The organism is Streptomyces griseus, assembly GCF_001715295.1.
GTDB classification, from domain to species: Bacteria; Actinomycetota; Actinomycetes; order Streptomycetales; family Streptomycetaceae; genus Streptomyces; species Streptomyces griseus_G.
Genome location: NZ_MDKB01000001.1, coordinates 494227 through 589525 on the forward strand (window position 1 = coordinate 494227; position 95299 = coordinate 589525).

Here is a 95299-nt window from a genome sequence, read left to right on the forward strand (position 1 = left end):
GGCGAGGAGGGGAGGAGGGGGAGGGGGAGTAAGGGGCGGGAGCGGGAGGGAGGGAAGCGAAGGTCAGTGGATGATGCCCGTGCGCAGGGCGACGGCGACCATTCCCGCGCGGTCACCGGTGCCGAGCTTGCGGGCGATACGGGCGAGGTGGCTCTTCACGGTGAGGGCGGAGAGGCCCATCGAGACGCCGATGGCCTTGTTGGACTGGCCTTCGGCGACCAGGCGGAGGACCTCCACCTCACGTCCGGAGAGTTCGCGGTAGCCGCCCGGGTGGCTCGGGGACCCGGGAGGCCTGCGGTGCATTCGGGCGGCGTTGGCGCCGATCGGGGCCATGCCGGGGCGGGTGGGGTGGCCGATGTTGGTACGGGTGCCGGTGACGACGTAGCCCTTCACGCCGCCCGCGAGGGCGTTGCGTACGGCGCCGATGTCGTCGGCGGCGGAGAGGGCGAGGCCGTTCGGCCAGCCGGCGGCTCGGGTCTCGGACAGCAGGGTCAGCCCGGAACCGTCGGGCAGGTGGACGTCGGCGACGCAGATGTCGCGTGGGTTGCCGACACGGGGGCGGGCCTCCGCGATGGACGACGCCTCGATGACGTCACGAACTCCGAGTGCCCACAGATGGCGGGTGACGGTGGAACGGACGCGGGGGTCGGCCACGACGACCATGGCCGTCGGTTTGTTCGGGCGGTAGGCGACCAGGCTTGCGGGCTGCTCGAGGAGAACGGACACCAGGCCTCCTGGGGAGTGGCGGGACGGGCCGGCTCGGGGGGTGAAGCCGGGGCGAACCGTGCTTGAAGGGTCATTGACCTCTTCGGCAGCAGGCACGTCCTCCTTTAGGGGAAGATCACGATTTAGTGAGTAACAATTCGGGCAAATAGGACGCGCGATCGATTGTACGAAAAGAGAGCCGGTCCCTGTGCGACCGGCTCCCGGGAAGGTGACGCAGGGTTATGGAGCCTGGGGGCCGCGCCGCTGAGGCAACGTCACGACCGTCGCGTCCGCCGCGTCGGACGGCGGCAGGCCGGCCAGCTGGCACAGCAGGTCGGTCCACGCGACCAGGTGCCCCGCCACGTCCGGAATCCCGCCGCGCCCCTCGCGCGGCGTCCACGAGGCCCGGATCTCGATCTGCGTCGCCGGCCGGCGCGCCGACAGCGCGCCGAAGTAGTGCGAGCCGGCGCGCGTCACCGTGCCGCTCGCCTCCCCGTACGCCAGGCCCCGCGCCTCCAGCGCGCCCGTCAGCCACGACCAGCACACCTCGGGCAGCAGCGGATCGGCCGCCATCTCCGGTTCCAGTTCGGCCCGCACCAGGGTCACCAACCGGAACGTCCCCTTCCAGGCCTCATGTCCGGACGGGTCGTGGAGGAGGACCAGCCGGCCGTCGGCGAGGTCCTCGTCGCCGTCCACGACCGCCGCCTCCAGGGCGTAGGCGTACGGGGCCAGCCGCTGCGGCGGCCGGGTCGGCTCGACCTCGAGTTCGGGGCGTACACGGGCGGAGCGCAGCGCCTCGACCGCCGACCGGAACGCGGGTGGGGCGGATCGGTCCTCCGCGCCTTCCTTGCTGTCAGTGCCGTCGGAATGATCGGAATATTGTCCCTGAGCCGGAGCCATGCGGGGAAGAGTAGGCGGAACCGGAGCTTCGTGCAGGGAGGGACACCCGTGCGGGGTCCGGCTCCTTCCGCGCGCGTGCGAAGATTCTGTGTGTGAGTGCCAACGAACGCCCCCCGGGCCCGAAGACGACATCCGCCACCCACGGGTCGGCGTTCCTCAAGGCGTGCCGGCGCGAGCCCGTGCCGCACACCCCGGTCTGGTTCATGCGCCAGGCGGGGCGCTCACTGCCCGAGTACCTGAAGGCCCGCGAGGGCATCGCGATGCTCGACTCCTGCATGATGCCGGAGCTGGTCACCGAGATCACACTGCAGCCCGTACGCCGTCACAAGGTCGACGCCGCGATCTTCTTCAGCGACATCGTCGTCCCGCTCAAGGCCATCGGCATCGACCTCGACATCAAGCCCGGGGTCGGCCCGGTGATTGCCGAGCCCGTCCGCACCCGCGCCGACCTGGACCGGCTGCGCGAGCTCACGCCCGAGGACGTCACCTTCGTCACCCAGGCCATCGGCATGCTCACCGCGGAACTGGGCTCCACACCGCTCATCGGCTTCGCCGGGGCGCCCTTCACCCTCGCGAGCTACCTCGTGGAGGGCGGCCCGTCCCGCAACCACGAGCGCACCAAGGCCATGATGTACGGCGACCCGGAGCTGTGGGCCGACCTCCTCGACCGGCTCGCCGGGATCACCGGCGCGTTCCTCAAGGTCCAGATCGAGGCCGGGGCATCGGCGGTCCAGCTCTTCGACTCCTGGGTCGGCGCGCTGGCACCTGCCGACTACCGCCGCTCCGTGATGCCGGCCTCCACGAAGGTCTTCGACGCCGTCGCCGGATACGGCGTCCCGCGCATCCACTTCGGCGTCGGCACCGGCGAGCTCCTCGGCCTGATGGGTGAGGCGGGCGCGGACGTCGTCGGCGTCGACTGGCGGGTTCCCCTGGACGAGGGCGCACGCCGGGTCGGCCCCGGCAAGGCGCTCCAGGGCAATCTCGATCCGGCGGTGCTCTTCGCGCCGACCGCCACGGTCGAGGCGAAGACCCAGGAGGTGCTCGACGCGGCCGCCGGCCTGGAGGGCCATGTCTTCAACCTCGGGCACGGGGTCATGCCGACGACCGACCCGGACGCGCTCACGCGGCTCGTCGAGTACGTGCACGAGCGGACTGCCCGCTGAGGGACCGCCTCCGGGGACGTGTCCGCACGCCCCCGGAGGCGGTACCGGGGCGCCGGCCGCCTCGCGGTCAGGCGCTGCCGGCCTCGCGTACCGCGGCCGCCGCCCGGCGGGCGGCCACCAGGACGGGGTCCCAGACCGGGGAGAACGGCGGGGCGTAGCCGAGGTCGAGTGCCGTCATGGCCTCCACCGTCATCCCCGCGGTGAGCGCGACCGCCGCCACGTCCACGCGCTTGGCCGCCCCCTCGCGGCCCACGATCTGCACACCCAGCAGCCGTCCGGTGCGGTACTCCGCGATCATCTTCACCGTCATCGGCCGTGCTCCCGGGTAGTAGCCCGCCCGGCTCGTGGACTCGATCGTCGCGGTGACGTACCGCAGGCCGGCCGCGTGTGCGTCCTTCTCGCGCAGGCCGGTCCTGGCGATCTCCAGGTCGCAGACCTTGCTCACCGCCGTACCGACCACACCCGGGAACGTGCCGTAGCCGCCGCCGATGTTGGCGCCGATGATCTGGCCGTGCTTGTTGGCGTGGGTGCCGAGTGCGATGTGGCGGGTGCGGCCGGCCACCAGGTCGAGGACCTCCACGCAGTCGCCGCCCGCCCAGATGTCGTCGTGGCCCGCGACCCGCATCGACAGGTCCGTCAGCAGCCCGCCGTGCGCCCCGAGCGGCAGTCCCGCCGCGCCCGCCAGAGTGGTCTCCGGCTCGACGCCGATGCCGAGCACGACCACGTCCGCCGGGTACGTGCCCTTCTCCGTCTCGACCCCGGTGGCCCTTCCGTCCCGGCCGGTCAGGATCCGGGTGACCGCCGCGCCGTTCACCGTGGTGATGCCGAGGCCGTCCATGGCCTCGTGCACCAGCCGCCCCATGTCCGGGTCGAGCGTGGACATGGGCTGCGGAGCACGATCGAGCACCGTCACCTCGAAACCGCGCTTCAGCATCGCCTCGGCCATCTCCACGCCGATGTAGCCCGCACCGACGACGACCGCCCGCCGCCCGGGGGCCTTGTCGAGGGAGTCCAGGAGCGCCTGGCCGTCGTCGAGGGTCTGCACGCCGTGCACCCCCGGGGCGTCGATGCCGGGCACGTCCGGGCGGACCGGCCGGGCCCCGGTGGCGATGACCAGCTTGTCGTAGGCCGTCCAGTAGCTCTCACCGCTCTCGCGGTCCAGGGCGCGCACCCGCCGGCCCTCCACGTCGATCTCCGTCACCTCGGTACGGGTGCGCAGATCGATCGCGCGGGCCCGGTGCTCCTCCGGGGTACGGGCGACGAGCTCCTCGCGCCCGTCGACGTCGCCGCTCACCCAGTACGGGATGCCGCAGGCGGAGTACGAGGTGAAGTGGCCGCGTTCGAAGGCGACGATGCTCAGCTCGTCCGGCCCCTTGAACCTGCGGGCCTGCGACGCGGCGGACATACCCGCCGCGTCGCCTCCGATGACCACCAGTCGCTCCGCCGCCATGCCCGGTCCCTTCGCCGCAGTGTGGGGACCCACGCTACGGCGCTACGGTGCCGGCGGAGTCTCCGGGCCGGGCCCCGGAGCGGCAGCCGGGGCGGCCGAGGGGCCGCCCGCCGCCGCCGTCCCGGAGCGCGTGGCCACGGGCGCCCCGTGACGGGCCGCGCGGCGGCGGCGCAGCAGACGCCACAGGAGCGTCAGGACGGCGACCGTGGCCAGGAAGGGCGCCGCGGCGCCCAGGGCCACGGCGATCCACCGCAGCATGCCCACGAACGCGTCCCAGCCGGCGGCGAGCGCGTCGAGGAAGCCCGGGTCGTCGTCCCCGGCCGCCAGGTCGTCCTCGTACGGTTCGTGGAGGTCGAGCGTGACCGTCGCCAGCGAGGTGCGGTCCTTCAGGGACGCCTGCCGCGCGAGCAGCGACTCGAGGTCGGCCTGACGCCTGCTCAGTTCGCCTTCCAGGGTCACCACGTCGGAGAGTTTCTCCGCCTTGTCCATCAGGGAGCGCACCCGCGCCACACTCGCCCGCTGGGTGGAGATCCGGCTCTCGACGTCCACCACCTCGCCGGTCACGTCCTTCGCCTCGGACGTGCGGGACCGGAGCTTTCCCGCACCCGACAGGGCGCGCAGTACGGAGTCGGACCGGTCCTGCGGGACACGCAGCACGAGATGCGAGGTCTCGTGGGTGTCGTCGACCCGTTCCGTCGTCTCGTCCGCGACGAGCCCGCCCACGTTCTCGGCGGCGTGGCGGGCCGCGGCCACCGCCTTCGGCACACTGGTGACCTCGATGTCCAGCGTGGCCGTGCGGATGACGTGCACCGCGCCCGCGGCGCCCGGATCCGGAGCCCCGCCGGCCGGCTTCCCGGACCGCTCGCCCGCATCGCCGGCGGCGTACGCGCCACTGCCGGCGCCCTCCGGGGCGGCGGCCTTCCGGTCCTCCGCGACGCTCCTGTCGGTGGAACCGCCGCCGTCACCCGCGCCGCAGGCCGCGGTGGACAGGAGGAGGGCGAGCAGCCCGGCGGTCAGGACGGCGCGCCGGCGGCGCCGTCCCGGGCGGTCGGTCGGACGGCTGTCCGTGTGACGGTCGTTGTGCATGACGTGTCCCCCCAGGGCCGTTGTCTTCGGTGCCGGTTCGACGTACGGCACCCCTGCGCGGGTTGCCGGCCGGCGGTTTCGAAGTGGTCACGTTCATGACTCGGAACGGGTTTGAGAGAGTGGACCCATGCAGCGTCCTCTTCAGCGCGACACCACACGCACGGGTCATGTCGTCGTCATCGGCGGCGGAATCGCCGGACTCGCCGCCGCCCACCGGCTGCTGGACTCCGGCCTCCGGGTCACCGTCCTGGAAGCGACGGAGCGGCTCGGCGGCAAGCTCATGACCGGCGAGATCGCGGGCGCACCCGTCGACCTCGGGGCCGAGTCCATGCTGGCCCGACGGCCCGAAGCGGTCGCTCTGGCCACCGCCGTCGGGCTCGGCGAGCGGCTCCAGCCGCCCGCCACCGCGACCGCCTCGCTCTGGACCCGTGGTGCCCTGCGCCCGATGCCCAAGGGACACGTGATGGGCGTCCCCGGCGAGCCGGCGGCGCTCGGTGAGGTGCTCTCGCCCGAGGGGCTGGCCCGGGTCGCGCAGGAGCGCGACCTCACCCCGACCGCCGTCGGCGACGACGTGGCCGTCGGCGCGTACGTGGCCGACCGGCTGGGCCGCGAGGTCGTCGACCGCCTGGTGGAGCCGCTGCTGGGCGGGGTGTACGCGGGCGACGCCTACCGCATCTCGATGCGCGCCGCCGTACCGCAGCTGTTCGAAGCGGCGAAGGAGGGCGGCTCGCTCCTGGACGCCGTGCTCCGTATCCAGGAACGGGCCGCGGCGCGTCAGCAGACCGGGCCGGTCTTCCAGGGCATCGCCGGAGGCGTCGGCACGCTCCCGGACGCGGTCGCCGGCGCCGTACGGGCCGGGGGTGCCGACGTCCTCACCGCGACTCCCGTGCTCGGGCTCACCCGCACCGGCGACGGATGGGACGTGCGCACCGACACCCGGGTGATCGCCGCGGACGGCGTCGTCCTCGCCACCCCCGCCTGGTCCGCCTCCACCCTGCTCGCCGCCGAGTGCCCCGCCGCCTCCGTCGAGCTCGCCGCCGTCGAGTACGCGTCGATGGCGCTGGTCACCCTGGCCTTCCGCCGCTCCGACGTCGAGGGGACCGAGGCGCTCCGGGGGCGTTCCGGCTTCCTCGTACCGCCGGTCGACGGGCACACGATCAAGGCGTCGACCTTCTCGAGCAACAAGTGGCGGTGGGTCGCCGACGCCGCTCCCGGACTGTTCGTGCTGCGCACCTCGGTGGGCCGCTACGGCGAGGAGGAGCACCTGCACCGCGAGGACCCGGAGCTCGTGGGGGTGTCGCTGCGCGACCTCACCGCCGCCACCGGGCTGACCGCCCGCCCGGTCGGCACCGAGGTCACCCGGTGGATCGGCGGGCTGCCCCAGTACCCCGTGGGCCACCTGACCCGGGTCGCCAGGATCCGCGACGCCGTCGGTGCTCTGCCGGGCCTGCGGGTGTGCGGAGCGGCGTACGACGGGGTCGGGATCCCCGCCTGTGTGGCGAGCGCGTGGCGGGCGGCGGACGAGATCGTCCACGACGTGGCGGGCCGGGAGGCGGGAGATCACCGGGGTGGCCGCGAGGGAGATCATCGCCACGCCGACCCGGGTTCAGGGCACTCGGAGCGAGGCGGGACAATAGCCGTATGAGTGCGCCAGAAAAGCTTCCGAACGCAGGCAAGAAGGCCAAGGACCTCAACGAGGTCGTGCGCTACACCCTGTGGTCCGTCTTCAAGCTGCGAGATGTGCTTCCGGTCGACCGTGCCGGTTACGCCGACGAGGTCCAGGAGCTGTTCGACCGGCTCGGCGCCGAGGACGTCACCGTCCGCGGTACCTACGACGTGTCCGGCCTGCGGGCCGACGCCGATCTCATGATCTGGTGGCACGCGGAGACCGCCGACGAGCTGCAGGAGGCCTACAACCTCTTCCGGCGCACGAAGCTCGGCCGCTCGCTGGAGCCGGTCTGGTCGAACATGGCCCTGCACCGCCCGGCCGAGTTCAACAAGTCGCACATCCCGGCCTTCCTGGCCGACGAGACGCCGCGCGACTACATCAGCGTGTACCCCTTCGTACGGTCGTACGACTGGTACCTGCTGCCGGACGAGGACCGCCGCCGCATGCTGGCGGACCACGGCAAGATGGCCCGCGGCTACCCGGACGTGCGCGCCAACACCGTCGCCTCCTTCTCCCTCGGCGACTACGAGTGGATCCTCGCCTTCGAGGCGGACGAACTGCACCGTATCGTCGACCTCATGCGCCACCTGCGGGCCTCCGAGGCACGGATGCACGTGCGGGAGGAGGTCCCGTTCTACACGGGGCGCAGGAAGTCGATCGCAGACTTGGTGGCCGGTCTCGCATAGCCAGCGTTTCCGGCCGCCCCGACCCGGAAGATCAGTTGGCGGGCAACGGCGTGTGTGACGCCGCCCGTCGTTCCAGCGACACCGGGTCCGGTTCCGGGCACACATCGGCCTGTGACCGGCGAACCGCGGTGGCCTGCGGGGGAGTCAGCCATACCTCCCCGCCGGCCGCCGCTCCCGCCGTACACGGGCCGATGTGGCCCGGGCCGCACAGCAGGGCGTGCGCGCCTGTCCGGGCCGTCCCCGCGGGGGCGGCCTTCCGCGTCCTGCGGACACCTCCGCCTTGTAGGGTGCGTCGGCCCGCCACCCCTGCCGAGGAGCCGAGAGATGAGCAGTACCCCCGCCACACCGGCCGGCGACGGTGAACTGACCCGGCGCCTGGGCGTCTTCGACGCCGTCGTGATCGGTCTCGGTTCGATGATCGGCGCCGGCGTCTTCGCCGCGCTCGCGCCCGCCGCCGGCGCCGCGGGCTCCGGCCCCGGGCTGCTGGCCGGCCTGGTCCTGGCGGGCGCGGTGGCCTACTGCAACGCCACCTCCTCCGCCCGGCTGGCCGCCCGGTACCCGGCCTCCGGCGGCACGTACGTCTACGGCCGTGAGCGGCTCGGAGCGTTCTGGGGATATCTGGCCGGCTGGGCGTTCGTCGTCGGCAAGACGGCCTCGTGCGCGGCCATGGCCCTCACCGTGGGTTCCTACGTGTGGCCCGGCCACGCGACGGCGGTCGCGGTCGCCGCCGTGGTGGCCCTGACCGCGCTCACCTACTCCGGGGTGCGGAAGGCGGCCCTGCTGACCCGTGTCATCGTGGCCGTCGTCCTGGCCGTCCTCGCCGCCGTCGTCACCGCCTGTCTGGCCGCCCCCGGCGTCCCCCGCCCGGTCCTCGGCCCGGGCACCGGCACCGGCGGGGTCCTCCAGGCCGCCGGACTGCTGTTCTTCGCCTTCGCCGGGTACGCCCGCATCGCCACCCTGGGGGAGGAGGTGCGCGACCCGGCGCGCACGATCCCCCGTGCGGTCCCCCTCGCCCTCGGCATCACCCTGGCGGTGTACGCGGCCGTCGCCGCGGCGGTGCTCTCCGTCCTCGGCTCCGGGGCACTCGCCGACACCACGGCGCCCCTCGCGGACGCCGTACGCGCGGCGGGCGCCCCCGCCCTCGCGCCGGTGGTGCGCGTCGGGGCGGCCGTGGCGGCACTGGGCTCCCTGCTCGCCCTGATCCTCGGCGTCTCGCGCACCGCTCTGGCCCTGGCCCGCGACCGCCACCTGCCCCACGCCCTGGCAGCCGTCCACCCCCGCACCCGGGCGCCGTACCGCGCGGAACTCGCCGTGGGCGCGGTCGTGGCCGTACTGGCCGCGACCGCGGACCTGCGCGGGGCGATCGGGTTCTCCTCCTTCGGCGTCCTCGCCTACTACGCCGTCGCCAACGCCGCCGCGCTCACACTCACCCCGGCCGAGGGGCGGCCACCGCGCGCCGTGCCCGTCGCGGGGCTGGCCGGCTGTCTGCTGCTGGCCTTCGCCCTCCCGGCGGCCTCCGTCGCCACCGGCTCGGCCGTACTCGCGGCCGGTGCCGGGGTGTACGGGCTCCGCGTGCTGTTCACGCGCGCCCGGCGCTGACGCCCGCCGCCCGCCGCGGCTCAGCGGACAGGATGCGCCGGGCGGCCGCCGCGCAGGGCCGCCCGCAACTCCGGGTCCTGCAGGGCGTCCACGCCCCGTACGGCCACCGCCGCGAGCAGGTCGCGGTCGGCGCCGCGCACCGGGGCGGGCAGCGAGTCCAGCCACCGCTGTCCGGACGGCGAGGCCCACGGACTGTACGGGTGGTTCTCCACCCGCGCGATGGCCAGGCACCCCAGGGTCAGCACCAGCGGCAGCCCGAACCAGGCCGCCACCGGGCCCGCGTAGCCCATCTCCTGACCGGGCATCAGCATCGCGGCGGCTGCCAGCACCACCACCAGCACGGCCGCGCCCCGCACCGCCCGTACCGCCGACCGCAGGGCTGTCCGCGTCCCGTGCGGGACGGCGAGGCCCGCCGCGACGAGCCGGTCGGCCAGGGCGTGTACGGCGTCGGCCGCGGCGGCAGCCGCCCGTACCGGCGCTATCCGGGACTGGCCTTCCGGGCCGATCGCACGGATCACGGTGCGCTCCACCTCGTCCCGCCCCTCCGGGTCGACGACGGTCGCCCAGCCGGTGTGGGCCAGCAGCAGCCGGCGTCGCAGGTGCATGGAGACCAGGGCCAGATCGGCGACCCGGTGCGGACCGCCTGCCAGGAACGCCGTCTCGTACAGGCTGAGTTCGCGCGGGGACGGTCCCTCGGCCGCGTCGGCCGGCCGCACGGCCGCACCCGCGGTCACGAGGCAGAGACGGACACAGGTGACGGCCGCCGCACCCCATGCGACCAGAAGGAGCAGTACCCAGAGCATGGCGGATTTCTATGTGAGACGGACGCGTAACGCCATGACCTGTTCACGATCCGGACAGAGTTCGGTCACAGGCGGTCTCGGACGGTCGCATTCCACGACCTCCCGGGTGGACGGTCCCGACCGCGGCTCAGGAGCCGCCGCCGCAACTGGAACCCCCGCCGCAGCTCGACCCGCCGCCGCAACTGGAACCCCCGCTGCTGCTGCCGCAGCTGGACCCGCTGCTCCCGCCGCAGCTGCCGCCGGCCCCGCACGAGGAGCCCGTGCCGCAGGAGGACCCCGCCCCCGACCCGCCCCCGTCACCGGAACTCCCGCAACTCCCCCCGCCGGGGCCCTCGGCGGCGCACCACACCACGGGCACGAGCGCTGCGGCGCTGCCGCCGGGCGCGGTCGACGAGCTGGTGCGGGCGGGCCGGTACCGGGCGGCCGCGGTCAACTGCGCCCGCAGGTCGGGGTCGGGGAGCGCCCGCAGCCCCCGGGTGGCCACCAGGTGGGCGGGGTCCGTCACCTGGGCACAGGCGGCGCGGTAGGCGCCCAGGGCGCCGCGTCCCGCCTTCGTGACCCGTGCCTTGGCGGACGAAGCGGTGATCAGCCCCACCACGCCGCCGGCCAGCAGAGCGGGCAGCACCTTGACGACGAAGGGGAACGGGACGTCCGTGTACCCGTCGTGGACGGCGTACTGCAGAACGGTGAGGACGATGGCGACCGGGACCGCGGCCAGGCAGGCCACGGCCTGGACGATCGCCCAACGGCGGCGGGCCCGGCTCTCGCCCGGGGCGACGAGCAGCCCGCGGGCCGCGAGCCCGTCGCCGACCCCCTGCACCACCGGGTGCCGCATCACGGTCTCCCGCAGCAGGTGCAGCGCTCCGCTCGGAGCTGCGGCCAGCTCCTGGAGGACGGCGCGTTCCACCGCGTCACGGGCCTCCGCGCGCCGGACGGCGAGGATGCCGGGGCCGCCGACGGCCAGCCTTCCGTCGGTGTGCAGCGCGGTGAGCGCGGTGTCCACGACCCTGGCGGGTCCCCCGCTCAGGAACGCGGCCTCGGAGAGGTTGTGCGCGTACGCGCCGGGGCTGCCGCGCCGGCCGGACCGCACGGTCGCGACGACCAGGAGCGTCGAGGAGACCGCCACGGCCACGGTCAGGACAAGGGCGAGTGCGTTCATGGCGTTCACTTCCCCGTCAGGACGGCACGGGCGGCCCGCACCAGACGGGTCCGGCGGCGCGGGGGGTGCGGCGCCGACCGGTCCTGCCACCAGTGCGTCAGCCTGCGCCTGGCCACGTCGTCGGCGGGGTTGCCCGCGATGAGCAGCTGCTCGGCGAAGTCGAGGGCGTCGCGGCGGTAACCTGCGGACATGGGCCGGGATCCGGCGTACGCGAGGAACGCGGAACGGTAGCCGTCGCCGAGGATCTCCGGCAGTTCGGGCGCCACCCGGGCGACGACCCCGGCCCGCTTGGCGGCCAGGGCACGGCTCTGCACCCCGAGACGCCGGTGGTCGAATCCTTCCGGGGCGGGCGTGCCCGCCACGAGGTGCGAGAGCAGAGCGGTCTGGGCCACGGCGGCCCGGCCACGGGCGGTCGCCCTCACGGTGGCCGGCTTCCGGGTGTCCGTGTGGGTGGGGGCGGGCTCCGGGGTGTCCGTGTGCGTGGCGGCCGGCCTCCGGACGTTCGCAGGGGCGGTCGTCGTTCCGGCGCTCGCGTGTGGGGCGGCCGGTCCCTCGGTGGTCGTCCCTCGGCTGCTTCCCGTGGCGGTCGTCCTTCCGGCGGCCGCCTCCTGGGTGCTCGCCTCGGTGGCGGGCGCCTCCCCGGTGGTGGCCTCACCGGTCTTCGCCCTACCGGCGGCCGGCTCACCGGTGCTCGCCCTTCCGGTGACCGTCTCTGCGCCGGACCGTCTCGCCGGGGGCACCCGGCGACCCCGGACGGACGTCCCACCGGCCGTCGCCCCGGCCAGCGTGGCCCGGATCGCGGCCAGTTCGCCCGCCAGCTCCGCCGTCGGCGGGAAGTCGTCGTCGCGCTCCAGCAGGACGCCCGGCGGATCGACCCGGGCACGGAGCTCGGCCAGCACGTCCAGGACGGGAGCCGTCACCGGGTGGGCGTGCGTGTCGTGCCAGACGCCGTCCTTCTCGATGCCTCCGGCCACATGCACGTACGCGATGGCCTCCACCGGCAGTTCGTCGAGGGCCGTCGAGGGGACCTCGCCCCGGTTCACGTGATTGGTGTGGAGATTGGCGACGTCGATCAGCAGCCGCACACCGGTGCGCTCGACCAGCTCCGCGAGGAACTGCCCCTCGGTCAGTTCCTCGTCCGGCCACGAGATCAGCGCCGCGATGTTCTCCAGGGCCAGCGGCACGGGCAGGCAGTCCTGGGCGATCCGCACGTTCTCGCAGAGCACGTCCAGCGCCTCCCAGGTCCGGGGCACGGGCAGCAGATGGCCCGCCTCCAGCCTCGGCGATGCGGTGAGCGGCCCTCCGGCGCGAACGAACGCGATGTGCTCGGTCACGAGGGGTGCGCCCAGCAGCGCCGCCCGCCCCGCCAGTCCGGCCAGACGCTCCGGATCGGGGCGGTCGGCCCCGCCCAGCCCCAGCGAGACGCCGTGCGGCACGACGGTGACCCCCCGTTCGCGCAGCCGCAGGAGAGACGCCGGGGGCCGGCTCGTGCAGATGTTCTCCGAGACGGCTTCCACCCAGTCGATCCCCGGCAGTGCTTCGACGGCGTCCGCGATCTCCGGCCGCCAGCCGATCCCGATTCCCAGCTCCATGACATCCCCTCCCCGTTATGTGCAGGGGTCATGGCCCCCGCCGAGCGGCGCCGAACCCGGAACCGGGGACGTTCAGAGCAGGATTTGAGGTTCCCGGAGACGGCCGACCGGTTTGTCACCTGATCGTGGCCCCCCGGCCCGGTCTGTCGGCGGGCCGTCGAACCGTGGGGGCGCCGGGCGCACGGAAAGGCCCGGAAGCGGGCCGGCCTGACCAGGGGGAAGGGATGCTGACGTAAGGGTTGTCCCGCAGCCTTCGACGTGGATCAGCGGCTGTTTCCCCGCTGACCGCCCGCCGTGCGGGGTGCAGGGACGTCGACCGCCACCGAGAACGGCCCGCGACGGGCCGGCGGCCATCCGGCCGTGCCCGCCTCAGCCGCGCAGCGCCGGATGGTCGGCGACCACCGTGCAGGAGCCCGGAGCGATCTCGGTGAATCCCGCGTCCCGCACCACCGGGAGCCCGCTCGCGGTCAGTTCCCGCCACCGGGCCGGGTCGGGGGTGGCGACGGAGAGCGGGAAACCCGCCTCGCGCCACGTCTTGCGCTCCGTCTCCGACAGCTCCCACCAGGCCAGCTGCGCACCGTGCCCCGCCTGGGCCATGGCCTTGCCCGCCGACATGTCCAGCTCGGGGTTGAGCCAGAGCACCGGACCGGCCGGATCCGGCGCGGCAGGCGCCTCCGGGTCCTCCAGGTCCGTCCCCGACACCTGGAGCTTGGCCAGCTCCTTGGGCCAGCCGTCCAGCGGCACCGGAGGAAACACCCGCACCTCCGCCCGGGCGCCCGTGACCGTGATCCCCGGCAGCGCGGACGCCTTGCGCCACTCCGCTCCGCGCGCCCGCCGCACCACCTTGCGGATCCGGGCGTCCTGCCAGTCCCGTACGAGCCGCGCCCACTCGCCCTCGCCCAGTGAACGGTCGTCCGAGAGCAACGTCAGCACCGCGCGGGCGGCGGTGACCAGCGCGTCCGTACGCGCCGGGGGATCCGCCTTCTCGATGCGCACCACCAGCGGCAGCACGAACTGCCGTGCCTCGTCCCGGGAGGTCTGCTCCGTACGGAAGGGACTCCCGACGGGGTGCGGGGCCGCTGCGGGCTCGGAGGGAATCTCGGAAAGGTTGTCGCTGCTCACGCACACCAGTCTGCCAGGCCCCCGGGACGGCACCGCGGGATCCGCTCTTGGCGGAACGTGGACCTCCGGGTGAGGATGCCCCGCATGAAGAGCGACCTCTTTTCCAGCGAACACATGGCCGGGCCGCCCACCGCCCCCGGTATGTCCCTGCAGAACGCCAAGTCGGTCAAGTACGTCGTCAACGGTGAGATGCACGCCCGCCAGGGCTCGATGGTCGCCTACCGCGGCGCCCTCCAGTTCGAACGCAAGGGCCAGGGCATCGGCGGCATGCTGAAGCGCGCGGTCACCGGTGAGGGGCTGCCGCTCATGGCGGTCCGGGGTCAGGGTGAGGCGTGGTTCGCGCACGAGGCCGCCAACTGTTTCATCGTGGAGATGGAGCAGGGCGACGTCCTCACCGTCAACGGACGCAACGTCCTGTGCTTCGACGCGAGCCTCTCCTACGAGATCAAGACCGTGAAGGGCGCCGGAATCGCCGGCGGCGGGCTCTTCAACAGCGTCTTCAGCGGATTCGGCAAGCTCGGCCTGATATGCGACGGCCACCCCATCGTGATCCCTGTCGGTGCTCAGCAGCCGGTGTACGTCGACACGGACGCGGTCGTCGGATGGAGCGCCCAGCTCTCCACCTCCCTGCACCGCTCGCAGAGCTTCGGCTCGATGGTGCGCGGGGGGTCCGGGGAGGCGGTCCAGCTGATGCTGCAGGGTGAGGGGTTCGTGATCGTGCGGCCCAGCGAGCTCAAGCCGGAGAAGGCGTCCTCCCACTGACCGACCCACTGACCCACTCACCCACTGGCTGACCGGCTGGCCGACCGGACTCCGGGCTCCGGGCTCCGGAACCAACGGGCCGCCGTGCGGGCCCGTACCGGGTCTGACCGGCACGTCCCGGCCGAGGGCGCCGGGGCGTACGCTCGGACGCATGGACCAGCGCAGCGGTGAACGCACGGACGACGGGTACTGCGGGACGCGCCCGTCGGCCCCCGCACCGGTGGACACCGGACCTTCGTACGCCACGTGCGTGCTGTGCGGGAAACCGACCGAACACCCGGAGACCACGAAGGGCAGTACGCTCTGCCCGGTCTGCGCGTGGCAGGAGGCCGGGCGCACCGCCTGCGCGGGCTGAGACACGGGTACGGGTCGCGCCCCGACCGGGCGCCTGGGCGGGTATCGCCCGGCCCGGCGGGAGGCCGGCGCGGCAGGTCGGGTCCCGCCGAGTACGGGGCACGACAATCCCGGCCGGGCAGGATCCCGGAACCCGGCTCAGCCCCGCATCAGCTCGGAGACCTTCACGAAGCGGTACCCCTGCCGGCGTAGTTCCGGGACCACCCGGCGTACGGCCCCGGCGGTGACGGGCGCGGCGCTGCGGGTGCAGTGCATGACCACCAGGGAGCCCGGCCTCACCCCGTCCAGCACCTGGTCCGCCACCGCGTCGGCGTCCGTGGCGAACGCGTCGCCGCTGACGACGTCCCACTGCACGGCCGTCACCCCCGTGGGTGCCAGGGCCTTCAGCGAGATGTCGTCGTAGCAGCCGCCGGGGAAGCGGAAGTACGGCACGACGTTGGTGGCCCCGGCCTTGCGGATCTCCGTGAACGCCCGCTCCACATCGGCGCGCATATCGGCCTTCGCCACGGTGGGCAGCCCGTAGCAGGGCGTGGAGAAGGCGTAGTGGCTGTACGAGTGGTTGGCGATCTCGAACAGGGGGTCGGTGCCGATCGCACGCGCCTGGGTCGGGTACTCCCGTGCCCACCGCCCGGTCATGAAGACCGTCGAGGGCACGTTCAGCCGGCGCAGCAGGGCGATCAGCTCCGGATTGTCGAAGTGCTCGCCCGCCGCCGCGCGCGGCCCCTGATCCGCCGTCATGTCCGCGTCGAAGGTGAGCGCCACCACCTTCTCGTTCCCGCCTGCGGAGCCTTCGGCCCGTCGCTCGAAGACCGGGGTGAGCCCCGCCGGGCCCGGAGCCGTCGTGGGCGGTTTCCTCCCCGTCCCGGCCGCCGCCGAAGGTGCGGCGGAGACGGAGGCCGGGGGAGTGGTGAGGGGAGTGCCGACGCGTGCCGGGGGTGCGGCGGCCTGGGTGCGGGCGTCCTCCGCGCTGCCGCAGCCCGCCAGGACCGCGGCCAGCGCCGTCGCCGTCGCCGTCCTCGCAGTCATCACTGTCATCGTACGAACAGATTTGATCACTGGAGGACGTTAGCTGACGGGATTTCAGCGAGCGCCGCGCCGCTCCGGCCGAGCCCGCAGGGTCAGCCGGTCGGGCGGCCGCCCACGGTCCGTTCCGCGCTCGCAGGGCCGTCCCGCACGTATCCGGCGGCCGGGCGGCGTCGGCCACGGCGCCTCGCCGCGTCGCAGGAACGTCCGCGTACCTCCGGTCCGCGGACGTCCTCCGCCGTGCTGCGCGCCGCATCCGACATCGCGCGCCCCTTCGGGACGTGCGCGACGGCCCTCAGGGGCAGATCAGTGCCAGGGCCCCGTCACCGCGAACGTCGTCCCCGGCGTGTAGCAGTTCACGAACATGGTGGCGCCGTCCGGCGCGAACGTGACCCCGGCGAACTCACCCCACTCGGGTTCGTCGGGCGTCCCGGTGTTCTGCCGGCCCCGTGCCATCGGGTAGACCTCACCGCGCCGCGTCACCCCGAGCACGTACTGCGCGCCGCCGCCGTCCTCGCAGACCATCAGCCCGCCGTCGGCGGCGAGACAGATGTTGTCCGGGGACTCGCCGGGCAGCTCGACGTCCGTGTCCGGCCCGAAGACGACCACCAGCGTGAGCCGCCGCCGCTTCGGCTCGTACCGCCACACCTGGCCGAAGTGGTCGGCCGCCGACCCCTGCGAGCTGCGGGCGAAGCTGGAGACGAAGTAGACGGACGAGCCGCCCCAGTAACAGCCCTCCAGTTTCTGGGCGTGGGTGATGCCCTTCGGGCCGAAGTCCTGGTGCCGGACGGGCGTGGAGGCGGCCAGCGGATCCGGTACGGGGACCCACTCGATCCGGTCGAAGGCCGCGCCGGTCTCCTGGATCGCGGAGAGGTCGGGCACTCCGGGCACCCGCATCGCCTCCAGCGTGCCGCCGGCCCGCAGCGAGCCCGTCCCGCCGAGTGGCTTCTCGGGGAGGAATCGGTAGAAGAGGCCGAACGGGCGCTCGAAAGCGTCCTCGGTCTCGTACACGATCCCGTTCCCCGGATCGATCGCGATCGCCTCGTGCTGGAAGCGTCCCATCGCGGTCAGCGGTACCGCTCCGGTGCGGCGCGGGTCGGCGCCGTCCACCTCGAAGATGAATCCGTGGTCCTTGGTGTAGCCGTTGGTGCCGGCCTTGTCCTCGGTCTCCTCGCAGGTCAGCCAGGTGCGCCACGGGGTGGGACCCCCCGCGCAGTTGACGGCCGTACCCGCGATGGCGACCCGCTCGTCCAGGACGTGGTTGCGGCCGTCGAGCTCCAGGGCCGTACAGCCGCCCTTGCCCGCCGGGTCGTAGGTGAGGCCCTCGATCACGGGTACGGGGATGCGGGCGTCGGCCCGGTTCTCGTGGTTGCGCACGAGGTGGACGCGGCCGTGGCGGCCCGCGAAGGCGGCCATGCCGTCGTGGTGGCTGGGCACCCGGCCCTCACCGGAGCGGAGGGCGTCGCCCTCCCGGGAGAGGACCCGGTAGCGGAAACCTTTCGGCAGGTCGAGCAGGCCGTCCGGGTCAGGTACGAGCGGTCCGTAACCGCTGTGACCGCGTGCGGCGGCCGTGCCGGCGAAGAGTTCGGTGAAGGCCCCGGTGAAGGCGACCGAGGCGGCGGCGGCGCCGCTCCCGGCCAGGACCTGTCGTCGTGTCGCGATCCGTCGAGGTGCGGATGACATGAGGCAACTCCCTGTTGGCGGACAGGTGAAGTGACCTGCACGTGTGTACCACGCGTCGTGCCTCACGGGAACCACGCGCACCACGGAGCCCTTGTGTCCCCGGGGCGAAGGACGCCCCGGGGACCTGCCGGATCAGACCAGCGACGCGGTGAGCGTGATCGTCGTACCGGTGAGAGCCTGGCTGACCGGGCAGTTCGCCTTGGCGTCCTCGGCGGCCTTCACGAAGCCGGCCTCGTCCAGACCCGGGACCTCACCCTCCACCGTGAGGTGGATGCCGGTGATGCCCGTGCCGGGCTGGAAGGTGACCTCGGCCTTGGTGTTCAGCCGGGCCGGCGGATTGCCCGCAGAGGCAAGGCCGTTGGAGAGCGCCATCGAGAAGCAGCTGGAGTGCGCTGCCGCGATGAGCTCCTCCGGACTGGTCTTGCCGTTCGCCTGCTCCGCGCGGGACGGCCAGGAGACCGGGTACTCCCCGATCCCGGAGGAGTCGAGGGTGACGACGCCCGAGCCCTCGAGCAGATTGCCTTCCCAGACCGTGTGCGCCTGACGCGTGGTAGCCATACGGGGTCCCTTCAGAGGTGTACGCGGTGGTGCGCTCGCGCACGCGGCACTCGGGGGAGCGCCGCGGACGCGGTGCGCCCCCCGAACCTACTGCGCCACCAGACCCTTCGCGTCACGCGCCAGGGCGGTCAGTCGCGAGATCGCCCGGAAGTACTTCTTGCGGTAGCCGCCGTTCAGCATCTCGTCGCTGAACAGCCGGTCGAACGGGAGGCCGGAGGCGAGCACCGGTATTTCGCGGTCGTACAGCCGGTCCGCGAGCACCACGAGCCGCAGTGCCGTCGACTGGTCGGGTACCGGCTCGACGTCCGTGAGGCAGACCGCCGAGACGCCGTCGGTCAGCGCGCCGTACCGGCTGGGGTGGACACGGGCGAGGTGGTCGAGCAGCGCCGGGAAGTCGTCCAGGGAGGCGCCCGCGGTGGCGTACGCGGCCTTGGTGACCTGCTCGGAGGAGTACGGCGCCGGGGCCTCGGGCAGCCCGCGGTGACGGTAGTCCTCGCCGTCGATGCGCAGGGGCCGGAAGTGGGCGGAGAGCCCCTGGATCTCGCGCAGGAAGTCGGCCGCCGCGAACCGGCCCTCACCGAGCTTGCCCGGCAGCGTGTTGGAGGTCGCGGCGAGCGCCACGCCCGCCTCGACGAGCCTGCTGAGCAGCGACGACACCAGGACGGTGTCCCCCGGGTCGTCGAGTTCGAATTCGTCGATGCAGAGCAGCCGGTGCCCGCTCAGGGTCTGCACGGTCTGCTGGAAGCCCAGCGCCCCGACGAGGTTCGTCAGCTCGACGAACGTCCCGAAGGCCTTGAGCGAGGGAGCGGCCGGTGTGGCGTGCCACAGGGAGGCCAGCAGGTGGGTCTTGCCGACGCCGTAGCCGCCGTCGAGGTAGACGCCGCGCGGACCCGTGGGCGCGGCGGGCTTCCTGCCGAACCACCTGCGCTTCCCGGAGCCCGTCGCGTGGGCCCCGCCGAGTCCGGCGGCGAAGGTGCCGAGCACCTCGACGGCCTCGCTCTGGCTCGGCTGGTTCGGATCGGGGACGTACGTCTCGAACCGCACCGCGTCGAAGCGCGGCGGCGGCACCATCTCCGCGACCAGCCGGTCGGCGGGGACGCGCGGCTCGAGGGCGCACAGGGACAGCGGGGCCGTTTCGGCTATGGGGCTCTGCCCCGGCACGGCGGTGGAGGACGACACAACTCCCCAGCTTAACGGCCCCGCCCGTCGGGTCCCCTACCGCAGGCGGGGGCGTCAGGCGCCGTGCCAGACTTCACCGCATGCGACGCCTGCTTCCCGTGACGGACCGGACCGACCCAGCCACCGCCCCCGGCGCCACCGACCGCGAGTGGACACTCGACGAGCTGGCCGACGCCTACGCGTACCCCGGCAGGGAGGGGGAACCCTGGCTGCGGGCGAACATGGTGTCCACCCTGGACGGTGCCGCGCAGCACGACGGCCGCTCCCAGGGCATCTCCTGCGCCACCGACATGCGGATCTTCGGCACCCTGCGGGGACTGGCCGACGCGGTCGTCGTGGGCGCGGAGACGGTCCGGCTGGAGGGGTACCGACCCGCCCGCGCCCGGGAGGCCTTCGCCGCCCGCCGCGCGGCGGCGGGCCAGGGCCCCGCCCCCGCGATCGCGGTCGTCAGCGGAAGCCTGGACCTGGACTTCTCGCTCCCGCTCTTCGTCTCCCCGCTGGTCCCGACCCTGGTCGTCACGGGGGCGGCGGCGCCCTCCGACCGGATCCACGCGGCCAGGGAGGCGGGCGCGGAGGTGCTGATCGCCGGAGAGGGCGCCACGGTCGACCCGGCCCGGGCGGTGGCGGAACTGGCCGGACGCGGCCTGACCCGGCTGCTCACGGAGGGCGGTCCCCGGCTGCTCGGGCAGTTCGTCGCGGCGGGCGTGCTCGACGAGCTGTGCCTGACCGTCTCCCCGATGCTCACGGCAGGCGACGCGCAGCGGATCGCGCGAGGGCCCACGGTCACTGTGCCGGAACGTTTCTCCCTCCTGTCGGTCCTGGAGGAGGCAGGATTTCTCTTCACGAGGTACGCGAAGGGCTGAGACTTAGCGGAATGTGCCGTTCCGGTTGGCTCCGGGTGGGCACACTTAGTGCTGAAACCCCGTGCAATTGCGGGGAAGGATGGTTTCAGCAGCCGCGGCCGTCCACGGCCGACGAGATGAAGTGGAAGGGCGCCTGTCGTGTTCACAAGCGTTTTGATGATCGAGAAGCCACTCACTCCGGAGGACGTGGAATTCGTCACCACCCTCCACGGCGAGGAGCAGATCTCGTTCGTCGTACTGATGCAGCCCCGCGGTGACCAGGCCGACGTCCTGCTGCGCGCGATCGACGACGTGGCGATCGGTGAACTGCGCGAAGCGGCCCGGGAGAGCGAGGAGCCGGAGGGCAAGGAGGCCCGCGAGCCCGCCGCGATCGCCCTGGAGTACTCCCTCCAGGAGCTGCGCAAAGCCGGGTCCGAGGCAGTCGGACAGGTGGTCGAGGAACACCCCCTGGACAAGCTGAAGACCGTGGTGGACGACTCCCGGGCCGACGAGGTCATCGTGCTGACCGCGCCGCACTACGTGGAGGAGTTCTTCCACCGCGACTGGGCGTCCCGGGCGCGGCACAAGGTCGGCGTACCGGTGCTCAAGCTCTTCGCGCACAGCGAATAGGCTGGGGCGGACCGTACTCACGTCGCACCCTCGGGAGACACACGCATGGCACCCGGTATTCCTGCCGCCCTGGAACGGCCGCACTTCATCGGCATCGGCGGCGCCGGAATGTCGGGCATCGCGAAGATCCTGGCCCAGCGGGGCGCGAAGGTGGCGGGCAGCGACTCCAGGGAGTCCGCCACCGCGGAGGCCCTGCGCGCGCTGGGGGTGACCGTCCACATCGGGCACGCCGCCGGCCATCTGGCGGACGACGCGTCCTGCGTCGTCGTCTCCAGCGCCATCCGCCCGGACAACCCCGAGCTGGTCCGTGCCGCCGAGCTGTCCGTTCCGGTCGTGCACCGCGCGGACGCGCTCGCCTCCCTGATGGAAGGCCTGCGCGCCATCGCGGTCGCCGGGACGCACGGCAAGACCACCACGACGTCGATGCTCGCCGTCGCGCTGTCCGGCCTGTCTCTGGACCCCTCGTACGCCATCGGCGGAGACCTGGAGGGGCCGGGCACCAACGCCGCGCACGGCGGCGGCGACATCTTCGTCGCCGAGGCGGACGAGAGCGACCGCAGCTTCCACACGTACGACCCCCAGGTCGCGATCGTGCTGAACGTGGAGCTCGACCACCACGCGAACTACGCCTCGATGGACGAGATCTACGACTCCTTCGAGGCGTTCGTCGGCAAGATCGTGCCCGGCGGCACCCTCGTCGTCTCCGCGGACCAGGCCGGTGCCGTCGAGCTGACCCGCCGGGTCCGCGACATCGCCTCGCTCACCGTCGTCACCTACGGCGAGGCCGAGACCGCCGACGTGCGGGTGCACAAGATCACCCCGCGTGGCCTGACCAGTGAGGTCACGGTCGTCCTGGACGGCAAGTACCTCACCTTCACGGTCTCCGTACCCGGCCGCCACTACGCGCTCAACGCGGTCGCCGCCCTCGCCGCCGGTGTCGCCCTCGGCATCCCGGCACACAACCTGGCCTCCGCCATCGGCTCGTACACGGGCGTCAAGCGCCGCCTCCAGCTGAAGGGCGAGGCGGCCGGCGTCCAGGTCATCGACTCGTACGCGCACCACCCCACCGAGATGGCCGCCGACCTGGAGGCCATGCGCGGTGCGGCCACCGGTTCCCGGCTCCTGGTGGTCTTCCAGCCCCACCTGTTCTCCCGCACCCAGGAACTGGGCGCCGAGATGGGCCAGGCCCTCGCCCTCGCCGACGCCTCCGTGGTCCTGGACATCTACCCGGCCCGCGAGGACCCGGTCCCGGGCGTCACCAGCGACCTGATCATCGACGCTGCCAGGACGGCGGGCGCCGACGTCACAGCCGTCCACGACGCGGCGGACGTCCCCGCCGTCATCGCGGGAATGGCGAAGCACGGCGATCTGGTTCTCACCATGGGAGCGGGCGATGTCACCGACCTCGGCCCGCAGATCCTGGACCATCTGTCGAGCTGAGGGAGCCACCGTGGCGTACGACGTCGAGAAGCCGGACGAGCAATGGCGGGCGGAGCTGACGCCCGCCGAGTACGCGGTGCTGCGCAAGGCCGGCACCGAGCCCGCGTTCGTGGGCGAGTACACCGACACCACGACGGCAGGCGTCTACTCCTGCCGTGCCTGCGGGGCGGAGCTGTTCCGCTCCGACACCAAATTCGCGTCGCACTGCGGCTGGCCGTCCTTCTACGACCCCAAGGACAGCGACGCGGTCGAACTGCTCCAGGACAACAGCCTGGGCATGACCCGCACCGAGGTGCGCTGCGCGCGCTGCGGCTCGCACCTGGGCCACGTCTTCGAGGGCGAGGGCTACCCGACGCCCACGGACCAGCGGTACTGCATCAACTCGATCTCGCTGACGCTGGCGCCGGACGAGAGCTGATCCGGTCACCGGGGCCCGGGGAAGCCGCCCGCCGTCAGAAGGTCCGCTCCTGACGGCGGGCGGCGGGGCGGAGCGGCCCCGCCGGTGCCCCTCACGCCGGTGGCACCGGGGCTCTCACGTCTTCACGAGTTCCGCCGGCTCCCGCTGCACCGGGATCTCACGCTGCAGTCGTTCGCCCTCGATGTCGAGGTCCGGCAGGACCCGGTCGACCGGGCCGGGCAGCCACCACGCGGCGCGTCCCAGCAGATGCATCACCGCCGGCACGAGGGCCATGCGGACGACGAAGGCGTCGATGAGCACGCCGATCGCCAGGGCGAACCCGATGGACTTGATGATCGGGTCCGGCATGAACACGAATCCGCCGAAGACCGCGGTCATGATCACCGCCGCCGCCGTGACCACACGCCCGTTGTGGCCGACACCGCTGATGACGGACTCGCGGGCATCGGCGCCGTGGACGAAGTCCTCCCGCATCCGCGAGACGAGGAAGACCTCGTAGTCCATGGCCAGCCCGAAGAGGATGCCGATCAGGAGGATGGGCAGGAAGCTGACCAGCGGTCCGGGCGTGTCGAGCCCCACCAGCTCGGCCAGATGGCCGTTCTGGAAGATCGCGACGGTGATCCCGAAGGTGGCGCCGATGGTCAGCAGGAAGCCCAGTGCCGCCTTGAGGGGTACCAGGATCGACCGGAAGACGAGCATCAGCAGCAGGACGGAAAGCCCGACCACCAGCAGGAGATAGACCGGGAGAGCGGCGGCGAGCTTCTCGGAGACGTCGATACCGACCGCGGTGGCACCGGTCAGGGAGACGGCGGCGCCCTCGACGTCCGCGACCCGGTCACGGATCTCGTGGACGGTGTCCTCGGTCGCGGCGGAGGTGGGACCGGTTTCCGGGATGACGGCCAGCAGGGCGGTGGTGCCCTTCTCGTTCGTCTGCGGGGCGGCGACGGTCAGCACCCCGCCGGTGTCCGCGATGAGCGCGGCGGTCTTCTCGGCCGCCGCAGCGGTCGCCTGCGGGGTCCCGGCGGACACCACGGCGACCAGCCGGCCGTTGAAGCCCTCGCCGAACCCCTCGGTGGTCAGGTCGTAGGCCTCCCGGTTGGGCGACCCGACCGCCTCGGTCCCCGCGTCGGGCAGCGCCAGACGCATGTCCTGGACGGGGAGGGCGAGAGCGCAGAGGCCGACGACCCCGAGCACGAGGGCGGGGACCCGCAGCCGTGCCACGATCCGGCCCCAGCGGAAGCCGAAGCCGGCCTCGGTCCCGACGGGAGGGGAGGCGGGTGTACGGACCTGCGCCCGGCGCTTCCGGGGCAGGACGCGGGTGCCGGCGAAGCCGAGGACGGCCGGCAGCAGAGTGAGGGACACCAGCACCGCGAGGGCGACCGTGGCGGCGGCGGCCAGGCCCATGACCGTGAGGAAGGGCACCCCCGCGACCGCGAGCCCGGCCAGTGCGATGACGACGGTGGCGCCCGCGAAGACGACGGCCGAACCGGCGGTCCCGGCAGCCCTGCCCGCCGCCTCCTCGCCGTCCATGCCGTCCGCGAGGTAGTGGCGGTAACGAGAGGTGATGAACAGGGCGTAGTCGATGCCGACGGCCAGGCCCAGCATGAGCGCCAGGATGGGCGCGGTGCTGGTCAGCTCCACGGTACTGCTGAGGGCGAACAGCCCGGCCATACCGGCCGCCACGCCGACCAGCGCGTTCAGCAGGGTCATGCCCGCCGCCACCAGCGAACCGAAGGTGAGGACCAGGACGAGGGCGGCGACGGCCACACCGATGATCTCGGTCGAGCCGACTTCGGGGACGCCCCGCATGATCTCGCCGCCGTGTTCGACGCGCAGATCCGCGACGGACGCGCCCGCCTTCCTGAACGCCTCCCGCTGCGTGTCGGTGATCCCGTCGACACCTGAGGCGAACTGCACCTGGATCAGCGCGTAGCGGCCGTCCCGCGACACCGCCTTGGCCGCGAAGGGGTCGACGGCCGCGAGGACACCGGGGACCTCGGCGGCCTCCTTGGTCACCGGGGCCACGGCCGAGGGCGTGAGCGTGCCGCCCTCCGGCGCGGCGACGACTATGGTGCCCGTCGCGCCGCCCGCCTGCGGGAACTCCCGGGAGAGCGAGTCCAGGGCCTTCTGGGACTCGGTGCCCGGGATCGAGAACTTACTGGTGGTGGGCCCGCTGAAGGCTGCCGCGCCCCCACCGAGCAGGGCGAGCAGCAGGAGCCAGAGGGCGAGGACACGCCCTCGGCGGCGGAAGGACAGCCGGCCGAGCCGGTACAGCAGGATTGCCATGCGATGGAGGCGTCTTTCTCTTCGGTCTGGACGACGGCGGTCAGCCGGTCGGATGCCCGAGCGTTCTCAGTGCTCCCTGGACGAGTTCGTTACGCATCGTGCCGGGGTCGACGTCCACGTCGGCAGCGACCGTGACAGCCACGCCGCCGATCACCATCTGGGCCATGACGCGCGCACGTGGTTCCGCCGAACGGCCGCCCAGCGCATCCGCGAGCCGGGCGACCGCCCGGGGGATGACGGCCAGGACCGGATGGCCGAGCATGTCGGGCAGTTCGGCGAAAATGATCTTCACTTCCAGGTGGTAGCGCATCGCGAGGCCGACGTACCCCGTGACGGCCGCCTCGACGGCCTGATCGCCGTTCAGCGCCGCCAGCTCCTCACTCATGGCGGAGAGACTCTCGGCCGGCGGAGTCAGCAGTTCGGTGAGGATCGCGTCCTTGCCGGCGAAGTGGTAGAGCAGGGACGCCTTGGAGCAGTGCGCTTCGACGGCGATGTCGTGGAGCGAGGTCCCCTTGAAACCGTGCTCGGCGAAGAGACGCAGGGCGCAGTCGAGAATCTGACGGCGCATCGCGGACGGCGGACGTGGCATGGACCCACCGTAGCTGACCGATCGGTCAGGGGATCTTCGTGGTGCCCGTCACTGCCGTTCGTCGTCATCGAGCCGCCGTGTCACCGGTGGCGGCGGGGGCGCTGACCTCGCGGCCGCTCGGACGCCGGGCGTGCCGGGACCGGGGCAGGGGATCGGGGGAGGGTGGCCGGCCGCAGTGGCGTCGGGGTCTCGGTGCACCGGAACTCGGGTCGGGTCCGCCGGGCGGCTACCGGGCCGAGCGCGATCCCTCCCCGGGGCGGTCAGGTGCTGGTGGTCGCTGTGGCGGCTTCACGGCCAAGGGCTGTTCCCGCCGCACGTGTTCACTCCTGGCCGGAGTCCGTGCTCAGCTCCGCCCGCAGCAGCGGGTGCACGACGCCGGGGAACACCCGGGCGCGCACGACCTCTTCCGCCGACCCGCCCTGGACCACGGTTTCGGCGATGCCCCAGGGCCGTCCGGTCAGACGGACGGTCAGGGTGTAGGAGGACGAGCAGCCCAGGCACTCGTAGCGGTCCGCCCAGACCTCCACTTCGGTGACGCTGCCCGGGTACCGCTTCACGTGCCGGTGCCAGGCGTGGCAGTGGCCGCACCTCTCGCCCGGCTCGCAGGTGCCGCCGCACGGACAGGGCACGTCCAGTGACGCGGCAGGCTGCCAGCGCTGGACGAGCATGGCGTCGCGGGTGGCGCCCATGTCCTTCATGGCCTTCAGATTGCGCGCGGCGACGTTGTACGACTCTCCGGTCGCTGCCATCCGGTCCCGGATGACGTCCTTGCGCCCTCGGTTTGTCGTCATGTGTTCCTCCCGGGTGTACGCAGCCCGCCAGGAGGCCCACGAAATCGTCTCTCCTACGGTACCTGCCGCTCTCCGGCTCCGGATCCGGCCGCCGCCCCGCCGCCCCTGCCGTCTTTGCCGGTGCTCCGGTGTCCCGGTGATGCGGGTCTCCCGGCGCCGGTGCGACGCGTGCGGCCTGGGGGAATCCCCCATGGCCCGAGTGTGACATCCGTCCGGGATGCGAACCGAATGGTTATTCCCCGTGGTCCGACGCACGGCGGCGCGCCGTGGACGAGCCGGTTCGGCTTGTTTCTCACATGGGCTCCGATTTTTCTGTGAAGCGATGGTGAATTGAATCTTCATACACTGATGGGGAAATCCTCTGACCATGTCGAATGATTTATTGCCGATCCGGCCAGGCGGTACCACCGGATGACCGGATCACTACCTTGACCGGTTCTCATGGGGCGATACACACTCGCAAGAGGCACTCATACAACAGGAGCCACGAGCGCAGACGCGGATGGCCCTGCGAGACCGGATAGCGCACGGGGTGAACGACGGGGGATACACGCGGGGGGATCGTGTGTGCGCATTCGTATGCGACGCATGCACGCAATTCACCCTCACCTCTCCTCTCATCTCTTGGTGCGCGAAGGGAATGGAGGGGGAATGCCGACACACATGGGCTATCCCGGTGTGTACATCGAAGAACTCCCCAGCGGTGTCCGTGCGATCGCCTCCGTCACCACCTCGGTGACCGCGTTCGTAGGACACACGCGCCGGGGCCCGCTCAACCAACCGGTACGGATCACCAGTTTCGCCGACTTCGAGCGCCGCTTCGGCGGACTCACCTCGCAGAGCGCCCTCAGCTACGCGGTGCACCAGTTCTTCGGCAACGGCGGCACACTCGCGGTGATCGTCCGGGTGGCCAGGGCGGGCACCGGTGAGGAGGCCGGCGTCACCCTCCGCTCCACGGAGGGGCACAGCGAGTGCCCGGTTCTGGAGGTGCACGCGAAGGAGCCCGGAGTGTGGGGCTCGTGCCTGCGGGTGGCCGTCGACCACGACACCCCCGCCCCGGACAGGACGTTCAACCTCCGGATCCTCGACGCCCGTGGCGGAAGCCGGGAGTCGTTCACCGGACTGTCCATGGACGCGGGCCACGGCCGCTTCGTCGAGACCGTCGTCAACGCGGGTAGCTCCCTCGTCAGGGTGAAGGCCCTCGACGGGGACCGGCCGGACCCGTCCGGCACGGTCTCCAAACCGTTCGCGGCGGATCTGCCCGGCCTGGAGGTCGAGCTCAAGGTCAAGATCGACGGTGTGGAGCGTGAGTTCACGCTCTTCGAGCCCGACCGCGACGGCGAGCCGCCGAGTAATGTCACCGAGCTGGCCCTCCTGCTCGAGCGCAAGCTGCGCGCGCTGCCCGATGCCCCCGGGAAGCATGCCTTCGCCGGATCCGAGGTCACCGCCTTCGGCAGGCGGCTCCAGGTCGTCGCGGGGTCCGTCGATCCGGACGACGTGGTCCGCTTCGTCGGCGAGTGTGCCAACGACCTGGGCCTGGAGGCCTCGGTCAACCCGCCCGTCTTCGCCCTGGAGGGGGGCGAGGACGGTGACGCCCCGGGTCCGCGCGACCTGATCGGCAGCGAGGGGGGCAAGACCGGTCTCCAGGCGCTGCGTGACGTGGACGACGTCAATCTGCTGGCGCTGCCGGAACTGTCGGCGTACGAGTCCACCGAGGACATGGTCACCGTCCTCTCGGCGGCCGAGCAGCTCTGCCGGGAGCGGCGGATCTTCCTGCTCGTCGACTCGCCCTCGACCTGGGGCAGCGTCGACGCCGCCCGGGCCGGCATCGGCGCGTTCGAACCCGTACGCAGCAACCACGCGGGGCTGTACTTCCCGCACCTCCAGATGACCGACCCGCTGACCGGACGGCTGCGTTCCTTCCCGCCCTCGGGTGCCGTGGCCGGGGTGATCGCCCGTGTCGACGGCGAGCGCGGGGTGTGGAAGGCGCCTGCCGGAACGGAGGCGCGTCTCGCCGGTGTCCGGTCGCTGACGGTCAAGCTGAGCGACCGGGAGAACGGACTGCTCAACCCGCTGGGCGTGAACTGCCTGCGCACCTTCCCCGTCGTGGGGCCGCTCGTCTGGGGCGCCCGCACGCTCGAGGGCGCGGACGCGCTGGACAGCGAGTGGACGTACGTGCCGGTGCGCCGGCTCGCGCTGCACGTCGAGGAGAGCCTCTACCGCGGTCTGCAGTGGGTCGTCTTCGAACCCAACGACGAACAGCTGTGGCAGCAGATCCGGCTCAAGGCTTCGGCCTACCTCAACGACCTCTTCAGGCAAGGCGCGTTCAAGGGCGGCACACCGCGCGAGGCCTACTTCGTGAAGTGCGACAAGGACACCACCACCGACGCCGACATCGCGCGCGGAGTGGTCAACGTCGTGATCGGAATCGCCCCGGTCAAGCCCGCGGAGTTCGTGATCGTCAGGATCCAGCAGTTCGCCGGGCAGTTCGACCTCTCGTAGCCGACCCTTCCTGGCCACAATGGAACACGAAGGAATCCGATGGCTGAGTTCCAGATCAACGCCCATCGCTTCGACCCCTACAAGAATTTCAAGTTCCTGGTCCTCTGGGACGGTCGAACGGTCGCGGGCATCAGCAAGATCAGTCCTCTCAAGCGCACCACCGAAGTGGTCAAACACCGTCATGGAGGTGACCCCAGTTCGCCGCGCAAGTCGCCGGGTCGCTCCGAGTTCGAGGGCGTCACGCTCGAACGCGGTGTCACTCATGATCCCGAATTCGACCGCTGGGCCAACAAGGTCTGGCAGGTGGGCGCCGGGCTCGGCTCGGAGGTCTCGCTCCGGGACTTCCGCAAGGACATCATCATCCAGGTGCTCAACGAGGCCGGACAGGTGGCCGTCTCGCACAAGCTCTACCGGGCCTGGGTCAGTGAATACCAGGTCGTCGGCGAGCTCGACGCGAACGCCAACGCCGTCGCCATCCAGAGCGTGAAGCTGGAGTGCGAGGGCTGGGAACGCGATTACGAGATTCCGGAACCGGTCGAACCGTCGTTCACCCACCCGGCTTGAACGTCGTCGTGAACCCCGGAACGGCCCCCACGGGGCCCGCCGAGCTGCTGGCCACCTGGGAGGCCGGGCTGCCTCTGGGCGCGGCGGAGAAGTCGCTGCTGCTGCACCGGGCGGCCCGGCCGGGGGCAGCCACGGACGCGTTGCTGTCGGTACCGATCGGTGAGCGGGAGGCGGACCTGTTCGCGCTGCGCCGATCGCTGTTCGGCGAGCGGATGCAGGTGCGGACCGAGTGCGGTGCCTGCGGCGAGGCCATGGAGTTCGACCTCGACGCCGGTGCGCTGGGCGCCCCCCCGGCGGCGGAGGACCGGCTGCTGCGCGTGGCGGAGGACGACTGGGTGGTCGAGTTCCGGCTGCCCACCGTCGCCGACCTCGCAGCGGCCGGTGCGGCCGCCTCCCCCACGGAGGCACGCCGACGACTGGTGGCGGGCTGTACGGTACGCGCCCTGCGGGCCGGGGAGAGCGTCGCCGCGGAGCGACTGGCCGCGCTGCTGCCCGAACGGGTGGAGCGGCTCATCGCCGAGAGGGCTGCCGAGGCGGACCCGACGGCCGAGGTGACACTGCACGTGGCGTGTCCGGAATGCGGCGAGGCCACCCCGGCCGAGCTGGACATCACCTCCTACCTCTGGACCGAACTGGACAACTGGGCGAGGGACCTGCTCGTCGACGTCCATCTGCTCGCCACCGCCTACGGGTGGAGCGAGCCACACATCCTGGCGCTCAGCCCTCTTCGGCGTCGTTACTACCTGGAGCTGTGTACCGATGGCTGACTACTTCGACCGGCTGCTCGCCCGGTACGCGCCGGTCGGCGCGGCCGACGGCACCGGTGGGACCGGCACCCGGGTACGGGTGCGGCCACGGCTGTCCGGTCCGTTCGAGCGGACCGAGGCGCTGCGGTACGGCCCGCCCGAGCCGGACGAACCGGCCGCGCTCATTCCCTCCGCCCCCCTGGCCGGCCCGGAGGGGCCCGGGCCGGTGCGGCCGGACCGGGAGGTGCGCACGGAACGGCACACTGTGGTGCGCACCGAGCCCGCCCCGCAGCCCGACGGGACGGGACAGCCGGTCCCGTCCGCGGTGGCGGTCCCGGCGCCGCCGCCCCGACTCCCGGTCGTTCCGGTCCCGAAGGCCCGGCCCGGCGCTGCGGAAGGCACGCGCACGGCACGCCGGGGGCGGTCCTCGCCTCCCGGCGAGACCTCGGCGGCGCCCGCCGGGACGACCGCGCCGGCGCAGGTCGCTGCCGCACCGGCGCGCGTGGCGGCGCTCGCCGTGTCGCGGGGCTCCGGCTCCGCGGCCGCGCGGGGTGCCGCGCTCGGATCGGTGGGGCGGCGCGCGCCACGCCCGGCCGAACGCGTCGTACAGGTACAGATCGGCCGGCTGGAGGTCAGCGCGGCGCCGCCGCCCGGCGCCGCCGCCTCACCGGTGCGCCCCACGCCGCCCGCCGGCCGGCCGGCCCCCGTCGTCACGCTGGACGACTTCCTGTCGCGTGGCGGGAAGGGGGACTGAGGGCATGAGCAACGCACTCGCCGTCGCCACGGTCACCCAGGCGCTCGCCCTGCTGATCGAGAGCAACCTGGGACCCGAGATGGACATCGCGGTGAAGGTGGAGACCCGTAAGCCGCCGTCGGAGCCGCCGGGCGAGCCCACCGTCACGGTGTTCCTCTACCAGGTGACCCCGAACGCCGCGCTGCGCAACAACGACCTGCCGACACGCGCCGCCGACGGCACCCTGCGCAACCGGGCGGCAGCACCGCTGGACCTGCACTACGTGATCAGCGCCTACGGGGAGGAGACGGAGCTGGTCGGACAGCGGCTGCTCGGCTGCGTGGTCCGGACCCTGCACGAGATTCCGGTGCTGCCCAGGGAAATCATCGAACTGGCCGCCGAGCGGCCGCATCTGGCGGGCAGCGACCTGGCGGACTCCCTGCAGAAGGTCCGCTTCACGCCGACGGTCATGGACGTCGACGAGACGTCCAAGCTCTGGGGAATGCTGCACCAGACCCCGTACACCCTCTCCGTTGCCTACCAGGCTTCGCTGGTGGTGATCGAGGGCCGCGAGAAGCCGGTCCCGGCGAAGCCGGTGGTGCAACGCACGGTACGGGTGGTGCCGTTCGGGGCGCCGGGGGCCCCGGTGCCTTCCGAGGCGGGGGATCCGGAGGCTTCGGCGGCAGCCGTCATCCCGCCGGCCCCCGCCGCCCCCTCGAAGAAGGCGGCACCGAAAAAAGCAGCGCCGAAGAAGGCGGCGCCGAGGAAGGCCGGTCCGGCGAGGGCTGCCACGGCGAAGACCTCCGCCGACGGCACGGACCGAGCACCCGCCAAGTCCACCAAGGCCGCGGCCGGGCGAGCGGCTCCGCCGCGTCCCCGCAGGACGGCCGGGAACGGCACACCGCCGCCGGACGGCAAGGGCTGAGCCGCGATGCGGAACACGGGGGGTGAGGACATGGGCGCGGACGACGCGGCGGCCGGCCGGGGCCAGGGCCGCGACGAGGCGGCGCAGGGACAGGCGCTGCTGGCGGCCGTCCACGCCGTGCTGGCCCGCCTCGACAACCACGCCGGACACAAGGCGCACGGCTCGGATCCGGCGGGTTCCGTGCAGCCGACGGAGAGCACGGACCTGAGCGCCACCCCGGCCGCATCCTCCGGTCCCGCGGCCCTCGCCGCCCTCGTCGACTGTTTCGGCCTCAGCCCGTTCGAGCGCCAGGTCGTCCTGCTGGCCGCGGCGGCCGAGCTGGATCCCACCACGGCCGCCCGCTGTGCGGCGGCCTGCGGGGACCCGGAACGGGCGTACCCCACCTTCTCGCTCTCCCTCGCCGCGCTCGGCGATCCGCACTGGAGCGCACTGACACCCGTCGCCCCGTTGCGGCGCTGGCGGATCGTCGAGCTCGACGACGAGAGCCGGCTGACCACCTCCCGGCTCCGGCTCGACGAACGGATCCTGCACTTCCTGGCCGGCTCGCCCTACCTGGACACACGGCTCCACGGGCTGCTGCGCCGGACCACCGCGCCGGACGCACTGCCCGCCTCCCACGCCCTGGCGGCGGACCGGGTCGCGGCCGGCTGGGCGGGAGCCGGGGGCGGTGCGCCGCTCCGGGTCGAGCTCGTGGGAGGCGACTTCCGCACCCGCGCGGACATCGCCGCGGTCGCCGCGCGCCGCTCGGGACTCGGCCTCTACGAGATGTCGGCCGCCGACCTGCCGGCCGCCCCGGCCGCACGCGACCTGCTGGCCCGTCTGTGGCAGCGGGAAGCGGTTCTGCTGCCGGCCGCGCTGCTGCTGGACGTCGGTGACCTGGATCGTGAACAGAGCGCGGCCACCGGCGCGTTCGTCGAGAGCGCGGCCGTGCCGCTGGTCGTGTCGAGCTCCGGTCCGCGGCGCACGGCCCGCTCGCGCGGGGAGCGGGTCGTCGTCCCGCCGCTGGACGCGGACGAGCAGCTCGGGGTGTGGACCGACGCGTTCGCCGCCGTGCCCGAGGTGTCGGAGGGCGACCTGCGTGACCTCGTGGCCCAGTTCTCGCTGCCGCCCCATCTGATCCGTTCGGCGGGCGCATCGGTGGCCAGGGACCTGGCCGGCGAGGATGGACAGGACGCGACCGGACTGGCCTGGCGGGCGGGGCTCGCCGAGGCCCGGATGGGCATGGACGAGCTCGGCCGCCGGATCGAGCCGCAGGCCGTCTGGGGCGATCTGGTGCTCGCGGAGCGGCAGTTGCGGGTGCTGCGCGAGATCACCGCGCATGTGCGGCAGCGGCCGACCGTGTACGACGAGTGGGGCTTCGCCGGAACCCTGCGCCGTGGGCTGGGGGTCACCGCGCTCTTCGCGGGCGGCTCCGGCACCGGCAAGACCCTCGCCGCCGAGGTGATGGCGAAGGAGCTGGGCCTGGACCTGTTCGTCATCGACCTCTCCCAGGTGGTCAGCAAGTACATCGGCGAGACCGAGAAGAACCTCCGCAAGGTCTTCGACGCCGCCGAGCAGGGCGGGGCTCTGCTGCTCTTCGACGAGGCCGACGCCCTGTTCGGCAAGCGCAGCGAGGTCAAGGACTCCCACGACCGCTACGCCAACCTCGAAGTCAGCTACCTGCTGATGCGGATGGAGGCGTACCGGGGACTCGCGATCCTCACGACGAACATGAAGCAGGCACTGGACACGGCGTTCCTGCGCCGCATCCGCTTCGTGGTGGACTTCCCGTTCCCGGGCGAGAGTGAGCGGGCCGAGATCTGGCGCCGCGTACTGCCCGCGCGTGCGCCGACGAAGGGTGTCGACCCGGCACTGCTGGCGCGCCTGACGGTGGCGGGCGGCTCCATCCGCAACATCGCGCTGTCCGGTGCGTTCCTCGCGGCGGAGGAAGGCGACCGGCTCCGGATGTGCCACCTGCTGGAGGCCGCCCGTACCGAGTACCTGAAGCTCGACCGCTCCCTGACACCGGCGGAGGTGCACGGATGGGTGTGAACGAGCAGCGCACGGTACGGGTGGACATCGGCGAGCTGGTGCTCGAGGGATTCGGCCGGGTGGACCCGGAGCGCGTCTCGGAGGCGTTCCGGGCGGAGCTCGGCCGGCTCGTACGCGACCGGGGCGTGCCGCTCGCAGCCCACGGAGGGCAGGCGCTGGAGGCCCTGGCCGGGCTGCCCCCGATGCCCGCGAACCTCTCCGCGCGGCGCCTCGGCCAGGAGCTGGCGCGCGCGGTGCACACGGGCCTCTCGGGCGGGGGTGAGGTGACGCGATGAGTACGTCTCACGCCCAGGAGACACGGTCGGACCAGGTCGACAGGCGCCGCAAGCGCAAGGAGCGTGCCGCGACCCGCGCGCCCGAGCCGAGGAACATCGTCAGCGGCGCGGGCCAGCCCCTCGACCTGAGCGTACGGCGGGAGCTGGAGGAACAGTTCGGCCACGACTTCGGCCGGGTACGGCTGCACACCGACCGGGACGCGGGCGTGCTCACCGAGCTGCTGGGCGCCGACGCGGTGGCGGTCGGCCAGGACATCTTCTTCCGCGAGGGCGCGTACCGTCCCGGCACGCCGGACGGCCGGCGGCTGCTGGCCCACGAGGTGCTGCACACGGTGCAGAACCCGCACGGTCTCGGCACGCTGCGCGCCGGTCGCGACCTGGGCGCGGTGAGCCTGCCGCAGCAGGCGATGGAGCGCGAGGCGGAGTCCGCGGCGCAGGAGTCCGTACGGGACGGGCAGCCCGGGACCCTGATCACGGAGGGGCAGGCGACGCCCGGCTGGCTGCGGTACGCGACCGTGGACGCGGACCGGATGCGTGCCGAACGCATGGACCCGGAGACCGTGGTCGACCGCCTGGTCAACGGTGTGCTGCGCTCGCTGCGAGGAGACCCGGCGGACGCCTCGGGGAGGGTACGGCTCCAGCTGGCGCGGATGCCCGCGGAGCTCCAGGACACGGTCCTCGACGCGCTGGAGACGCGGCTGCCCACCCCGGCCCACGACCGGCTCGTCGACCTGGTCGACGAAGTGGACCGCGCACCGCTGCCGTCGGAGGCGTCGGTCCTGCTCACTCCGCAGGTGGTCCCCGACGCGATCGAGGAGATCACCTGGGAGCAGGAGTCCGAGGCTGAGGCGTGGCGCGCCAGGCTCGACAGCGCGGACGAGCTGGAGAACGAGCGCATGCGGCAGGCGCAGCGGCGCAAGGCCGAGGACCCGGGAGCGGACAGCGGAGCGTCCGAAGAGGCGGGGGGTGGCCATGCGGACGCGGGCGGCCCCGCGCCGTCGGGCGCTCCCCCGCAGGCGGAGCGGGGCGAGCAGCAATCGGCCGGAGCGCAGCCCCTCCAGGTGGAGGGCAAGTCCACCGGAGTCGAACAGGGGCCCGGAGCGGCCGAGGACAAGGGCGCGGCCGGCGGTGCGAAGGAGGAGGACCGGCAGGCCGAGCCGCAGCAGGCAGCCACCCCACAGCCGCGACCGGCCGAGTCGAAGCGCAAGGAGACGTCGGCCAGGCAGACCGGAGCCGCGCGCCCGACGCCCGTGGACAGGAGCGCGGCGGAGCGTGACGACACCCGCGACTCGGCCCGGCAGGACGCGTTTCCAGAGCCGGGACAGAACCAGGACGACGAGCCCTCGGATGCCGGCGAGGCCGAGGCGCTTGCCGAGCTGGAGGACCTTGTCGCGGAGGCGGAGCGGGACGCGGCCGATCCGGGACCGGCGCCCCGCCAGGACGATGCGGGTCCTGAAGGCCTCGAAGGGGCTACTACGGCGGGCGCGTCGGCTCCGATCGCGGAACAGGGGGCCGGCGACCCGTCGCCCCCGCCGCCCACGCCCGCCGCGGACATGGACGCGTTGGCGGCGGCCGTCGAGGAAGGCGGTGAGGACCTCGACCCGGAGGGCCTTGACGGGCAGGAGGGGATCGCCGAGCGGGAGAGCGATGAGGAAGGCCGTCCGGGGGCGGCGCGGGACGTCTCGGCGGACGGGACGGATCCCGAGGCCCAGGAGCGCGACCTGGCGGCGGAGTCGCAGCAGGCGAACGAAAGCCCCGAGGAGGAACGGACCGGTCGGGACGGTACGCCGCACGGCGAAGCCGCCCCGGGACGGCTGGCCAAGGCAGCCGAGGACGCACGGGGGCAGGCGACCTCCTCGGCAGGCGGCTCGGGTACGGGCGGTCCGGACGCACCCGCGAGGCCCGCAGCCGCCGCGACGCCGCGGACGGCGGCGGCCCCGGCCTCCGCACCCGCCACCACTCCCGGCGCGGGCGGCGACACCGGTGCCGTGGCACCGGCGGCGGAGGAGGTCGCTTCCGTCGTTCCCCGGACCCAGGCGCCGCCGAAGCACGAGCCCGCACCGCCCGGCACCGGCAAGCCCGTCACGGTCAAGGCGGCACCCAGGGCCAGGAGCGGCGGGAGCCCCGGCGGTGGCGGTCGCGGCAGGGCCGCAGCGAAGCCGAAGAAGACGGCACCGGCTCCGAACGTCGCGGGCGGCTCCCCCGAGTCCGGGCTCGCGGCCGCAGCAGGCCTCCAACCCCATCTGGCGATGGCCACGCTGAAGGGCGTCACCGCGGCGGTCGCCGGCTCGGTGTCCGCGGAACGCGGCGGTCTGAAGGCTGCGCCGCCCACGATGGAGCGGCCGGTCGGCTCGCCCACCACCGTGCGGGGGGGCCCGAAGCCGTCGGCTCCGGGCACGTACACCTCGCAGAGGGTGGGGAAGACGGACGCGGCCCAGGGCCGCACACCGGAGATCAAGGGCGAGAAGGTACCGACCGGTGAACTCCCCGGCGCGGACATGGAGGAACCGGGCTGGTGGGACGTCGGCAAGGCACTGCTGATGGGGCTCGGCAAGAAGCTTCTCTCCAAACTCCTGCCCCTCGACAAGCTCACCGGCTCCATCGACAAGCTGCCCGGCACGGACAAGGGGCTGCACGGCGTCAAGGTCGGTGACGCGCCCGCACTGCCCCTCAAGGACGACTCCGACCCGGAACGGACCGACAAGCAGGCGAAGAAGCTCGACGACAAGAGCGCCGAGCTGCTCACCGCGGGCCGTGAGGACGCAGCCCGTCCGATGGGTGAGGACCAGCTCTACCCGGACGTACCGAAGGAGACCCTGACCGCACACCTCGGCGGCGGCAGACGTCAGCGCGGCGGGAGGGGCGGCCCGGCGAACACCCCCGGGGCGGGCCTGCCTCCGGAGGCGGTGTCGGCGGTCGCGGAGCACGAACAGGGCCCGCAGATCAAGCAGGCCTTCGGGCAGGCGGCGCAGAAGATGACGGACGCCCGCCAGGAGAAGGAGACCAAGGCCCAGCAGGACCGCCGCCGGTACCAGCAGGACGTCGGACGGGAGGTCGCCACCAGCACCGAGGCACAGGCGAACGCACGTCAGCAGGGCCGCACCGACATAGCCCGCTCCCGCACCCGTTGGCGCAAGGAGCAGGACGACAAGCTCGCCGACGTGGACGGCAGGAAGAGCAAGGCGTTCACCAAGGCGCGTAAGGACATCAAGGAGAAGCAGGACAAGACCGACCAGGACGTCGATCAGCGGACCAAGGACGACCAGAAGAAGATCGACGACGGGCGGACCGGGGCCGAGAGGGAAGCGACACAGAAGCGCGACGAGGGGAAGAAGGACTCCCGGAACTGGTTCGAGAAGGGCCTCGACTGGATCAAGGACCAGTTCAGCAAGCTGAAGAAGGCCGTCAAGGACGTCTTCGAAAAGGCACGCAACCTGGTCAAGGGGGTGATCGAGGAGTTCAAGAAGCAGGTCTTCACCCTGATCGACGAGGCCCGCAAGTGGGTCGTCCAGCAGATCGACGACTTCGCCGACGCCCTGATCCGCCTGGGCGACGAATTGCTGAAGGACTACCCCGCGCTGCGGGACAAGTGGCGCACGTCCATCGACGGTCTGCGGGACGCGGCGATCAGAAAGGTCAACCAGGCCGCTGACAAGCTCAAGGACATCGCGGGCAAGCTGATCGACGCGTTCGGCGACGTCCTTCTGGCCGGCCTGGACCTCATGGAGCAGGGCATGCTGGCCGCGGTCGAGATCGCGGAGACCGTGACGGTCAAGGCGATGGAGGTCGGCGCGGCGCTCCTCAAGGGGCTGGGGGAATGGGCGGCCATCGCCACGGACATCCTCAGTGACCCGGGCGGCTGGATCGGCAAGGCGAAGGACGCCGCGGTCACCGGATCCCGGGAGCACCTCTTCACGGAGATCAAGGCGGCCGTGAAGGAGTGGTTCAACCAGAAGGTGCAGCAGCTCATCGGCATCCCGACGGAGATGTTCGAGCGACTGGTGAAGGGCGGCACGTCCAGGGAAGACATGGCCAAGATGGCCTGGGACGAGGCGCTCCCCCAACTCCCTGTCATCATCGGCGAGCTGATCGTCACGAAGGTGGTCGCGAAGCTGATCCCCGGTGCGGGATGGGTCATGGCGATCATCGACGCGCTGAAGACGGCGTACGACGCCCTGGGCTCGATCCTGCGCGCGTTCGGGATGTTCATGACGTTCCTCAAGGCCGTCAGGAGCGGAAGCGCTGCGCTGCCGTTCGCGAAGGCCGTGGCCTCGGGCGTGGTCGCGCTCCTGGAGCTCATCTACCAGTGGCTGGTGAGCGGGGTGGGCAAATACCTGGGCAAGGTGGCCAAGGCGCTGCGTGGCAAGGCGGCGAAGCTCGGGAAGAAGGACCCGGACTCCGGCAAGGGACCGGACAAGCGCCCTGACCCGAAGAAGGACGCGCCCCGCAAGGGATCCCCGGCCCCGAAGCCGCCCCGGCCCCAGAAGCAGAACCGCCCGGACCCTGGGCCGACGCCCGGACGCAAGCCCGGTACGTCGCCCGCGAAGTCCGAGGACGAGCGGGACGGGGACCGCCGCGGGGGCGGCCGCCCCGCGGACAGGGCCGGCCGTGGCCCGGGACCGAAACCGGGCAAGGACCGTCCTGACACGAAACGCCCGACGGGCCGGAGTCCGCGCACCGAGCGCCCGGACACGAAGAAGCCCGACGGCAGCCGCCCGGACCTCCGCAAGCCGCCCAAGGACGGCAAGCGCCGCAACAAGGATGCCCCCGGCCAGAAGCCCAACCGGACGAAGCCGAGAAGGCCGAGCGCGCCGAGCCGCCTCGGTAAGGCGGCGAGGGACGCCCTGACGAAGATCCGCAGCGCACTGCGCCGCCTCGGGGCCAAGGCCCGGAACCTTTTCGACAAGCTGAAGAACCTGGCGCGCCGGCTGAAGGACGCGGTGCGGAAGGTCAAGGAAAGGTTGCGGCCGGACCGCGCGGGCGACGGCAGGAAGCGGCCGGACGGCAGTACGCAGGTACCCCCACTGCCCAGGGTGCGGTTCCGTATGGAGAACGGCGAGCTGCACACGCTGCTTTTCAACGGGAGCGGCAGGAGCGCCGACCTGGTGGTGCACAGCAACGAGACATCGATGGGCACATTCTTCACGAAGTGGAGGGAAGAGCTCGTCGGCATGGCCGAAGGCCCCGAGAGGGACTCCCAGCAGCGCATGCTCGGCCTTGCCGAGAAGCTCCGTACCGCGGTGGACTCGACGCAGGACCGGATGCCGCATCGGGAGTCGGTCAACTCGAGCAACAAGAATCCGATCACCACCACCGCCACGAGGCAACAGATCGAGGCGCTGCGCAGAATGATGGTTCAGCTCGCTGCGTACATGGCGAAGCGCAATGGTTCGACCGCCGAACTTCCGCCCACCGTCTTCCCTCCTTTCGCGGACAACGTGCGGGCCCCGAAATTCACCAAGGCCCATTACCTCAAGCGGGGAACGCCTGCGGGTGAAGTGGCCGATGACGCCCAACCCGGAAATCCCGTGGGCTACACCCGCCCGATGCACGGCTGGCCGGACACCATCGTGCGGATGCACCTCCTCACGGAGCGGCTGGGCGGTCTCGCCTCGGGTTCCAATCTCGTTCCCGCTCCGCAGCGCGTGAACAGCAGGTTCGCCACGTACGTGGAACTCGCCGCCAACAAGGCGGCCAGGGCATCCACCAGGTCGATGATCTGGTACACCGTCGCAGTCGAATTCCATCAAGCACCGCATCAGAACTTCCCCGCGCACATCACGACCAGCTACAACACGTACGACCTCAACGCGAACGGGAAGTGGAAGGAGAGGCCTCCCGACCCGGCTAAGACCTATTCGGAAGCGGTTCCCACCCCTCGTAAGCCGGGCGGCAAGCATCCGATCCGGGTGAACGACCCCCATGAGTCGGCCATGCTCATCCGCCGAGGGTTCGGTGACCATTTTCCGAGCAAGAAGGCCCCACCCCGATACGGGAAGACCATCAAAGAGCTGGCCCTCGTTCGGTCGTACCGCGACCATGTGGATCTCAAGGCCAGGCTCGCGGTTTACGAGTCGGGTAGACGGCGCCCCGACACCACGGAGCTGGGCAACATACTGAAGGCGATTGATGATCGCCAAGCGGAGGGGAGGATCGAGACGTGATGGACAGCTCGCTCACGCGAAGTGAAGTGCACCTGCGCAAGACGCTCTCAGAACTGGAAGCCGGTCCCGGGGTGCAGATCTTCTTCTCCGAAGAAGGGAACGTCCAGGAAGAGCTCGGTGACGTCGATTCCATGTTCCGGATGATCTCCACCGTGCATGGCATCGATCTTGATCCGGCCCTCGCCCGATGTTTCATGAGGTTCGATCGAATCGCCTGTCATTGGCGCTTCGAACGTCCCGGTACCAGAATCACCGGTGAGTTCAGGACGCGTAACCTGCTTGCCGTTCTCTTCGCCCGCCCGCCGGAGCAGGACTGGGCTTCGACACCCTCCGAGGAGCGCCTCTACTCCGAACTCCGGGTGCTCGACGACCATCCAGGAGGGGGGAGCGGTACCTTCGCTGCTTTGCGAGTCGGACCCGCGGTCACTCGACCCGAGGTGTGGTATCACGATTTTCGTCGTGGCGCTTTCGAGCTGGATCTCGACTACTGCGCCTACCTTGCGGCGCTCACGGTCACCAAGGGTGTGTCGGGCTGGCACTACCTGTTCGCCGACGTGTCCCTCAAGGTCGAGCCATTCGCATTCTACGAAGGCACGTTGACGTCGGCTCTGGATGTCCTGCCTCAGCTCTTCCCCGAGTACGACTACACCTCTCTGCGAGCCCGGCTCGCGGACCGCACTCGATAGGGAGACGACCGTGACCCGCTACGCCGACATCCCCAAGCCCATCCGCTCCGGAATCGTCGTCGTCGATCCCGAACGCGGTACCCCCCAGCGCATCATCGTCCTCCAGTTCAACCCCGACACCCTGGAACGCAGCCTCGCCCCCCAGTCCGCCGGCGGGAGTGGGGACTCCGGGGGAGGGGGCAGTGGGAGCGGGGACCGTAACGAGGCCCTCCGTCTCAAGGGCCCCGCCCAGGAGACCTGGAAGTTCACCGCCGAGATCGATGCCACGGATCAGTTCGAGGTCGCAGCCCCCGATGGGATCCACCCCGAGCTGGCCACCCTCGAGATGCTCGTGCACCCGACCACCGCCCAGCTGCGCGAGGCGAGCCGGCTCGCGAAGAAGGGGACCATCGAGATCAGCCCGATCGAGATGCCACTCACCCTTTTCACCTGGGGCAGCAAGCGCGTCATGCCCGTGCGGCTCACCGAACTGTCCGTCAACGAGTCCGCGTTCGACGTCAACCTCAACCCGCTCCGGGCGAGCCTCGGCATCGGCATGAAGGTGCTCAGCGTCAGCGACCTGCCCGCCGGGCATCGCGGGGCCGATCTGTACATGGCGCACCTCGCGCAGAAGGAGCAGCTCGCCAGGACCGCGCGCGGCGGGGGCGGACTCCTCTCGCTGGGGCTGGCCGGGAACCACACCGTCATGGGGAGGGGCTGAGACACATGGCCGAGATCGAACCGTACGAGAACGCGCTGGACGCCGTACCGGGCGTCCACCCCTACCCCCGCTCCAGCCGTTACCACGACGCCGAGATCGGTGTGCACCGGATGCCGGACGGGACCGATGTGCGGTACGTCAAAAGGCGGTTGCTCCCCCCGCTGGGCGAAACGGCACAGGAGAGCACCCCGCACACCGTCAGCAGCGGCGACCGGCCGGACCTGCTCGCCCAGCGGTACATCGGGGACCCGGGGCAGTGGTGGCAGATCGCCGACGCCAACCCGGTGCTGGACCCGCACGAGCTGACAGAGGAGGCGGGCCGCACCCTGGCGATCCCGGGAGCCGACGGTCTTCTGGGGGTGCGGTATGCCTGACCAGCCCGTGGGGAGCGGGCCCGTCCACATCACGCTGCGGACGGGTCCCCGGCTGACCCGGCCGGTGCCGCCCGAGGTCACCGAGGCGCTGCTGTCCGCCCAGATCACCGCCACCGCGGACGAACGCAGCGGGTTCCAGATCGCGTTCGACCTCACCAAGCAGGGTGCGCTGAACACCCGGCTGCTGCCCGAGGGCTTCTTCGACCCGAAGACCCGGGTGATCCTCTCCGTGAGCGTGAAGGGCACGGCCTGGGTGCTGCTCGACGGGCTGATCGTGCGCCAGGAGGTCGGCGCGAGCAACCAGCCGGGGCACTCCACCCTCACGGTGACCGGTGAGGACCTGACCCTCCTCATGGACCTGGAGGAGCGGACCGACCGGTACCCGAACCTGCGGCCCTCCGCACGCGTCGCCCGCATCCTCGCCAAGTACGCCGACTACGGCATCGAGGCCCGCGTCTTCCAGGAGCGGATCGAGCAGCCGCCCCGCGAACAGCTCAGGGTCGACTACCAGTCGGGCACCGACCTGAGCTATGTGAACGACCTGGCCCGGGCCAACGGTTACACGTTCTACCTCGAACCCGGGCCCCGCCCCGGCCGCTCCACCGCCGTCTGGGGCCCCGAGGCCCGTGTCGGTCAGCGGCAGCACGCGCTCAACGTCAACATGGACGTCAACTCGACCGTGGACCAGCTGACGTTCGCGTACGACGGGACGGCCAGGGAGGAACCCCAGGCAAGGGTGCAGGACCCGGCCACCCGGGACAGCCGGCTCCTGCCGCAGCCCGACATCGGGCCGCTGCGCCCCCCGCTCGGCCGCCGCGCCACCCCCGCGCTCAAGCGCCGCACGCTGTCCGGCACGGCGAAGAAGGAGTCGGCGCAGGCGCAGGCCGAGCTGCTGGCGCGGGCCGCGCTGTCCGCCGACGCCATCTCGGGGTCGGGTTCGCTGGACGTCAACCGCCACGGATACATCCTGCGGCCGCGCGAGCTGGTCGGGGTCCGGGGCGCCGGGGTGACGTACGACGGCGACTACTTCGTCAAGTCCGTCACCCACACCCTCAGGCCCGGCTCGTACCAGCAGAACTTCACGCTCTCGCGCGAGGGCCTCGTCGCCAGGAGCGGCACCGTACGACCATGACGCCCGCAGCAGCGGAAACGGACCAGGACCAGGAGAGCGACGCATGGCTGCAGGACCGAACAACCGGTTTCTCGGCAAGTTCCGGGGGCGGGTCGTGGGCAACGACGACCCGCTGCGGATCGGCCGGGTCACGGTCAAGGTGCCGGACGTCCTCGGCGACGAGACGTCCACCTGGGCCATGCCCTGCCTGCCGTTCACGGGACCGCAGTCGGGGCAGTACGCCGTCCCCGCCGAAGGAGCAGGCGTGTGGGTGGAGTTCGAGCAGGGGGACGTCAGCTTCCCCATCTGGACGGGCTGCTGGTACGGCGACTCCTCCGAGCTCCCGCCCGACGCCCTGACCGGATCGCCCGCGCACCAGAACGTGGTCATCCAGACCTCCGACCGGCACACGTTCGTCATGGGCGACGTGCCGAACGGCGGAAACGGCATCCGCCTGCAGGCCGCGACCGGGGCGTACATCCAGGTCGACGAGAAGGGCGTGACGATCGCCGACGGCCAGGGTGCCTCCGTCGTGCTGACCGGCGGCGAGGTCGACCTCAACGACGGCCGGCTGGTCGTGGCGAAGAAGCAGTGAGCAGTGCAGCAGTGGGGCAGTTGCAGACAACGGGGAGAAGAGACTTGTCCACCAGTTCAGGGACCATCGTCAGCGCCGCCGCGATCCTTCGCTGCCCGCACGGCGGCCGGGCCGCCGCCGCGCACGCCCACGCGCCCGTGCGCCTGGACGGGCTGCCCGTGCACACCGCCTCCGACGCCTTCGTGGTGACCGGGTGCCCGCACACCGTCGACGGCGTGCCGCATCCGTGCACCACCGTCCGGTGGAGCCCGCAGCCGGGCTGCGGCGTGCGGGTCGGCGGCCTGCCCGTCCTGCTGGACACGAGTGCGGCGCAGTGCCTCGGCGCGGCACTCGTGCCGCAGGGAGCCCCGGTCGTCGACGCGGCCCTGAAGGGGGTGACGTGCCGATGAGGACCGTACGCAGCGACCTCGCCTTCCCGTTCCGCAGCGACCGGCGCGGCAGGACGGCGCACGCCCGGTACGACGCACACGTGCGGGATCTGGTCGAGCAGTTGCTGTTCACCAGCCCCGGCGAACGGCTGATGCGCCCCGACTTCGGCTGCGGGCTGCTCGACCTGGTGTTCACGCCCAACAGCCCCGAGCTGGCCTCGGCCATGGAACTGTCCGTGCAGGCGTCGCTGCAGCGATGGCTGGGTGAGCTGATCGATGTGGAATCCCTGGATGTGGTGAGCGAGGAGAACGTCGTCCGGGTGTACCTGCGGTACGTGGTGCGCTCCACCGGGAGCCGGCGCGACGAGGTCTTCGAAGGGAGCGGGCCCGCATGAGCGGCACGGGCAGGGAGGTGGCCTGCCGGACGGACGGCAGGCGCGGCAAGGTGCGCGCGGCACGGCTCCATGGCGTCGACGCGGTGGAGGCCGGCGACGACGGGCTGACGCTCACGGTGACGTTCCTCGGCAAGGCCCCGCACGGGCTCTGCCCGGAGAACATCCGCATCGAGGGCGGCCGTCGCGTCACGGGAATCGAGGCGGTCGAGGTGACCGTGGAGCGGGAGGAGGACCCGGAGCTCGACGACCGGCTCCTCGTGACCGTCGACCGGACCGGGGACACCTCGCGCTACCGGCTGTCGGTGGTGGAGACCGATCCGTACGGACGGCCGGGCACGGAACCCTACCCCGGCTTCGACCAGCGTTACTTCCGGGCGGAGTTCGCGTTCCGGGCGGACTGTCCCACGCCCTTCGACTGCGCGGACGACCCGGCGGCCGGTGACCCCGGCCCCCGGGCCGAGGCACCCGTCATCGACTACACGGCGCGCGACTACGACTCCGTACGCCGCCTCATCCTCGACCGGCTCGCGCTGACCACTCCCGACTGGGTCGAGCGCAACCCCGCCGACCTCGGCGTCACCCTCGTCGAGCTGCTGGCCCACACGGCCGACCGGATCAGCTACCACCAGGACGCGGTCGCGACGGAGGCGTACCTCGACACCGCCCGCAGGCGTGTGTCGGTGCGCCGGCACGTCCGGCTGATCGACTACCCGATGCACGACGGATGCAATGCCCGGACCCTGGTCACCGTCGAGGTGACGAAGCGGCTGACGCTGCTCCCGGGGACGTTCCGCTTCGCCGCCGTCGACGTCCGCACGCCGGGGCTCCGCGACCGGCCCGAGACCGGCACCGTCCTCGAGGACAGTGAGCTGGCGGCCCTCGCCGAGCGCGGCGCGGTGGAGGTCTTCGAGCCGGTGGTGCACGCGGAACCGGCCGAGCTGCGCCCGGCGCACAACACCATCCGCTTCTGGACCTGGGGCGAGGAGGTGTGCGCCCTGCCGAAGGGCGCGGTGTCCGCGACACTTCGGGACGCGTGGACCGACAAGAAGTGCACGGCGCGCTCGCTGGCCCTGGCCCCCGGCGATCTGCTGGTGTTCGAGGAAGTGCGCGGAGCCCGTTCGGGTACGCCCGGCGATGCCGACCCCGCGCACCGGCAGGCGGTACGGCTGACCTCGGTCACCCCGGGCGTGGACGAACTGGCCGGACAGCCGGTGCTGGAGGTCACCTGGGCCCGCCAGGACGCGCTCACCTTCCCCCTGTGCCTGTCGGCACGCGGCCGGCCGGACTGCGCGCCGGTGGCGGACGTGAGCGTCGCCCGCGGCAACGTGGTCCTCGTCGATCACGGCCGGTCGCTGACGTTCGGCGGAGCCCCGCCGGAGACGGTGCTCGTGCCACCGGAGCCCGCTGTACCCGGCTCCTGCGAGCCCTCCGGCTGCGGCGACGCCGACCGGGGCAACGCGACCGCCCTGCTCCTGGAGGAACGACTGGAGCAGACCCGGCGCGGCCGGCTCCTCACCGCCGCACAGGTGCGGGAGCTGTCCGAGCGCATCGGTGACGACCAGGTGACGCGCGCCGGGATCGGCCTCGAGCTCGCCGGGCGGCGGCGCGAGAAGGTCGTACCGGGTACGGCGTACGAGCAGGCCGAGGCGCTGTCCACGCTCTTCGCGCAGGTGGTCTACCCCGGGATCAGGCCGAGGTTCCGCCCCGTTCTCCAGCGCTCCCCCGTGGTCCAGGCGGCGCCGTTCCCGCTCCCGGAACACGTCTCGGCCGGGCAGGCCGACCGGCTGGCCGCCGTACCCGGGCGGGTCCGTGAGCGGTTGGTGGAGCTGTGGCGCAGCGCGCGTGACCGCGACGGGCTGACCGAGGCGGAGATCGACGAGCTCACCGTGCTCTTCGGGCTGCGGACGCTGGAACACCTGGAGCTGCACCTCCACCCCGTACGCGCGCTGCGTGAACTGCTGCACCGGGCGGACCGGCTGCTGGCACCGAAGCTGCGCAGACTCCACGTGCTGATCGCCCGCGCCCGAGCGGGTGCGGTGCTCGACGCCGGCATCGCCTGGGAGATCGCACGGACCTGGGGCCCCGGCCACGCGGCGGGGCTGCATCCGGACGAGCCGGTGCTCCGGGGCCCGGCCACCGCCCTGGTCCAGGATCCGAGGGCCGCGCTGCCGCAGGTGACGGCCGTGGACGGCGACGAGGAGTGGACCGCACAGCGGGACCTTCTCGCCGCCGGCCACCGTGACCGGGCCTTCGTCGGGGAACTGGAGGACGACGGGCGGATCGCGCTCCGCTTCGGGGACGGGCGCCACGGGGCCCGCCCCCGGCCGGGAGCCCGGCTGGAGTTGCGCTACCGGCTCGGCGGCGGCACGGCCGGCAACGTGGGAGCGGAGGCCGTCAACCACCTGGTGCTGCACCGGCCGCCCGGGACGCAGGACGCCGGGGAGGCGCTGCCCGTCGCGGGAGTACGCAACCCGCTGCCGGCGGTCGGAGGCACCGCACCGGAACCCCTGGAACACGTACGGCAGTCGGCCCCGCTCGACCTGAAGCGCACCGTCCGGCGGGCGGTGACCGCCGAGGATTACGCGGCACTGGCCTCCGTGCTGCCGGGCGTGCAGCGGGCGGCGGCGAAGATCCGCTGGACGGGCAGCGTGCAGGAGGCCCACGTCGCCGTCGACCCCCTGGGGGCCGGCGACCCGGAGCCCGAGCTGCTCGACTCGGTGGCGTACGCGCTGGAGCGCTACCGGCGGATCGGGCACGACCTGGTCGTCGGCCCCGCGAGCAACGTGCCGCTGGACATCGCCCTGTCGGTCTGTGCGTCCCCCGGACATCAGCACGGGCAGATCCTCGCCGAGCTGTACCGGCTGCTGGGCCGCGGGCGGCTGCACGACGGGCGGCTCGGCTTTTTCCACCCCGACGCGCTGCTGTTCGGCGAACCCGTGCGGCTCAGCCGGCTGGTGGCCGCCGCGGCCGGAGTGCGGGGCGTGGAGAGCGTCACGGTGACACGGCTGCGCCGGCTCTTCGGCGACGCCGGAGACGGCACGGCCCTGGAGACAGGCGTGCTGCGGCTCGGCGCGCTGGAGATCGCACGCTGCGACAACGACCCGGACCGCCCCGACAACGGGCGGCTGACCATCGAACTCGCCGGAGGTGGCCGATGAGCGGCGCGGGCGGCTGCGGCTGCGGTGGACACGACGAACGCCGGGCCCCCGAGGCCCTGTACAACCCTCCCGGGCGCACCGCCCTCGGCTACCGGGTCGGGGACCACGGATCGTTCCTGGCGGCCATGGTGGACCGGATCGCCTCCCCGGCCTATCCGGCGCTGCGGGGACTGACGGTCCGCACCCCGGACGATCCGGCGATCGGGCTGCTGGACTCCTGGGCCGTCGTCGGAGACCTGCTGACCTTCCACTCCGAGCGGATCATGGACGAGGCCTACCTCCGCACCGCGAACGAGCACCGCTCGCTGGCACTTCTCGGACGCCTGGTAGGACACCGCCCGAGGCCGGGCATCGCCGCCGGCACGCACCTCGCGTACACCCTTGACAGGGACCCGCGAGGCGTGGACGTGGAGGTGGTCGTCCCGCGCGGGGCGCGCAGCAACAGCGTTCCGCTCACCTCCGAGGAGGAGTCGCAGGTCTTCGAGACGGACGCCGATCTCGTCGCCCGCGCCTCGTGGAACGAACTCGCCGTACGCCGGCGCAGGCCCGCGTTGCTCACCGAGCAGGATCTGACCCGGCGCTCCGAGATCCAGGTGTCGGGCACCACGACCGGCCTGCAGACCGGGGACCGCCTGCTGTTCGTCCTCACGGGCGACGAGCGGGACAGCACTCCGGGACAGCGGCTGCTCCGCACCGTGGCACGGCTCCGGGTCGACCGCGAGAACGGAGTCACGGGGATCGGGCTCGAGCAGTCCGCCCCTCCGTCCCTGGGCGAACTGCTGGAGCTGCTCCGCGAGTGGATCACCGAGGACGAGCGTGCGGTCGAGGACGGCGGACCCGCGCCCGGCAATCCCAACCCCCGGCCGGTCAGCCGGTTCATCGCCGACTTCGACGCCCAGGTCCTCGCCCCTCTCCGGGCCGACCTGGACTCCGTCACCTCGCCGGCCGCCCTCGCGGCCCGGCTGGCGGAGCCGCACGAGCGGCTGGCCGAGGCACAGGCCGTCGCCCGTGCGCACGCCGATGTCGCCGCCTGGTTCGAACAGCTGGAGGCGGTGGTCGGCGCGGTGATCGCGCAGGCGGCGGAGCTGGAGCCCTCCCGGCCGGCGCCCGCGGCGCCGCACGCCGCCGCGCCGGCGTCCGCGGCGCTGCGGGCGCTCGGAGCTCTGCTCCCCGCACTGCGCCGCGAGGCCGCGCCCCCGTCCCGTGACCGGCCGGTACCCGTGTACGCCGGCGCGTCACCGGCGGCCCCGGGCTCCGATCTGGGCGCGCGGCTGCTGGCGGCGCTCGACCCGCGGATCGCCGACGGGATGTACCCGGCCTGGCGACGGTCGGCCCCCACCACGCCCTCGCTCCTGCACGAGGTGCAGGCGCTGCGCGTGACGGCCGCCCCGTTCGGGGCGACGGCCCCGCTGAGGCCGGTGCAGGACGAGCGGGGACGGGTGATCAGGCAGGCGGACTGGCCGCTGACCGGCTCCACCCTCACGACGATGCGGGTGGTGTTCGACACGGCGGGCAGGGTCCCGGTGCGTGCCGAGTTCCAGCACACCGGGGCGGGGTCGTCCGTCCAGCACGCGGAGAACCTGCCGTCGGAGGCGACGTTCGATCTCGGTCCCGGCCGGGTCGTGGTCATGACCCGGACCGCTCAGGACGATCCGAGCGGGCCGGACGAGCGTGCCGCCGAGCCGCAGGAGCCGGGCGTGACCGCGCAGTTGCTCGCCGGGCTGCCCGAACGGACGCTGTTCGTGTCCCGGCCCGCGGACGACGGCCGTGTCCATGTCGCCGTGCACAACGGCGAGCCGAGGAGCTGGCGGCTGGCGCCCGGCGACCACCAGCAGATCAGATACGCGGGACACGAGCTGACCGTGCGCTACACGGTCGGCAGTGAACCGGCGAACGTGATGATCGGCATCGCCACGGTCCCGGAACCCGCCGGCCGGCGGGTGATCGCGCTGGACGCGGTGTACGACACGATCACGGTCGGCAGCTGGGTCGTCATCGAGCGCCCCCGCAAGGGAGCCGCGGGGCCGGACGGCATTCCGGGCGACCCGGCCCTCGGACGCGTCACCACCAGGATCACCTCCCTGCGCACCGTCGTGAACACCGACTTCGGCATCACCGGCCGCGGTACGGAACTGACCCTGGCCGACCCCTGGCTCGACGAGCACGACGTACTGCTCTCCACGATCCGCGACGCCACCGTGCACGCGGGCGGGCAGGCGCTGCGGCTCGCCGACGAGCCGCTCGCCGAGGACGTCCACGGCAACGAACTGGAACTCGCCGAGCTGTACGACGGGCTGCGCCCGGGACGGCGGCTGATCGTGTCGGGTGAGCGCACCGACGTACCCGCCGTCCCCGCCACCGAACTGGTGACCGTCGCGGGCGTCGAGCAGGTGCTCGATCCGCTGCTGCCCGGCGACCACGTGCACACGAGGCTGACCCTGACCACGGACCTGGTCCACCGCTACCGGCGCGCCACCGTACGCGTAAGCGGCAACGTCGTGGCGGCCGGACACGGCGAGAGCCGGGAGGAGGCGATCGGCAACGGGGACGCGGACCTCGCCCACCAGACGTTCGCGCTCTGGCAGGCGCCGCTGACCTGGCTGCCCGCCGACAACCCGCTGGGCGCGACCCCGGCCCTCGACGTGCGCGTCGACGGGCTGCTCTGGCACCGCGTGGACAGCCTCGCCGGACGCGGCCCGCGCGAGCGGGTCTACGTCTGCGGCTCCGCCGACGGCCGGACGACCGTGACCTTCGGCGACGGGGTGCACGGAGCCCGGCTCCCCACCGGCCACGAGAACGTCCGGGCCCGCTACCGCTTCGGCACGGGCAGGGCCGCCAACGTCCGGGCCGACCGCGTCACCCAGGCGGTGACCCGGCCGCTGGGCGTCACCGGGGTCACCAATCCCCGGCCCGCGACGGGCGGCGCGGACGCGGACGGGCCCGGGCAGACCCGGTCCACGATCCCGCTCGCCGTGTCCGCCCTCGACCGGCTGGTGTCGGTCGCCGACTACGAGGACTTCGCCCGCTCCCGGGCCGGCATCGGGCGGGCGGTGGCGCGCGAACTCTTCGACGGCAGGCGGCGGGTGCTGCACGTCACCGTCGCCGGGGTCCAGGACATCCCGATCGCCGAGGACTCCGACGTGCTGACCGCACTGCGCTCCTCGCTCGCCCGGTACGGCGACTCCCGGCTGCCCGTCCGGGTGCAGGTACGCGAACTGCTGCTGCTCGTCCTCGCCGCGAAGGTGAAGGTGGCCCGCGACCACAGCTGGCGGATCGTCGAGCCGAAGCTGCGCCAGGCCCTGCTCACCCGGTTCGGCAGCTCGCGGCGCGAGCTGGGCAGCCCCGCACATCTGTCGGACGTGCTGGCGACGGCCCACTCCGTACCCGGCGTCGACCATGTGGACGTCGACGTCTTCGGCGGAGTGCCGGCCTCCCTCACCCCCGAGGGACTGCCCGCCCTCGCGGACACGCTCACCGAACCGCGGACCACGGTCCGGGCACGGCTCGCCACGTACGACGAGGACATGCACCGGGTGACCGCCCCGGAGGGCGAGACGCTCACCTCGGTGGCCGCCCGGCACGGCATCGCACTCGCCGGACTGCTGCGCCTCAACCCCGACATCACCGACACCCGGCGGCTGGCGAAGGGCCGCGCGGTGTGTGTCTTCCGCGGTGTCCGGCCCGCACAGCTCGCCCTGCTGTCACCGGACGTCCCCGACACGCTGCACCTCACGGAGGTCACCGCATGAACACCCGGCAAGGGAGCGTCGCATGAGCAGGGAACCGGACGGGCTCACGGAGCTGCTCCCGCAGTGGCACAGGCTGCGGGACGCGGAGGGCGGGGAGCCGCTGCGCGCGCTGCTCGCGGTGATCGCCGAGCAGGTCGACCGGGTACGGGACGGCGTCGACCAGAGCTACGAGGACCTCTTCGTGGAGACGGCCGCCCCCTGGGCGCTGCCGTATCTCGGCGACCTCGTGGGCTACCGCCCACTGCCGGGGTTCGAGCGGGTCCGGACGGCCGGACTCGGGGACACGGGCGGCGGGAGGGACCGTTCCCGGCTGGCCGAGGCACTCGCCCCGCGCCGCGACGTCGCGGCCACGGTCGCCAACCGCCGCCGCAAGGGCACCCTCGCCCTGCTGGAGGAGCTGGCCCAGGAGGTCGCCGGATGGCCGGCCAGGGCCGTGGAGTTCTCCCGGCTGCTCTCCCACCACCAGCCGGTCAGGCTGTACGGGACAGGGGTGGCGACCTGTGACGTACGCAGACTGGGGCGCGGCAGGCTGGCGGACGTGCGCGACGGTGTGCGACTCGACCAGGTGGGCGGGCCGTTCGACACGCTGGCCCGGTCCGCCGACGTGCGCAGGGCCGCCTCGCCGCGGCGGCAGGGCGGCCGTTCCCCCGCGGGGGTGGGGCTGTTCGTGTGGCGGCTGAAGCCCTACCGGGTGACCCGGGCGCCGGCGTACTGCGTCGACCGCGCCCGCAACCTGTACACGTTCTCGATCCTGGGCAACGACACCGCGCTGGTGACCCGCCCGGTGCCGGAACCCTCCGCCACACACCTCGCGACCGCCGACCACGTGCCCGCGTCCCTCAGCAGACGGCAGCTCGCGGACCGGCTCGCCGACCACTACGGTCCCGGCAAGAGTTTCACGGTCTGGCGCGACGGACAGGACGAGCCGGTGCCGATGTCGGACATCGTGGTGGCCGACCTGACCGGCTGGCGCTACCGTCCCAGGCTCGGCCAGGTGGCCGTCGACCCGGTGCTGGGCCGGATCGCCTTCGGGTCCCGCGGCGCACCCCGGCAAGGAGTCTGGGTCACCTACCACTACGCCTTCGGCGACGACACCGGCGGCGGCGAGTACCCGCGGGAGCGCGTCACCTCGCCCGCCGCCCGCGTGTACCGGGTCGGGCCCCGCCAGGCCCACCGGCGGATCATGGACGCCTACGCGCAGTGGCGTACCGACCGGGCGTCGGGGCACTGCGGTGCCGAGGGCGTCATCGAGATCACGCACAGCGGCGCCTACCAGGAGCAGCTCGACTTCGACCTCGGCCGCGGCGACCGGCTGGAACTGCGGGCGGCCGAGGGCTGCCGCCCGGTGATCCGGCTGCTCGACTGGTACAGCAACCGCCCCGACGCGCTCAACATCCGGGCGCGGGAGGAGGATCCGCAGGACAAGGGCGACGCTCCCCGGATCGTCCTGGACGGACTGCTGGTCACCGGACGCGGGCTCCATGTCAGCGGCCCCGTCGGCGCGGTCGTGCTGCGGCACTGCACGCTGGTGCCCGGCTGGTCGCTGGAGACCGACTGCGAGCCGCACTCACCCGAGGAACCGAGCCTGGTCCTGGACCGGACCTCCGCCTGCGTGTCCATCGACCGCAGCATTCTCGGCACCATCGAGGTGATCGGCGAGGAGGTGAGCACCGACCCGCTGCCGATCCACCTCCGCGACAGCATCCTGGACGCCACCGGCCACGGCCTTCCGGCGCTCTCCGCCCCGGACTGCCGACACGCGCACGCCGTGCTGCACGCCCACCGCACCACCGTCATCGGCGAGGTCCACACCCACGCGGTGCGGATCGCCGAGAACAGCGTCTTCACCGGGCAGGTGCGGGTGGCCCGGCGCGGTATCGGTTGCCTGCGGTACTCCTACGTGCCGCCCGGTTCCCGCACCCCGCGCCGCCACCGCTGCCTGCCGGACCTCGTGGGCGACGGCCCGGACGGGCAGGTGCGCCCGCTGCTGAGCAGCGAGCGGTACGGCACCCCCGCGTACGGGCGGCTCGCCGACGGCGGGCCGTGGCAGATCCGGCGGGGTGCCGACGACGGCTCCGAGATGGGGGTCTTCCACCAGCTGTACGAACCGCAGCGCGAGGACAGCCTCCGGGCGCGGCTCGCCGAGTACACCCCGGCCGGTACGGACGCCGGGATCTTTCGCGTGACCTGACCTGACCTGACCTGCGCCGGCCGACCCGCCCTGAACTTCCCGCCCGCCCCGCTCTCTTCCACTACGCACCTCCGAGGGGGACCCCTTCCCATGCACGCAGATCTCTCCCGCGACACCTTCCGGCCCGAACGGCACTACGCGGCGGTCCTCGCCCAGCAGGGCCGGGTCCAGCTCGACGCCGACGCCAACGAACAGGCCGCGATCCAGCTGCACCGGGCCCGGACCACCACCGCCGACCTCATCGGGCAGCACGGCGGCCCGCGTGACGCGGCCGGATTCGAGGTGGGTTTCCTGGGCGGCGGCCGGGAGCTCGACGACCTCTCGCTCGGCGGCGGCCGCTACTACGTCGACGGGATCCTGCTGGACGCGACCCGCCCCGAACCCGGCGTACCGGCGGGGGAGGAGGAGGCGGCTGCCGGCGGAGAGACCCCGGCGACCTGGACGTACTGGGACCAGCCGGACGGCCACCGGGACCCGGAGCGCCCCGGCGACCGGCTGCCCACCCAGTTCCCGTACCTCGCCTGCCTCAAGGTGTGGGAGCGCTCGGTGACCGCGGCCGAGGACCCGCTGCTGCGCGAGGTGGCGCTCGGGGCGGCCATGCCCGACACCGCGGCCCGGATCAAGACCGTATGGCAGGTGCTGCCGCTGCCCGGTGCGGAGCTGGAGCTGGCGGACGGGGCGACGAAGGACCAGGTCCGGGAGGCGTTCGCGCGATGGGCGGCGGCGCAGGCGCCCACCGCGCGGATGGCCGCACGCAGTGAGCGGCCCGAGCATGCGGACGACCCCTGCCTGGTGGAGCCGGACGCCCGCTACCGGGGCCCCGAGAACCAGATGTACCGCGTGGAGATCCACCAGGGCGGCACCGCGGAGGACGCCACCTTCAAATGGTCGCGGGAGAACGGGTCCGTGACGCTGCCGGTCGACGAACTCGACGGGACCTGGGTGGAGTTGGCCTCGCTCGGCAACGACGACAAGCTCGGCCTCGACGTCGGCGACCAGGTGGAGTTCGTGGACACCGGCTACACCGGCCGGGGTGAACCGCTGCCGCTGCTGCGGGTCGAGGAGATCGACCTGCCGGGGCGGCGGGTACGGCTCTCGGACGAGCCGCACCCCTCGGTGGGGCGGCGCCCCGAACTCCACCCGTTCCTGCGGCGATGGGACCAGCGGTCCGGCGCCCGGGACGGGGGCGGCCCGCGCCGCCCGGAGCCGTCCACGGCGAAGCTGCGGGGCGGGGCGGTCCGGATCGAGGAGGGGCGCTGGCTGCCGCTGGAGGACGGCGTACTCGTGTACTTCGAGCCGGGCGGGACCTACCGGTCCGGCGACTTCTGGACCCTCCCGGCCCGGACCGTGACGGGCGGCGTCGAGTGGCCCACGGACACGGCCCGCCGCCCGCTGCTGCGGTCCCCCCGGGGCATCCGGGTCCACTACGCACCGCTGGCCTGGGTGCTTGGGGAGGGATCGGTCGCGGATCTGCGCATGACGTTCGCGCCGCTGGCCGCCGTCATCCCCGCGGCGAGCGAGCGGGAACTGGCCGCGGAGGCGGAGGCCGAAGCGGAAGCCGAGGCCGGGGAGAACGCCCCCGCCGGCGCGGACGGACCGACGTCGCAGCGGGACGAGGGACAACCCGAGAACTGACGCATCACCTGGACGAAGGAGCACCACGATGGCAACGCCCCTGTCCGCAGCCGGACTCCTCAAGGCCCTTCGGGACGAGGGTCTGCAGGTCGTCGAGCACCGGAGCTGGCGCACCCACAACCGCAACCACAAGGGCCCGTGGGGGCCCGTGTACGGAGTGATGATCCATCACACCGTGACCTCGGGCACGCAGAGTTCTGTGGACCTCTGCTACGACGGCCACGCGAATCTGCCGGGGCCGCTGTGCCACGGAGTGATCGCCAAGGACGGCACGGTCCACCTGGTCGGCCACGGCCGTGCCAACCACGCCGGACTCGGCGACGACGACGTCCTGCGCGCGGTGATCAATGAGACGGCCCTGCCCGCCGACAACGAGGCCAACACCGACGGCAACCGCTCCTTCTACGGCTTCGAGTGCATCAACCTCGGCAACGGCAAGGACCCGTGGCCGGCCGCCCAACTGGAGGCCGTCGAGAAGGCGGCAGCCGCGATCTGCCGGGCCCATGGCTGGAACCAGCGCTCGGTGATCGGCCACAAGGAGTGGCAGCCGGGGAAGATAGACCCGCGCGGTTTCACGATGGACTCGATGCGCGGCAGGATCAGGACGCGCCTCGCCGGCTCGCCCGACGGCCCGGCGAAGCCGCCCGCCCCCAAGCCTCCGGCGGCGTACGAGCCGTTCCCCGGAGCCGCGTTCTTCCGGGCCGGCCGGCACAGCGCCGTCATCACCGCGATGGGGAAGAGACTGGTGGCCGAGGGGTGCGGAAGGTACGAGGTCGGCCCGGGCCCGGACTGGTCCGAGGCGGACCGCGCCTCGTACGCCGCGTGGCAGCGCAAGCTGGGCTACTCGGGAAGCGGCGCGGACGGCATCCCGGGCAAGGCCAGCTGGGACAGACTCAAGGTGCCGAACGTCTGAGCCCGCCGGGGCTGCCCGATGCCGAGGACCGGTCGGCCCTTCTCACGGGCCGCCGCACCGGGCGGTACCGTCGTCGTGACGTGCGCGCGGTGCCCGGCAGCCCTGAGTGGGCCGGGCACCGCGCGCGGCGGTCGTCCCGCCGGCCAAGGGCCGTCCCGCACGTCACGGCGGGCGCGCGAGGACGGCTACGGCACCTCGCCGCGTGGTCGGAACGTCCCCGTACAGCCCCTACGCCGGCCCTCCGTCGTGCGGAGCACCGCATCCGACGAGGCGCGCCGGTCCACCGGGAAACGCGGGACGCCCCTCAGGGCGCGTCCACCAGAGTGCGGCCGGCGGCCGGCACGAGCGAGGCGAGGCCGTTGGCGTAGGCGCTCTCGACGCGGGCTCGCTCCGTCGCGTTCGGGACCGCGTTCGTGCAACTGGTGCCCGCGCTCGACCCTGACATCAGCTGGGAGCACGGGCCGGGCTTGGTGTCCGGCAGGCCCAGGCTGTGCCCGACCTCGTGGGCGGCGATGCGGGTCTTGTCGTAGCCCTGGGAAACCGCCTGACTGCCCAGTTCGACCCGTACCTGGCCGCCCGGGCGCACCGGGCCGAGCGTCGCCTGCGGCCATCCGGTGGTGGCGACGATCTGAATCTCGGCCCGGGTGCCGGGCGCGGCTTCCACCAGCCTGACGTTTGCCACGTTCTGGTTCCACGAGGCGACTCCGGCGGCGATGGCCGCTTCCCAGCCGGCTGCCCGGCTGTCGTCGTAGCGGAGTGTCACCACCGCTGCCGCGGCCTTCGCCGTGGCCGGCTGCGGTGCGGGTGCGGCGTGCGCCGCCGTGGCCGCGGCCAGGGTGATCGTGGCGGCGGTACAGGCTGCCTTCAGCCATGAGGAGTGCGGCATTGCTGTCCCTTCACTCGTGGGGGACTCGGCTCAGCTCGGAACCGAGAGCGGGGGAGAGGGACCGCATCGGCGAGGGGGCCGGTCGCAGGTTCTCCCGGGGCCTCAGAACTATGCCCAGCAGCTCGCTCTTAGCATGCCCCTGTCATTGAAATGGGCTGGAAAAGATGCCTCGCGCCGTTGCCGGACGCCACCCGTGTGTGGGCCCTCCGTGGTTCGGGGCTCCGGTTCGGTGGTACGGGCGGCGTGCCAGGGCGTGGCCGGAGGCCTTCGACCGTGCGCGACCGGGAAGACGTCCCGGTACCGGGAAGCGGTGATCGCGATCCTCTCGCCGGTCACGGCTCCGGATTGAGGACGACGGACGGGCACTGCTCCCGAGGATGTCCTCGATTCCGCGGCGGCCGCGTCCTCTGCCGCGCACGCGGCCCGTCCCCAGCTGTGCCGGAACCAGGCGTGCTTCCGACGGCGACTTCCTGCCGTCACCCCCGGCGCATACGCCCCACGACGCGCTTGCCGAGGCGTCCGATCGAGCGGGACGGGCGGTTCCAGGCGCGGAAGGCGTCGAGTGTGCGGCTGCTTCCCCCGTGTTCGACGGCTCGCTCCACCGCCGTGACGCCCTCGACGGGAAGGGCGCGCACCACGGGGCGCAGGACCTCGTCGAGCAGGGCGGTGCGGGTCCTCGTCCAGGCGTCGCCCGCGTGCGGGTGGGCGGTCCATACGGTGAAGCAGTCCGCCACGTACGCGGGTTCGTCCCGCAACCGGGCCACGGTCACGTCGTGGTGGGCGATTCGGCCGTAGGCAGCGATCAGGTCCTCGTCGTCGCTGTGCACGAAGGCGTACAGCTCCGCCTCGGGGCGGTCGGGGGCGAGCAGCCGCCGGGCCAGGGCGCCGTAGGCGTGTTCCAGGACCACGGGCTCGACCGGTTCGGCGAGGGCACGCAGCGAGCGGGCGCGTTCCGTCCAGCCGGGTTCAGCCGCACCGGAGCGCACCTCGCGGGCGAAGTCCAGCAGCAGCAGGGCGGCGCGCACCCGGGCGCCCATCTCCTGCGGGAAGCCGCGCAGCAGGTCGTGGGCGAGTTCCGGGGCGTCCTCGTCGTCGAGGGGGGCGCCCAGCGCGGCGTCCACCAGACGCGCCCACGTGCCGGCCGTCCGGTGGGCGTCGGACGTGGTCTCCCCCAGCAGCGACCGGGCCTCGCCCGCCGTGGGGGTGCCCTCGCCCCACACCAGGCCCACGGCCGTGCGCAGCACCAGCGGCTCGGCGAACGGGGACATGCCCGCGGCCCGCAGCACCGTGTGCAGGACCGTCACCCGGTCCGTCCCGCGCGCCTTGGCGCCGGGCGCCTCGGCGCACATCCGCAGGTGCGGCAGCGCCTGCGTCCCGGTGAACGGCAGGGCGACCTGGAGAAGCAAGCGCTCCGTCCCCGCCGGGTCGTCCGGAGCGAGCCGGTCCAGCTCGCCGAGCAACGCCGTACGCACGTCGAACTGCTCGTCCAGCAGGTCGAGCAGCGTGCGGCACCCGCCGGCCTCCGGGTCCTCGAGCAGGGCGCGGGCCAGCCGGTGGACGACACCGGGGAGCAACTCCTCGCAGTCCATGCCGAGTAGCCGCACGAGCCGCAGCAACTGCACCGTCCGCGCCACCCGGGTGACCCCGGTGGCCAGTTCGGCCAGCATCTCGTCCCCGAGCTCCTCGACCAGCGCGGTGACCGCCTGCTCCCCGGCGGCCTCGGCGAAGGCCGACCGCGCGGGTGGTTCGAGCGCCGCGTCGCCGCCCCGCACCGCTTCCGTGACCAGCAGCGCGGCCAGCGGCGCGGTGACCGCCGCGGGGCTGCGGCCGTCCAACGCGGTGAGCAGCCTCAGTGCGGCGGCGCATTCGGCGGCCGTGCGGTCGTCGGCGGGCGCGGTCAGCGCGTCGGTCAGCTGCCGGGTCCGTTTCTCGTCCAGCGCGTACGGCCGTTCGGCGGCCCAGTCGGCGGCGGCGGCGCGCTCGGCCGAACCGAGCGGGATGCCCGCGCCCAGTGCCGTCACGGCCAGTGGGCCGGCGGCGAAGGGCTCGCCCGGCAGCTCCGCGGCCTCCCGGAAGAGTTCCGGTGCGCGGCTGCGCCAGATCCGGGCGGCGGTGCCCGCCCAGGCGTCCTGCGCCGTCGCCGCGGGCCGTGGGCCGGCCGCGGAGTGCACCCGGAAGCGGGGGTCGCGCACGTCGGGAGCGTCCTCGGGGAGAACCCCGACGGCCTGGTGCGAGGTGCGCCCGGGCTGCCGGGTGTACGTGGTGAAGGTCAGCCGCTCCGCGTGCTCCCGGGGCAGGACGGCCGTGGCCAGGGCGATCCACCGGGCCACGTCCGCGCTCTGCCGCTCCACGAGGACGACCTGCGGTGCGGACGGATCCTCGCTCACCCGCCGCAGATCGGCGAGGACGGCGGCGAGCCACGGACCACGGGAGACCGCGAAGTCACCGAGACCTTCGCGGGAGAACCCCCGGGAAGGGCCGCTCGACAGGGCCATCGAGGTCAACGGGTCGGCCGGTGTGCGGTCCGGCGCGGCGGAGAGCCATCCGGCGGCGCCCCACGCGGCGACCGGGAGGATCCGGCCCGGGACGGACGTACCCGCCGGGAGATGCACGGCGTGGGCATGGAACCCGCCCCCGCCCACGGCCACCGTACGGCTGAGCAGATGGCTGCCGTCGGCAAGCGCGGTGAAGCCGAACGCGACCGGCAGCGAACGGAGTTCGGCGCCGGTCAGCCGTTGCGGGGTGCCTGCGGGAGCCTCGTAGGCGAGGAGCGGGGCGGCCTCCGCGCGTATCGGCCCGGGTATCGCGGGGTCCACGGCGGTGAACCGGCCCTCCGGCTCCCCGCCCCCGGCCGTGACGGAGATGTAGTGCAACTGCGGGAGGCTCATGCGTCGGCCCTCATCGTCCCTGCCACGTCCGGTCCCCATGACACGCACCGGCTTGCCGCGCGCCGCCCTGTCGGGACGGCCGGAACCGGTGGAGCGACGACCCCGGCGGGGAGCTTTCCGCAGTCGTGCGGGCGACGTTATCAAGGCCTGACGCCCCGTTGGGCCGCATGCGGCCCGAAGCCGGGGCTGCGGATTCCGCACGGCGGATGACAGGCGGGCCGGCCCGCCGCCGCCCGGCCGGGTGTCCGGTCCGCGGAGCGTGGGCGGACCGCCCGGCGCCACCCTGCCCGGCCGGACCCGTTGACAAAACGGAGCAGTGTTCCGTAAATTAAGTGGAACAGCGTTCCGATTGTGTGACCGCGGAGAACGCTTCCGACTCCACACCCCGCCGCCGGCCCGACATGCCCGGGGGCGGGGGAAATCGAAGGGAAAGCGCATCATGAGCGCATCGACCCGCACGGCCGGTACCTCCGGGCCGCCCACCCCGGTCCTCTCGGTCAGCCCCGTGGTGCTGCCGATCCCCGGCCGGCCCGTGGACCTTCAGATACGGGTCTCCGCGCCCGTGACCGGCCGTAACCTTCCGGTCGTCCTCCTCTCGCACGGCCAGGGCCACTCGAACCACCTCTCCTCGCTGGACGGGTACGCCCCTCTCGCCGACTTCTGGGCCGCGCACGGCTTCGTCGTCATCCAGCCCACCCATCTCAGCTCCGCGACCCTGGACCTGGACCCCGCTACTCCCGGGGCGCCGCTGTTCTGGCGCTCGCGGACCGAGGACATGCGGCACATCCTCGACCGGCTCGACGCGGTCGAGGCCGCCGTCCCGCAACTCGCCGGCCGCCTGGACCACGACAAGATCGCCGTGGCCGGGCACTCCATGGGCGGACACACCGCGAGCCTGCTGCTGGGCGCCACGGTCACCGATCCGCACGACGGCACGGACGAGGACACGGCCGATCCCCGCATCAAGGCGGGCGTCCTGCTCGCCGCGCCCGGCCGGGGCGGCGACGCCCTCAGCGCGACCGCGGCCGCCGGCCTCTCCTTCCTGCGGACCACGGACTTCTCCCGGATGGCCACGCCCGCGCTCGTGGTCGCCGGGGACAAGGACGACTCCGCCCATCTGACGGTCAACGGCTGGCAGTGGCACGCCGATCCGTACGTCCTCTCCCCGGGGCGCAAGTCCCTGCTCACCCTGTTCGGCGCGGAGCACGGGCTCGGCGGAGTGTCCGGTTACGACGTCGCGGAGACCACGGACGAGAGCCCGGCGCGGGTGGCCGCCGTCCAGCAGCTCACCTGGGCCTACCTGCGTAGCGAGCTCTATCCCGGGGACCCCGCCTGGCGGTCTGCCTGCGAGGCGCTGACGGCCGGCCCCGACCCGCTCGGACGCGTGGAGTCCAAGGAGGTGGAGTCCAGGTAATCCGGGGGCCCGGTATTCCGCACCGCCGTGACGCACCGGCCGGCCCGGCGTCGCCGCGCGGGGGTGCGGGCGCGGAGCGCCGCTCCCCTGTGCGCCGTGCACGTACGCCGTGGTGGAATGTCTGCGGTTGCGGGCCCGGACGCAGGGCCGAGAGCCCGGACGCACGGCGAAGGCGGTCGAGAGAAGGACCATGCAGAAGCGCGACAAGCCCACGCACCTGATCGAGTTCGAGACCATGGTGCTCGGGCGGCACCTCCAGCCGAGCGCACCCCGCTCCAGGCGGGGCGGCGGACTGGACCGCAGCGCGTACCTCCTGCTCAGCCGCATCCGCATGCAGGGCCCGATGTCCATCGGGCAGCTCAGCGACGCCTTCGGCCTGGACGCCTCCACCCTCAACCGGCAGACCGCCGCCATGCTGAGGGCCGGTCTCGTCGAGCGCATCCCCGATCCGGACGGCGGCATCGCCCGCAAGTTCCGGATCACCGAGGAGGGGCAGAACGGTCTCGACGCGGAGCGCGCCGAGAACATCCGGGGCCTGGAACGGGTCATGGCCGAGTGGGCTCCGGAGGAGGTCGCCGACTTCGCCGGCTACCTCAAACGCCTCAACATCGACATCGAGAACCTCGACGGGCGCCCCTGGCCCCGCCCCTGACCCCGCCGGGCCCGGCGGGCACCCCGCCGCGGGGCGTCCCGCTCCCGCGGTGTGAAGCACAACTGCGGCGGCGCTTAAGAAATCCTCGATGGACCTCGGGCCCCGGGTACGGCAGATTTCTCCGTGACGGCAGAGGGCGCCGGCACGCGGAGCGGACGCACGCGTCCCGGCCTGTCCCGTCAGCCGTGACACCCCCCGTCCACCCCGGGCCGCAGGCCGCCTTCGGCATGCCCCCGGCCCGGGGTATTCACCCGTACCAGGTACAGGGAGCCGCAGCAGTGAAGGCACTCGTGAAGCAGAAGGCCGAGCCGGGACTCTGGCTGATGGACGTACCGGAGCCGGAGATCGGCCCCGGGGACGTCCTGATCAAGGTCCTGCGCACCGGGATCTGCGGCACCGACCTCCACATCCGCGCCTACGACGGGTGGGCGCAGCAGGCCGTGCGCACCCCCCTCGTCCTGGGCCACGAGTTCGTCGGCGAGGTGGCGGACCTCGGCGCCGACGTCGTCGACATCAAGGTCGGCGACCTGGTCAGCGGCGAGGGCCACCTCGTCTGCGGCAAGTGCCGCAACTGCCTCGCCGGGCGGCGCCACCTCTGCCGCTCCACGCTCGGGCTCGGCGTGGGCCGGGACGGCGCCTTCGCCGAGTACCTGTCGCTGCCCGCCTCGAACGTATGGGTGCACCGGGAGAAGGTCGACCTCGACGTCGCCGCCATCTTCGACCCGTTCGGCAACGCCGTGCACACCGCGCTCTCCTTCCCGCTGGTCGGCGAGGACGTGCTGATCACCGGCGCGGGCCCCATCGGCATCATGGCCGCCGCCGTCGCCCGGCACGCCGGCGCGCGCAACGTCGTCATCACCGACGTCAGCGAGCCCCGCCTCGAACTGGCCAGGAAGGTCGGCGTCAGCCTCGCCCTCGACGTCGGCAAGGAGACCATCGCCGACGGTCAGCGCCGCCTCGGCCTGCGCGAGGGCTTCGACATCGGCCTGGAGATGTCCGGCCGCCCCGAAGCCATGCAGGACATGATCGCCAACATGACGCACGGCGGCCGGATCGCCATGCTCGGACTGCCGTCCGGCCAGTTCCCCGTGGACTGGTCGCGCATCGTCACCTCCATGCTCACGATCAAGGGCATCTACGGCCGTGAGATGTACGAGACGTGGTACGCCATGTCCGTGATGCTCGAAGGCGGACTCGACCTCGCCCCCGTGATCACCGGGCGGTACGGCTACCGCGACTTCGAGGCGGCCTTCGACGACGCCGCCGGCGGTCGCGGCGGCAAGGTCCTGCTCGACTGGGCCGCCTGAAGCTCTTCGTACGCACCCGTACCCACCTGGGAGACCTCCTCATGTTCGCCTCCGTGCGCGACGACCTGTCCACCACCCTCGACGAGATCCGGGACGCCGGGCTCCAGAAGCCCGAGCGCGTGATCGGCACCCCCCAGTCGGCCACCGTCGCCGTCACCTCCGGCGGCCGCGCCGGTGAGGTGCTCAACTTCTGCGCCAACAACTACCTTGGCCTGGCCGACCACCCCGAGGTCGTCGCCGCCGCCCACGAGGCGCTGGACCGCTGGGGCTACGGCCTGGCGTCCGTCCGCTTCATCTGCGGCACGCAGGAGGTCCACAAGGAGCTGGAGCAGCGGCTCTCGGCCTTCCTCGGCCAGGAGGACACGATCCTCTACTCCTCCTGCTTCGACGCCAACGGCGGTGTCTTCGAAACCCTCCTCGGCCCCGAGGACGCGGTGATCTCCGACGCCCTCAACCACGCCTCCATCATCGACGGCATCCGCCTGTCCAAGGCCGAGCGCTACCGCTACGCCAACCGCGACATGGCCGATCTGGAGGAGCAGCTCAAGAAGGCCTCCGGCGCCCGCCGGCGGCTCGTCGTCACCGACGGCGTCTTCTCCATGGACGGCTACGTCGCCCCGCTGGCGGAGATCTGCGACCTCGCCGACCGCTACGACGCCATGGTCATGGTCGACGACTCGCACGCCGTGGGCTTCGTCGGCCCCGGCGGCCGGGGCACCCCGGAACTGCACGGCGTCATGGACCGCGTCGACATCATCACCGGCACGCTCGGCAAGGCCCTGGGCGGGGCGTCCGGCGGCTACGTCGCGGCCCGCGCCGAGATCGTCGCCCTGCTGCGCCAGCGCTCGCGCCCGTACCTGTTCTCCAACTCGCTGGCCCCGGTCATCGCCGCCGCCTCCCTCAAGGTCATCGACCTCCTGGAGTCCGCGGGAGACCTGCGCGAGCGGCTCGACGCCAACACCGCGCTCTTCCGTTCCCGGATGACCGAGGAGGGCTTCGACATCCTGCCCGGCGACCACGCCATCGCCCCCGTCATGATCGGCGACGCGGCGAAGGCGGGCCGGATGGCGGAGCTGCTCCTCGAGCGCGGTGTCTACGTGATCGGGTTCTCCTACCCCGTCGTACCCCAGGGGGCCGCGCGCATCCGCGTCCAGCTCTCCGCCGCCCACTCCACCGAGGACGTCAACCGCGCCGTGGACGCGTTCGTCGACGCGCGGGCCGCGCTGGGCGAGTAGCGCGTACCACCCCGCCGGCCTGGGACAATGGGCGCATGATCGATGCACGGCGGCTGCGTATTCTCCGTGCGGTGGCGGACCACGGCACGGTGACCGCGGCCGCCGCCGCGCTCTACCTCACCCCCTCCGCGGTCTCCCAGCAGCTCGCCGCGCTCGAACAGGAGACCGGGCACCGGCTGGTGGAGCGCGGGGCGCGGGGTGCCCGGCTGACGGCCGCCGGGGAGATCCTGCTGAACCACGCCAACGAGGTACTCGCCCAGCTGGAGCGGGCCGAGGCGGAGCTCGCCGACTACGCGGCCGGGGTGGCGGGCACGGTCACCGTCGCCGCGTTCGCCACGGGTATCGCCCTCGTGCTCGCCCCCGCCATCGCCGAACTGACGCGCACCGCGCCCGGCATCCGGGTGCGGGTGCAGGACGCGGAGGGCGACGCGAGCGTACCCATGGTCCTGGACCGGCAGGTCGACGTGGCGGTCGCCGTCGAGTACCGGGGCGCGCCCGGAGCGGACGACCGGCGGCTGACCCGGGTGCCCCTGTACTCCGAGCCCTTCGACGCGGTGCTGCCGGTCGGCCACCGGCTCGCCGGGCAGGGGCACGTCGCCGTCGCCGACCTCGCCGAGGACCACTGGATCGGCCCGTACCCCGGTAACCCCTGCCATGACGTGGTGGTCCTGGCCTGCGAGTACGCCGGCTTCGCACCGCGGCTCGAGCACTCCTCGGACGACTTCCACGCGGTGCTCGCCCTGGCCGGGGCGGGGGCCGGGGTGGCCCTGGTACCCCGGTCGGCGCTGCGGGGCGCGGAGCCCGGGGGAGTCGTCGTACGCCCTGTGGAGGGCAGCGCCCCCACCCGGCGGGTCTTCGCCGCCGTACGCCAGGGGGCCGAGGGCCACCCGCTGATCAAGCCCGTACTGGAGGCGCTGGGGGCGGCGGCCGGACTCGCGTAGGTCCCGCGGGGCGCCGGGTGCCCGGGGAGCGGGGCCTCGCCGGGCCGAGCCGCCTGCCGCCGGGCCCGGCCGGACGGTGCACGCGCGACGCGGCGTGCTCACGCGGGCTGCAGCAGATCCCACCTGTTGCCGTACAGGTCCTCGAAGACCGCGACGGAGCCGTACGCCTCGTGCCGGGGCTCCTCCAGGAACCGGACACCGGCCGCCCGCATCCGGGCGTGGTCGCCCACGAAGTCTTCCGTGTGCAGGAAGAAGCCCACCCGGCCGCCCGTCTGCGCCCCGACAGCAGCGCGCTGGGCCTCGTCCTTGGCGCGGGCGAGCAGCAGCCCCGTGCCCTGCGTTCCGCGCGGCCTGACCACCACCCAGCGGGAGCCGTCGCCCCGGTCGCTGTCCTCGACCAGCTCGAAGCCGAGGGCGCCCGTGTAGAAGGAGAGGGCTTCGTCGTAGTCGCGGACGACCAGGGTGACCAGGGCGACGTGGGGCATGGGTGATCCTCGTCCTCGGTGAGCGGTGGCCACGGCGGAAGGCGGTGGTTATACGTAACACTACCGTCGGCTCCCCGCCGGTGCCCGCTCGGGACCGCCGGCTCGGACGGCCGGTCCGCCGCCATCGCAGGCTCGGGGAGAATGCCCGCCATGGACACCAGCGACCTCGCCGCGCTGACGGGCCGAGCCCGCAGCCTCGCCGCCACCGGCCGCCGCATCCTCGGCATCGCGGGCCCGCCGGGCTCCGGGAAGTCCACCCTGGCCGCCCGTCTCGTGGACGCCCTCCGAGGACGCGCGGTGCTCGTCCCGATGGACGGCTTCCACCTCGCGCAGTGCGAGCTCGCCCGCCTGGGCCGGGCCGATCGCAAGGGGGCTCCCGACACCTTCGACGCCGCCGGATACCTGGCCCTGCTGCGGCGGCTGCGTCACCCGGAGCCGACGGGGCCTGTGTACGCGCCCACGTTCGACCGGGCGCTGGAGGAGCCGATCGCCGGAGCCGTACCCGTCCACCCGGACACCCCGCTCGTGGTGACCGAGGGCAACTACCTGCTCCTGGACGAGGAACCCTGGGCGTCCGTACGCCGGCTGCTGGACGAGGCCTGGTTCGTGGACGTCGATCCGGAGCTACGGGTGCGCCGGCTCGTGGACCGGCACGTCCGGTTCGGCAGGTCCCGCCCGCAGGCCGAGCGCTGGGCCGCCGGGTCCGACGAACGCAACGCGCGGCTGGTGGAGCGGTACCGCGACCGCGCCGACCTGGTGGTGCGGCTGCCGGACACGCCCTGACCCCCGCCCCGGCCACGTGCACCGGGACCCGGCAGGCAGGATGCTGTGTGCCACCCCCGCCCCGCCATCCCCGCCCCGCCATCCCCGTCCCGCCTCATCCGTCCCGTCCCGCCTCACCCCGTCCCGTGCAGTCAGCCAGGAGGTCTCCATGCCCAGCACCGACCAGCCCGTGCCCTTCACCGCCGACGACTACCGCGCCCGCATGGCCCGCGCGGCCGAGTCCGCGGACGCCGCCGGTCTCGCCGGCGTCCTGGTGGCGCCCGGCCCCGACATGGTCCACCTCACCGGCTACCGGCCGACCGCGGAGACCGAGCGGCTCACCCTGCTGGTCCTGCGGGCCGGGCAGGAACCCGCACTCGTCGTACCGGCCCTGGAGGCCGCCGACGCCGAGCGGGCGACCGGCGCCCCCGCGCTCACCCTGCACGACTGGACGGACGCCACCGACCCCTACGCCCTGGCGGCCGGACTCCTGGACGCCGAGGGCCGGTTCGGGGTCAGCGACAACACCTGGGCCCTGCACCTGCTCGCCCTGCAGGAGCGCCTGCCGGGCACCTCGTACGCCTCGCTCACCGCCGCGCTGCCCATGCTGCGCGCCGTCAAGGACGCGGCCGAACTGGAGCGCCTCGCGGCGGCGGGGGCGGCCGCCGACGCCACGTACGAGCGGATCCTCACGGTCCGCTTCTCCGGACGCCGGGAGAGCGAGGTGGCCGCCGATCTGGCCGCCCTGCTCACCGGGTACGGCCACACGCAGGTCGACTTCACCGTCGTCGGCTCCGGCCCCAACGGCGCCAACCCGCACCACGAGGCGGGGGACCGGGTCATCGAGCGGGGTGACATGGTGGTCCTGGACTTCGGCGGGCTGAAGCACGGCTACGGCTCCGACACCTCCCGTACCGTCCACGTCGGCGAACCCACCGCCGAGGAGCAGCGGGTGCACGACGTCGTACGGGAGGCGCAGGAGGCCGGCTGCCGTGCCGTGCGGCCCGGGATCGCCTGCCAGGAGATCGACCGGGCGGCCCGTGCCGTCATCACCGAATTCGGGTACGGCGAGCGTTTCATCCACCGCACCGGCCACGGCATCGGCGTCACCACCCACGAGCCGCCCTACATGATCGAGGGCGAGGAGCAGCGGCTCGTACCCGGCATGTGCTTCTCCGTGGAGCCCGGCATCTACCTCCCGGGCCGCTTCGGGGTCCGCATCGAGGACATCGTCACGGTCACGGAGGACGGCGGCCGGCGGCTGAACACCACCTCGCGCGAGCTGGCCGTCGTGGAGTAGGGAGCCGGCCGTGCGCCGGCGGGAAGCGGGGGAACCCGCCGGCGCACACCGGACGGAGGCGGGTCACTCGTCGGCGAGCAGCACGCACGACTCGGGCGGCAGGTGCAGCACCCCGTCGGCACCGGGCACGTCCACCGGGTCCCAGGCGGCCAGGACCCGGCCGGCGCCGGATCGGTGCCGGCCGACGCCGAGGGGGACGCCGGCCGGCCGGCCCGCGAGGTTGACCACGATCCGCAGGTCGCCCCGGCGGTAGGCGAGCCAGCGCGCCTCCTCGTCGAACGCGGTCCTCACCGAGGCCAGATCCGGATCGCAGAGGTCGGGCAGGGCCCTTCGCAGGGCGATCAGCTCGCGGTACCAGGCCCGCACGCGGGTGTGCGGTGCGCGCTCGGCCTCGCTCCAGTCGAGACAGGAGCGTGCCCGGGTGCGCGGGTCCTGCGGATCGGGGATGTCCTCCTCCGCCCACCCGTGCGCCGCGAACTCCCGCCGCCTGCCGTTGCGTACGGCCTCGGCGAGCTCCGGGTCCGTGTGGTCGGTGAAGAACTGCCACGGCGTACGGGCTCCCCACTCCTCGCCCATGAAGAGCATCGGGGTGAAGGGCCCGGTGAGGACGAGGGCGGCGGCGCAGGCCTGGAGCCCGGGGGAGAGGGAGGCGGCGAGCCGGTCCCCGAGGGCGCGGTTGCCGATCTGGTCGTGGGTCTGGGCGTAGCCGACGAAGCGGTGGCCCGGGGTCCGGGAGACGTCGACGGGGCGGCCGTGTGTCCGCCCCCGGAAGGTGGAGTAGGTGCCGTTGTGGAAGAACACGCTGGTCACCGTCTTGGCCAGAGCGGCCAGGGGGGCGGCCGCGAAGTCGGCGTAGTACCCCTGGGACTCACCGGTGAGGGCGGCGTGCAGGGCGTGGTGGAAGTCGTCGTTCCACTGGGCGTGCAGGCCGAGGCCGCCCTCGGGGCGTGGCCTGGTCGTACGCGGATCGCAGAGGTCGGACTCGGCGATCAGCGTGAGTGGCCGGCCGAGCTCGGCGGCGAGCGCGTCCACCGCCGCGGAGAGCTCCTCCAGAAAGGTGAGCGCCCGGCCGTCGGCCAGCGCGTGGACGGCGTCCAGTCGCAGCCCGTCCAGGCGGTAGTCCCGCAGCCAGGCGAGCGCGCTGCCGAGCAGGTAGGCGCGCACCTCGTCGGAACCGGGCGCGTCGAGGTTGACGGCCGCGCCCCACGGCGTGTGGTGGGTGTCGGTGAAGTACGGGCCGAAGGCGGGCAGGTGGTTGCCCGACGGGCCGAGGTGGTTGTGCACGACGTCCAGGACGACCGCGAGCCCCAGCCCGTGCGCCGCGTCGGTGAAGCGCTTGAGGCCGGCCGGGCCGCCGTACGGTTCGTGCACGGCCCACAGCGACACCCCCTCGTACCCCCATCCGTGCGTGCCGGGGAACGGGCAGACGGGCATCAGCGACACATGGGTGATGCCGAGGTCCACCAGGTGACCGAGCCGTTCGGCCGCGGCGTCGAAGGTACCCGCCTCCGTGAACGTACCGACGTGCAGCTCGTACAGGACGGCCCCGGCCGATCCGCGCCCCGCCCACGGGTGCCGCCAGGCGTACGCGTCCTGGTCGACGACCGCGCTCTCGCCGTCGGGTCCGTCCGGCTGCCGGCGCGAGCGCGGGTCCGGCAGCACCGGGCCGCCGTCGAGCGCGAAGCCGTACCGGTCGCCGTCGGCCGCCTCCGCCTCGGCCGTCCACCAGCCCGCACGGAGCGGATCGCGCTCCATGGGCTGCCGCCCGCCCGCCGTGCTCAGCACGGCCGACCCGGCCTGAGGGGCCCACACCTCGAACAGCATCCACCACTCCTCGTCCGTGGTCCGCGGCCCGGGCGGGGCCCCGCGGCCGGCGGACGTCGCACTGCGCGGCCCTGGGCACTGGAGCGAGCCCGTACCCGGCCATTAGGGTCTGGTCCTGATCATTGCCCTGCCGGGTTGCGCTCATACGTAGCGAAGCCGGGCAGTCACCCAAGGTCCCTCTTACGGCTGCTGGAGTCCGAGATGACCGTTCCGACGTTCCCGCCCGGCTTCCTGTGGGGCGCCTCAGCCTCCGCTTTCCAGACCGAGGGGGCGTACGACGCCGACGGCAAAGGGCCGTCCGGCTGGGACGCCTTCGCCGCTCAGCCCGGCCGCATCAAGGACGGCACGGACACCACCCGGGGCACGGGCTTCCACGAGCGCTACAAGGAGGACGTCGCCCTGCTCGCCGGACTGGGCGCGGACGCCTTCCGCTTCTCCATCAGCTGGCCCCGCGTCGTGCCCGGCGGCAGCGGTGCGCTCAACCCGGCCGGGCTGGACTTCTACGACCGGCTCGTCGACGAACTCTGTTCCCACGGCATCACCCCGGCCCCGACCCTCTACCACTGGGACACCCCGCTCCCGCTGGACGAGGCCGGAGGCTGGCTCAACCGGGACACCGCCTACCGCTTCGCGGAGTACGCGGGCATCGTCGCCGAACGCCTCGCCGACCGGGTCCCCATGTGGATCACCATCAACGAACCCGCCGAGGTCACGCTCCTCGGCTACGCGCTCGGCGAGCACGCGCCCGGTCGCACCCTCCTCTTCGACGCGCTGCCCGCCGCGCACCACCAGCTCCTCGCCCACGGGCTGGCCGTACGGGCGCTGCGCGCCGCCGGAGCCGACAACATCGGCATCGCCCTCTCCCACACCCCCGTCTGGACGGCGGGGGAATCCGAGGAGGACCGCCTCGGCGCCGAGCTGTACGACACCCTGACCAACTGGCTGTTCGCCGACCCGGTCCTCACCGGCCGCTACCCCGACGAGAACGTCGCCGCGCTGATGCCGGGCCCCGTCGGGGACGACCTCAAGGTCATCTCCGCGCCCCTGGACTGGTACGGGGTCAACTACTACAGCCCCACCCTCGTCGGCGCGCCCGGCCCCGGCGCACCGGGGTCCTTCTCCGGATACACCATGCCTCCCGAACTCCCCTTCGGCATAAGGGAGATCGAGGGATACGACACCACCGACCTCGGCTGGCCCGTCGTCCCCCAAGGGCTCGCCGAGACCCTGGCCGGACTGCGGGGCCGCTTCGGCGACCGGCTGCCGCCCGTCTACATCACGGAGAACGGCTGCGCGGTCGACGAGCCCGTCGCCGACAGCCGCCGCATCGCCTTCCTGGAAGGGCACCTGGGCGCCCTGCGGACGGCCATCGATGCGGGCGTCGACGTCCGTGGCTACTTCACCTGGTCACTGACCGACAACGTGGAGTGGACCGAGGGCGCCAGCAAGCGCTTCGGCCTGGTCCACATCGACTACGAGACCCTCCGGCGCACCCCCAAGGAGTCGTACGCCTGGTACCGCGACGTGATCCGGGCCCAGCGCACGGGCGGTGCGACCGGCTGACGCCGCTCGCACCAGGCGCACGCGCTCTCCCGCACGATGCGGTGAAAGGCCGGGCGGACACGGCGGCCGTCGGCGTGTCGCCGGGGTGCGACGTCCGCCGCACCCTCGGCGGTCGCCGGTTCCGGTGCCTGCCGGGGGGAGCAGGTGAACAGGCAACCCCCGCCCGGAAAACGGGGTTTGCCGGACGCCTCCCGGGTCAGGAAGGCCGAAACCCGGGTGCGTCTGGACACCCCCGGCCCGTCGGACGGACAATCGGCACCGTGACGTCCTCCTTCGAGTCCTCCACGTATCCCGCGCGGCTGTCCGACGCCCAGCGCGACCGTGTCCTCGGTGTGCTCAGGGACGGCGCGGCCCAGGGCAGACTCTCCCACGACACCTTCCTGCGGCGGATGGAACTCGCCCTGGTGGCCCGGCGCGCCGAGGAACTGGAGGCGCTCACCGCCGACCTGGACACCGACGGGCGCTGGTCCCGGGGGCTGCTGCGCGCGGTGGGCGGCGTCTCCGCCTTCCCCGCGCGCCTGCGCAGGGCCTGGCAGTCGGAGCGGCTGCCCAAGCTCCTCCTGCCCGTACCGGGACCGCACCCGCTGCACATCGGACGCGATCCGGGCAACGGACTGCGGCTCAGCCACGAGACGGTGTCCCGGCGCCACGCGGAACTGACGGCCCACGGCAGCCGGTGGATCCTGCGCGACCTCGGCTCGACGAACGGCACCTGTGTCAACGGCCGGCGGGTCATCGGCTCCGTCCCGGTGCGCGACGGCGACCAGGTGAGCTTCGGGCGGATCACCTTCCGGCTCTCGGCCCCCGGGTCCGGCCGGGCCGTCTGAGGCACCGCACCTGACGCCCCGGCACCTTCCGCCCTCCCGCGCCTTCGCCCGGGGGTCCCTGCGGCGTACGTCCTGATGACCGTTCCCCGTGCTCCATGTGGCACTCGAGTACTACGCGCAACCCGTTCGCAGACGGATTCGTGGAACCTCCCCCGCCTCGTACCGTCTTGATCAGAGACGGACGACGGCCGACGCCCGCCCCCGGAACCACGGTTCCCGGGCGGGCGCGACAGCGGGCAGGTGGCACGGGTGACACAGGTGACTCAGCGGGAACCGGCGAAGCACAAGGCGTTCGCCCCCGAATACCAGGGGGCCCTCGGCGCCCTGTCGGTGAACTCCTCCCTCACCGAGGTGCTGGAGAAGGGCGTCGAGGAACTGCGGGCCGCGGAGGCCGCCGGGCAGCAGCGGGAGATGGCACGCTGCGGCCTCGCCGTCGCGGAGGCCTACCGGCGGCTGGGACGGATCACGGACGCCGACGCGGCCTGGAAGGCGAGTTACCGCGCCGCACGCTCGGCGGGGGACACCGGGGCGATGGCCTGGGCCCTGTGGAGCGGCGGCACACTCGCCCGCCAGCGGGGCGCCCTGGCACTGGCCTACCGGCTGCTCGGGCTCGCGGCCGAACTGGGCGAACGCGGTGGCGACGTCGTGGTGCGCGGCTACTCCCTCGCCGGGCTCGCCGAGACGGGCCGCATCCAGGGCGACTACCAGGCCGTCGGTGAACTGCACGAACAACTGCTCGCCGAGGCACGCCGGCGCGGAGAGGCCCGGCACACGGTGTGGGCGCTCGAAGGCATAGCGCAGATGCACCGGAACACCGGTGACTACGACCGTGCGCTCGCCCTCTTCGAGGAGGCGGCCGAAACCGCCGGCCGAGCCGACGACCGGCGCGGACGGGCCTGGGCCCTGCGCGGGATAGCCGACGTCCTGTCCGTACGCGACGGCGACGTGGAGCGGGCGCTGGAGCTGCTCGCGGAGGCCGAAGTGACCTGCCGCGAGATGAAGTTGTCCAGCGCACTGGCCTACAACCAGAAGATGCGCGGCAACGTGCACTACCGGGCCGGGCTGTACGCGCAGGCCCGGGACGACTACCGGCAGGCGCTGGCCGGGTTCCGGGAGATGAACGAACCCAGGGGAACCGCGTTGGCCCGGCTGGGGCTCGCCAAGTCACTGGCCCGGCTCGGGCGGAACCCGGTGGAGACCGCCGCGGAACTGGCCCGACTGCGCCGGACGCTGGACCGGATCGGTCTGCGGCACGCCCGGGACATGGTCGACAAGGCGGCGGCCGAACTGGGCGTGGGAGCCCTGCCCGACGGGGACGGCGGCACCGAGGAGGAGGCGGCGCGATGACCTCCCCCACCGTCGCCCCGGCCGGGACCGCCCCCCGGGTACTCGCCCGCTGCCGCGACCTCGTACGGCCCGCCCTCTCCACCGCGCTCGCACGGCTCCACCCCTGGCCCCACGAGATGGCCTCCTTCGCCCTCGGCCGGAGCACGGCCGGCGCCGCACGGGCCGACGGAGCACCGGCCGACGGGGCCTCCGAGGGCAAGGGCGTACGCCAGGCCCTCGCCGTACTGTGCGCGGAGGCGGCCGGGGCACCAGGACAGAGCGCCGTCGCCGGCGCGGTCGCCGTCGAACTGACCCACGCCTTCACCCTCGTCCACGACGACATCATGGACGGCGACGGAACCCGGCGGCAGCGGGAGACCGTGTGGAAGGCGTACGGCACCGGAGCCGCCGTACTGGCCGGGGACGCACTCTTCGCCCTCGCGGTCCAGACCCTCGCCGAGGCCCCCGGGCCGCACACCGCAGCGGCCGTGCGCCGCCTGTCGCAGACGCTGGGCGGCCTGGTGCACGGCCAGGCGGACGACCTGCTGTTCGCGGCGCGCCCCTGGACGGGGCCCGAAGCCGTCGGCCCCGACGAGTACCGGACCATGGCGGAGCTCAAGACCGGCACCCTGCTGGGCTGCGCCGCGGCGCTCGGCGGCCTGCTGGGCGGGGCGCCGGCCGCGACCGTCACCGCGCTCGACCGGACCGGGCGCCACCTCGGGGTGGCCTTCCAGGCCGTCGACGACCTGCTCGGCATCTGGGGCGACCCGGCGGTGACCGGTAAGCCCGTCCACAGCGACCTGCGGCAGCGGAAGAAGACCTACCCGGTGCTGGCCGCCCTCGCCGGTGAGGGCCGCGCCGCCCAGGAGCTCGCGGCCCTCCTGAACTCCCCGCTTCCCCTCGACGACACCGGCGCGGTCCGCGCGGCAGCGCTCGTCGAGGCGGCGGGCGGCCGCACCGCCACCCTGGACGAGGCCCGCCGCCACCTCGACGCCGCCCGCGCCTGTCTGCGGAGCGTCCCCCTCGCCCCGGGGCCCGTGGCCGAGATCGAGGTGCTGCTCGGATTCCTGCTCCACCGCACGGAATGAGGAGGAGGCGGCGGCAGACAGGCTCCTCAGCCGGAGCCCTTCAGCGCCGCCTTCGTGAGCAGGGCCACGGGACGTTCCGCGAACAGGTCGGCGAGCGCGACCGTGGCGCCCGTGAACTCCCGGCCCGGAGCGAGCTCGTCGCGCCACGGGCCCTCGTCCGGCAGCGCCAGTGCCGTGTCGCGCCAGCCGCCCTCCTCGGCGAGGCGCAGCGACAGCCGGGTCACCGCGGTGACCGCTTCGCCGGACCGGGAGAACGCCAGGCAGTGGGAGGCCGCCGGGCCCCGCGCCGCGAGCGGGGCGTACGTACCCGACTCGCCGAAGAGGTCCCGGCGCTCCCGGCGGAGGCGCAGTGCGGCGGCGGTGATCTCCGCCTTCTCGTCCCTCCCCCCGTCCGGCCGGGTGAAGGGCCGCCGGTTGTCCGGGTCGACCAGGGCGGTGTACTCCCGCTCCGTGCCCTGGTACAGGTCGGGCACGCCCGGCATCGTCAGGTGCACCAGCGCGGCGCCCAGCACGTTGGCCCGGACGAAGGGGGCGAGCGTGTCCGCGAACCGGGTCAGTACGTCCCGCGCCTCGCCCGCGTCGCTGCCCGGGCCCGCCGCCACGAAGTCGCTCACCGCACGCTCGTACCCCGGATCGGGCTCCGTCCAGCTGGTGAACAGACCGGCCTCCCGGACGGACTTCAGCAGGGCGGGCACCAGCCGGCCCGCCATCTCCCCTGCGGGCAGACCGGCGCAGCCGTACGCGGACTGCCAGGCCTGCCACGCCAGCTGCGGGTCCGGGGCTGCCACGGCCGTCGACCGGGTCAGCTGCGCCACCAGCGAGGACCACCGTTCGGGGCACTCGGACAGGACCGCGATCCGGGCCCGTACGTCACCGCTGCGCTTGGTGTCGTGCGTGGTCAGCACCGTGCCGGTGGCCGGCCAGTCCCGGGCCAGCCGTGTGCAGAAGGAGTGGAACTCCTGCGGGCTCACCGCCGGCCTGCCGGGGTCGCCGCCGACTTCGGTCGCCGAGATCAGCGGTACGTAGCGGTAGAAGGCCGTGTCCTCCACCGACTTGGCGTGCAGCGCGGACGCCGTCTGCGCGAACCGGGTACAGAACGCCGCGTGGTCCGGTCCGTCCCCGAGCCGGCCCAGCGCCAGCCCCCGCACCACGTCGACCGCCTCCGCCTCCTGGGGGACGGCGAACACCGCCTTGGCGTCCCGGACCGCGTCGGGCGGCAGCGTCGCCTCCGCGGTCTCCGTGAGGGGTCCGCCCGCCGTGACGTACGGGCGGTAGACCGGGACGCGCACGAGCAACTCGCGCACCGCCGTGTGCAGCGCCCACGGGGCGTGGTCGCGCAGGTCGGGGTCCACGGCGCAGACCCGCGCGGCGAGGCGGGTGAGCCACTCCGTCTCGGCGGCGAGGTCGTGGGTGACCACGCGGTAGGCGGCGCGCCGGACGGTGGCCGTCCAGTAGCCGCCGCGGTCCCCGGGCGGTCCCGCGAAGTCCCGGTAGCGGCCGAGCAGGTCGGCGCTGCCCATCGGATCCGTGAAGACGCCGTCGACCCGGTGCAGCGCGTCGTACCCGGTGGTCCCGGCGACGGCCCAGCCGGCGGGGAGCACCTCGGAGCCGGTCAGGATCTTCTCCACCACCGTCCACCGTCCCTCGGTGGCCTCGGCGAGCCGCTCCAGGTACGCGGCGGGTTCGGCCAGGCCGTCCGGGTGGTCGACGCGCAGTCCGTCGACGACTCCCTCCCGGACCAGCCGCAGGATCGTGCCGTGGGTGGCGGCGAAGACGTCGGGGAGCTCCACCCGGACCCCGATGAGGTCGGAGATCGTGAAGAACCTGCGGTAGTTCAGCTCGGTGCGGGCCAGACGCCACCAGCCGAGCCGGTAGTGCTGGGCGGCCAGCAGCTCCCGCAGCGGGAGGCCGGCCGTTCCCTCGCGGAGGGGGAACTCCTGCTCCCCGTAGCGGAGGACGGGCGTGCCGTCGTCCCGTTCGGCCACCTCGATGCTGCCGCTCTCCTCACCGATCCGCCCGGCGAGGACCGGCATCAGGATCTTCCCGCCGCCCGCCTCCCAGTCGATGTCGAACCAGTGGGCGTAAGGGGACGCGCGCCCCTCGCGCAGCACCTCCCACAGCGGCCGGTTGTGGCGGGGCGCGGTCGCCATGTGGTTGGGCACGATGTCCAGGATCAGTCCGAGGCCGTGCGCGCGGGCCGTGGCGGCCAGCCGCCGCAGCCCCTCCTCACCGCCGAGCTCGGCCCGCACCCGGCCGTGGTCGACGACGTCGTAGCCGTGACCGGAGCCGGGCACGGCCTCCAGGACGGGGGACAGGTGCAGATGGGAGACGCCGAGCGTGGCGATGTACGGCACGGCGTCCGCGGCGGCCGCGAAAGGGAAGTCCGGTTGGAGCTGCAGCCGGTACGTGGCGGTGGGCGTCATGGACACCTACGTACCCAGCCTGACGGCTTCTGTGTCACATGACGCCCCACCAGGGCCCCACCGGCGGCCTCCCGGCCGTCCCGGTGACCCGTCCGGCCTACGGGCTGTCCCGCTGTTCCCGGCGGGCGCGCGACGACAGCTGCGGCACCTCGCCGCGTTGTCGGGACGTCCCCGTACATCCGGTACGCGGACGTCCCTCCGCCGTGCGATGCCCCGCATCCGACGCCGCACGCCGATCCACCGGGAAGTGCGGGACAGCCCTTACGCCGGGCGCTTGAGCACCGTCAGACTCCGCCCCAGGAGCGTCACCCGCTCGCCCGCGGAGACCTTCGGGCCCGCGCCCGGGGGGACCCCGTCCGGGACCGCCGTGTCCACGACGACCTGCCACCGCTTCCCGTGGTGCACGGGCACGGTGAACTCCAGGGAGTCGGCGCCCGCGTTGAACATCAGCAGGAACGAGTCGTCGGCGATCCGCTCGCCGCGCGGTCCCGGCTCCGAGATCGCGTGACCGTTCAGGAAGACCGTCATCGCCTTGGCGTGGGCGGCCTGCCAGTCCCGCTGGGTCATCTCCTCGCCCCGAGGCGTGAACCACGCGATGTCCGACAGCTCGTCGTGGGTGCCCTCCACGGGCCGGCCGTGGAAGAACCGCCTGCGCCGGAAGACCGGGTGGTCCCGGCGCAGCCAGACCATGGACCGGGTGAACTCGAGCAGGCTCGTGTCCGTGCCCGGGGCGCCGGCGGCCTCGGAGCCCTCGCCCTTCGGCGCGCGGGCGGCGGCCGGGTCGGGCCAGTGCACCCACGAGAGCTCGTTGTCCTGGCAGTAGGCGTTGTTGTTGCCGCGCTGCGTGCGGGCGAACTCGTCACCGTGGCTCAGCATGGGAACGCCCTGGGAGAGCATCAGGGTGGCGATGAAATTGCGCATCTGACGGCTGCGCAGCTCCAGCACCTCCTTGTCCTCGGTCTCCCCCTCCGCGCCGCAGTTCCACGAGCGGTTGTGGCTCTCGCCGTCCCGGTTGCCCTCGCCGTTGGCCTCGTTGTGCTTGTCGTTGTACGAGACGAGGTCGTGCAGGGTGAAGCCGTCGTGGCAGGTGGTGAAGTTGATGGAGGCCAGCGGGCGCCGGCCGTCGTCCTGGTAGAGGTCGGAGGACCCGGTGAGCCGGCCCGCGAACTCCGCGAGCGTGCGGGGCTCGCCCCGCCACAGGTCCCGCACGGTGTCGCGGTACTTGCCGTTCCACTCGGTCCACAGTGGCGGGAAGTTCCCCACCTGATATCCGCCCTCGCCCACGTCCCACGGCTCGGCGATCAGTTTCACCTGGCTCACCACCGGGTCCTGCTGCACCAGGTCGAAGAAGGACGACAGCCGGTCCACCTCGTGGAACTGGCGTGCGAGGGTGGCCGCCAGGTCGAAACGGAAGCCGTCCACGTGCATCTCGGTCACCCAGTACCGCAGAGAGTCCATGATGAGCTGGAGCACGTGCGGGGACCGCATGAGCAGGGAGTTCCCGGTGCCCGTCGTGTCCATGTAGTACTGCGGATCCTCGGCCAGCCGGTAGTAGGAGGCGTTGTCCAGGCCCCGGAACGAGAGCGTCGGCCCCAGATGGTTGCCCTCCGCCGTGTGGTTGTAGACGACGTCGAGGATCACCTCGATGCCCGCCCGGTGCAGCGCCCGTACGGCCTGCTTGAACTCGAGCACCTGTTCCCCGCGGTCGCCCCAGGAGGCGTAGGCGTTGTGCGGGGCGAAGAAGCCGATGGTGTTGTAGCCCCAGTAGTTGGCGAGACCCGCGTCGGCCAGCCGGTGGTCCTGGACGAACTGGTGCACCGGCATCAACTCGATCGCCGTGACGCCCAGCTCCGTCAGATGGGCGATGATCTCCGGATGGGCGAGGCCGGCGTACGTACCGCGCAGTTCCTCGGGCAGCGCCGGATGGAGCATCGTCAGGCCCTTCACATGGGCCTCGTAGATCACGGTGCGGTGGTAGTCCGTACGGGGTGGGCGGTCGTCGCCCCAGTCGAAGTACGGATTGACCACGACCGAGCTCATCATGTGCGGTGCCGAGTCCAGGTCGTTGCGCGCGTCGGGCCGGCCGAAGGGGTAGCCGTACACCGCCTCGCCCCACTCGATCCGCCCGGAGATCGCGCGCGCGTACGGATCCAGGAGCAGCTTCGCCGAATTGCACCGCTGCCCGCGCTGCGGCTCGTACGGGCCGTGCACCCGGAAGCCGTAGCGCTGTCCCGGCATCACTCCGGGCAGGTACGCGTGACGGACGAAGGCGTCGGTCTCGCGGAGCTCCACCGCCGTTTCTGAACCGTCGTCGTGCAGCAGGCACAACTCGATCCGGTCTGCGGCCTCCGAGAAGACCGCGAAGTTGGTGCCGGCGCCGTCGTACGTGGCACCGAGGGGATACGCCTGTCCCGGCCAGACCTGCATAGATAGGACTCTTCCATTTCTGATCCGGGTGTTGGAGGGTTCTTGCCCCGATACTCCCCGAAAGATGTGCGCGCACCTAGGACGTCCGCCGGTGCGGTCGGGTCCCGTCGGCCGTGATTGCGCCGGGCCGGTCAACTTCGGACACTTTCGTGTCGCCCGGAGGATGTGCGCCGCGGCGGCACGCCCGGCCGTCCGCCGTGCGGGCGCCCCCCGGGGTGCCCAAACGCTATGAATCGGCTCACTCCCCCTGATCTCACCGCTGAGAACGGGCAGGGACATGAGGGGAGTTGAGTGAGGAGCCTGTGCATCCTGCTGCATGGGATCCCGGTCCCGGAGTACCCTTCCTTGATCGTTGGTGGGGGAGTGGAAGGCGGTGCGCGGGTGAGCTCGGGAGGGTTCGAGCTGCCCCCAGGTGACGCAGGTCACGAGGGGGAGTCGACCGATGCCCCGCCGGGGGCGGTCTCCCTCGCGCAGCCCCTGGAGATCGGCGCGGAACTGGACTGGGGAGCGGACGCCTGGAACGAGGTGCGCACCCGGGCCCAGCGTGCCGGCCGGGCCTACATTTGGCTGAATCTCGTCGAGCAGCGGTTGCGGGCCGTGGTCTCCGCCGTGGTCCGGCCGATCTACGAACCGGTGCACGGCGAGGACTGGGTGGTGGCCGCCGCGGGTCCCGCCGGACAGGAGTGGGTGCAGCGGGCCGTCGCGGTGCGGGAGGTCTCGCGCCGCAAGGGCTATCTGCTCGACCCGGCCGACGACAACGTCCTCAGCTTCCTCACGCTCCCGCAGCTGCGGGAGCTGATGGTCCAGCACTGGGCCTGCTTCGAGCCGTACTTCGACGACCGCCGCGAGGTGGAGCTCGCACTCGACGAGCTGGAGGTGGCGCGCAACGTCGTCTCCCGCAACCGCGCGCTGAACGAGGCGGTCCTGGCCCAGGCCGAGCGGGCCTCCGCGCGGCTCCTGGAGATCCTGGGCAGCGGGGCCGCCGTGCCGTCCGCCGACCGGCTGCCGGTGGACGCCGTGGAGGAGCTGGTGGGCGACCGGTACGCCGACGTGGTCTCCGTCCACTCCGACCGGGTGCGCCTCCAGCGCCAGCTGCCCGCCGAGGACCTGTTCGGCGGCGCGCGCCGGCTGGACGCGATCGGCATAGGGCTCAACCTGCTGACCCAGAACTTCTCGGGCCGGCGGCTCGTCCGTCTCGCCGAGTCCGGCTGCCGGGTCCGGCTGCTGTTCATCAACCCGGCGAGCAGCGCGGTCAAGCGCCGGGAACGGGAACTCGGCCTCAAGAAGGGCGAACTCAGCCGCTCCGTGGAGATGAACATCCTGCACATGCGCCGGGTCCGCTCCCGGCTCCGCGACCCGGGCGCCTTCCAGATCCAGGTGTTCGACGAGACGCCGCGCTTCACGGCCTACCTGGTGGACGGTGACGGCCCGGACGCGGTGGGGGTCGTGCAGCCTTACCTGCGGCGCGCACGCGGCATGGAGGCGCCCGTCCTGGTGCTGCGCGGCGGCGGGCGGTCCGTGGTCCGGGCGGGCCAGGACAGCGAGCACGGCCTCTTCGAGACCTACCGCGAGGAGTTCGAGTCGGTGTGGACGGACTCCCGGCCCGTCTCCTGACGCCCCCTCCTGCGTTGTCAGTGGCCCGTGCGAAGGTGGTCACCACATGGGGGAGAGCACCAAGGAGGAGGTACGGGATGAGCTGGCACCAGGAGCGTCTGGTCGGCTTCGACCTGGAGACGACGGGCACGGAACCGCTGGAGGCCCGGATCGTCACCGCCGCGGTCGTGGCGGTGGAGAGCCGGGCGGGCGAGCCGGTCCGGTGCGGAACCTGGCTGGCGGATCCGGGCATCCTGATCCCCGCGCAGGCCTCGGCGATCCACGGCATCAGCAGCGAGCGGGCCGCGGCGGAGGGCCGCCCGGTCCGCGAGGTCGCGGACGAGATCGCCGACACGCTGGTGGAGTACTGGCGCGAGGACGTACCGGTCGTCGCCTACAACGCGGCCTTCGATCTGACTCTGCTCTCCGCGGAGTTGCGGCGCCACGGACTGCCGTCCCTGAGCGAGCGGCTGGGCCGGCCGGGCATCGGCCCCGTCATCGACCCGTACACCATCGACCGGGCCGTCGACCGTTACCGCAGGGGCAAGCGCACTCTGGAGGCGGTTTGTGTCGAGTACGGCGTGGTGCACGGCGGCGCCCACGAGGCGGCCGCCGACGCGCTGGCCGCCGTGCGCGTGGCGTACGCGATAGCCGAGCGGCACGGTTCGGTCGCCGCCCTCACCGCCGCCGAGCTGCACGAGCGTCAGATCGGGTGGTACGCGGAGTGGGCTGCCGACTTCCAGTCGTTCCTGCGCCGCAAGGGTACGGCCGACGCGGTGATCGACGCCCGCTGGCCGCTGCGCGAGCCTGCCCCGGCGCAGCTCCCCTGACGGCCGCCCCTCAGAACGGGTACCACCGGACCTCGGGGTCGTCCTCGCGCAGGGACGCCACCCTGCGGCGGAACTCGGCCAGGGCCTTCGGGTTGGCCGGGGCGTGCTGGGAGACCCAGGCGCAGCTGGCGGTCTCGCGCGCTCCACGCAGCACGGCGCAGCCTTCCCACTCCCGCACGTCCCAGCCGTACGCCGCGGTGAAGGCGTCGTACGCCTCGGCGGACAGGCCGTACCGGTCGCGGGAGAGGGCGAGCACCACCAGATCGTGCTCGCGCAGATCGGCCGAGAAGGTCTCCAGATCCATCAGGACCGGCCCGTCCGGACCGATGTGGACGTTGCGGGGGAGCGCGTCCCCGTGGATCGGACCGGGTGTGAGACGCGGCGTCAGGGCGGCGGCGGCCTTGGCGAAGCCGTCGCGCCGGCCACGCAGGTAGTCGGCGTCGGCCGGATCGATGGCGTCGCCCGCGAGCCGCAGCCAGCGTTCCACCCCGCCGAGGAGTTCGCGGCGCGGCAGGACGAGTCCCTCGGGGGCGGGCAGCGCGTGGACGAGGGAGAGCAGCGGGGCCAGGTCGCGCGGTTCGGGAGGGCGTACCGCCTCGGGGAGCCGGTGCCACAGGGTCACCGGGTGTCCCTCGACCAGCAGGGCCACCGGTTCGGCGGCCCGTACGGCCGGCACGCCCGAGGCGTCGAGCCACCGGGCGACGGCGACCTCGCGTTCGGCCCGCTCCGCCAGTTCCGGGTGCGCCGTGGCGTCCCTCCCGACCTTGACCACCAGATCGCCGGCGGAGAACACCGCGTTCTCGCCCAGTGCGAGCAGCTCGGCGCCGCCGGGCAGCCCGGCGGCGGTCAGTACCTCGCGTGCGCGCATCTCGTCCATGGCCCGATTTTCGCATCCGTGCAGGCCACCTCGGTGAACGGACCACGTGCCGGCCCGAGGGAGCGGCCGTACGAACGGGCCGAACAGGGAGGAAAGTGACAGGGCGGGTCCACAGGGGTGTCCCGCGATGCACGCGACGACGGCTGCGGCGCCTCGCGCGTGGTCGGAACGTCCGCATCCCTCCCGTAGGCGGAGATCCCTCCGCCGTGCGAGGCCCCCCATCCGGGGCCGCGCGCCGATCCTCCGGCCGGTGCGGGACGACCCGAAGGGGTCCGATCCATGGTGTGAGCCGGCGTCATGACTCCTCGAGGCGGTAAGGGCCGGGGGGTGCGCGCCGAAAAGAGAGTGGACGAGACGTCTCGTCTTGCATAGCGTGGGTGCCATGCCCCATACACCGCACGCCCATATCGCCATGTTCTCCATCGCCGCCCACGGGCACGTGAACCCGAGTCTCGAAGTGATCCGGGAACTCGTCTCCCGCGGACACCGCGTCAGCTACGCCATCCCGGCCCCGTTCGCCGAGAAGGTCGCCGCGACGGGGGCGGAGCCGGTGATCTACACGTCCGTCCTGCCCACCGAGGACAGTCCGCAGGAGTGGGGCACCGAACTCGTCGACAACCTCGAGCCCTTCCTGGAGGACGGGATCCAGGCGCTCCCCCAGCTCGCCGCCGCGTTCCGGGGCGACGAGCCGGACCTCGTCCTGCACGACATCACCTCCTACCCGGCTCGCCTCCTCGCCCACCGCTGGGGTGTCCCCGCCGTCTCGCTCTGGCCCAACCTCGTCCCGTGGGAGGGGTACGAGGAGGAGATCGGCGCGCCGATGGCCGCCGAGCTGAGGCGGACCGAGCGGGGCGCGGCGTACTACGCGCGCTTCGCCGCGTGGCTCGCGGAGAACGGCCTCGGCGGGATGGAGCCGGACGCCTTCGTCTCCCGCCCCCGCCGCGCCGTCGTCCTCGTCCCCGAAGCGCTCCAGCCGCACGCCGACCGGGTCGACCGCAGCGTGTACACCTTCGTCGGCGCCTGCCAGGGGGACCGCGCCGACCAGGGGGAGTGGGAGCGTCCCGCCGGTGCGCAGAAGGTGCTGCTGGTTTCGCTCGGCTCGTCCTTCACCGACGAACCGGCGTTCTACCGCGAGTGCGTCCGGGCCTTCGGCGATCTCCCGGGCTGGCACGTCGTGCTCCAGATCGGTGCCCATGTCGACCCGGCCGAACTCGGAGACGTACCGGACACCGTCGAGACGCACGCCTGGGTGCCCCAGCTGTCCGTGCTGAAGCAGGCCGACGCCTTCGTCACCCATGCCGGCGCGGGCGGCAGCCAGGAGGGCCTCGCCACGGGTACGCCGATGGTCGCGGTCCCGCAGGCCGTGGACCAGTTCGGCAACGCGGACATGCTCCAGTCACTCGGAGTGGCGAGGCACCTGCCCAAGGACGAGGCGGACGCCGCCTCCCTGCGGGCCGCCGTCCTGGCCCTGGTGGACGACCCCGAGGTCGCGGCCCGGCTGGCCGCCGTCCGGGAGCGGATGGCGCGGGAGGGTGGCACGCGGCGGGCGGCCGACCTCATCGAGGCCGAACTGCCCCGGTGAACCGCGGCCCGCCGCCCTGCCCCCTGTCTTCGCCGCCGTCGGGCCGCGGGCGCAGCGGCAGGGAGGTGAAGCGGGGCCGGCCTCCCGAGCCACCGTTGCGCACGCTCAAAGCGATGCCGCCGCTCGCGTCCCCGCCGGTCGCGCGCGCCGACGTCCGTTCGATCCGCGCCCGCCCGTCCACGACGACGAGGGTGCGGTCGCCCTGCACCGTGATCCTCACGTGGTGCTCGGAGGCGTCGGTGGGCGTGCGGCGGCCGACCTCGTGCCGGCGGCCGTCGCGGAGCTCGCGCAGGCGTACGTAGCTGAAGCTGACCGGACCGAGCGGGCAGGCTCCCGGCGGGGACGGGGTGGCAAGGCGGGACGGTGGCGCGGGTGGTCTGCCGGGGCGGCCGGAGAGGGCGGCGGGACCGAGTCCGGGGGTGATGGTGCGTCATCGACGCGTCGCGTCGGCGCACCTCGCTTCGCGGCGCAGCGGCAGGGAGCGGGCCGGTGGGTCCCGGCGGCAGCGAAGTTCACCCGTCCGGAAGAGGGGCGGGTGGTCGTGAGGAGACGGGGTGGGAGCCCCCGGCGGAGCGGTGCGACCCGCTGGCGTCCCAGGTGGGGAATGGGGGTCTTCGCTCTCTTCGTCCCGGTCCGGCCGCGAGTGAGCCGGTTTCCTGTGACGAAGATCTGGTAACTGCGTGACGGCTGCATGAAGTTCTTGATCTGGGCGCGTCAATCGAGCAGGGTTTCGAAGCAGCCCCCGGAGATCTTCCGGCCGAGGGCCAATCCCCCCACAAAGAATGACGAGGAGACCCCTCTTCATGGCAATTCACAAGCGTGCACGCCGAGTCAGGCTGACAGCAGCGATAACCGCGGTCGCCGCCGCGGCAGGTGTCGGCATCCTGGGCACCCCGTTCGCCGGAGCCGCTCCGGCTCCCGCGATGGGCACCGTCTACGGAGCCGACGCCGCCACCGCCGTGTCCGGCAGCTACATCGTGATGCTGGACAAGAAGGCGGACAAGTCGAAGCTCGCGAAGGAGTACGGCGGCAAGCTCTCGCGCAGCTACAACTCGGCGATCAACGGCTTCTCGGCCGGCGGGCTGACGCCGACCGAGGCCGGGAGGCTCGCGGCCGACCCCGCCGTCTCCAAGGTCGTCCAGAACAAGAAGTTCCACATCACCGCCACCCAGGACAACCCGCCCTCCTGGGGCCTGGACCGGATCGACCAGACCGCGACCGCGGGTGACAAGGCGTACACCTACCCGGACGCCGCGGGCGAGGGCGTCACGGCGTACGTCATCGACACGGGCGTACGGGTGACCCACAGCGACTTCGAGGGCCGGGCCACCTCGGGCTTCGACGCCGTGGACAACGACGAGGACGCCGACGACGGCAACGGGCACGGCACCCACGTGGCCGGCACCATCGCCGGCGCGGCCCACGGCGTGGCGAAGAAGGCGGAGATCGTCGCCGTTCGCGTCCTGGACGACGCCGGTTCCGGTACCACCGAGCAGGTCGTCGCCGGCATCGACTGGGTCACCGCCAACCACAAGGGCCCCTCCGTCGCCAACATGAGCCTCGGCGGGGGCGCGGACCCCGCCCTGGACGCCGCGGTCCAGAAGGCGATCTCGTCCGGCGTCACCTTCGCGGTCGCCGCGGGCAACGAGTCGAGCGACGCGGGCGGGGGTTCGCCCTCCCGGGTCCCCGAGGCCATCACGGTCGCCTCGTCGACGGTGGACGACGAGCAGTCGTCGTTCTCCAACTACGGTTCGGTCGTGGACCTCTACGCCCCGGGCTCGGACATCACGTCGGACTGGAACGACAGCGACGACGGTACGAACACCATCTCCGGTACGTCCATGGCGACCCCCCACGTCGTCGGTGCCGCAGCCGTGTACCTCGGCGGGCACCCGGACGCCACCCCTGAGCAGGTCGCCACGGCGCTCACGCACGGGGCCACCCCGGACGCGATCTCCAACGCGACCGCAGGCACCGCCAACAAACTGCTCAAGATCGTCGAATAGGGCCGGCGGCCGGCCCCGCCTCCCGGTGGATCGGCGCGCGGCGTGGGACGCGGTACACCGCACGGCGGACGGGCGTCCGCACACCGGATCGGGTGGACGTTCCGGTGACGTGCGCGGTGTCGTAGCCGTCGTCGCGCGCCTGCCGGGGAGGGTGGGACGGCGCTGGTGCCGGCCGCCGCGCCCTCCCCCACGGGGCGCGGCGGCCGTGACCGTCCCCCAGATCGCTGACGGGCCTCCCCGGCGGTCGCACGACGGCACGTGCCGCCGACGCGGGCGCCCGGAGCGGACCGTCCTCCCCTGCTGCTCCGGGGACGCCGCCCGCTGAAGAAGTCCTCGGCCGACAGGCCGCGGTCCGGCTCGTGCCCGGCGTCCGGGGCGCGCTGCCGCCCGGCGGCACCTCGCCGCGTCGTCGGAGTGCCCTGACGCCTCCCGTGTGCGGACGCGCATCCGCTGTGCGAGGCGCCCGCATCCCACGGCGCGTGCTGATCCTCAGGGAGTACGGAGCAGCCCTTAGGGTGGGGTCATGAGCACGATGTACGCGGCGCTGCTGCGCGGGATCAATGTCAGCGGTCACCGGAGAGTCCCCATGGCGGAACTCCGGACGCTGCTCGCGGATCTGGGGCACGGCGACGTGGCCACCCACCTGCAGAGCGGGAACGCCGTGTTCACCAGCGCGTCGGAGGACGAGGACGCGCTGCGCGCCGAGTTGGAGCGGGCGATCGAGGCGCGGTTCGGGTTCCCGGTCGACTGCCTGGTGCGCCCGGGTGCCTACCTGGCGGCCGTCGCCGGCGCCTGCCCGTTCCCGGCCGCCGAACTCGAGGGCAGGCAGCTGCACGCCACCTTCTTCGACCGGCCCGTCGACGCCGCCCGCTTCGCCGCGCTCGACCCGGCCGCCTTCCGCCCCGAGGAGTTCCGCCTCGGCGAACGTGTGCTCTATCTGTATGCCCCGGAAGGGCTGGGTCGCTCGAAGCTGGCCGAAGCCCTGGGGCGCCCCGCCCTCACGCGCGGCCTGGTGGCCACCAGCCGCAACTGGAACACCGTCGCGAAGCTCGTGGAGATGACGCGTGGCTGAGGGATCGCCCGCCGTGGCCGCAGCCATCGAGGGCGAGCTCCGCCTCCTGGACCCGGTGGTGAGGGCATCGGCGCAGACGCTGTCGGCCATGCTCCACCCCGGCTTCCGCGAGATCGGCACGAGCGGCAGGCTCTGGGAACGGGACACGATCATCGCCGCGCTCACCGCGCCCGCCCCCGGCACACCCCGCCCCGGCCCGTTGACCGCGTCCCGGATGCGGGGCGAGCAGCTCGCCCCGGATCTGGTCCATCTGACCTTCGACACGGAGTCCAGGGGCCTGCGCTCGCACCGCAGTTCGCTGTGGCGGCTCACGGGGAGCGACTGGCTGCTCTACTTCCACCAGGCCACCCCGTTCATCGACGATCCGTTCGCCGAGGTCTGACCGAGCCCCGGCCGCCGGCCCCGACAGGTCGTGAGGCCGCACCCCGGGCCGGTGTCCGTCCACCCCTCCCGCCCCGCGCGAGGCCACCCTGTCCACGTCCGCCCGTGCGGGCCGTCCCGTACCGACGGGCTCGCTCAGCACAGGCAGGGGCATGGCCGCAAGAACGCCGCCCCGGCCCGATCCGGTCTCGGGAAGCGGCCGGTTCCTGCCGGAGGGAATGATTCCGGCCAGGTGCGGCGGTCGGGCATTTCGGTGGTAAAGCGACCGAGCGGACGGTTCGTCACGGCCTCCCGCACCGGCGCCCCGGGAAGCCGGGCCGACCTCGCGGGACGCCGGCCGGGCATGTGTGGTCGCGACGTCCGGGGGGAGCGGGCCTGTTCCTGCCCCCTCTTCGCGATTTGCTGCAACGTGCGACCGCCGTGCGTCCGCTGGGTGGAGGCCGACATCCGGGGGCCGCCCGGCCGCCCGCCGGAGTTCACCTTCCGTCCGCTTTCGCCGGTCCGGAAGGCGACCTTGTCAGCAGGCCAAGCGGAGTCAAGGATTCACGTCGTGCGGTTGGCAGGTCCACGACCAGTACCACTGGCCGGGGACGGCCGCACCCGCGGCCCGCCCACCCAGCGGGTCGTCACACCCCCTTCATGGAGGAACTTGTGACCTTCAAGCGCTTCGCCCCCCTCGGCTCCCTCTCCAGACGTGCACGGCTCATCGCCGCGACCTCCGGTCTGGTCACCGCCGTCGCGCTTGCGGCACCGACCGCGGTCGCGCAGGCCGCACCCGACTCCACCGTGACGAAGGCCGAACTGGCGAGTGCCAGCTCCGCCGTTCGCGGTGCCGACATCGCGGGTACCGCCTGGTACACCGACGCGAGCACCGGCAAGGTCGTCGTGACCGTGGACAGCACGGTCTCCGCCGCCGAGGTCGCTACGATCAAGAAGTCGGTCACCGACTCCGGCGCCAAGGTCGACGTCAACCGCACCCCGGGCACCTTCAACAAGCTCATCGCGGGTGGCCAGGCCATCTACGCGGGCGGCGGCCGCTGCTCCCTCGGCTTCAACGTCCGCAGCGGCACCACCTACTACGCGCTGACCGCCGGCCACTGCACCGAGATCGGCAGCACCTGGTACACCAACTCCGGACAGACCAGCACCCTCGGCACCCGGGCAGGCAGCAGCTTCCCCGGCAACGACTACGGCCTCATCCGGCACTCCAACTCCGCCAACGCGGACGGCCGGGTCTCCCTCTACAACGGCAGCTACCAGGACATCACCTCGGCCGGTAACCCCTCGGTCGGCCAGTCGGTGAAGCGCAGCGGTTCCACGACCGGCGTGCACGGCGGTACGGTCACCGGTCTCAACGCGACGGTGAACTACGGCGGTGGCGACATCGTCTACGGCCTGATCCAGACCAACGTCTGCGCCGAGCCCGGTGACAGCGGCGGCCCCCTCTTCGCGGGCAGCACGGCGCTGGGCCTGACCTCGGGCGGCAGCGGCAACTGCTCCAGCGGTGGCACCACGTTCTTCCAGCCCGTCACCGAGGCGCTGAGCGCCTACGGGGTGAGCGTCTTCTAGGAACAGGCGTCACGGGCCACCGGGCCCGACGGCGGGCCGCGCTCCCCGAGCGCGGCCCGTTTCCGTGTCCCCGTCCCCGGAGCACCGGACCTGCCGCCCACCTCGCCGCCGCACCGGACGTCCCCGACCTGGGTGGCACCGGAGAGCGTGCGGTGATGACGCGCATCCGCCGAACGCCGACACCTCCGACGGGTTCACGGAGTTCCGCGCCACCGGCAGGACACCGGGCACGTGATCCGCACGGCCCCACGTCGTCCGCAAGGACGGGGGAACGGCCGGCCCCGGCCGGGGGCTCCGTCCCGCGGTCCGTGCCGCGCGGGGAAGGAGCGGGACGGGCCTCCGGCGGCCGGCCACCGGAGGGTGACCGGGCCGCCGGACGTGTTCGAGCGCGGGCGTACCCGCGCCGGAAACTCGGCGGCGACCGACGGGCCGGCCCCGGGGGACCGGCCGGCTCACGCGCTCAGCGAGGCCGGCCACTGCGCCACGGCGCACGCCTCGTCGTACCGGACCGCCAGAAGCCGGGCCAGCTCGGAGGACGGGCCCAGCACCCCGGCCAGGACGTCGGCACCGGCCTCCGCGGCGCCCGCCGCGATCCGGTCGGGGAGACGGCCCGGCGCGATGACGTAGGGGGCGACCGCCACCCGGTGCACGCCCTCGGCGCGCAGGGCCCGTGCCACGTCGGCGGTGCGGGGGAGGCCGCCGGGAGACACCGCGGAGGCGAACGCAGGCCGCACGGCGCACCAACCGGTGTGCCGCAGCTCCCGCGCGATGTCAGCGATCACTGCGATCGCCTCCGGGTCCGTGGAGCCCGCCGCGGCCAGGACCAGGCCGGTCGAGCCCTTGTCTGAGGGTGTGAGACCCGCCTCGTACAGCCGCCGCTCCAGTGCCGCGTTCAGGAGCGGGGAGGGGCCGAGTACGTCTGCCTGCCGGATCCGCAGCTCCGGCAGCCGGGCCCGCGCCTCCCGCAGCACCGAGGGGATGTCCGACGTGGCGTGGAAGGCCCGGGTGAGCAGCAGCGGTAGTGCGACGACCTCGTCCGCCCCCTCGGCGGCCAGGCGTTCCAGGACCCCGGGAACCGACGGGGCGTCGAACTCGAGGAACCCCGCTTCCACACGCAGCCCGGGGCGCAGCGATCGTAGCCGCGCGGTGAGGGCGTGCACGGTCGCTGCGTGCCGGGGGTCGCGGCTGCCGTGGGCGACGACGAGGACGTGGCGGGTCACGGCGTCTCAGTTCCCGACGAGGAGGCCGCGGCTGCGCAGCACCCGCCGCTCCAGCGGACTGAAGATCAGCAGATCGATGGCGATGCCGACGAACAGGATGAGCAGGATCGCCAGGAAGATCCCCGGCATGTCGAAGTTGTTCCGGCCGTTCTCCAGCAACTGGCCGAGCCCCAGGCCCAGGTCGGGCGAGGAGGCGATGATCTCGGCCGCCATGAGCGAGCGCCAGGAGAACGCCCAGCCCTGCTTGAGGCCCGCCAGGTACCCGGGCAGCGACGCCGGCAGGACGATGTGGATCGTCCCGCGCAGCCCCGTGGCCCCGAGGGTGCGGCCGGCACGCAGGTACAGCGGCGGCACCTGGTCGACGCCCGAGACCAGCCCGTTGGCGACGGAGGGGACCGCGCCGAGCAGGATCACCGCGTACATGGTCCTGTCGTCGAGCCCCAGCCAGATGATGGCCGGCGCCACCCACGCCACGGACGGCAGGGACTGCAGCCCGGACAGGATCGGGCCGATCGCCGCCCGGACCACCTTCACCCGCGCCACCAGCAGACCCAGGGGCGTGCCGATGGCGACGGCCATCAGGAAGCCGAGCAGGCCGCGCGACACACTGGTCCAGACGACCTCGAGCAGCGTGCCCTGCAGCCACATGTCCGTGAGGCTGCGCCAGACCGCGGCCGGCGGCGGCAGCTTGTAGTCGTCGGTGACCTCCGCCCAGACCAGCAGCTGCCAGACGAGGACGACCAGGACGACGGCGGTGACCGGCGGCAGGACCTTCCGGGTCAGGATCTCGCGCGCCGGCGTCCGGCGGACCTGGACGGCGTCGAGCGCGTCCAGACCCGCTTCGAGGCCCGCCAGGTCGTCGGCCTTCGTGTCAGTGCTGGCCATGGCGGCGGATCTCCCCACGCAGTTGTTCGGTGATCTCGACGGACAGCTCCGCCACGGCGGTGTCCTCGATGCGGCGCGGCTGCTCGATGCCGACCGTCCACTCCTGGGCGATCCGGCCGGGCCGCGAGGACAGCAGGACGACCCGCTGCGCGAGCCGCACCGCCTCGCGCACGTTGTGGGTGACGAAGAGCACCGAGGCGTTCGTCTCGTTCCAGATGCGGGTCAGTTCGTCGTGCAGGACGTCGCGCGTGATGGCGTCGAGCGCCGCGAACGGCTCGTCCATCAGCAGGAGCCGGCTGTCCTGGGCGAGCGCGCGGGCCATCGCCACGCGCTGGCGCATCCCGCCCGAGAGTTCGTGCACCCGCTTCCCGTACGCCCCGCCGAGACGTACGAGTTCGAGCAGCCGCTCCGCCTCCGGGCGGCGTTCCGCCTTGGGCACCCCGCGCATGCGCAGGGCCAGTTCGATGTTCTTGCCCGCGGTCAGCCACGGGAAGAGGGCGTGCTCCTGGAACATCAGGGCCGGCCGCCCGCCGGGGGTCTCGATGGTCCCCGCGGTGGGGCGGTCGAGCCCGGCCACCAGGTTGAGGAGCGTCGACTTGCCGCACCCGGAGGCTCCCAGGAGGGTGACGAACTCGCCGGGAGCGACATCGAGCGTGATGTCGTCCAGGACCAGTTGCTGTCCGGTGGGCCCGGCGAAGGACTTGGAGACGTGCGTGATGCGGGCGGCGTGCTCGACCGCTGCACGGTCCTCGGCCTCGGTGAGGGTGGTGGTCGCCATGGTCGTCACCTCCTGGAAATCGTCAGGAATCCTGGGTGCGGGTCGGGTGGGCTACTTGACGCCGAGGCCGGCGTCGGCGACCTCGGGCTGCCCTGCCGCCTTGAGGATCTTGTTCAGCGGCCTCAGATCGTAGATGCCCGCGAGGTCGGGCTTCTCCAGCAGCCCCGCCTCCACCGCGTGGTCCGCCTGCGCCCGGAGCGTGGCGGCCAGCGGGTCGTCCGTGACGCGGAGGGACTTCCACGCCGGGTCGAGGACTTCGGCGGGCAGGGCCTTGCCGTTCAGCTTCTCCAGCGCGGTGTTGGCCGAGGCCTTCGCCTCGTCCGGGTGGGCGTTGATCCACTTGTTGGTGTTCACGGTGCCGCGCAGCACCGCGTCCACGACGTCCGGGTGCGCGGAGAGGAACTTCTGCGACACGATGATGTTCGTGATGACGAACTGGCCGTCGGGCCACAGCGTCGACTCGTCGAGCAGGACCTTGCCCCCCTCGGCGACCAGCTTGGAGGCGGTCGGCTCCGGGACCCAGGCGCCGTCCAGCGCACCCGCCTTGAAGGCGTCCGGGGTCACCTTGTTGTCCGAACGGACCACGGAGACGTCGCCCTTGCCGCTCTGGGCGTCGACCTTCCAGCCCTTCCGGGAGATCCAGTTGAGGAACGCCACGTCCTGGGTGTTCCCGAGCTGCGGGGTGGCGATCTTCTTCCCCTTGAGGTCGTCGACCGTCCTGATCTTCTTCGGGTCGACGACGAGCTTCACGCCACCCGACGCCGAACCGCCGATGATGCGCAGGCTCTGGCCCTCGGACTTCGCGTAACCGTTGATCGACGGGGAGGGGCCGATGAAGCCGATGTCGATCGAACCCGCGTTGAGCGCCTCGATCTCGGAGGGCCCGGCGTTGAACGTCGAGGGCTTGACCGTGGTGCCGCCCAGCTCCTCGGCGATGATGCCCTCCTGGATGCCGACCAGGGCGGTGGCGTGCGTGAGGTTCGGGAAGTACCCGATCCTCACGGTGTCCGAGGACAGTGTCCTCCCGCCGGCGGAGACGCTCTCGGTGTCGTCGTCCTTCGCCTGGGACCCGTAACCGCACGCGGTGAGCGCGACGGCGAGCAGGGGCAGGAACGCGGCAGCGGTGAGGCTGCGGCGAAGGCGGGTACGGGGGGCATGCACGGGAGGCTTTCCTCTCGTCGGCCCGGTGTTCACGACCCCCTGGGACGGGGGCTCGTGGCCGGGTGGGCGGCAGGTCTTCGTCGGAACGGGTGGTGCGGTCGGGCGCGCAGGCAGTGCGCGTACGTCATCACGCACATCGTCCGACCCCGCCCAGTCCTCCCCCGAGCTGTCGGCTTCGCTCGACCAGGGGGCAGCCCCACGTGAGGGCGCCGCTGCCGACCCGGCCGCCCTCCTGCGCGAAGGTGGCGAAGAAGTCCGTACGCATCAGAAGTCCCACTCCGCGTCCTCGGTCGCGCCGGCGTTGCCGGTGCCGTCGGCGGCCGCGGCGAACGAGGCGCCCGCCATGCCGGCCGTCAGCGTCGTGCCGTCCGCGGGGTCGATCAGGAGGAAGGAGCCCGTGCGCCGCGAGGCCGCGTAGTCGTCGAGCGCGAGCGGCTCGGCGGTACGCACCACGAGCCGGCCGATGTCGTTGGCGACGAGCCGGCCGGGTGCCGGGTGCTGGGAGAGGTCGTCCAGCGTGAGCCGGGAGGGTATGTCCTTGACGATCGCCTTGACCGTGCGGGTCGTGTGCTTGAGGAGCACCCGCTGCCCCACGGTGAGCGGCCGGTCGGCCACGTGGCAGACGGTCGCCTCGACGTCCTGGGTGGTCCGCGGGGCGTCGGCGCCCGGAGCGATCAGGTCGCCGCGGGAGATGTCCAGGTCGTCGGTGAGCCGCAGGGTCACCGACTGCGGCGCCCAGGCGACAGCGACGCTCTCGCCGAGGGCGTCGATCCCGGCGATCGTCGACGTACGGCCCGAGGGCAGCACGGTGACGGGCTCGCCGACGCGCAGCACCCCGGAGGCGATCTGTCCCGCGTAGCCGCGGTAGTCGGGGTGCTCGGCGGTCTGCGGGCGGATGACGTACTGGACGGGGAAGCGGGCCGGGCACTCGGTCAGGTCGTGGCTGACCGGCACGGTCTCCAGGTGCTCCAGCACCGTCGGGCCGCCGTACCAGTCCATGTTCGCGGACGGGTCCACGACGTTGTCACCGGCCAGCGCCGAGATCGGGACGGCGGTGATCTCCGGGACTCCGAGGGAGGCGGCGTACGCGGTGAACTCCTCGGCGATCGCCGCGAACACCGGCTCCGCGTACTCCACCAGGTCCATCTTGTTGACGGCGAGGACGACGTGCGGGACCCGCAGGAGCGCGGCCACGGCGGCGTGCCGGCGGGTCTGTTCGACGACGCCGTTGCGGGCGTCGACGAGGACGACGGCCAGCTCCGCCGTGGAGGCACCGGTGACCATGTTCCGGGTGTACTGCACGTGTCCGGGGGTGTCGGCCAGGATGAACCGGCGTCGCGGGGTGGCGAAGTAGCGGTACGCCACGTCGATGGTGATGCCCTGCTCCCGCTCGGCGCGCAGTCCGTCGGTCAGCAGCGCCAGGTCGGGCGTCTCCTGGCCCCGGTTGCGGGAGGCGTGCTCGACGGCTTCCAGCTGGTCGGTGAGGACCGACTTGGAGTCGTGCAGGAGGCGCCCGACGAGGGTGGACTTGCCGTCGTCGACGGATCCTGCGGTGGCGAAGCGCAGCAGGGTCGTGGCCGACGAGAACTGCTCGGTGGTGGTGGTCATGGCGGGCCTCTCGTGCGGATCAGGCCGGGTCGGGGAGCGGGGTCCGGTGGCGGGGGCGCTCGCCCCGCCGGTCAGGCGGTGGGGG

At 72.9% G+C, this 95299-nt stretch carries 75 protein-coding genes and 1 pseudogene; 48 read left to right on the forward strand and 28 right to left on the reverse strand.

Annotated elements, in window-relative coordinates:
• Window positions 1-63 precede the first annotated feature (63 nt).
• Both BA175_RS01725 and BA175_RS01730 read right to left on the reverse strand, forming a co-directional pair.
• Window positions 64-726: a helix-turn-helix transcriptional regulator gene (locus BA175_RS01725; RefSeq protein WP_069169388.1), complete on the reverse strand. Its 663-nt coding sequence runs from the start codon at window positions 724-726 to the stop codon at window positions 64-66.
• 219 nt (window positions 727-945) lie between these two features.
• Complete coding sequence (locus tag BA175_RS01730; protein ID WP_069169389.1) at window positions 946-1605, reverse strand: DUF3000 domain-containing protein; 660 nt, start codon at window positions 1603-1605, stop codon at window positions 946-948.
• A gap of 92 nt (window positions 1606-1697) precedes the next feature.
• Here BA175_RS01730 and hemE point away from each other — a divergent pair, with 92 nt between their 5' ends.
• Complete coding sequence (gene hemE, locus BA175_RS01735) at window positions 1698-2768, forward strand: uroporphyrinogen decarboxylase (RefSeq protein WP_069169390.1); 1071 nt, start codon at window positions 1698-1700, stop codon at window positions 2766-2768.
• 67 nt (window positions 2769-2835) lie between these two features.
• On the opposite strand, the gene BA175_RS01740 is transcribed toward hemE, so the two are convergent.
• Entirely contained in the window at window positions 2836-4218 is a 1383-nt protein-coding gene (locus BA175_RS01740; RefSeq protein ID WP_069169391.1) for an FAD-dependent oxidoreductase, read from the reverse strand.
• A gap of 42 nt (window positions 4219-4260) precedes the next feature.
• Complete coding sequence (locus BA175_RS01745) at window positions 4261-5304, reverse strand: DUF4349 domain-containing protein (protein ID WP_069169392.1); 1044 nt, start codon at window positions 5302-5304, stop codon at window positions 4261-4263.
• A gap of 127 nt (window positions 5305-5431) precedes the next feature.
• Here BA175_RS01745 and hemG point away from each other — a divergent pair.
• The 3 genes and pseudogenes from hemG (at window position 5432) to BA175_RS01760 (ending at window position 9258) form a co-directional block, all read left to right on the forward strand.
• A pseudogene (gene hemG / locus BA175_RS01750) lies at window positions 5432-6941 on the forward strand (protoporphyrinogen oxidase).
• Between the two features lie 4 nt (window positions 6942-6945).
• Window positions 6946-7659, forward strand: a complete 714-nt coding sequence (gene hemQ, locus BA175_RS01755; protein ID WP_069169393.1) for a hydrogen peroxide-dependent heme synthase — start codon at window positions 6946-6948, stop codon at window positions 7657-7659.
• A gap of 324 nt (window positions 7660-7983) precedes the next feature.
• Entirely contained in the window at window positions 7984-9258 is a 1275-nt protein-coding gene (locus BA175_RS01760) for an APC family permease (protein ID WP_069169394.1), read from the forward strand.
• Between the two features lie 20 nt (window positions 9259-9278).
• On the opposite strand, the gene BA175_RS01765 is transcribed toward BA175_RS01760, so the two are convergent.
• The 4 genes from BA175_RS01765 to BA175_RS01780 all read right to left on the reverse strand — a co-directional run bounded on the left by BA175_RS01765 (window position 9279) and on the right by BA175_RS01780 (window position 13934).
• Window positions 9279-10061, reverse strand: coding sequence for a TIGR04222 domain-containing membrane protein (locus BA175_RS01765; protein ID WP_069169395.1), 783 nt, complete (start codon window positions 10059-10061; stop codon window positions 9279-9281).
• Between the two features lie 127 nt (window positions 10062-10188).
• Entirely contained in the window at window positions 10189-11220 is a 1032-nt protein-coding gene (locus BA175_RS01770) for a TIGR04222 domain-containing membrane protein (RefSeq protein ID WP_069169396.1), read from the reverse strand.
• Window positions 11221-11225: 5 nt separating this feature from the next.
• A complete protein-coding gene (locus BA175_RS01775; protein WP_069169397.1) occupies window positions 11226-12812 on the reverse strand; it encodes a multinuclear nonheme iron-dependent oxidase in 1587 nt (528 codons plus the stop codon).
• Window positions 12813-13181: 369 nt separating this feature from the next.
• Window positions 13182-13934, reverse strand: a complete 753-nt coding sequence (locus BA175_RS01780) for a peptidyl-tRNA hydrolase (RefSeq protein ID WP_069169398.1) — start codon at window positions 13932-13934, stop codon at window positions 13182-13184.
• An 84-nt stretch (window positions 13935-14018) separates the two neighbouring features.
• On the opposite strand from BA175_RS01780, the gene BA175_RS01785 reads away from it, so the two are divergent.
• Complete coding sequence (locus BA175_RS01785; RefSeq protein ID WP_069169399.1) at window positions 14019-14696, forward strand: AIM24 family protein; 678 nt, start codon at window positions 14019-14021, stop codon at window positions 14694-14696.
• A gap of 151 nt (window positions 14697-14847) precedes the next feature.
• Window positions 14848-15051, forward strand: a complete 204-nt coding sequence (locus tag BA175_RS01790) for a hypothetical protein (RefSeq protein WP_069169400.1) — start codon at window positions 14848-14850, stop codon at window positions 15049-15051.
• 137 nt (window positions 15052-15188) lie between these two features.
• Here the strand turns inward: BA175_RS01790 and BA175_RS01795 are convergent, their stop codons facing one another.
• The 4 genes from BA175_RS01795 to zapE form a co-directional block, all read right to left on the reverse strand.
• Complete coding sequence (locus BA175_RS01795; RefSeq protein WP_069169401.1) at window positions 15189-16076, reverse strand: polysaccharide deacetylase family protein; 888 nt, start codon at window positions 16074-16076, stop codon at window positions 15189-15191.
• Window positions 16077-16379: 303 nt separating this feature from the next.
• On the reverse strand, window positions 16380-17756 hold the full coding sequence (locus BA175_RS01800) for an alkaline phosphatase PhoX (RefSeq protein WP_069169402.1): 1377 nt from the start codon (window positions 17754-17756) through the stop codon (window positions 16380-16382).
• Window positions 17757-17888: 132 nt separating this feature from the next.
• On the reverse strand, window positions 17889-18314 hold the full coding sequence (locus BA175_RS01805; protein ID WP_069169403.1) for an OsmC family protein: 426 nt from the start codon (window positions 18312-18314) through the stop codon (window positions 17889-17891).
• Window positions 18315-18401: 87 nt separating this feature from the next.
• The gene (zapE, locus tag BA175_RS01810) at window positions 18402-19493 is read right to left on the reverse strand and encodes a cell division protein ZapE (RefSeq protein WP_069169404.1); all 1092 of its coding nucleotides are present in this window, start codon (window positions 19491-19493) and stop codon (window positions 18402-18404) included.
• Between the two features lie 80 nt (window positions 19494-19573).
• Here zapE and BA175_RS01815 point away from each other — a divergent pair, with 80 nt between their 5' ends.
• From BA175_RS01815 to msrB, 4 genes are all read left to right on the forward strand, one after another.
• Entirely contained in the window at window positions 19574-20356 is a 783-nt protein-coding gene (locus BA175_RS01815) for a pyrimidine reductase family protein (protein WP_069169405.1), read from the forward strand.
• Window positions 20357-20512: 156 nt separating this feature from the next.
• Window positions 20513-20965, forward strand: a complete 453-nt coding sequence (locus BA175_RS01820; protein WP_069169406.1) for an indole-3-glycerol phosphate synthase — start codon at window positions 20513-20515, stop codon at window positions 20963-20965.
• A gap of 45 nt (window positions 20966-21010) precedes the next feature.
• Complete coding sequence (murC, locus tag BA175_RS01825; protein ID WP_069169407.1) at window positions 21011-22405, forward strand: UDP-N-acetylmuramate--L-alanine ligase; 1395 nt, start codon at window positions 21011-21013, stop codon at window positions 22403-22405.
• A 10-nt stretch (window positions 22406-22415) separates the two neighbouring features.
• On the forward strand, window positions 22416-22823 hold the full coding sequence (gene msrB, locus BA175_RS01830; RefSeq protein ID WP_069169408.1) for a peptide-methionine (R)-S-oxide reductase MsrB: 408 nt from the start codon (window positions 22416-22418) through the stop codon (window positions 22821-22823).
• Window positions 22824-22937: 114 nt separating this feature from the next.
• Here the strand turns inward: msrB and BA175_RS01835 are convergent, their stop codons facing one another.
• The 3 genes from BA175_RS01835 to BA175_RS01845 all read right to left on the reverse strand — a co-directional run bounded on the left by BA175_RS01835 (window position 22938) and on the right by BA175_RS01845 (window position 26489).
• Window positions 22938-25109: an MMPL family transporter gene (locus BA175_RS01835; RefSeq protein ID WP_069169409.1), complete on the reverse strand. Its 2172-nt coding sequence runs from the start codon at window positions 25107-25109 to the stop codon at window positions 22938-22940.
• A gap of 40 nt (window positions 25110-25149) precedes the next feature.
• Window positions 25150-25698: a TetR/AcrR family transcriptional regulator gene (locus BA175_RS01840; RefSeq protein ID WP_069169410.1), complete on the reverse strand. Its 549-nt coding sequence runs from the start codon at window positions 25696-25698 to the stop codon at window positions 25150-25152.
• A 320-nt stretch (window positions 25699-26018) separates the two neighbouring features.
• Window positions 26019-26489 (reverse strand): hypothetical protein, encoded by a 471-nt coding sequence (locus BA175_RS01845; protein WP_069169411.1) that lies wholly within the window; start codon window positions 26487-26489, stop codon window positions 26019-26021.
• 651 nt (window positions 26490-27140) lie between these two features.
• Here BA175_RS01845 and BA175_RS01850 point away from each other — a divergent pair.
• From BA175_RS01850 to BA175_RS01945, 20 genes are all read left to right on the forward strand, one after another.
• Complete coding sequence (locus tag BA175_RS01850; protein ID WP_069169412.1) at window positions 27141-28991, forward strand: phage tail sheath C-terminal domain-containing protein; 1851 nt, start codon at window positions 27141-27143, stop codon at window positions 28989-28991.
• Between the two features lie 39 nt (window positions 28992-29030).
• Entirely contained in the window at window positions 29031-29555 is a 525-nt protein-coding gene (locus BA175_RS01855) for a phage tail protein (protein ID WP_069169413.1), read from the forward strand.
• Window positions 29552-30322 carry a hypothetical protein gene (locus BA175_RS01860; RefSeq protein ID WP_254667794.1) on the forward strand — a complete coding sequence of 257 codons (771 nt, stop codon included), beginning with the start codon at window positions 29552-29554 and terminating at the stop codon, window positions 30320-30322. The genes BA175_RS01855 and BA175_RS01860 overlap by 4 nt, the downstream gene beginning before the upstream one ends.
• Complete coding sequence (locus tag BA175_RS01865) at window positions 30315-31055, forward strand: hypothetical protein (RefSeq protein ID WP_069169414.1); 741 nt, start codon at window positions 30315-30317, stop codon at window positions 31053-31055. Before BA175_RS01860 ends, BA175_RS01865 begins: the two co-directional genes overlap by 8 nt.
• A gap of 4 nt (window positions 31056-31059) precedes the next feature.
• Window positions 31060-31959: a DUF4255 domain-containing protein gene (locus BA175_RS01870; RefSeq protein ID WP_069169415.1), complete on the forward strand. Its 900-nt coding sequence runs from the start codon at window positions 31060-31062 to the stop codon at window positions 31957-31959.
• Between the two features lie 6 nt (window positions 31960-31965).
• A complete protein-coding gene (locus tag BA175_RS01875; RefSeq protein WP_254667795.1) occupies window positions 31966-33990 on the forward strand; it encodes an ATP-binding protein in 2025 nt (674 codons plus the stop codon).
• Window positions 33981-34265 (forward strand): hypothetical protein, encoded by a 285-nt coding sequence (locus BA175_RS01880; RefSeq protein WP_069169416.1) that lies wholly within the window; start codon window positions 33981-33983, stop codon window positions 34263-34265. The genes BA175_RS01875 and BA175_RS01880 overlap by 10 nt, the downstream gene beginning before the upstream one ends.
• On the forward strand, window positions 34262-40429 hold the full coding sequence (locus BA175_RS01885; RefSeq protein ID WP_069169417.1) for an eCIS core domain-containing protein: 6168 nt from the start codon (window positions 34262-34264) through the stop codon (window positions 40427-40429). Before BA175_RS01880 ends, BA175_RS01885 begins: the two co-directional genes overlap by 4 nt.
• A complete protein-coding gene (locus BA175_RS01890; RefSeq protein ID WP_139131362.1) occupies window positions 40429-41115 on the forward strand; it encodes a hypothetical protein in 687 nt (228 codons plus the stop codon). The genes BA175_RS01885 and BA175_RS01890 overlap by 1 nt, the downstream gene beginning before the upstream one ends.
• 10 nt (window positions 41116-41125) lie before the next feature.
• On the forward strand, window positions 41126-41815 hold the full coding sequence (locus tag BA175_RS01895; protein ID WP_069169419.1) for a hypothetical protein: 690 nt from the start codon (window positions 41126-41128) through the stop codon (window positions 41813-41815).
• Between the two features lie 5 nt (window positions 41816-41820).
• Window positions 41821-42189: a LysM peptidoglycan-binding domain-containing protein gene (locus BA175_RS01900; protein WP_069169420.1), complete on the forward strand. Its 369-nt coding sequence runs from the start codon at window positions 41821-41823 to the stop codon at window positions 42187-42189.
• Window positions 42182-43321 carry a hypothetical protein gene (locus BA175_RS01905; protein WP_069169421.1) on the forward strand — a complete coding sequence of 380 codons (1140 nt, stop codon included), beginning with the start codon at window positions 42182-42184 and terminating at the stop codon, window positions 43319-43321. The genes BA175_RS01900 and BA175_RS01905 overlap by 8 nt, the downstream gene beginning before the upstream one ends.
• Window positions 43322-43364: 43 nt before the next feature.
• Window positions 43365-43895: a phage baseplate assembly protein V gene (locus tag BA175_RS01910; protein ID WP_069169422.1), complete on the forward strand. Its 531-nt coding sequence runs from the start codon at window positions 43365-43367 to the stop codon at window positions 43893-43895.
• A gap of 44 nt (window positions 43896-43939) precedes the next feature.
• Window positions 43940-44284, forward strand: a complete 345-nt coding sequence (locus tag BA175_RS01915) for a hypothetical protein (RefSeq protein ID WP_069169423.1) — start codon at window positions 43940-43942, stop codon at window positions 44282-44284.
• Window positions 44281-44658 (forward strand): GPW/gp25 family protein, encoded by a 378-nt coding sequence (locus BA175_RS01920; RefSeq protein WP_069170285.1) that lies wholly within the window; start codon window positions 44281-44283, stop codon window positions 44656-44658. The genes BA175_RS01915 and BA175_RS01920 overlap by 4 nt, the downstream gene beginning before the upstream one ends.
• Window positions 44655-47816: a putative baseplate assembly protein gene (locus BA175_RS01925; RefSeq protein ID WP_069169424.1), complete on the forward strand. Its 3162-nt coding sequence runs from the start codon at window positions 44655-44657 to the stop codon at window positions 47814-47816. Before BA175_RS01920 ends, BA175_RS01925 begins: the two co-directional genes overlap by 4 nt.
• Window positions 47813-51565 carry a putative baseplate assembly protein gene (locus BA175_RS01930; RefSeq protein ID WP_069169425.1) on the forward strand — a complete coding sequence of 1251 codons (3753 nt, stop codon included), beginning with the start codon at window positions 47813-47815 and terminating at the stop codon, window positions 51563-51565. Before BA175_RS01925 ends, BA175_RS01930 begins: the two co-directional genes overlap by 4 nt.
• Before the next feature lie 22 nt (window positions 51566-51587).
• Window positions 51588-53756 carry a hypothetical protein gene (locus BA175_RS01935; RefSeq protein ID WP_069169426.1) on the forward strand — a complete coding sequence of 723 codons (2169 nt, stop codon included), beginning with the start codon at window positions 51588-51590 and terminating at the stop codon, window positions 53754-53756.
• A gap of 90 nt (window positions 53757-53846) precedes the next feature.
• Entirely contained in the window at window positions 53847-55391 is a 1545-nt protein-coding gene (locus BA175_RS01940) for a DUF6519 domain-containing protein (protein ID WP_069169427.1), read from the forward strand.
• A gap of 28 nt (window positions 55392-55419) precedes the next feature.
• Entirely contained in the window at window positions 55420-56304 is an 885-nt protein-coding gene (locus tag BA175_RS01945; RefSeq protein ID WP_069169428.1) for a peptidoglycan-binding protein, read from the forward strand.
• A 304-nt stretch (window positions 56305-56608) separates the two neighbouring features.
• On the opposite strand, the gene BA175_RS01950 is transcribed toward BA175_RS01945, so the two are convergent.
• Both BA175_RS01950 and BA175_RS01955 read right to left on the reverse strand, forming a co-directional pair.
• Window positions 56609-57190: a snapalysin family zinc-dependent metalloprotease gene (locus BA175_RS01950; RefSeq protein ID WP_069169429.1), complete on the reverse strand. Its 582-nt coding sequence runs from the start codon at window positions 57188-57190 to the stop codon at window positions 56609-56611.
• Window positions 57191-57666: 476 nt separating this feature from the next.
• Window positions 57667-60078 (reverse strand): GTPase-associated protein 1-related protein, encoded by a 2412-nt coding sequence (locus BA175_RS01955; protein WP_069169430.1) that lies wholly within the window; start codon window positions 60076-60078, stop codon window positions 57667-57669.
• Window positions 60079-60517: 439 nt separating this feature from the next.
• Between BA175_RS01955 and BA175_RS01960 the strand changes: the two genes are divergently transcribed.
• The 5 genes from BA175_RS01960 to BA175_RS01980 all read left to right on the forward strand — a co-directional run bounded on the left by BA175_RS01960 (window position 60518) and on the right by BA175_RS01980 (window position 65627).
• On the forward strand, window positions 60518-61492 hold the full coding sequence (locus BA175_RS01960; RefSeq protein WP_069169431.1) for an alpha/beta hydrolase family protein: 975 nt from the start codon (window positions 60518-60520) through the stop codon (window positions 61490-61492).
• 190 nt (window positions 61493-61682) lie between these two features.
• Window positions 61683-62144: a MarR family winged helix-turn-helix transcriptional regulator gene (locus BA175_RS01965; protein ID WP_069169432.1), complete on the forward strand. Its 462-nt coding sequence runs from the start codon at window positions 61683-61685 to the stop codon at window positions 62142-62144.
• Window positions 62145-62422: 278 nt separating this feature from the next.
• Complete coding sequence (gene tdh / locus BA175_RS01970; RefSeq protein ID WP_069169433.1) at window positions 62423-63451, forward strand: L-threonine 3-dehydrogenase; 1029 nt, start codon at window positions 62423-62425, stop codon at window positions 63449-63451.
• A 41-nt stretch (window positions 63452-63492) separates the two neighbouring features.
• Window positions 63493-64686 (forward strand): glycine C-acetyltransferase, encoded by a 1194-nt coding sequence (locus BA175_RS01975; protein ID WP_069169434.1) that lies wholly within the window; start codon window positions 63493-63495, stop codon window positions 64684-64686.
• A gap of 35 nt (window positions 64687-64721) precedes the next feature.
• On the forward strand, window positions 64722-65627 hold the full coding sequence (locus BA175_RS01980) for a LysR family transcriptional regulator (protein WP_069169435.1): 906 nt from the start codon (window positions 64722-64724) through the stop codon (window positions 65625-65627).
• Between the two features lie 98 nt (window positions 65628-65725).
• Here the strand turns inward: BA175_RS01980 and BA175_RS01985 are convergent, their stop codons facing one another.
• Window positions 65726-66112: a VOC family protein gene (locus tag BA175_RS01985; protein ID WP_069169436.1), complete on the reverse strand. Its 387-nt coding sequence runs from the start codon at window positions 66110-66112 to the stop codon at window positions 65726-65728.
• A 150-nt stretch (window positions 66113-66262) separates the two neighbouring features.
• On the opposite strand from BA175_RS01985, the gene BA175_RS01990 reads away from it, so the two are divergent.
• The gene (locus BA175_RS01990; RefSeq protein WP_069169437.1) at window positions 66263-66895 is read left to right on the forward strand and encodes a nucleoside/nucleotide kinase family protein; all 633 of its coding nucleotides are present in this window, start codon (window positions 66263-66265) and stop codon (window positions 66893-66895) included.
• Window positions 66896-67043: 148 nt separating this feature from the next.
• The gene (locus tag BA175_RS01995; protein ID WP_069169438.1) at window positions 67044-68174 is read left to right on the forward strand and encodes an aminopeptidase P family protein; all 1131 of its coding nucleotides are present in this window, start codon (window positions 67044-67046) and stop codon (window positions 68172-68174) included.
• 63 nt (window positions 68175-68237) lie between these two features.
• Here the strand turns inward: BA175_RS01995 and treZ are convergent, their stop codons facing one another.
• A complete protein-coding gene (gene treZ, locus BA175_RS02000) occupies window positions 68238-69998 on the reverse strand; it encodes a malto-oligosyltrehalose trehalohydrolase (protein WP_069169439.1) in 1761 nt (586 codons plus the stop codon).
• Between the two features lie 201 nt (window positions 69999-70199).
• On the opposite strand from treZ, the gene BA175_RS02005 reads away from it, so the two are divergent.
• The 4 genes from BA175_RS02005 (at window position 70200) to BA175_RS02020 (ending at window position 74802) form a co-directional block, all read left to right on the forward strand.
• Entirely contained in the window at window positions 70200-71561 is a 1362-nt protein-coding gene (locus BA175_RS02005; RefSeq protein WP_069169440.1) for a GH1 family beta-glucosidase, read from the forward strand.
• 260 nt (window positions 71562-71821) lie between these two features.
• Entirely contained in the window at window positions 71822-72388 is a 567-nt protein-coding gene (locus tag BA175_RS02010) for a DUF1707 and FHA domain-containing protein (protein WP_069169441.1), read from the forward strand.
• Window positions 72389-72637: 249 nt separating this feature from the next.
• Entirely contained in the window at window positions 72638-73735 is a 1098-nt protein-coding gene (locus BA175_RS02015) for a tetratricopeptide repeat protein (protein ID WP_069169442.1), read from the forward strand.
• Complete coding sequence (locus BA175_RS02020; protein ID WP_069169443.1) at window positions 73732-74802, forward strand: polyprenyl synthetase family protein; 1071 nt, start codon at window positions 73732-73734, stop codon at window positions 74800-74802. Before BA175_RS02015 ends, BA175_RS02020 begins: the two co-directional genes overlap by 4 nt.
• Window positions 74803-74828: 26 nt before the next feature.
• Here the strand turns inward: BA175_RS02020 and treY are convergent, their stop codons facing one another.
• Together treY and glgX are read right to left on the reverse strand one after the other, a co-directional pair.
• Window positions 74829-77225, reverse strand: a complete 2397-nt coding sequence (gene treY, locus BA175_RS02025) for a malto-oligosyltrehalose synthase (protein ID WP_069169444.1) — start codon at window positions 77223-77225, stop codon at window positions 74829-74831.
• Window positions 77226-77486: 261 nt separating this feature from the next.
• Entirely contained in the window at window positions 77487-79652 is a 2166-nt protein-coding gene (glgX, locus tag BA175_RS02030) for a glycogen debranching protein GlgX (RefSeq protein ID WP_069169445.1), read from the reverse strand.
• A gap of 381 nt (window positions 79653-80033) precedes the next feature.
• Between glgX and BA175_RS02035 the strand changes: the two genes are divergently transcribed.
• A complete protein-coding gene (locus tag BA175_RS02035) occupies window positions 80034-81266 on the forward strand; it encodes an SAV2148 family HEPN domain-containing protein (protein ID WP_069169446.1) in 1233 nt (410 codons plus the stop codon).
• Between the two features lie 77 nt (window positions 81267-81343).
• Entirely contained in the window at window positions 81344-82075 is a 732-nt protein-coding gene (locus tag BA175_RS02040; protein WP_069169447.1) for a 3'-5' exonuclease, read from the forward strand.
• Between the two features lie 10 nt (window positions 82076-82085).
• Here the strand turns inward: BA175_RS02040 and BA175_RS02045 are convergent, their stop codons facing one another.
• Window positions 82086-82952 (reverse strand): phosphotransferase, encoded by an 867-nt coding sequence (locus BA175_RS02045; RefSeq protein WP_069169448.1) that lies wholly within the window; start codon window positions 82950-82952, stop codon window positions 82086-82088.
• A gap of 382 nt (window positions 82953-83334) precedes the next feature.
• Between BA175_RS02045 and mgt the strand changes: the two genes are divergently transcribed.
• From mgt to BA175_RS02070, 5 genes are all read left to right on the forward strand, one after another.
• Window positions 83335-84534: a macrolide-inactivating glycosyltransferase gene (mgt, locus tag BA175_RS02050; RefSeq protein ID WP_069169449.1), complete on the forward strand. Its 1200-nt coding sequence runs from the start codon at window positions 83335-83337 to the stop codon at window positions 84532-84534.
• Between the two features lie 803 nt (window positions 84535-85337).
• Window positions 85338-86540 (forward strand): S8 family peptidase, encoded by a 1203-nt coding sequence (locus tag BA175_RS02055; RefSeq protein WP_069169450.1) that lies wholly within the window; start codon window positions 85338-85340, stop codon window positions 86538-86540.
• Between the two features lie 523 nt (window positions 86541-87063).
• Window positions 87064-87612: a DUF1697 domain-containing protein gene (locus BA175_RS02060; RefSeq protein WP_069169451.1), complete on the forward strand. Its 549-nt coding sequence runs from the start codon at window positions 87064-87066 to the stop codon at window positions 87610-87612.
• A complete protein-coding gene (locus BA175_RS02065) occupies window positions 87605-87994 on the forward strand; it encodes a nuclear transport factor 2 family protein (protein WP_069169452.1) in 390 nt (129 codons plus the stop codon). Before BA175_RS02060 ends, BA175_RS02065 begins: the two co-directional genes overlap by 8 nt.
• 650 nt (window positions 87995-88644) lie before the next feature.
• The gene (locus BA175_RS02070; protein WP_079159337.1) at window positions 88645-89562 is read left to right on the forward strand and encodes a S1 family peptidase; all 918 of its coding nucleotides are present in this window, start codon (window positions 88645-88647) and stop codon (window positions 89560-89562) included.
• Between the two features lie 452 nt (window positions 89563-90014).
• Here BA175_RS02070 and BA175_RS02075 read toward each other — a convergent pair whose 3' ends face one another.
• The 6 genes from BA175_RS02075 to BA175_RS02095 form a co-directional block, all read right to left on the reverse strand.
• Window positions 90015-90782, reverse strand: coding sequence for a sirohydrochlorin chelatase (locus tag BA175_RS02075; RefSeq protein WP_069169454.1), 768 nt, complete (start codon window positions 90780-90782; stop codon window positions 90015-90017).
• Window positions 90783-90788: 6 nt separating this feature from the next.
• The gene (locus BA175_RS02080) at window positions 90789-91667 is read right to left on the reverse strand and encodes an ABC transporter permease (RefSeq protein WP_069169455.1); all 879 of its coding nucleotides are present in this window, start codon (window positions 91665-91667) and stop codon (window positions 90789-90791) included.
• Entirely contained in the window at window positions 91654-92445 is a 792-nt protein-coding gene (locus BA175_RS02085; protein ID WP_069169456.1) for an ABC transporter ATP-binding protein, read from the reverse strand. The genes BA175_RS02080 and BA175_RS02085 overlap by 14 nt, the downstream gene beginning before the upstream one ends.
• A 51-nt stretch (window positions 92446-92496) precedes the next feature.
• Entirely contained in the window at window positions 92497-93606 is a 1110-nt protein-coding gene (locus BA175_RS02090; RefSeq protein WP_069169457.1) for an aliphatic sulfonate ABC transporter substrate-binding protein, read from the reverse strand.
• Window positions 93607-93733: 127 nt separating this feature from the next.
• Entirely contained in the window at window positions 93734-93883 is a 150-nt protein-coding gene (locus BA175_RS31360) for a hypothetical protein (RefSeq protein ID WP_079159338.1), read from the reverse strand.
• Window positions 93871-95214, reverse strand: a complete 1344-nt coding sequence (locus BA175_RS02095; RefSeq protein WP_069169458.1) for a sulfate adenylyltransferase subunit 1 — start codon at window positions 95212-95214, stop codon at window positions 93871-93873. Before BA175_RS02095 ends, BA175_RS31360 begins: the two co-directional genes overlap by 13 nt.
• Window positions 95215-95299 lie beyond the last annotated feature (85 nt).

What these genes read in the sequence shown, in the direction of transcription:
- BA175_RS01900 (WP_069169420.1), top strand. Translation starts at nt 41,821, where the DNA reads ATGGCCGAGATCGAACCGTACGAGAACGCGCTGGACGCCGTACCGGGC.
- BA175_RS01820 (WP_069169406.1), top strand. Translation starts at nt 20,513, where the DNA reads ATGATCGAGAAGCCACTCACTCCGGAGGACGTGGAATTCGTCACCACC.
- BA175_RS01890 (WP_139131362.1), top strand. Translation starts at nt 40,429, where the DNA reads ATGGACAGCTCGCTCACGCGAAGTGAAGTGCACCTGCGCAAGACGCTC.
- BA175_RS01835 (WP_069169409.1), bottom strand. Translation starts at nt 25,109, where the DNA reads ATGGCAATCCTGCTGTACCGGCTCGGCCGGCTGTCCTTCCGCCGCCGA.
- BA175_RS01960 (WP_069169431.1), top strand. Translation starts at nt 60,518, where the DNA reads ATGAGCGCATCGACCCGCACGGCCGGTACCTCCGGGCCGCCCACCCCG.
- BA175_RS01805 (WP_069169403.1), bottom strand. Translation starts at nt 18,314, where the DNA reads ATGGCTACCACGCGTCAGGCGCACACGGTCTGGGAAGGCAATCTGCTC.
- mgt (WP_069169449.1), top strand. Translation starts at nt 83,335, where the DNA reads ATGCCCCATACACCGCACGCCCATATCGCCATGTTCTCCATCGCCGCC.
- BA175_RS01910 (WP_069169422.1), top strand. Translation starts at nt 43,365, where the DNA reads ATGGCTGCAGGACCGAACAACCGGTTTCTCGGCAAGTTCCGGGGGCGG.
- BA175_RS02040 (WP_069169447.1), top strand. Translation starts at nt 81,344, where the DNA reads ATGAGCTGGCACCAGGAGCGTCTGGTCGGCTTCGACCTGGAGACGACG.
- BA175_RS02020 (WP_069169443.1), top strand. Translation starts at nt 73,732, where the DNA reads ATGACCTCCCCCACCGTCGCCCCGGCCGGGACCGCCCCCCGGGTACTC.
- BA175_RS01995 (WP_069169438.1), top strand. Translation starts at nt 67,044, where the DNA reads ATGCCCAGCACCGACCAGCCCGTGCCCTTCACCGCCGACGACTACCGC.
- BA175_RS01870 (WP_069169415.1), top strand. Translation starts at nt 31,060, where the DNA reads ATGAGCAACGCACTCGCCGTCGCCACGGTCACCCAGGCGCTCGCCCTG.
- BA175_RS01930 (WP_069169425.1), top strand. Translation starts at nt 47,813, where the DNA reads ATGAGCGGCGCGGGCGGCTGCGGCTGCGGTGGACACGACGAACGCCGG.
- BA175_RS01885 (WP_069169417.1), top strand. Translation starts at nt 34,262, where the DNA reads ATGAGTACGTCTCACGCCCAGGAGACACGGTCGGACCAGGTCGACAGG.
- BA175_RS01745 (WP_069169392.1), bottom strand. Translation starts at nt 5,304, where the DNA reads ATGCACAACGACCGTCACACGGACAGCCGTCCGACCGACCGCCCGGGA.
- BA175_RS01905 (WP_069169421.1), top strand. Translation starts at nt 42,182, where the DNA reads ATGCCTGACCAGCCCGTGGGGAGCGGGCCCGTCCACATCACGCTGCGG.
- BA175_RS01955 (WP_069169430.1), bottom strand. Translation starts at nt 60,078, where the DNA reads ATGAGCCTCCCGCAGTTGCACTACATCTCCGTCACGGCCGGGGGCGGG.
- BA175_RS01935 (WP_069169426.1), top strand. Translation starts at nt 51,588, where the DNA reads ATGAGCAGGGAACCGGACGGGCTCACGGAGCTGCTCCCGCAGTGGCAC.
- BA175_RS02095 (WP_069169458.1), bottom strand. Translation starts at nt 95,214, where the DNA reads ATGACCACCACCACCGAGCAGTTCTCGTCGGCCACGACCCTGCTGCGC.
- BA175_RS02080 (WP_069169455.1), bottom strand. Translation starts at nt 91,667, where the DNA reads ATGGCCAGCACTGACACGAAGGCCGACGACCTGGCGGGCCTCGAAGCG.
- BA175_RS02060 (WP_069169451.1), top strand. Translation starts at nt 87,064, where the DNA reads ATGAGCACGATGTACGCGGCGCTGCTGCGCGGGATCAATGTCAGCGGT.
- BA175_RS01855 (WP_069169413.1), top strand. Translation starts at nt 29,031, where the DNA reads ATGGCTGAGTTCCAGATCAACGCCCATCGCTTCGACCCCTACAAGAAT.
- BA175_RS01950 (WP_069169429.1), bottom strand. Translation starts at nt 57,190, where the DNA reads ATGCCGCACTCCTCATGGCTGAAGGCAGCCTGTACCGCCGCCACGATC.
- hemQ (WP_069169393.1), top strand. Translation starts at nt 6,946, where the DNA reads ATGAGTGCGCCAGAAAAGCTTCCGAACGCAGGCAAGAAGGCCAAGGAC.
- BA175_RS01770 (WP_069169396.1), bottom strand. Translation starts at nt 11,220, where the DNA reads ATGAACGCACTCGCCCTTGTCCTGACCGTGGCCGTGGCGGTCTCCTCG.
- BA175_RS01965 (WP_069169432.1), top strand. Translation starts at nt 61,683, where the DNA reads ATGCAGAAGCGCGACAAGCCCACGCACCTGATCGAGTTCGAGACCATG.
- murC (WP_069169407.1), top strand. Translation starts at nt 21,011, where the DNA reads ATGGCACCCGGTATTCCTGCCGCCCTGGAACGGCCGCACTTCATCGGC.
- BA175_RS02085 (WP_069169456.1), bottom strand. Translation starts at nt 92,445, where the DNA reads ATGGCGACCACCACCCTCACCGAGGCCGAGGACCGTGCAGCGGTCGAG.
- BA175_RS01880 (WP_069169416.1), top strand. Translation starts at nt 33,981, where the DNA reads ATGGGTGTGAACGAGCAGCGCACGGTACGGGTGGACATCGGCGAGCTG.
- BA175_RS01740 (WP_069169391.1), bottom strand. Translation starts at nt 4,218, where the DNA reads ATGGCGGCGGAGCGACTGGTGGTCATCGGAGGCGACGCGGCGGGTATG.
- BA175_RS01850 (WP_069169412.1), top strand. Translation starts at nt 27,141, where the DNA reads ATGCCGACACACATGGGCTATCCCGGTGTGTACATCGAAGAACTCCCC.
- BA175_RS01730 (WP_069169389.1), bottom strand. Translation starts at nt 1,605, where the DNA reads ATGGCTCCGGCTCAGGGACAATATTCCGATCATTCCGACGGCACTGAC.
- BA175_RS01920 (WP_069170285.1), top strand. Translation starts at nt 44,281, where the DNA reads ATGAGGACCGTACGCAGCGACCTCGCCTTCCCGTTCCGCAGCGACCGG.
- BA175_RS02055 (WP_069169450.1), top strand. Translation starts at nt 85,338, where the DNA reads ATGGCAATTCACAAGCGTGCACGCCGAGTCAGGCTGACAGCAGCGATA.
- BA175_RS01875 (WP_254667795.1), top strand. Translation starts at nt 31,966, where the DNA reads ATGCGGAACACGGGGGGTGAGGACATGGGCGCGGACGACGCGGCGGCC.
- treY (WP_069169444.1), bottom strand. Translation starts at nt 77,225, where the DNA reads ATGACGCCCACCGCCACGTACCGGCTGCAGCTCCAACCGGACTTCCCT.
- treZ (WP_069169439.1), bottom strand. Translation starts at nt 69,998, where the DNA reads ATGCTGTTCGAGGTGTGGGCCCCTCAGGCCGGGTCGGCCGTGCTGAGC.
- BA175_RS01945 (WP_069169428.1), top strand. Translation starts at nt 55,420, where the DNA reads ATGGCAACGCCCCTGTCCGCAGCCGGACTCCTCAAGGCCCTTCGGGAC.
- BA175_RS02045 (WP_069169448.1), bottom strand. Translation starts at nt 82,952, where the DNA reads ATGGACGAGATGCGCGCACGCGAGGTACTGACCGCCGCCGGGCTGCCC.
- glgX (WP_069169445.1), bottom strand. Translation starts at nt 79,652, where the DNA reads ATGCAGGTCTGGCCGGGACAGGCGTATCCCCTCGGTGCCACGTACGAC.
- BA175_RS01795 (WP_069169401.1), bottom strand. Translation starts at nt 16,076, where the DNA reads ATGACTGCGAGGACGGCGACGGCGACGGCGCTGGCCGCGGTCCTGGCG.
- BA175_RS01840 (WP_069169410.1), bottom strand. Translation starts at nt 25,698, where the DNA reads ATGCCACGTCCGCCGTCCGCGATGCGCCGTCAGATTCTCGACTGCGCC.
- BA175_RS02005 (WP_069169440.1), top strand. Translation starts at nt 70,200, where the DNA reads ATGACCGTTCCGACGTTCCCGCCCGGCTTCCTGTGGGGCGCCTCAGCC.
- BA175_RS01865 (WP_069169414.1), top strand. Translation starts at nt 30,315, where the DNA reads ATGGCTGACTACTTCGACCGGCTGCTCGCCCGGTACGCGCCGGTCGGC.
- BA175_RS01775 (WP_069169397.1), bottom strand. Translation starts at nt 12,812, where the DNA reads ATGGAGCTGGGAATCGGGATCGGCTGGCGGCCGGAGATCGCGGACGCC.
- BA175_RS01790 (WP_069169400.1), top strand. Translation starts at nt 14,848, where the DNA reads ATGGACCAGCGCAGCGGTGAACGCACGGACGACGGGTACTGCGGGACG.
- BA175_RS01975 (WP_069169434.1), top strand. Translation starts at nt 63,493, where the DNA reads ATGTTCGCCTCCGTGCGCGACGACCTGTCCACCACCCTCGACGAGATC.
- BA175_RS01925 (WP_069169424.1), top strand. Translation starts at nt 44,655, where the DNA reads ATGAGCGGCACGGGCAGGGAGGTGGCCTGCCGGACGGACGGCAGGCGC.
- BA175_RS01845 (WP_069169411.1), bottom strand. Translation starts at nt 26,489, where the DNA reads ATGACGACAAACCGAGGGCGCAAGGACGTCATCCGGGACCGGATGGCA.
- BA175_RS01990 (WP_069169437.1), top strand. Translation starts at nt 66,263, where the DNA reads ATGGACACCAGCGACCTCGCCGCGCTGACGGGCCGAGCCCGCAGCCTC.
- BA175_RS01760 (WP_069169394.1), top strand. Translation starts at nt 7,984, where the DNA reads ATGAGCAGTACCCCCGCCACACCGGCCGGCGACGGTGAACTGACCCGG.
- BA175_RS01980 (WP_069169435.1), top strand. Translation starts at nt 64,722, where the DNA reads ATGATCGATGCACGGCGGCTGCGTATTCTCCGTGCGGTGGCGGACCAC.
- BA175_RS01785 (WP_069169399.1), top strand. Translation starts at nt 14,019, where the DNA reads ATGAAGAGCGACCTCTTTTCCAGCGAACACATGGCCGGGCCGCCCACC.
- BA175_RS01985 (WP_069169436.1), bottom strand. Translation starts at nt 66,112, where the DNA reads ATGCCCCACGTCGCCCTGGTCACCCTGGTCGTCCGCGACTACGACGAA.
- BA175_RS01765 (WP_069169395.1), bottom strand. Translation starts at nt 10,061, where the DNA reads ATGCTCTGGGTACTGCTCCTTCTGGTCGCATGGGGTGCGGCGGCCGTC.
- BA175_RS01800 (WP_069169402.1), bottom strand. Translation starts at nt 17,756, where the DNA reads ATGTCATCCGCACCTCGACGGATCGCGACACGACGACAGGTCCTGGCC.
- BA175_RS01815 (WP_069169405.1), top strand. Translation starts at nt 19,574, where the DNA reads ATGCGACGCCTGCTTCCCGTGACGGACCGGACCGACCCAGCCACCGCC.
- BA175_RS01940 (WP_069169427.1), top strand. Translation starts at nt 53,847, where the DNA reads ATGCACGCAGATCTCTCCCGCGACACCTTCCGGCCCGAACGGCACTAC.